The sequence below is a fragment of the Magnetospirillum sp. UT-4 genome, from assembly GCF_902729435.1.
In the GTDB taxonomy this organism is placed as follows: Bacteria; Pseudomonadota; Alphaproteobacteria; order Rhodospirillales; family Magnetospirillaceae; genus Magnetospirillum.
In genome coordinates this window covers 1-115343 of sequence record NZ_CACVCG010000057.1, presented here as the reverse complement: position 1 = coordinate 115343, position 115343 = coordinate 1, and the positions used below count along the sequence as shown (strand labels likewise).

The window sequence follows — 115343 nt, the reverse complement described above, 5'->3', positions numbered from 1 at the left end:
GTCTATTTCGAGGGTAACGACCTGCTGCAGGACATCGGGCGGGAAGCGGCTGCTCCGCTGCTGCTGTCGGCCCTCCAACCGGGCTGGCGGCAGGATGTTGAAGCCGCCCGTCCCGACCTCGATCTTCAGGTCGCGGCGTTCCTGGAGGCTGGCCTCGCCGATGACCCCGCCGCGGTCGAAACCCAGGTCCATGAGACGCCGGCCGAGGCGGGACTGAAATCCGTCCTGCTCCTGCGCCGGCTGCGCGACCGGCTGGGGCTGGTCCCTGGACCCGGTCGCGACTCCGTCGAGCTGTTCGTCGAGGTGATCGATCAGGCGCGCCGCCTGGCCGAGGCCGAGGGTGCGCATTTTCACCTTGTCATGCTGCCGTCGCCGCGGCGCTATGCAGGTCTGGGCGGACGCCTCAGTGCCGAACTGACCGCGCAGCGGCTGAAGCGGGGGCTGTCGCGCCTGGCCGGATTGTCGGTGATCGATCTCGATCCCGCATTTCGCGCCGATGGCAGCCCCGATCGGCTGTTCCAGGGATTTCATTACACCGAGGACGGCAACGCCCTGGTCGCCCGGATCATCGCCCGGCGTCTGGGCGATCCGTGGCGAGCCGAACCGGATCGGTGAACGCCACCGCCATCAACGCCGCCAGCCACACCGCCATCAGCCACCAGCTCTGCCAGGCGCCGAAGGAAACCGTGGACATGGCGAAGCCGGCGGCCAGGGTCGCCACCCGGGGGGCGCGCACCGCTGGCGCCGCCGCATTGGCCAGCCTTAGCAGCGTCAGCAGCACCGCCGCCGCCAGCAGGGCGCCGATCGCCCCCAATTCCACCCAGATCTGGAGCGGTGCGTTATGGGGGTGCAGCGGCATCTGCTGCATCCGCTGGACGATCAAGCCCAAGGGCCGGTTGGGTTGGTCGGCTGGACCGATATAGCCGTGCATGTGGACCAGGGCGTCGTCGTCACCACCCGGCAACGCCCGCGACCCCTCCAGACCCCACCCCAGGAGCGGCCGCTCCGCGATCCGGTCGGCGGCGAACTTCCAGATCATCGTCCGGTGCAGGGTGGAATTGGGCAAATACGGCAGCGACACCGCCAGCTGCTCGGTTGGCGGGAGCTGACGCAGGAGGGGAACGCCGGCAAGCACCGCCACCAGGGCTGCCGCGACCGCCCAGGTTCCAATGCGTGGCACCAGGCAGAGTGCGGCGGCCGCTACGGCGGCGCCAAGGCCGAGCATGGCGGACAGGCTCGAAGAGACCACCGCGAGGGCAATCACGGCAACAAGGGTGACCCCGGCCGCCAGCCGACGTCCCCTGAACGCCAGCCCGGCGACCGTGGGTATGCCCAACAGCACGACCACGGTTGCTCCCGCCTTGAACCGGGTGGCGTTTACGGCGACGCTCACGTCGGGATTGCGCCATTCGTTCATCAGGATGGTCAGCGGCATTCCCATCCAGCCCTCGGCCACGGCCAATGCCACCGCCCCGCCGATGCCCCAGGCGGCGGCCCGCGTGACCCGAACCAGATCGGCGGCGGTCAGCCTAGCGAACCCCGCCAGCAGCAGGCTCCCGCAGGCCATCCATGCTGAAAGCGCCAAGGCCTTCCGCACCGCCAGGCCTTCGGTGTGCTCCCAGGCCGCGCTGGCGAAGCCCCACAGGATAAGGGCGCCGAGCCCTGCCGCCAGGACCGGCGGCAGGGTGCCGTCATGCCAGGGTCGGCGCCGGTCGCGGATGGCGGCGGCGACCACCGCCACGGCCACCAGGACCACCAGCGGCACCAATCCGCGATTGGAGACCAGCGAAAGGACCGGCGCCACGCCGACCACCCATGCCACCGTCATCGGGACGAAGCCGGGCCGGGGCTGCGGGGGGGTGTCCCTGCGTGAGGGCGGAAGAGGGGACGTCATCGGAACGGAGTGTGCTTCAGGCGTGCCAACATGGCAAGCCATGCCGGTCCGTCGATGCCCCGGCGAGGCCGTCCGCGTTTTCTTCCTTCCCATAAGCCTTGCCGTCGGTATAATCCGCCAGCCTTTCCGGTGGGTACGGGCATGCCGGCCGGATGGCGGGAATTGCCGGCGCCCAGTCGCAACAGCTTCGCAGGAACTCCAGTCCAATCATGGTTGCGCGTCAGACCAACCGGGCCTTCGGCCTGACCTTCACCGCGGTTTTCGCGATGATCGCCGCGGTCGGCTTCCTCGCGTTCGATGTGGTGCTGACGTGGGCGATGACGGCGTCGGCGGTGTTTCTGGCCCTGGCCCTGGCGGCACCGGCCGTGCTGTTGCCGCTGAACCGCCTGTGGGGGCGGCTGGTGGCGGGCCTAGGGCACGTCAACAACCGGCTGGTGCTGGGGCTGTTCTTCTATGCCGTGGTCACTCCGGTCGGAGTGCTGATGCGGCTGGCGGGCAACGACCCCATGCATCGCCGCCTCGACCCCGCGGCCAAGAGCTACCTGCAACCGGTCGGCCGCCGCGCCGGTCCAGACACCTATCCCGACCTGTTCTAATCAGAGTGCGAACCGATGCTGAGCGTCCTGGGGCAATTGTTCAAGTTCATGCGGGTGTACCGCAAGTTCTGGCTGGCGCCGATCATCCTCGGCCTGCTGGCGCTGGGCGCCTTGCTGATCGCGGCGCAGAGCACCGCCATCGCGCCCTTCATCTACGCCATCTTCTGACGGCGGCCCCATGATCGTCCTGGGCATTTCGGCGTTCTACCACGACAGCGCGGCCGCCATCGTGCGCGACGGCGAGATCATCGCCGCCGCCCAGGAGGAGCGCTTCACCCGGGTCAAGCACGATGCCGGCTTCCCCGCCCATGCCATCCAGTACTGCCTGGATGCGGCCGGGGTGAGCCTGGAGCAGGTCGATCGCGTCGGCTTCTACGACAAGCCGCTGCTGACCTTCAACCGGCTGCTGGAAACCTACGTCTCCTTCGCGCCCAGGGGCCTGACCTCGTTCGCCAAGGCGATCCCGGTCTGGGTCAAGGAAAAGATCCTGCAGAAGGAGCTGATCCACAAGGGCCTGAACCGTCTGGGGCGCGGCACCATCGCCGCCGAGAAGCTGTATTTCGGCTTCCACCACCACAGCCATGCCGCCTCGGCGTTCTTCCCGTCGCCGTTCGAGAAGGCGGCGATCCTGGTCATGGACGGCGTCGGCGAGTGGGCCACCACCACCATCGGCCGCGGCGACGGCAACCGCATCGAGCTGTTGTCCGAGATCCGCTTCCCCCATTCCCTGGGGCTGCTCTATTCCGCCTTCACCTATTATCTCGGCTTCAAGGTCAACGAGGGCGAATACAAGGTGATGGGCCTCGCCCCCTACGGCGAGCCCAAATACGTCGATCTGATCCGCGACCACCTGATCGACATCAAGGAGGACGGGTCGTTCCGCCTGGACCAGCGCTATTTCGACTATTGCACCGGGCTGACCATGACCAACGCCGCCTTCGCCGAGCTGTTCGGCGGGCCGGCGCGGCGGTCCTCGGAGCCGCTGACGCAGAAACACATGGACCTGGCCCGCTCGCTGCAGGCGGTGACCGAGGAGATCGTGATGCGCCTGGCCGCCACCGCCCGGCGCATCACCGGCGAGGACGACCTGGTGATGGCCGGCGGCGTGGCGCTGAACTGCGTCGCCAACGGCCGCCTGCTGCGCGAGGGGCCGTTCCGCCGCCTGTGGGTGCAGCCCGCCGCCGGCGATGCCGGCGCCGCCCTGGGCGTGGCCCTGTCCATCGCCCACGAGGTCGGCGGCGCGCCGCGCATGGTCCATCCCAACGATGCCCAGCAGGGCTCGCTGCTGGGACCGGATTTCGGGCGTGACCACATCCTCAAGCTGATCGAGACCCGGGGCGCCAAGGCCGAGGAACTGGCCGACGACGCCCTGTTCACCACCGTCGCCGCCGCCCTGGCCGACGAGAAGGTGGTCGGCTGGTTCCAGGGCCGCATGGAATTCGGGCCGCGCGCCCTGGGCAACCGCTCGATCCTGGGCGACGCCCGCTCGCCCCGCATGCAGTCGGTGCTGAACCTCAAGATCAAGTACCGCGAGAGCTTCCGCCCCTTCGCCCCCATCGTGCTGAAGGACGATTCCGCCGAGTATTTCGATCTGGCGGCGGAGTCGCCCTATATGCTGATCGTCGCCCCGGTGGCCGAAAAGCGCCGCCGCGCCATGACCGCCGAGGAAGCAGGGCTGTTCGGCATCGACAAGCTGAAGGTGGCGCGCAGCGACATCCCCGCCATCACCCATGTGGACCATTCCGCCCGCATCCAGACCGTCGATGCCGGGCGCAATCCGCGCCTGCACCGGCTGCTGGACTCCTTCAAGGCGGTGACCGGCTACGGCGTGCTGGTCAACACCAGCTTCAACATCCGCGACGAGCCCATCGTCTGCACCCCGGACGACGCCTGGCGCTGCTTCATGGGAACCGAGATGGACATGCTGGTGCTGGGCAACTTCGTCCTGAGGAAGGAGGCGCAGTGACCACGCTTCCCCTGTTCTCCGACCGCATCCTGCCGCTGCTGAAGGCGCCGGGAAAGGGCGACGACACCACCATCGCGGTGACCGCCGACGGCCTGCGCTGCCCCGAGACCGGCGAGGCCTTCCCGCTGCTGCGCGGCATCCCGTCGCTCTACCACCCCTCGCCCGAGGAAGGCGCGGACGTCACCGCCCGCATCCGCTCGTTCTACGAGGAGACGCCGTTTCCCAGCTACGAAGGGCTCGAGGAATACGGCGAACTGGTCAGCAAGGGCCTGTCCAACCCGTTCTCGCGTCAGCTGCTCGACGCCATCGGCCACAACAAGACGGTGCTGGAATGCGGCTGCGGCACCGGCCAGATGAGCAACTTCCTGCAGCTCAACAACAACCACGTGCTGGGCATCGACCTGTCGCTGGCCTCGCTGGGCCTGGCGGTCGAGCACAAGACCCGCAACCAGCTGACGCGGCCCGGCTTCTGCCAGATGAACATCTTCGAGCTGGCCATCAAGGATTCCTCGTTCGACGTGGTCATCAGCCACGGCGTGCTGCACCACACCTTCGACGCGCGCCGCGCCTTCGCCAGCATCGTGAAGAAGTGCAAGCCGGGCGGCTTCGTCATGGTGGGCCTTTACAACATGCCCTCGCGCTTCCCCACCTGGATGCGCTCGAAGCTGATCCGCCTGCTGGGTCCCAAGATCGACTACGTGGTCCGCAACCGCATCCGCGACGCCCGCAAGGCCGAGGTGTGGATCAAGGACCAATACTTCAATCCGCACGAGACCTGGCATTCCATCGACGAGGTGCTGGGCTGGTTCGACGAGAACGGCATCGAGTACCTCAACTGCTCGCCGGCCATCCTGGACAGCGCCGGCGAGGACGCGCCCGGCCTGTTCGACAAGACCGACCCCGGCACCCGCTGGAGCCGCTTCGTCACCCAGATGTCGTGGCTGGGCACCATCGCCCGCGAGGGCGCGCTGTTCGACGTGATCGGAAGGAAGGCGGCATGAAGCGACGGCGCCGCCACGGCGGCGACAATCCGTCGCTGACCGGGGCGGCATTCGCCCTGATTCTGGGCGTCGCCATCCTGGCCGGCATGGCCGAGGCGGCGTTGCGGGTCCTGATGCCGCGTTGGCAGGAGTTCTATTCCGGGCGGTTCATCGAGCTGGGCCACGTGCCCGGACATGGGCCCTTCGCCATCGGCCGGGCCGGGTTTGACGGCTGGTTCTCGCAGAACAACGGCGACTTCCGGTCCCACATCCGGTTGAATGAATCCGGCCTGCGCAACGATGAGCCGGTCGGCGCGGCCGACGGCCGCATCTGGGTGATCGGCGATTCGATGACCTTCGGCTGGGGTGTCGAACGGGATCAAATGTACAGCTCGGCGCTCGCCGCCGCGGGATATCCCACCTACAACGTGGCGAGCCCGGGTACCGACCTGTGCGGCTATCAGGCCCTTTACGACCGCATGCCGGCCCATGTCCGCCCAGGTGCCGTCGTGCTCGGATTGATCCTCGAGAACGACATGGCCAATTACGATTGCGCCGGCCGCGCCGCCGCCGCCGCGGCTCGCGCGGCACCGGAGCCGGACGAGGCCATGCGGCTGATCGACGTCAAGATGGCTCTGACCCACCACAGCGCGCTGTACAATTTCTTTGCGGTCGCGGTGAAGCGGGTGGATGTGGTGAACCAGGCCCTTCAGGTGGTCGGTCTCGTCAATCCCACCCACGTCGAACACCACCACCGTACCGCCTCCGAGATGGATTCCGTGGTGGGCAAGACTGCCGACGCCGTCCTCGACCTGCAACGCAAGCTGCCGGAGGGAACGCCGTTCGTCGTGCTGGTGGTGCCGACCCGCTTCGAGATTCGCGACCAGGACGCCTCCTCTCGCCAGCTTCGGGAGTCGGTACTGGTCGAGCTGGCGCGGCGAGGCATCGCCACCGTCGATCCGCTGCCGGCCTTCCTGGCGGCCGGATTCGCCCCAACCCACTTCGCCCATGACGGCCACTGGTCGCCGCTGGGGCACAAGCTGGCCGCCGAGGCGCTGACCCAATGGCTCGCCGCGAACGTTCAGGAGACGCCGCAATGAAGATCATCGGCCTCGTCCCCGCCCGCATGGCCGCCAGCCGGTTTCCGGGCAAGCCGCTGTTCCCGCTGCTGGGCCGGCCCATGCTGGAACACTGCGTCCTGCGCGCCGCCAAGTATCCGCGCTGGGACGTGCTGGCGGTCTGCACCTGCGATGCCGAGATCGCCGATTTCGCCGCCGCCAAGGGCTGGCCGGTGATCATGACCAAGGACACCCATACCCGCGCGCTCGACCGGGTGGCCGAGGCCGCGACCAAATGCGGCACGGCGGTGGCCGAGGACGATCTGGTGCTCTGCGTCCAGGGCGACGAGCCCATGCTGACGCCCGAGATGATCGCGGCGGTGGTGCAGCCCTTCCTCGACGATCCGGCGGTGGAGGGAACCATGCTGGGCGTCCACATCACCGACGAGGGGATGTGGCGCAACCCGGATATCGTCAAGATCATCCATGACCTGGCGGGCAACGTGCTCTACACGTCGCGCGCGCCCATTCCCTATGCGAAACAGTTCTCGCCCGAGCTGGGGGCGCGCCGGGTGGGCGGCATCTTCGGCTTCCGCTGGCACGCCCTGAAGCGTTTCACCGAGACCCCGGAATCGCCGCTGGAAAGGAAGGAATCCTGCGATTCCAACCGCATTCCCGACAATGGCTGGTTCCAGCGCGTCGCCCCCTTCCCGGCCACCGCGTATTTCTCGGTGGACAGCCCCGGTGACGCCAAGGTGGTCGAGGACGCGCTGACCGCCGATCCGCTGTGGGGAACCTATTGAGATGCTGACGGGCCTCGACGCCCTCAGGGCCCTCGAGGCCGAGGCGGATGCCGGGGAACGTAGCCAGTCGGCCTATTGGCGCGACGGGGTCAAGGAATTCAGCGTCCAGGCCGACGGCACCGTCACCGGCTCAAGCGTGCTGGGCATGGTGTCGCGCAAGCGCGGCGCCTTCAACCGCTTCGCCCACTGGGTGCTGCAGGCGCCGTTCCGCCGGATGGGCCGCCGTTTCGCGCCGCTGGCGCAGGCGCTGGCCATCGGCCATGTCATCGCCGAGCGCCAGCGGCGCGCCTACACCTACGACCTGCTGCGCCACTCGCTGAGCCTGGCGCTGATCCGCCACCACCTGCCGCTGGATCGCGACGACCGCGTGTCCTGCGTCATCGGCGACGGCTACGGCATGATGGCGTCGCACCTGCTGCTGGACCGGCCCGGGCGCAAGGTGGTGTCGGTCAACCTCACCAAGCCGCTGCTGCTGGACATGGTGTTCATCGCCCAGGCTTTGCCCGGCATCGGCATCGCCCTGGTCCGGAGCGAGGCCGAGATGGAGGCCGCCCTGGCCGATGCGGGGGTGCGGGTGATCGCGGTGCAGGCCGACAATGCCGCCGCCATCGCCGCCGCCCCCGTCGATCTGGCGGTCAACATCGTCTCCATGCAGGAGATGGACCCGCCGGTGGTGGCCGAATATTTCCGCCTGCTGCGGGCGACGCGGTCGGACCGGACCTGCTTCTACTGCTGCAACAAGCTGTGGAAGCGCCTGGTCGACGGCACCGAGGTGAAATTCTCGGACTATCCCTGGCGCCCGGGCGACCGCATCCTGCTGGACGAGGTCTGCACCTGGAGCCAGTGGGTCTATTCCAAGATTCCGCCCTTCTGGCACTACCGCCGCGGCGACTGGCGGGTGATCTGGCACCGGCTGGCGTGGCTGGACAAGGATGGCGGGCGATGAGGCCGGCCGCCATCGTCTTCGATCTCGACGGCACCCTGATCGACAGCGCCCCCGACGTGCGCGCCGCCCTGAACCGGCTGCTGGCCGAGGAAGGGCGGCCGAAGCTGACCCTGGCGGCGGTGCAGGACATGGTGGGAGAGGGCGCCGGGCCGCTGATGGAGCGGGCCTGGGCCGCCACCGGCGCGCCCGCCGACCGGGGCGCCGTTCCCGCCCTGGTGGAGCGCTACCTCGCCCATTACCGCGCCCATCCCGCCGACGAGACGGTGGTGTTCGACGGCGTGCGCACGCTGCTGCCTCGCCTGCGCCAGGCCGGGTGCCGGCTGGGCGTCTGCACCAACAAGCCGCACGCCATGACCCTGGTGGTGCTCGCGGCCCTGGGCCTGGCGGAGCATTTCGACGCCGTCCTGGGCGGCGACTTCCCGCGCCGCAAGCCCGACGGCGAGCATGTGCGCGAGACCCTGCGGCGCATGGGCGCCGACGGGCTGCCCGCCCTCTATGTCGGCGATTCGCGCACCGACGTGCTGGCCGCCCGCGATGCCGGAATGCCGGTGGTGTGCGTCGATTGGGGCTATGCCCGCATGCCGGCGGCCGAGTTGGGCGCCGACCGCCTGCTCGGCCATTTCGACCACCTGCCCGCCCTGATCGAGGAGCTGCTGGCATGAGGATCGCCGTCGCGTCCCGTTCGTTCTCGCGCCATCCCATCCTGCGCGCCGAGCTGCTGGCCCGCCATCCCGACGCCCGGATCACCTTCAACGACGAGGGCCTCAGCCTGAAGGGCGAGGCGCTGGTCGCCTTCCTCGCCGGCCATGACGCCGCCATCACCGCGCTGGAGCGCCTGGACGAGGCGGTCTTCGCCGCCCTGCCTGAGCTTCGGGTGGTCGGCAAGTACGGCGTCGGGCTGGACATGCTGGACCTCAAGGCCATGCGCCGGCGCGGATTGCGGCTGGGCTGGACCGGCGGGGTCAACAAGCGCTCGGTGACCGAGCTGGTGATCAGCTTCGCCATCGCCCTGCTGCGCCACGTGCCGCGCGGCAACGCCGAAGTCCGCGGCGGTGAATGGCGCCAGCTGATGGGCCGGCAATTGTCCGAGCGCACGGTGGGAATCGTCGGCTGCGGGCATATCGGCAAGGACCTCGCCCCGCTGCTCAAGGCCTTCGGCTGCCGCGTGCTGGCCCACGACATCCTGGACTTCCCCGACTTCTACCGCGCCCAGGGCGTCGAGAAGCGCGGCCTCGAGGATCTTCTCGCCGAATCGGACATTGTCACCCTGCACCTGCCCGGTGGAGCGGGAACCCGCAATCTGCTCTCGGCGGACCGGCTGGCCTTGATGCGCCGGGACGCGATCCTGATCAACTGCGCCCGTGGCGGTCTGGTCGACGAGGCGGCGTTGAAGGCGATGCTGATGGATGGGCGGCTGGCGGCCGCCGGCCTCGACGTCCTCAACCGCGAGCCGCCGGACGATCTCGAGCTGCTTCGGCTTCCCAATGTCCTGGTCACCCCGCATATCGGCGGCAGTGCCGAAGAGGCGGTGCTGGCCATGGGTCGCGCCGCCATCGAGGGGCTGTCGCGGAACGCAATTCCCGAGCCGGGCAGCGAAGTCTGGTGCGCCGCCGGCCTGGACTGACGCCGTCTATTCGGCCACGGCGGTGGCGAACTCGCCGTGGCGCACCAGCTGGCGGAAATCCGGGCAGGTTTCCATCAGTTGGCCGTAGGACCCCACCGCCGCGATGCGCCCACGATCCAGGAATACCAGCCGGTCGCAGCAGCGGACGGTGCTCAGGCGATGGGCGACGATGAACAGGGTCTTCTCGCCGGCCAGTTCGTCCAGCGCCTGGGCCACCAGGAACTCCGTCTCGTTGTCCAGCGCCGAGGTCGCCTCGTCCAGCACGATCACGGGCGGTTCCCGGTAGAGCGCCCTGGCGATGCCCAGGCGTTGCCGCTGGCCGCCGGACAGGCGCATGGCGTTCTCGCCCAGGATGGTGTCCAGGCCGTTGGGCAGGGAGCGGGCGACCTCGGCGAGATGCGCCCGCTCCAGCGCCGCCCAGACCCGCTCCTCGCTGATCGCCTCGTCGGCCAGGCCGAAGCCGACGTTGCGCCGAAGGGTGTCGTCCAGCAGGTAGACGTGTTGCGGCACATAGCCGAGGCAGGCCTGCCATGACCGTGTCCGGCCGGCAATATCGACTCCATCCACCAGCATCCGGCCCGACGTGGGGGGCAGCAGGCCGAGAATGATTTCCACCAGCGTCGATTTGCCGGCGCCGGACGCGCCGACGAGGCCCACGGATTCGCCATGCCCGACCTTCAAATTGACGTCGCTGAGGGCCTGGACCTCCGCACCGGGATAGCGGAAGCCCACCCCGTCCAGGTCCAGCCCGGTGCGGAACACCAGCGGTGCGACGTCGCTCCCGTCGTTCTCCTCGGGTTCGCCGGCCAGGGCGGCCAGGTCGCGATCGACCTGGCGCACCGAGCTTTCGCGCTGGCGCAGTTCCCCCAGGTACTGCAGCACCCGGTTGAAGGACGGCAGCAGGCGGATCGAAGCCAGAGCGAACACACCCAGGGTGGGCAGCATGCCCTCCAGCGTGCCGCGGGTCAGCAACAGCGCGATGATGGCGATGACGAAGCCGAGGATCAGCGCCGCCTCGAGCATCAGCCTGGGGATGTGCTGGAAGGTGAAGGAGCGGGCGCGGTACTCGGTATCGGTCTCGGCCGCCGCCCGGAACACCTGCTCGAAATGGCTTTCGCAATGATGCAGCTTGATCGAGCGTGACGAATGGAAGGCCTGGGTGGTGACGCCGATCAGGCGGTGCTCGGAGCGCAGCAATTGGCTGCCGAAGCGCTGGAAGATCGGCCCGACGATGCGGTGGAAGGCGAAGGCCAGGATGCCCACGACCACCGCCCCGCCGGCAACCACCCAGGGCTCCACCAACACCAGGACCAGCCCGGTGGCACCCATCAGCAGCAGCTCGATCAGGATGTTGAGGATGACACGCACCGATTCGAAGGCACGGTAGCTGCTCATCACCGTATTCTGGAGGGTCATGGTGGAGGACGAGGTCAGGCAATGCAGGTACGGGCGCCGCAATTGGTGACGGAACACCCCGCTCTGGAATTCCGCCATCATCACCGCCGACCATCGGTTCGTGGTCCGTATCAGCAGCCAGACCGCCAGGGTCTTGCCCAAGAAGAACACGGCGAAGGCGAGTGCGGCCAGAATCAGCAGGGTGCGCTGTTCCATGCCCGCCAGAAAGGGAAGCCACTGCGCCGCCAGCTCGGGGGCGCTCACCAGCTTCATCAGGACCAGGACCAGGCCGAGATTGGCCATCTCGAACAGGGCGGTGGCGATCATCATGGCCAGCAGCAGGGCGAGCCTGGAGCGGTTGCCGCGATCGACGAACGAGAAGATGGTACGGATCAGCGATATCACCGGTTCGCTCCCCAGCGGTCCGGCAGGCCAAGATCGGCCCGGATGAAATCAAGGAAATGCCGGCCCGACAGATCGACCAGCGAGGCGTGCGCGGCGCGGTCGAACGGCGCGCCGCCGTCCTCGAATCCGCGCAGGCGGGCGACCACCGCCTCGGGAGTAGTCTGGCACAGGCCGGGGAAATCGCGATAGAGGCAAGTGCGATGGTCCGGCGCGACGTCCAACATGACCGCCGGCACGCCGAGATGGATGGACTCGGCGATTACGGTGGACGCATCCGACACCACGTATCGAGCCCGCGCCATCAGCTCGCCGGCATCGCCGGTCTCGACCTCGACGTTGGCAAGGCCCTCGCCCATTTGGGCGCAGAACGGCCCGAAACCAGGGTCTTCCCGGCCCAGCTTCGGCTTCACCACCACCCGGAGTTGGGGAAAGGCGATGGCGATGCCGCGGACCGTGGCGGCGAATTCCGGCTGACGCAGGCAGATATTCCCGAAGATCGCCACCACGTCCGAACCCTGCCGAGCTCCGGCCGCCAGCTGCTCCCGCGTGAACCCGAAACTGCCCACCGGCTGGACCTTCATGTGCGGTGCCCAGGTGGTTCGATAGAGCCGGTCGATGAGGTGCAGGCCGAAGACGTAGAAGACGTCGAAATCGACGTAGCGGCGTCGCGGATTGAGGTCGGCCAGCGCCTGGATGCCGTGCATCAGCCCCAGCGAACGGGCGCCGATGCGGTGAAGCTCCTGGGTGCGCAGGATATGCTCGACATTGTACTCGTCGCGGCACCACATGTGGCGGGGGCGGTGGCGCTGCAGCAGGGCGCGGATGCGGATGCGCTTGTGGGGCAAGGCGGCCAGGGCGAAGAAATGGGCCGGTGCGCTCCAGTACCAGCGGCGCAGAATGGCGAAGGTGTGGACCAGGGCCAGGACCGCCGCCGCCGCCGCCTGGCCGGGGGTGAACAGCCCGTCATCGGCCTCGCAGGCGGGAAGACCGGCACCGCAGGGCACCGCCGCCGGATCCATGGTCGGATTGCGCTTGACCAGCAGCACCGGGCCACCGTCCGCGGCCTCGGCATAGACCCGGCAATCGCGGGCATCCTTCAGATAATCGGCGGCCAGGAACCATTCGCGGGGCTCGACCCGGCGCCGGATGCGCGGCGCGATCCAGGCCCAGCAGGCCAGTACCATGGCAAGCGCCAGCAGACCGTTGAGCGCCACGCCAAGGATGTGTGCCGACCTCGGCCCCGCCGCAGGCCTGCCGGTCCAGGCCGAGTCGAGATCCGCCGCGTCGCGCCAGCGCCCCGCCACGGTGACGGTGCCGCCATCCGCGCGCGCCGCCTTGAGAAACATCAGCTGGGCGTAGCGGTCCTGAAGGTATTTGCAGGTCACCTGCTTGTAGGCCATGCCGTAGGCCGGATCCCTGTCCGCCTCGGCGAAGCGGTAGCGGACGTTCTGCCATGGCTCAAGGTCGGCGAACAGGTCCTCCAGGCTGGACAGGTTGGGATTGCGCACCATGGCATCCATGGCGGGAAACAGGGTGGCGACGGTCTGGGCGCGGCCGGCGGCGGCCAGGACGGAAAGCAAGCGCTCCAGCGGCCGCCGCAGCGGCGGCAGGGCCGGATCGACCGCCAGCACGGCCGGCCGGCGACCGAGAGCCGCCGCGACAAGCAGGCGCGGCAGGGTCAGCTCGGTCAGCACCAGGAAGTCGCGGGCCATGGCTGTCGCCTTACCGCGCCCCGAGGAGACGGGTCAGGTCCGGCACGACCGTGACATCGGCCGGGAACGGCGACGGGGCACCGGACGGCACGCGTCCGATGAAGGCGGCCCCGACCTCCACGGCGGCCCGGTGGTCGTTGGGGCGGTCGCCCACGAACAGGATGTCGGCCGGCGCCACGTTCTCGCGGCGGCAGACGTCGCGCAACAGGTCCGACTTGGCACGCGGCGCACCCATGACGTCTCGGAACATTCCGCTCCATCCCCTTTCGGCAACGATCCCGCGGACTTCGTCCTCGGGCGCCGCTGTCACCACATAAAGGGGCAGGTCGCAGGACTGCGCAAGCGCCATGAAGCCGGGGACCGGCGGGCTGGCCCGCATACCAGCCGCGACCAGGCCGGCATACCGCGCCACCAGCCGGTCCGCCTCAGCGTCTTCGGCCTGCCGTCCGAAGGCCAGCCGATAGAGACGTCGCACCTTTTCCGGTCGGGGGACGCCGGGCGTCGAGCGGTGTTCGACCAAGATCCGGTCGCGCACGTCGTCACCGATGCCTTCGAACAGCCGGCCATAGGCCTGGTCCTTGACATCGACCGATTCGAGGATGACGCCGTCGAAATCGAGGCATAGGACAGAACAGGTCCCGCCCATGGTTCAGGCGAGGTCCGGCACGCCGAGTTGGCGCAGGTCCTCCACCAGACGATCCATCGTCCCCGCGTCGATCGAAGGCCAGGGCGAGCGCGAGGTGCCGAGCGGGTGACCCATGCGGGCCAGCAGGGCGTGGCTGGCCGGCGCCTGTGGACCGAAGGCGCCGAGCAGGCGCCGCGCCGCCATCAACTTGCGCTGAAGGGCGGCGCCCTCGAACACATTGCCCGCCGCCATCGCCGCCCAGGACTGGGCGGCCAGGCGCGGGAAACACACGGCGGCGCCGGCCATGCAGGCCTGCAGGCCGTAGGCGGCGGCATAGGCCATCGCCGAGGTGTTGCCGGGAATGATCTCGGCGCTCAGTCCGCGCTGGGCGAGAAGGTCCTGGGCTTCCAGAATCCAGCCGGGATCCTTGGAACCGTCCTTGACGCCGGCAAGGCCCGCCTCGACCAGCGCCACGAACTCCTTTGGCGTCATCAGCACACCGGTGGTGCGAGCGTTGTTGTACAGGTAGAGCGGTAGCCTGGTCGCCTTCGCCAGGGTCGCGAAATAATTCCGGTAGTCGTCGAACGAGAAGTATTTGGCATTGCTGTAATACAGCGGAACCACGCTGGCCGCCGCGTCGGCGCCCTCGTCCTCGGCTAGCTTTGCCAGGGCGGCGGCATCGGCGGGCGAGAAGGCCGCCACCTGGATCAAGACCTTGACCCCATGGCGGCGCCCGGCCTGGCACCAGCTGCGGGTCAGGCGCCGACGCTCGTCCATGTCCAGAAGGGCGAAACCGCCCCAGGTGCCCAGGCAGAACATGCCAGTCACCCCGGATTCGGCCTGCCACGCGGCGAAGGCGTCGCACCGGCCGTCATCCAGCCGGCCGTCGGCATCGAACGGCGCCATCGGCGTCGATAGCACTCCGGAGAAACGGGTCATGCCTCGGTCCTTTCGTCGTGGGGCGGAAACAGTGCCGCCGCCATGGTCAGCTGTACCGGATAGTCGATCGCCACGCCACGCTCGCGCGGGCACACCAGGGGTACAGGGTCGGGGCCGAACAGGTTCCGCCCCGGTGACGCGAAGCCGGCAACGGTGTCAACCAGGACGATGTCGTTCCAGTGAAAGCTGGCGGCATGGGCCTGCTTGCGGGTGACGGCGGGGCCATCGGTGGGAAACACCGGCACCAGCGTGTCGTCCTGGATGGTCCACGACAGCGCCGGGGGATACATGTTCTCGCTGACCGAAACCACCGTGCGGCGGCGGCCGTGCAGATCGAACAGGCGCAACGCCTCGGTGATGTCGCTGGTCACCCGCAGCGGCGCGGTGACCTGAAGCAGCACCATCACCGTGTCACCCGGCAGATCGCTCGCCGCCGCCACCTGTCCGATCACCTGCAGGACGGTGGCGGTGTCGTTGGCCAAGTCCTCCGGGCGGCGGGCGAGTTCGAACAGTGGGCGATCGGCCACCAGATCGGCCAGGCCGTCGTCGTCGGTGCTGACGAAAACGCGCTGGAAGCACCCGCAGCTCTCGGCCAGGTCCAGTGTCCAGGCGGCCATGGGGCGCCCGTGGAAGGGCTGCATGTTCTTGTTGATCACGCGCTTGGAGCCCTTGCGCGCGGGAATAAGGGCGACGACCGGGGCGGCCATGGCGTTAGCGCCCCTGGCGCAGCGGCAGCATGCCGTCGGGCTCGCCGGGAACCGGGCCCAGGTCCTCGACGATCTTGCGCAACGACTTGTACTCGTACTTGAACACCTTCTTGCGCCATGGGTCGGTGATGCGCTTCCACATCCAATCGACCAGCAGGGAAAAGGCCTTGGCCTTGCCATCGGTGCGGATCGTGCGGGCGAAGGCGATCAGCGTCACGAAGTGGCGCAGCCGGTAGAACAGGGCGGGATAGAAGGTCATGGCCAGACCCGGCTTGTCTGAGCGCAGCAGCCGCGGCAGCACCGCAAGCGGCAGGGGCCGTCCCTGCTTCATGGCTTCGAGATGCGGCCCCAGAATCCGGGATGCGATGGAGGCGGTACCGGAATGGTAGCCGCCGATGTAGCGGATGTCGCGGGCGATGGTGCGGAAATAGTGCTCGGCGCCATACTTGTTATAATAGTTGAAATATACCTCGATGGAGATGAACTGCCGCCAGGCAAGCCAGCGCAGGCGCGGGGTGTCGGTGAAGTTGATCGCCACCTCGGGGTCGCAGGCGTCGCGATTGGACATGGACAGCAGGTACTGCTCCTCGCCGTCCAAGCCCGGCTTGATGTAGCCGTGGTGGCGGGCGTACTCGTAAAGGGGCGTGCCCGGCAGCGCCTGCGCATAGCCGACCGCGAACATGTCGGGATTGAGTTCGGGTGACAGGGTGGTGCCGAACTTGATGTAGTCGATGGTCTCGCGGACCGTTTCCTCGGTCTCGCCGGGCATGCCGAGGACGAACTGCATGCCTGTCGGGAAGCCCGCCTCGATGGCGTTGCGCATGGCTTGGTAGTTCTGTTCGGCGGAGACCTTCTTCTCCATGATGGCGAGCATGCGCTCCGAGCCGGTCTCGTTGCCATAGGACAGGTTGACGCAGCCCGCCTCCTTCATCCGCCTGATCCAGTCGGGGGTCAGCGTGTTCGCCCGCACGCCGCCGGCGCCCCAGATCACGTCGCGCTTGGCGATCTCGTCCAGGAACTCGCCCAGCCAGCGCTTGTCGGCGCCGAAGGTCTCGGCGCCCATGTACAGGAAGCCGACATTGTAGCGCTCCATGATATGGTCCAGACGCTCCATCACCGTTGCCACCGGGAGATGCCGGATCCCCTTTTGGTTGCGATGGCAGAAGGTGCAGCGGGCGACGCAGCCCTTGACGCAATTGAGCACGGCAAGCCGCTTGCCGGCGCGGTGGGGCTGGTAGGTGCGAGGATCGCGCAGATAGGGCCAGCAGGCCTCGCCCTTTTCGTTGAAGACGGGATGAATGTAATGGTCGATCAGGCCGGCCCGCTCGATGTCGGCCCAGTCGTAGTTCCAGGCCTCCTCGGGCGGCAGCTGTTCCTCGTCGCCGGTGTTGACCAGCCGACGCTGGGAGTCGAGCAGAACCATTCCCGGAATGTCGTGGAACTGGCTCAGGTCGCGGGTGCTCCGCAGGCGAAGCAGGATGTTGGTGAATACCTTCTCGCCCTCGCCGGGGACGCAGATGTCGGTGGCGGTACGCTTGAGAAGAAGCTCGGCCGCACTGGCGAGGTTGCCGCCCACCACGATCAACGTGTCCGGCAATGCCGCCCGGACGTCCGCGGTCAGCTCCTTCACGAACTTGTAGGCGGTGGAGACCACTGCGCTGATGCCCAGCACGTCGGGACGGAAATCGACGATGCGTCGGATTGCCTCCTCGCGGCTGGGGCGCAGGGCGTCAATGTTGAAGAAGTCGTACTCGAAGTCCGGGCCGGCGTTCTGGCGGGCGTAATTAATGACGCTCAATGCACCCACCGGCGGGAACGTCGTCGCGTAATCCCGGTTCGGCGTGGTGGCAATCATGACCTTCATGAGGCGTATTCCCGAAATCCGAAAAGGACAACGCCGACAGGCGTCCGGTCGGTCTATAGCCCAAGCGCTCCACCGAATGCAACCATCCGTCCCCTAAGGATTTATCCGTCGCCGACGGCATACACCGACGACTGCGCCACCGGATAGCTGGTCGGGGTCAGCGCCAGCAGCGGCGCCAGGCCGGCCGCCTCGTAGGCGTGCAGCACCTCGGTCATGACGTGCTGGCGCGGATCGCTCGCGGCGAAGCCGTCGAAGCCGGCCAGCAGGATGCGCCTGGCCCCGCCGGCATTGGCCACCGCCAGGGCATAGGCGGCCGGCAGCAGGTGGGGAATCTCGCACTGGGTGGCGCCGGCGGAGAAGCCGCTGCCGATCGCCAGACCGTAATCGTGGGTGGGGATGCCGGCCAGCAAGGCGGCGGTGGCATCGTCCAGCAGCCCCAGCGGGGTGATCAGCGGCCGTCCCATGGCGTGGTAGAGGTCGGATTCGATGGCCAGGCGGCGGGCGTTGCTGGTGACGTAGGCGTCCACCGAAGCCGGTGGCAGCACGCCCTTGGCGTTCAGGCACAGCACCAGCGGCCTCTGCCGCTCCACATAGGCGGCCAGCGCCTCGGCGTGGCGCTCGGCGCCCGGGCCGGGGGCCAGCAGCAGCACGTCGCGGCCCTGGGCGAAACCGGCCGCCGACCAGCTGCCGGTGGTCGCCGCGGCGCCGCTGGCCAGCGCGCTCTTCAGCTTCTCGCCGCTGAAGTGCGACCCCTCGGCCTGACCCAGATGCAGCAGCGCGGCGATGATCTCGTCCGGCCGGTAGCGGTCGTCGGCCAGCATCATCTGCACGTAGGTGGGATGCACGTCGTGGACCGCGGACAGATAGTAGAACAGGCCCGGCCCCCAGTTGTAGCGCCGGTGCAGCTTGGCAAACTGATCCATCACCAGCGGGAACAGCGCCTCGGGCGACAGCCGGGAAAGGCCGCGCCGGGCCAGCTCGATCAGCAGGTATTCCATGCGGGCGTTGCCGGCACCGCGGCCCATGCCCAGCACCGTGCCGTCCAGCCACGTCACCCCTCCGTCCAGGGCCGCCAGGCTGTTGGCCAGGGCGTTGCCCATGTTGTCGTGGGTATGCACGCCCAGCGGGCCGCTCCAGTGGCGGCGCAGGATGGCGACGATCTCGGCGATGTCGGCCGGCGACATGTTGCCCAGGGAATCGGCGAAGTACAGCACCTCGACGGCGCCGAAGCCCGTCACTGCGAAGTTGGCCACCGCGCGGGCCGCCGCCTCCAGCTCGGCGGCGCGGCTCGCCGACGACTGCATCAGGTTGAAGCCGATGCGGTAGCCCAGCGCCGCCAGGCGCGCCACCAGCCGCCCGCATTCCGCCACCTCGGACAGGTGGGCGGCGATGCGCACCATGGCCACCGGCGATTGGGCGCGCGGCGCGAACAGCGTGTCGACGGCCGCCGCCGGATCGCCGCCGGACAGCAGGTCCTTGGCGTTGACCATGACCGCGATTCCCAGGCCCTCGGGCAGCGGCAGGCGGGCCAGGAATTCGTCGGTGGAATAGGCGTAGGGGCCGAGGAAGCGCGCCTGCGGCGGCGAACGGAAGCCGATTTCGACCATGTCGATGCCGGCCAGGCGCAGGGCGCGCAGATAGGCGGCGACCAGATCGCGGTCGTAATCCCAGTCGTTGTAGTAGCCGCCGTCCCGGAGCGTGCAGTCCAGAAGGGTGACCGGCTGAAGCGTCATCGACCTGTTCTCCTCCGGCGCCGGGACCAAGGCCCGCGCCCGGAATGATTAGACGGGTTTGGGGCCCGAAGGCAAGCCATCAGGCCGGCTTGGTGGCGCTGACATACCAGGCGAAGCCCATCAGCTCGCCCAGTTTCAGCTCCATGGGCGACTGGATCGGCCACGGCTCGCCATAGACCAGCACGCCGCCGGGATGGGTGCCGTATTTCTTGATCTGGTACTTGCGGTACAGGCGCCCCAGCTTGGGCACCAGGTACCAGTAGAACTCGCCCTTGCGCATGGCGACGCCCTGGAATCGCCCGAACAAGGCTTCGATGCCGGAGCGGGTGTAGCAGCGGGTGATGGGGTTGGCGACGCTCTGGCGGTTCTTGCCGCCCCATTCGGTGGCCTTGCCCAGCCAGTCGCGGTCGCGGAACAGCTGGCCCTGCAGCAGGCCGACGGGCAGCACCATGTTGATCCAGTAATGCCACGAGCTCTTGCAATAGAGCAGGATCACCGCCTTTCCGCCCGGCTTGAGCACTCGGTACACTTCCGAAATGGCCTTCTCGGTGTCCAGGGTGTGGTGCAGCACGCCGTTGGAATAGACGATATCGAAAGCGCCGTCGGGGAAGGGCAGGGCCTCGGCGTCGCCCTGCAGCGCCTGGCAGCCCTCGGCCAGCGCGCCCAGCAGGCGGAACTTGGCATTGGTGGCGCGGGCCCGCGCCGCCGTCAGGTCGACCGAGGTCATGATGGCGCCGTGGCGCGCGAACAGCGCCGAATGGCCACCGGCGCCGGGGCCGATCTCCAGCACCCGCTTGCCCTTCAGCTCGGCCAGAGGCATCTCCACCACCGCCATGTGGCGGCGCAGGCGGAACATGTCCTCGAGGTCGTCGATGGCCGACAGCAGGGCGTCACGGGTCAGCCCCCGGTCCACGTCCTCGTACAGCGAATCGTAGAGCGCCTTCCAGAAGGCCTGGATGTCGGACTTGGTGGCGGGGCTGGACATGGCTTCCGGGCAGGGTTGCGGCGCGATCCTCTATAGCGTCCCGCGCCCATTCTCGCTACAAGCTTCTCCATGTTCCACGCCGTCGCCCGCAAAGGCCGCCAGCTCGCCGCCGATCCGGTGCTACGCCGGTGGCTGCTGGCGCGGGCATTGGGCCGCACCCCGGCCGAGCCCGGCTTCGTTGCCCACCGCCCCGCCTATCTCGGCCCCGACTGGCCCGGCCTGCCGCTCGAGGCGCCGACCCGTGCGCTGCCGGCATTGGCGGCGGGCGAGCCCGAGGGGCCGCTGGTCCTGCGCCTGCCGGGCATCACGCCGACGGTGCCGCCGGGCGGGGCCGAGGCGGCGGTGGCCGGGACCTTCGCCGATGTCGAGACGCAGCTGGCGCTGCACCGCTTCGCCTGGGTGCCGCTGATGGATTCGGGCGCCGATCCGCGCTGGGTCGGGGCGATGTGGTCGGCCTGGGCGCGCCGCCACCCGGCGCCCGACGGGTCCATGGCCTGGCACCCCTATACGGCGGCCGAGCGGGCGGTCAACCTGCTCACCTTCGCCGCCCGCCACGGACTGCCCGAGGATGCGGCGGCGCCGCTGGCCGCCCACGCGCCGGCCATCGCCGCCGGCCTGGAATGGTTCGGCGACCATCATACCTCGAACCACTGCGCCAATAACGGCCGCGGCCTCTATCTGCTGGGCCTGGCCTTGGGGCTGGAGCGGGCGACCGAGGCCGGGGCGCGCATCCTGCTGGCGGAAGGCGAGCGCATCTTCCGCCCTTCGGGCGTGCTGCGCGAGGGCTCGACCCACTACCATCTGCTGCTGACTCGCCAATGGGCCAGCGTCTGGTTGGCCGCGCGCACCCATTCCCGCCCCGAAACGGATGCCTTCGGCGCCGTCCTGGCCGGCGCCATGGCGGTGCTGCCGCACTTCGACCTGCCCGGCCGCTTCCCGCTGATGGGCGACATCTCGCCCGATTGCCCGCCCGATCACCTGTCCTGCCTGCTGCCGGGGCGGCCCATGGCGGCGGGCTGGACCGGCCTGCTGGCGGTGGCCGACCGCGCCGCCCTGGCGGAACTGCGCGACCGCACGCCGCCGGCCGCTTCGGTCGAGGGCTGGCTGCGCCGCGACATCGCGGGCTGGAGCGGGTTGTGGCACGGCGAGCCCGAGGGCTGGTCCATGATGCCCGGCCACGGCCACCAGGATTGCGGCGCGCCCGAGCTGCATGCGGGCGGCGAGGCCCTGTTCGTCGATGCCGGACGCGGCTCCTATGCCCAGGCCGGCGAGGCCGATCCCTATGTCGGGGCCGGCGTGCATGGCGGCCTCAGCGTGGACGGGGCCGACCCCTATCCGCAGAACCGCCCCTATTACGCCGCCGAGTTCCGCGCCGCCCAGGCCGGGCCGGCGGGTCTGGAGGCCATTCCCGACGGCGTGCGGCTGGTCCATCACGGCTATCGCCGCTTCGGGCTGGGCGCGGTGGAGCGGGTGTGGCGGTTCCGCGAGGGTGCCATGCGCGTCGATGACACGGTCGAGGGACGCGGACGTCACCGTATCACCCGCCGGCTGGTCACCGGTGCCGCCGTGGCGGTGGACGGCGGCGCCGCCATCCTGACCCAGCCCTCGGGGCGGCGCTGGCGGGTGGCGGCCGAGGATGCGCGTCCGGCGCTTTCGCCGCTCACCCTGTGGCATGCCTACGGGGAAGGCAGCCCCGGCACCGTCCTCGCCTTCGAGACCGAGGCCGTGCTGCCCTGGCGCGGCACCTTGACGGTGGAGGCGCTCTGATGTGCGGGCTGGCCGGCCTCTATCTGCCCGACGGCGCCTCGGCCGTTACCGCCGATCTCGGCGCCATGCTGAAGGTGATGCGCCATCGCGGCCCCGACGGCCAGGGCATCCACGTCTCCGAGGACCGCCGCTTCCAGGCCGGCTTCGTGCGCCTGGCCATCATCGACCTGGCCACCGGCGACCAGCCGCTGGTGGAACCGGGCGGCGAGCACGTCTTCCTCGGCAATGGCGAGATCTATAATTACCGCGAAATCCGCGCCGAGCTGGCGGCCCGCGGCCACGTCTTCCGCACCCAGGGCGACATGGAGGCGGGCCTGCGCCTGTTCCTGGAGCGGGGCGAGGGTTTCGTCCATGACCTCAACGGCATGTACGCCCTGGCGCATTATGGCCGCCGCGACCACCGCCTGCTGCTGGTGCGCGACCGTCTCGGCATCAAGCCGCTCTATTGGGCGCGTCTGAACGGCGGCGGCATCTTGTTCGCCTCCGAGGTCAAGGCGCTGTTCGCCTCGGGCCTGCTGGAGCCCGAGGTGGACCCGGCCGCGGTGTCGTCCTATCTCACCCACGGCTACGTGCCGGCCCCGGCGACCTTGTTCCGGGGCGTCAACAAACTCCCGCCGGGCAGCGTCCTGACGGCCGGGCGCGACGGCGCGGTGAATGTGGAGCGCTACTGGCGTCCCAGTGCCGCCCCCGATTTGCCCGCCGACGAGCCTGCCATCCGCCGCCACCTCGCCGATCTGCTGGCCGATTCGGTGCGGCTGCAGCTCAGAAGCGACGTGCCGGTGGGGGCGCTGCTGTCGGGCGGCGTCGATTCCGGGCTGATGGTGGCGCTGGCGGCGCGCCAGCTGGACCGGCCGCTGAAGACCTATACCGTGCGCTTCGCCGGCGCGGCCTATGACGAATCGCCGCTGGCCCGCATGGTGGCCGAGCGCTATGGCACCGACCACACCGAATTCGAGCTGGCCACCGATACAGCCGCTGCGCTGCTGCCGCGTCTGGCCTGGCATTGCGACGAACCTTTGTTCGACGCCGCTTTGCTGCCCAACCATCTGATCTCCGAGGTGCTGGGGCGCGAGACCCGGGTGGTGCTGAACGGCACCGGCGGCGACGAGCTGTTCGCCGGCTACGGCCGCTATTTCCCGCTGCCGGTCGAAGCCCGCTACACCAGCCTGCCGGGCTGGCTGCGCCATGGCCTGGTGGAGCCGGCCATCGCCCTGGTCGCCCCCATGACCGCCTGGCGGCTGGCCCGGGCCGGACGCTTCACCAGCGACGGCGGCGGCTATCTCAACGATCACACCACCCAATTCCCGCCGCCGCTGCGCCGGCTGATCGGCAACATCCAGGCGCGCCCCCAGCCGGCCCAGCGCGCCGCCTACGCCGCCTTCCAGGGACCGGCCCAGAGCGCCGCCTTGGCCGCCGATCTGCAGACCTACCTGCCCGAGGACCTGCTGCTGCTCTTGGACCGCACCACCATGGCGGCCAGCGTCGAGGGTCGGGTGCCCTTCCTCGACCACCGGCTGGTGGAGGCGGCGCTGGCGGTGCCGCCCTCCATCCGCACCCCCGGCGGCCGGCAGAAGGCGCTGGAGCGGGCCATGGCCGCCGAATACCTGCCCGATTCGGTGCTGAATGCGCCCAAGCAGGGCTTCGCCTCGCCGGTGCCGGCCTGGATGGAGGGGACGCTGGGCAAGGCGGCGGCGCGGCTGCTGACCCAGCGCCGCGCCCTGGATCGCGGCTTCTGGACCCTGGCCGGCATCGGCGAGCTGGCCGCCGACCCCCGCCGCCACGCCTTCCGCCTCTACGCCCTGGTCATGCTGGAGCTGACCATCCGCCTGCATGGCGAGCTGCGCCTGGATGCCCCGCCTTCGGCGACGCTGGAGGAGGTCGCCGATGCCGGTTGAGCTGGCAGACGTCACCGTCATCATGCCGGCCTACAACAACGCCGCCACCATCGGCCGCGCCCTGGCCAGCATTCGCGCCCAGACCGTGCCGCCGCGCGAGGTCATCGTGGTCGATGACGGCTCCACCGACGACACCCTGGCGGCGGCCCGCGCCGTGGACCTGGGTCCCACCCGGCTGCGACTGTTCCGTCAGCGCAACAGTGGCGCCGGGGCGGCGCGCAACCGGGCGGTGGCGGAATCCGCCGCCACCTGGCTGGCCTTCCTCGATGCCGACGACGAATGGCTGCCGGCCAAGCTGGAGCGCAGCCTGGCGGTGACCGCGGGTGGGGGGCTGGTGATGTCCTCGCACAATCTGTTCGGCGTCGATGCCGCCGGCGACCACCTCATCGACAGCCGCGCCCGCTATCTCTCCAACCCCGCCGATCCCTACCGCACCCTGTTCCTGCGCGGCTTCATCTCCAGCTCCACCGTGCTGGTGCGCCGCGACGCGGTGGTGGCGGTGGGCGGCTTCGACGATACCCTGCGCTCGGCCCAGGATTACGAGCTGTGGCTGGCGGTGCTGGCCAGGGCCGGCGGCCGCTTCGAGACCTTCGCCGAGCCGCTGCTGCGCTACACCCTGGCCGCCGACGGCATCACCAGCCGCCTCGACCGCAAGGTCGCCTGTTCCCTGGCCATCCTGAAGCGCCACATGGGGGTGCTGAAGCGGCTGCCGGGGCCGGTGCTGGGTCCGGTGCTGCTGCGCACCCTGATCATCCATGTGGAGGCGGTGCGCGGCCATCTCGGGCGCGGCGCCAGACTGGCCGCCCTGCGCCAGGGCGTGCTGTTGCTGCCGCGCCTGGTGTCGGTGCTGGCGGCGCTGCCCTTCGCCAGCGGGGAACGGCCCGATTTCCTGGCCCGGCTGGTGCCGGCCGAGGAGGTGGCGCCGTGATCACCACCGCTCCGCTGCCCGGCTGGGTCGAGCTGCTGGCCTTGCGCTTCCTGACGGCCCCCGACGGCGCCGCGCTGGCCCGGCCCTGGCGGCGCGACGGCGACCTGGGGGCGCTGTGGCTGTCGCGCTCGGCGTGGTCGCTGGCCGCCATCGCCGATGCCTGGGCGGCGGCCAACGGGCGGGCGCCGCTGATGGCCTTGCCCGACTACATCTGCGCCGGCTCGCTGGGACCGCTGCGCCAGGGCCGGGCCGAGTTGGCGTTCTTCCCGGTGGACGGCGCCACCCTGGCCCCGGCCGGGCCGCTGCCCGCCTGCGACATTCTGGTGGCGGTGCATTATTTCGGCCGGCCGGCGGACCTGGCGTCGGCCCGCGCCCATTGCGACGCCACCGGGGCGCTGCTGGTCGAGGATTGCGCCCACGTGCTGCGGCCCCAGGCGGGGATCGGCGAGGCGGGGGACGTGGCGCTCTATAGCCCGCACAAGCTGCTGGCGGTGCCCGACGGGGCGGTGATGGTGGTGCGCCCCGGCGCCGCCCGGCTCGAGGGGCATCTGGGCAAGGCGGTGGCGGCGCTGGGCTGGAGCCATCCGCCCACCGCCGGCTGGCGCCTCAAGCGCCTGATCCAGAAGAGCCCGGCCGGGCCGCTGCTGGCCCGCCTGAAGCCCGGCGGCCAGCCCGATTTCGCCTCGGACCCGGCGCCCGGCGCCCTGGCGGCGACCGCCATGCCGTCGCCGGCCGGGGCGGCGCTGATCGCCCGCGCCGACCTGGACGCGCTGTCCCGCCGCCGCCGCGCCAACGCCGATGCCCTGTCCGTCGCCATCGTTGCGCTGGCGCAATGGGAGCCGCTGTTCCCGCCCGGCGGCTGGACCCCGTATCGTCTGGTGATGCGCTGCGCCTCCCATCGGGTGGCGGCCGGTCTCTACGCCCGTCTGCGGGCCGCCGGCCTGCCGGTGGAGAGCTGGCCCGATCTGCCGCCCGAGGCGGCGCCGGGCTCGAGCGCCCGGGATTTGCGCGCCACATTGCTGCTGCTGCCCTGCCACCAGTCGCTGGACCCGGAGACCCTGGCCGCCGCCTATGCCCGCGCGCTGAAGGGGGCGCCGTGACCGCCACCCTGGACTGGATCGACAACCGCGACGCCTACCAGGCCATGCTGTTCGAGGCCGGGCGCTCGGCGCTGCTGCAGGACTGGGCCTGGGGCGAGGCCAAGGCCGAGTCCGAGGGCTGGCGCCCGCGCCGGGCGGTGATCGCGGTGGGCACCGTGGCGGTGGCGGTGGCCCAGGTGCTGGAAAAGCGCATCGGCCCGGTTTGCATCGCCCGCCTGAATCGTGGCCCGGTGTGGTTCGATGACGATCTTTCGGTCGAGGATCGCATCGCCGCCCTCGCCGCCCTGCGCCGGCCGTGGCGCTGGTTCCGCGCCGGCGCCCTGCTGGCGGCGCCCGAAGTGGCGGCCGGGGACGCGGCGCTGCTGCGGGCCGCCGGCTACCGCCCGCGCCGGGGGCCGGCATGGTCGTCGGCGTGGCTGGACCTCGCCCGCGACGAGGCCGCTTTGCGCAAGGGCCTGGCCGGCAAGTGGCGCAACATGCTGGTCAATGCCGAGAAGGCGGGGCTGGAGGTGGCGGTGACGGAAGGGCCGGCCGGGCTCGACTGGCTGCTGCCCCATTACCGGGAAATGGCCGCCGACAAGGGCTTCGAGGCCCTCCCGCCCGGCCTGCTGGCGGCGCTGGCCCGCCACGGCGATGCCGACCAGCTGCTGACCCTGATCGCCCGCGCAGAAGGCGAGCCGGCCTCGGCGGTGCTGCTGGCCCGCCACGGCGCCGCCGCCACCTATCTGATCGGCTGGAACGGCGACTCGGGGCGGCGGTTGCGCGGCAACCACCTGCTGCTGTGGCGGTCCCTGCTGGAGCTGAAGGAGCGCGGCTGCCGATGGTTCGACCTGGGCGGCATGGATGATCGCCTGACCCCGGGCGTGGCGGCGTTCAAGCGCGGCCTGGGCGGCGACGAGTTCACCCTGGCGGGGGAATGGGTGGCGGTTCTCTAGGGTCCGTACTCAATTAGGGTGTGGCCTGCGTTGGCGTTCCAAGGGCGCAATGGCAGGCGCCGGCGCGACGGCGATGCTGGACGCATCGCCTAGCGGCGGCAACGTACCAGGGCGCCCTTGGAACGCCAACCCTCCGGGCCGGACGAATTTGCCCTCCCGGTGCGTCAGGCCGCTTGCGCGATGGTCCACATCGCGCTGCGCGTCCTTCCTGCCAGGCGGGCAAATTCGTCTCGGCGCAGGCCACACCCTAATTGAGTACGGACCCTAGTTCCTTAAGCAACCATCGCGGTTCACGGCAAAGAGCCTGACATCGACGGTTTGGGCACTGCCGGCGTCGAATGTGCGCGATCCCAGGACCCTGGCCGGCGTGGTGCCGACCAGGGTCAGGCAGTCGGTCTGCGCCAGCCGGGGCATCGGACCCTCGGTTCCCCGGATCAGCACATGGGTTATTCCGGCCGCAACCAGCTGGCGGTAGCTGGCGGCCGGGTCGTCGAAGTCCGGCCGCAGGTCAATCAGCGCCTGCGTATGCGGAGACGCGAACAGGGTCTTGGCATGCACATAATAAAGAAGCTGTCTCTCTGAAATCAGCAATGTGTCGCTGTCAGACACGTTGGAATTCACCAAAGAGACGGCATCGTACATGAGAAGATGTTTTTTCAGGTATTCCTGTCTCGTCTCAGACGTGAACAAATACGATACATATTTGTGTGCGAACAAGCCCGAGACGGCGAACTGGAACGACAGCGACACGATGACCGCCGCCGTCAGATATGGCCTCAGGGCAGCCACCCGATGGATGGCGGCGAAGGTGGCCACGATCAGCAGCGGCACCACCGGCAACAGGAAGCGGAGGCGTTGCGGTGTTCCGGTCAAGAACCACAGGACGTAGAAGCCCGCGCAGGTAAGGATGAAGGACAGCATCGGTCCGCGGCGGATCGACCGCCGCAAGAGCCAGGCGGCACTCAATGCGACCGGCAGCACCAGAAGGCCGAACGGGCCGAAACCGACTTGCCTCGCCTCGGTCACCGCCGGCGGTGCGACGGAGGCGAGCACGGGGAAGAAGAAAAGGTTGAACAGGGAGCGCCGCAGCGGCCTTTCGCTTTCCAGGTAGACGCTCTTGAAGTAGGCGTCCTGCTCCCCGTTCCACAGGCCCAGATCGGGTTTGCCAAGGTACTGGAAGAACATGGGGAAAGCCGGATCGCCGGTATGGATGGCGTTCCAGACATACCACTGCCCGCCCGCCAACAGACCGGCCCCGGCGCAGACCAGGGCCGTGCGGATGGGCCGACGCCCCGTCAGCAGGACGATACCGATCATCGCCGCGAACAGCAGCCCGAGATACTTCGACCCGACGAAGAACCCGGTGGTCAGGCCGGCCAGGGCGGCGAATCCCATCCCGCCACTCGCCGCCGCGCGGCCGGCCGCCAGGGCCGCCACGCCCGCGAACAATGCCATGCGGACCTCGACCTGCCCTGTCCCGGCGGCGTACACGGTCGCCGGCAGGGTGGCGAACAGCAGGGCGGCGGCCAGCGACCAGTTCAGCGACAGGTAGGGCCGCGCCAGCCGGAAGGTCATGGCCACGGCCATCCATCCGGTGACCATGACCCAAAAGGTCATGGCCCGCTCGCCGCCGAGGGCGAGGGCCGGAATGTAGGTCATCTGGACCAGATGGGGAATGGCGCCGTCGAGCGGCCGCAGGATGAACTCGATGCGCCCGGCCTCGACGAAACGCCGGGGGGTGGCGAAGTGATAAGCGAGGGAATCGGCGTCGGTGGGCGGCGCCAGTGCCTCGGCAACGTCCATCGACGCGACCGCGACCAACAGCATCGCCAGGGTCCAACCGATGGAATCCAGTCGAGGCGGCGTGATCCCCCGCAAGGCCGGCCGCAGCAGGGGCGTCGCGGCGATGCCGGCGACCAGCAGCAGGGTGAGCCAGACCGGCGTCAGCAGCCCGGGAACGCCAAGAAGGAAGACCAGCCAGCCCAGCCCGCCGAATCCGAGAATGAAGGCGAAGACCGACCCGTCGGGTCCGGCCAGCACCTTGCCCAGGCCGAGCAGGCGCAGCAGCAGCGCACCGAGCCCGAGGCTCGCGGCGAACTCGGCCAGCAACACGAGGGCCGCCGTCATCGCAGCCCCAGGATCGCGAGGACCGACGGCAGCATGTCCCGGTACTGGGCGAAATAGACCAGGCATGCCGCGGCCAGCCAGGACCAGCCCAGGATCGCGAAGAGGCGGTGTGCCGATTTCACCGCATCACCGTCGCGGGCATCCCGTTCACAGCGGCACGGGCGCCGGTTCAGGCCGCCCCTTCTCGCGAAATTTGCGGTACAGCACCGGTCGCTCGATCGCCAGGTACGAGATGGCGCTGAACAGCAGGATGGCGGGAACGAACACGAACGGCAGCAGCAGCGGGTCCATTCGCGTGTGCGGCGCGGTGTAGGCGATGGATCCGCTGCCGTTGAACACCGTCGGGAAAATCCAGCAGATGACGAAGGGATGCCAGAGGAAGACACTGTAGGAGATGGTTCCCAGCACCCGCATGGGCCTGGTCGAGAACGCCCAGGCCGCCGGTCTCCAGGCCACGATGCCGACCAACAGAAGCCCTGTCCCCAGGGCCATGATCGCCTGGCGGTGCAGGTCATGCTTGTGATAGCTGGCGGCCACCAGGACCAGTCCGAGGGCGAACACGGCGAACGCCTTGCGCCCGTTCCATGTCGGCACCAGGCGGTCGATCGCCTCGGATACCAGGATTCCCACCGCGAAGAACTTCCAGAGATCGACCTCGCGGGTGCCGCTGGAGGCCAGGGCGAACAGCACCGCCGCCGTCACCGTCAACGGCACCAGCTTGCCGCGCGCCGCCCAGACCCACACCGGCAGCACCACGTAGAACAGCACCTCGACATACAGGCTCCAGGCCACCGGATTGAGAAAAACGCCGTAGCCGAGCGAGCGGGCCATGGAGAATTCGGCGATCACCCGGCTGAACGAAAGGCCGGCGGGCGGAAATACCAAAAGCGCCACGACGGTGGTCACGAAATACAGCGGGTAGATGCGCAGGAAGCGGCGCTTAAGATAGGTCGGAAGATCCTCGGGACCGGCCAGGTTCTTCACCGAACGGTAGATCAGGAAGCCCGACAGGGCTGCGAAGACCGACACCGCGTTGGCACCGTCGCGGATAGGCGGAAACCATGGCACCAGTTCCTCGAAGATGCCGCGGTGCCATTGCCAGAAATGAAAGGTCATCACCCAGATGGCGCAGAACCCGCGTACGCCATCCAGCGCGGCCAGGTGCGGCTGGTTGTGCGGCATCGGCATGGTGAACAGCCGATCCAGCCGGCGCCTGGCCTGCGGTACCAGCACCCAGACGGCGACCAGCGCATAGAACAGCGCGGCGGCGGCGGCGATGACAGGTATGTCGGACAGGCTGAGGGGCATGGGGTCAGTTTCGGTCCGGACCCGGGATCGAGGGCGGGCGAAGGGGCACGTGGATACCGGACGTTGCTGCGGTTATGCCTGGACGGCAAGGCATTCTAACCTTGCGGGCGCGGCGAAAGGAAGCGGAATGGCCGCGGCTTCCGCGGGGATGGGGGTTGCGGCCGTCGGCGCCCGGCTATAACGTACCGCCCATGCCCAAGAAGATCCTGGTTACCGGCGCCGACGGCTTCATCGGATCGCACCTGACCGAGGCGCTGGTGCGCGCCGGCCACGACGTGCGCGCCTTCGTCCTCTACAATTCCTTCAATTCGTGGGGATGGCTGGACGACTCGCCCGCCGACATCCGCGCGAACCTGGACGTCTTCGCCGGCGACATCCGCGATCCGCACGGGGTGCGCGCCGCCATGGCCGGCTGCGACACCGTGCTGCACCTGGCGGCGCTGATCGCCATCCCCTATTCCTACCATTCCCCCGACGCCTATGTTCAGACCAACGTCACCGGCACCCTGAACGTGCTGCAGGCGGCCCGCGACCTGGGTGTGTCGCGCATCGTCCACACCTCGACCAGCGAGGTCTACGGCACCGCCCGCTTCGTCCCCATCACCGAGGACCACCCGCTGGTCGGCCAGTCGCCCTATTCGGCGACCAAGATCGCCGCCGACCAGATGGCCATCGCCTTCCATCGCTCGTTCGCCACCCCGGTGACCATCCTGCGCCCGTTCAACACCTTCGGCCCCCGGCAGTCGGCCCGCGCGGTGATCCCCACCATCATCACCCAGCTGCTGGCGGGCCAGCGGCGCATCCGCCTGGGGGCGGTGCATCCCACCCGCGACTTCAACTTCGTCAGGGACACGGCGGGCGCCTTCATGGCCGCCATGACGGCCCCCGGCATCGAGGGCGAGGTCATCAACGCCGCCTCCAACTACGAGATCTCGGTGGGCGACACCGCCCGCCTGATCGCCGAGGTGATCGGCTGCGACCTGGAGATCGAGACCGACGAAATCCGCCTGCGCCCCGAGAAGAGCGAGGTCGAGCGGCTGTGGGGCGACAACGCGCTGGCCGCCCGCCTGCTCGGCTGGCGGCCGGAATGGGGCGGACGCGACGGCTTCGCCCGCGCCCTGGCCGAGACCGTCGCCTGGTTCGCCGATCCCGCCCATCTCGGCCGCTACAAGGCCGATCGCTACAATATCTGAGATGCTGGACGCCACCCGCCGGCTGGAAGGGTTCTGCCGCGCCACCCTGGGGCTGGACGGGCCGGTGCCGCTGCACGCGCCCCGGTTCGCGGGGCGGGAGTGGGACTACGTCAAGGACTGCCTGGACACCGGCTGGGTGTCGTCGGTGGGCGCCTATGTCGATCGCTTCGAGGCGATGGTGGCCGAGGCCGCCGGCACCCGCTTCGCCGTCGCCACCGTCAACGGCACCGCCGCCCTGCACGCCGCCCTGCACGCCTTGGGGGTGGGGCCGGGCGACGCGGTGGTCTGCCCGACGCTGACCTTCGTCGCCACCTGCAACGCCGTCGCCTATACCGGGGCGACGCCGCTGCTGGTGGACATCGACCCCGCCACCCTGGCCATCGACCCCGCCCGCCTGCGCGCGCTGCTGGCCGGTTGGAGCGGTGCGCCGGTGAAGGCCGTCGTTCCCGTCCACATCTTCGGCCATCCCGCCGACATGGACGCGCTGAACGCCGTGGCGGCCGAGTTCGGCATTCCGGTGATCGAGGATTCCACCGAGGCGCTGGGCAGCCGCTATCGGGGCCGTCGCTGCGGCTCGCTGGGGCTGATGGGCACCTTCAGCTTCAACGGCAACAAGATCCTGACCGCCGGCGGCGGCGGCATGGTCACCACCGACGACGAGTCCCTGGCCAGGCGGCTGAAGCACCTGACCACCACGGCGCGAGCGCCCCATGCCTGGGCCTTCGACCACGACGAGGTCGGCTTCAACTACCGCCTGCCCAACCTCAACGCCGCCCTGGGCTGCGCCCAGATGGAGCGGCTGGGCGAGTTCGCCGCCGCCAAGCGCCGCCTCGCCGCCCTGTACGCCGACCTGTTCGCCGACTGCCCCGGCTGCCGTCTGTTCCGCCCGCCCGCCTTCGCCGACGGCATCCACTGGCTGAACGCGGTGCTGTTCGACGATCCCGCCGACCGCGACCGCTTCCTGGCCGAGACCAACGCCGCCGGGCTGCAGACGCGGCCGTGCTGGACCCTGATGCACCTGACCGGCGCCCATGGCGCCGCGCCGCGCATGGCCGGTCTGTCGGCGGCCGAGGCCGTCGCCGCCCGCCTGGTCAACATCCCGTCGAGCCCGTGGATGGTCCCGGAATGAGCGGCGTGTTCGTCATCGCCGAGGCCGGCGTCAACCACAACGGCGATCTGGACCGCGCCCTGGCCCTGGTGGACGCCGCCGCCGCCGCCGGGGCCGACGCGGTCAAGTTCCAGACCTTCGTGCCGGAAGAGGTGATCTCGCGCTTCGCGCCCAAGGCGGAATACCAGAAACGCACCACCGGCGGCGACGACAGCCAGCTCGACATGGTGCGCGCCCTCAGGCTGTCCGAGGACGATCACCGCGCCCTGGTCCGCCGCTGCGGCGAGAAAGGCATCGCCTTCCTGTCCACCCCCTTCGACCTGCCCAGCCTGGACTTCCTGACCGGGGGGCTGGGACTGGACCTGCTGAAGCTGCCCTCGGGCGAGATCACCAACTGGCCGCTGCTGCTGGCGGCGGCGCGGAGCGGACGGCGGATCATCCTGTCCACCGGCATGTCCACCCTGGACGAGGTCGAAGCGGCCCTCGGGGTGCTCGCCTTCGGCTATGCCGCGTCCGCCGCCCCCGGCGCCGAAGCCTTCCGCGCCGCCTATGCGTCGGCGGCGGGCCGCGCCGCGCTGGCCGCCAGGGTCAGCCTGCTCCACTGCACCACCGAATACCCGACCCCGTTCGCGGACGTGAACCTGCGGGCCATGGACACCCTGGCGCGGGCCTTCGGGCTGCCGGTCGGCCTGTCCGACCATACCGTCGGCTTTGCCGCGGCGGTGGCCGCGGTCGCCCGCGGCGCCACCATCATCGAGAAGCACTTCACCCTGGACCGCGCCCTGCCCGGCCCCGACCACGCCGCCTCGCTGGAGCCGAACGAACTGGCCGCCATGGTGGCGATGGTGCGCCAGGTGGAGCTGGCGCTGGGCAGCGCCGACAAGGTGCCCGCGCCCTCGGAGGTGAAGAACATCGCCATCGCCCGCAAGAGCCTGGTGGCGCGGCGCCCCATCGGCGCCGGCGAGACATTCACCGAAGCCAACCTGACCGCCAAGCGCCCCGGCGGCGGGGTTTCGCCGACCCGCACCTGGGAGGTGCTGGGCACGCCGGCCGGGCGCGACTACGCCGAGGACGAACCCATCGACGGGTGACGGTCAGTTATGGAACGCGTCGGTGCGGGCGCCGGTGGCGGGGTCGAAGGTGGTGACGCTGGTGCGGCCGTTGCCGGTGTTGGTGGCCAGGCCGATGCGGGCCACCGCCTCCAGCGGGATGGATTCCTCGTCGAATTCGTAGAACCACCGCCGGGGCTCCAGGCCGAAGCCCAGATTGTCGTGGAACACCCGGCCCTCGCGGCTGAGATAGCAGAACCACGGCTGCGGCCCGAACGGGTCGCGGTCGAGGCGCACGTCCAGGCGATGGCCGCCATTGCCGGTGGCGGTCACCTCGACCGCGAAGCGCGCGTGCGGCGCCTCGCCCTGGCCCAGGGCGCCGCGCATGGCGGTGGCGGAATCGGCGTAGACCCATTCGACCCCGGGGTGGCGGGCCGAGATCTCCCTCAGCCAGTCCTGCATCTCGGCGATGCCCGGTTCCAGGCTGCGGAAGTCGTGGTTGGTGAAGGCCATCACCACCGGGCGGTCCGCCGCCGCCCGGAACGCCGCCTCGACCTCGGCCGGGGTGATGGCGTTGTAGCGGGCCTGCAGGTTGAGGCAGCGGGCGATGGCGCGGCGGCACTGGCCGGGGCGCTGATAGTCGTCGTGGTGGGGGTGGTAGACCACCCAGTCCAGGGGCGCCCGGCGCCAGTCGCCCCAGCGGCCGTGGTCGAGGTCGGGCTGGTCGTGGTCGTGGTCGGCATGGTTGTTGCCCATGTCGTAGGGCAGCCACTGTTCCAGGAACCAGTGGGAATCGGGGCGCTCGACGTTGAGGCCGGGGCGGTTGGCGCACGGAAACCAGTGCCGCTCCAGCACCCGGCGCGACACGATCTCGAAGATGGACGGGTCGTTGAGGTAATGGGTGGCGCAGTGGTTGGCCTGGCCGCTGAACGGGATCGGGTGGAAGTGCCAGTGCAGGCGGTCGCGCGCGCCGTCGAAGCCGTAGCGGGCGGCATAGCGGTCGAAGACGTTGTGCACCCCGAGATCGCGCCGGCGCGGATTGCGGGCGGGGTTGAAGCCGAAATGGGCCAGGCAGTGCCAGCTGACGGTCCAGGCGCCGCCCCGGCTGTCGGGGACGCGCAGGCGCACCGCGTCGGCATCGACGGCGTCCAGCATCGCCTCGATCCTGGTCCAGTCGTCGAGATAGGCCAGCTGGTCCGGGGCCAGGGTGCGCGCCACCTTGCGCGCCAGATCGGGGTCGCCCAGATCGTAGGTCCCCGCCTGCAACTGCTTCAAGACCCGGTGGTCGGGCGCCAGGTCGAGGCCGAAGATGGATTTCAGGCGCTGGAAGGTGGCCTCGACCGGCTCGTACAGCGGGCCTTCGGCATCGACGCAGTGGACCACGTACAGCATCGGCTTCGCCTCGCTCATGCCGCGTCCGCCGGGATGGGGTCGTCGGTGCCGTCCACGTACCAGGTGCACATGAAGCCGTCGTTGTCGATCACCAGGCTTTCCGGAACCTGCCACGACGGGTTCCACGCCCGCCGCTCCTTGAGCCGGAAGCCCGAGCGCAGCAGCAGGCAATTGTCCTCCTCGCGGTGGTCCCTGATGACGCCGTCATAGATGACGATCTTGCCGATGTCCGACAGCACCGCGTAATGGGGCTTGGCGCGGCCCGAGAACACGCCGCCGGCGGTCAGGCGGCGCACCAGCTCGAGGCCGCGGCGCAGCGAGGTGCGGTGGTGCGCCATGCCGCGCATGGGGATGGCGTGGAACAGGTAATGCGCCTCGATGCCGTGCCAGCGCAGCAGCTCGTAGAGCTCGGTCAGTGTCTCGGTGTCGTCGTTGACGCCCTTCAGCAGCGGATGCTGGTTGTAGATGCGGAAGCCGATGTCCTGCAGCCGCTTCAGCGAGTCGATGCTTTCCGGCCAGAATTCCAGCGGATGGTTGACGTTGCAGCCCAGTTCGAAGCGGAAGTCGGGATAGCGCCCGAACATCTCGAGCATGGCGTCGTTGATGCGGGCCGGGTCCTGGAACGGCACCCGGCTGCCGATGCGGACGATGCGCACGTTGGGGGCGTTGCGCGCCAGCTCGCCCAGGGTGAGGCCCAGCAGCGGCAGGCTCATCAGCGGATCGCCGCCGGTGATCAGCACCTCGTTGACGTCGTCGCGCAATTCGGCCGACCCGATGTAGCGGGTGGCGTGGGTGATGTCGTCTTCCTTCATGGTGCGGATCGGGTACTGGCCGCGCAGGCACCAGCGGCAATGGGCGGCGCAGACGGTGGTGGGCTCGATCAGCATGGTGCGGCGGTACAGGCGCTCGACCCCCACCACCGGCCGCCCGTCGAACAGGATCGAGACCTCGGATTCGTAGTGGCGCCGCCGGGCGTTGTCCTGCACCACCGTCTCCAGCGGGCTGGTCACGTATTGCCGGGTCAGCGCCAGCACCTGGCGGCTGTCGGGGCCGTAGGCCTCCTCCAGTTCGGCGATCTTCGCCTGCAGGAAGGGCGAGATCAGCTGGCGGAACTCACCGGTGCGCGTGCCTGCCACGTCGGTCTCCTCTCAGATCTCGTCCGCCGAGCGGACGAGGTAGCGCGCCTTGTTGGCTTCGCGCGGAATGCGCCCCATGGGCAGCCAGTGCACCTCGATGCGCACCTGGAAGGTGGCGGCGACCTTGGCGGCGATGGACGCGGCCAGATGGTCGCGTTCCGCTCCGTCGGGCAGGTCGGTCTCGAACAGCACCTCCAGCGCCCCGCAATCGCCGTCCTTCGGCCGCACCACCCGGTAGAAGCGGCTGAGCGCCGGCTCGAAGGCGGGAATGACCGATTGCAGCGCCTGCGGAAAGAAATTGACCCCGCGCAGCACCAGCATCTCGTCGGAACGGCCGATGATACGGTAGCGCATGCGCAGCAGGCCGTCATCGGCGGTCTCGGCCCACAGGATCTCGGCCAGATCGTTGGTGCGGTAGCGGAACAGCGGCTGGCCCTCGCGCCGCAGGCTGGAGAACACCAGCTCGCCGGTGGCGCCGGCCTCGATGGGCAGCGGGCGGCCCGACGGATCGACCAGTTCGGCGTAGACGATGCCCCAGGCGTGGTAGACCAGGCCGTCGCGCGCCGCGTCCTCGCCGGCGATGATGGACAGCACCTCGGACATGCCGTAATTGGCGTCGATGGCGACCAGGCCGAAATCGCGCTCGATCCCGGCCCGCACGCCGGGCACCTGCAGCAGCCCCTCGCCGCCGAAATAGCCCCGCTTCAGCCCCAGTTCGGCCGGATCGAGGCCCAGTTCGGCGCGGCAGCGGTCGCGCAGGGTGTACATGTAGGACGGCGTCGACGAGATGGCGTTCACCCCCAGCGAGCGAATGGTTTCCAGCAGCAGCGAGGTGTTGCCGACCCCGAACGGAATGCCGGTCGCTCCCACCGCCTCGATGGGCAAATAGTCGGACACCCCGCCCGACCACATGTTGAAGTTGAGGCAGTGCGCCACGCGGTCGCCCGGCCCCATGCCGGCGGCCTTGAACGCCCGCGTCGCCGAGACGTAGGTGTCCGCGATGTCGCGCTGGGTCAGGGCGATGAACAGCGGCCGGGCCGAGGTGCCCGAGGTCTTGTGGATGCGCCGGATCTCCTCGGGCGGGACCGCCAGCAGGCGGCCCAGCGGCCCGTGCTCGGCCTGGTCGGCCAGCAGCTCGGACTTGGACAGCAGCGGCAGCTGCTCGAACGGGAAGCCCGGCACGAAATCGCCCGGCCGCAGCCCCAGCGCGGCGAAGCGGTCCCGCCAGAACGGGCTTTTCGCCTGGGCGCGGGTCAGCGCGGCCAGAAGCTCGGATTCCTCCTCGGGCTTGGTCAGGCGCACGGTCCGGGTTCCTTCGTCATTGTCACGGACGCCTGGTCAGCCGCGGCGCCGAGGCCGGGTCGCGCAGGACGTCCTGGTTGGAATCGCCCTTGCCGGCCCGGAAATCGGCGGGATCGGCACGGTTTTCGCCGGCGCGGCCGCCGATGGCGAAGACCATGTTGGGGGCGTTGGCACGGGCGAACTCCAGGGGTTGGAACATATAGGGTAGCCGAGGGTTGGCCGGCAAGTCCACATCCAGAGCCCGCGCCGAATCGGCCAGCAGCGCCGCCTCGGCCCGGCCGGTGGTGAAGACGTCCAGCAGCGGCGCCCCGGCATCCCGCGCCGCCGCCAGCGCCGCCGCCAGCAGCTCCGCCTCGCCGCCGGGCAGGGGGAAGAACTCCAGCAGCCGGGCCACCCGCGCCGCCGTGCCGACCACCGCCTCCAGGCGCAGCACCGCGCCGCCGCCGGCCGCGCCGATGGCCAGGTAGGGGATGAAGGGATGGCGGTCGTAGCGCCACTCCAGCCAGTCGCGGTCGCGCCCGACCCCGAACGGCGTGCGCTCGCCATAGGCCTCCAGCGCGGCGCCGGGGATGGCCCGCGCCCCGTCCAGCACCGCCGGGCGGACCGCCAGCGGCGGCACCCCGGCCGGCAGCGGCCCGGCCTCGCCCAGTTTGCCTTCCCGGTCGAGCAGGGCGCGGAAGGCGTCCGCGTCGGTCAGCGCCACCAGCCGGTGGATCTCGGGCCGCACCGTCATGCCCAGGCGCTCGAACGCCGCCGCCGACAAATCGTTGCAGCCGAAACCGCCATAGACGTCGACCGCCGCCAGCAGATGGGTGGCCAGCGCCCTTCCGCCGCCGCGCACGCCCGAGCCGTTGATCCATTCCACGTCCCAGACGCCGGTGCCGCCGCCCCACGGCGTGCGGGCGTCGAACGGCAGATAGGCGTGGATGGCGGCCAGATCGCCCGCTTGGTCCAGGATGGCGTTGACCGGCATGCGGCCGGCGCGGCGCTCGCCTTCGTACCAGCGGCAGGGCGAGCGCAGGTAGAGCCAGTCGAAATAGCGCGCCTCGGCGCCGTAATGCCCGTCGCCGTAGGTGCCCTGGAGGAAGCGGCGGACGTCGGCGGCACGGTCGGCCGCCAGGGCGGCGATCGGGATGTCGGTCACGGATCCGCTCCGGCGAACCGCTTGACGATCAGGCGGCGGTCGAGAGGAACCGTCGCCAGCACCGCCAGCACCTTTTCGACCGAGCGGCCGTCGCCGTAGGGATTGACCAGCCCGGCCAGGCCGGCGCGGAAGCCGGGGTCGAGGGCGCGGCGCCAGGCGGCGGCGATGGCGTCGGCATCGTCGGCGCAGGTGATGACGTTGGCGGGGGCGAGGCGGCCGCGCTGGCGTTCGCCGATGTTCACCACCGGCAGGCGGAACGACGCCGCCTCGATCAGGCCCGACGAGGAATTGCCGACCATGGCGTCGGCGTGGTTCAGCATCTCCAGGTACAGGGTGCGGCCCAGCGACTGGCGGTAGACGCAGCCGGGCCGGCCGGCGGCGAAGGCCTCGATGGCGGCGCGGATGGGCGCGTTGCCGGGGTCGGCGTTGGGCGCGGTGAACACCATCTGGCTGTCCATGCCGGCCGCCGCCCGCAGCAGCGCCGCCACCGCATCGGCCCCATCGCCGGGCGCCAGGGTCTCGGGGTGATAGGTCAGCACTGTCACCGGCCGTGCCGGGTCGAGCCCCAGCCCGCCCAGCACCTCGGGCCGCGGCCGCGGCCGGAAGGCCACCACCTCGTCGAGGCCGGGCTGGCCGACCACGGTGATCCGCCATGCCTCCTCGCCCATCCGGCGCAGGCGTTCGGCATGGCTTTCGAGCTGGGGAAAATGCAGGTGCGACAGCTTGGAAAGCGCGTGGCGGATGGAATCGTCCATCGCCCCCTCGGTGACGTCGCCGCCGCACAGATGCGCCACCGGCAGGGTGAAGGGCAACGCCGCCAGCGCCGCCGGCAGGGCGTCGAAACGGTCGCCCAAGACCACCAGCAGGTCGGGGCGGCGCGCCGCGAAGGCGGCCGAGAAGCCGCACACCGCCCGCCCGATGGCGTCGCCCACCGCCGCCGCGCCGTCATCGGCGGGCAACGCCGCCACCTCGACCAGGACCGGACCGAAACCGGCCGCCAGCACCTCGTCGATGGTGTGGCCGTGGGCGGGCGACTGGTGCATGCCGGTGGCGTAGACCAGCAGATCGAGGCCGGCGGCGCCCCGCACCGCCGCCATCAGCCCGCGCAGCAGGCCGAAATCGGCCCGCGCCGAGGTGACGATGCCGATGGTCCGGCTCATGGCCGCACCCGGGCGGGCACGCCCATGACGCGGGCATGGTCGGGAACGTCATCGATCACCACCGCGCCGGCCGCGACCATGGCGCCGGTGCCGATGCGGCGGCCTTCCAGGATCACCGCGCCCGGGCCGACATGGGCGAACGCACCCACCGACACCTCGCCCGACAGCGTCGCCCCCGGCGCCACATGGGCATAAAGGCCGATAGTGCAGTCGTGGTCGATGCCGGCGCGGGTATTGATGATCGCCCCGGCGCCGACGATGACGCCCGGCTGGATCACCGCGCCGGCCATCACCTGGACGCCGTCGCCGAAATCGCAATCGTCGGCCACCACCGCGTTCGGATCGATCACCGAGGCGAAGGTCCACCCCGCGCCGGCCAGCTGGCCGATCACGTCGGGGCGGCGGGAACCCGGCCCGAGCGAGCCGAAGGCGGCGATTAGATGCACGTCAGCCGGCGAAAAGCGGCCCAGCGCGCCGTCGTCGCCCAGCACCGGCACGCCGGGACCGGTCTCGCGCCCGGGATCGGCGACGACGCAGCCCAGCACCGGGACGCCCAGGCGGCGCAGCGATTGCAGCAGCACGCGGGCATGGCCGCCGCCGCCGACGAGGATGACCGGCTTGTTCGGTACGAAGCGCATGGTGGGCCGATGGTTAGCATTGTTGCCGGAAGCGCGGAAGCGGGAAATGGCCCGGCGATTTAACCGTGGCGCGCCGGCCCGGGCTTTGGCTAAGGTGGCCGCGGCCAATTTCCGGGAACCCGCTCTCCATGACCGCCGCCTTCGCCCACGGCATGATGTTCCATCACTTCCACGGCGGGGTCCATGTCCCCAGCCAGGGCTCGCTGTCGGCCGCCGGCTTCCGCGCCATGATCGAATGGCTGGGCCGTGACCGCTTCCTGCCCGCCCGCGAGTGGGTGGACCGCGCCGTCGCCGGCACCCTGCCCGCCGGGTCCCTGTGCCTGACGTTCGACGACAACCTGCGCTGCCAGTACGACGTCGCCTGGCCGGTGATGCGCGAGATGGGACTGACCGGCCTGTTCTTCGCCATGACCAACGTGGTCGAGGGCGAGGTCAACCGCCTCGAGATCTACCGCCACTTCCGCCACGCCGGCTTCGACTCCGTCGATGCCTTCTACGGCGCCTTCCACAAGGCCGTCGCCGCCTCGCCCTTCGGGCCCGAGGTGGCGGCGCGCCTGCCCGCCCTCGACGCCGAGAACGCCTGGCCGGAATTCCCGGTCTACACCCCCGCCGACCGGGTGTTCCGGGTGGTGCGCGACGTGGTGCTCGGACAGGAGCGCTACGAGCAGGTGATGGACCTCATGCTGGCCGATGCCGGGGTCGATTTCACCGGTCTGGCGCCGCTGCTGTGGATGGACCGCGCCATGCTGCGCGACCTGCACGATGCCGGCAACCTGATCGGGCTGCATTCCCATACCCATCCCATGCGCCTCGGCCTGCTGGCGCCGGAGCGTCAGGCCGAGGAATACGGCCGCAACGCCGAGATCATCGCCGCCATCACCGGCGAACGGCCGACCACCATGTCCCATCCCGCCAACGATTACGACGACAACACCCTGGTGGTGCTGCGCCGCCTGGGCGTGGTCCACGGCATGCGCGCCAACATGGCCCTGCATCCGTACTCGGAGCTGGAATGGCCGCGCGAGGACCACGGCAAGATCGCCGCCGACATGCGCGCCGCCGGGATTGCCCTGCCCGCCTGAAAACGACCCGCGCCAGACTCGGCGCACCCCGACGGCCGCAAGCGCGGCCGCGCGCCTTATGGCGCGGAAGCCAAGGGGCGCGGCAGCGCCCCGCCCGGCGCCTGAGGGCTATCCCAGGTGCCGCACCCAGTCGGCGATGCCGTCGGCGAAGGGGACGTAGCGCATGTCCGGCAGCAGCGCGTTCAGCTTGCCCATGTCGTAGCAGCGATGGCCGCCGACATAGTGGTTGACGTCGGGCGCGGTGCCGCCCTCGGGCCAGTAGGCGGTGACCGACAGCTCCACCCCCAGGCAGGCGGCGATGGTCTTGTAGTAGTCCAGCTGGGTCATCAGCTGAGGCCCGGAGCAGTTGTAGTCCTCGCCCACCGATCCGGGCTGGTCCAGCATGGCCACCACGATGCGGGCGAAATCGGCGACATGAATGGGCTGGATCAGCCCCAGCCCGCCCTGCAGCAGGTGCAGGGTGCGCCCGGCCCGCATGTCGGCCAGCAGGGTCGGCGACCGGCCGTGCTTCGGGATGGTGCCGGGATTGCTGCCGGGGCCGTAGATATGGGGCGGGCGCAGGATGGTGGCCTTGACCCGGCCCTCGCCATGGGCGGCGCGGATCACCGCCTCGGCGCGGGCCTTGTGGCCGCCGATGTCGTCGCGGTCCGAGAACACCGCCTCGGATTCCTTCAGGAACAGCTTCCGGTGGGCCGGGTCATAGGCGTATTCGGTGCTGATCATGATCAGCCGCTTGCCGCCCTCGGCCAGCGCCACCGCCTGGGCGGCATCGTGGGCGTTCATGCAGATGCAGTCGATCACCGCATCGAACGGCGCCGCGTCGATCAGCGCCGCCGGGTCCTGGGTGTCGCGGTCGCAGCGCACGTGCCCGGCCGCCAGCCCGGGCGGCAGCGGCGTGACGCCGCGGGTGACCACCGTCACCGCATGGCCCCGCGCCGCCGCCTCGCGCAGCACCGCGCCCGAGACGAAACCGGTGCCGCCGATCAGCAGGATGTTCACAGGCACCCCCCTAAATTCCAACCTTGAAGCGTTCGTCGCGCTCGCGCGACTTGGCCTCCAGCAGGACCTCCTGCTTCTGGTCGTTGATGAAGACGCAATTGCGGCACAGGTCGAACCGGCCGAGATCGCCGGCCTCGTTGGCCTCGACATAGGCGGCGAACGCCTTGCCGGCGAACACCTCCTCCACGGTCTGGTGGTTGAGGTTGCCGTAGACGTTCTGGTGGTTGATGTCCATGGTGCACGAGGTGACGTCGCCATCGACGCACACCAGGAGGTCGAACGCGGCGATCTTCGAGCAGCGCATGCGCCCCGCGGTCAGGGTCCGCAGTTCAGGAAACAGGTTGGCCCAGCTGTGCGGCCGCCACACCTCGAACAGATCGACCTGGTCCCAGTAACGGGCCTTGATGCCCTCGACGTCGCCCTCGTCCTCGGGCACCAGCAGGGTGTAGATCTCGGTGGTGACCGGATTGCCCGCCGCCCGGTTGCGCTCGAGGAAATAGTCGATGGCCTCGCAGGCCTTCCTGACCTGGTCGGCGCGCTTGTACATGCGCAGGCTGCCCGCGTCGGTATAGGCCAGCAGCGAGAAGCGCATCTTGTCCATCAGCCGCTCGCCGACCACCGCGTCGGTCCAGTCCCGCTTCCACAGCGCCATGTTGGAGGAGGCGTCGATCTGATACTCGGGCATGTTGCGGCGCACGAAGCGCAGGCGCTCCAGCAGGTGCTTGTCGCAGCCGGCATCGCCCATGCCGCCGCCGAATCCCACCGGCCCCATCAGCCGGTGATTGCGGTAGACGTCCCACATCACCTTCTCGAACAGGTCGGTGGTCATGTGGGTGAGCGGACGCTCCAGCAAGGTGTCGTGGGGGCAGACCACGCACTTGCTGTTGCACACCGTGGTGGTTTCCAGCGCCAGCGACCGCAACTCGAACATCACATCCTCTCCACGTCAGGCCAGGTCCCGCACCGCATGGGTGTAGTCCTGGCGCGGGCATTCCATGACCCCGCCGGCGCCGTCCATCAGGTTGCGGAAGCCGACACGGACGCCCAGGCCCGACAGGAACGCCATGGCATCGGCATCGTAGCAGTTGCAGGGATAGGCGATGCAATCGGGCCGGCTTCCGGTGGCGGCCTCGACCGCCGCCAGATTGGCGCGCCAGTCGGCCTCGCGCCCGGCCGGCGACAGGGCGGCGGCGCGGACGGGGTGCTGGTGGGCGTGCATGCCGATCACGTGGCCCTCGGCCGCCAGGCCGCCCAGCTGGCCGGCGGTGATCCACAGCCGGTGCTTCAGGCTCTCCGGCGTCATGCCCTCGGCCGCCATCAGCGTCGCCATCACCTCGAAATAGGCGGCCTCGCCCAGGATCTCGTCGCGGACGTAGCGGAACTTGCGGTCGGCGGCGGAATAGAACGAATACTGGGCGAGATAGGTATCGGGATCGAAGCCGGCCAGCCCCCGCTCCACCGCCCCGGCGTGGGAGGATGCCGCGCACGCCCGGTCGAAGGCGTCGTAGAAGCGGTCCAGCTCGGGAAAGCGCAGGGCGCGGAAATAGCGGAACGCCTCGTTGAGATCGACCGCTCCGGTCAGCGGCAGGGTATAGGGGAACCACAGCGCGGTCAGGCCGAAATCCCGCAGCACCGGCAGCGCCACATCCATCTGGCAGGCCAGCCCGTCGTCGAAGGACAGGCACACGTCGTCGTCGCCCAGGGCGCCGGCACGGGCGCGGGCCAGCCACTCGGCGGCGGGCAGAATGCGGCGCGGGCCGAAGCGGGCGAGAAAGCCGGCCAGGCCCTCGGCGGTCAGCGAGCCGGGACAGGCCGGATGGCCGCCGCCTTCGAAATAATGGAAGATCAGGGCGCGGGCGGGCACGGTCACGCCGCCGTCGGCAGCGCGGGACGGACCGAGCGCAGCAGGGCCTTGTTGGAATATTGCAGCACCAGCTGCACCGCCAGCGCCACCGAGTTGCTGGCGCCGAACTGCTCCAGGTTCTTGCGGAACAGCTCGATGTTGTGGTCGTCCACCGACAGCTCGACCTCCGCCGCGGCATCGCCGCCGCCGTCGATGTAGCGCCCAAGCTCGGCCCGCGCCGCCGCCGACAGCCGCATGCGCCGGGACTCGCCGGTGAAGGGATACAGCATCACCCGCTCGGCGCTGAAGGCGGCGACCTCGTCGATCAGCGCCGGTTCGAGGGCGGGCAGCTCGCGCTTGACGATGGCCGACATCCAGCCGAACAGGTCGGCCTTCAACTCGGCGTCGATGGCGAGCCGCGAGGCATAGTCGTAATTCAGCTTGGGAAAGCCGTCGCGCATCAGGCCGGCGAAGCGGGTCTCGTCGAAATAATGGGCGTTGGCGCCGTCCTCGTCGTCGAACCATTCGCTGCGGGCCTGGTCGATGAAGCCGCGGAAATAGGCGGCCAGGCGCGGAAAGCGATCGGCATCGGGGGACCGCGACACCTTTTCCAGCAGGTCGATGGCGTGCAGGCCGTGGCGGGTCGAGAAATCCAGGAGCGGGCGGCCGATCTCGAGGTTCAGGCAGACGAACATGTGGGCGTGGAACAGGCGCAGTTCGAGGAAATCCTCCTCGGACATGTCCGCCGTCTCGCGGATGCAGTGCTCGTAGTCGATGGCCTTCGCGCCGCCGTAGACGCCGAAGGCGTTGGGAATGATGCGCACCTTGGACTTCAGGCCGTAGCGTTCGCGCTGGTAGTCCTCCTCCATCTCGGTGCCCTTGAGCAGGCGGATGTCCGAGATCTGCAGCTTGTCGAAGCCGCAATCGAAGGCGACCTTGATGCTGTCGACGTGGCGCCGGCGGCTTTCGGTGGGCAATCCCACCAGCAGGTCGGTGCTGATGCGCTCGCCGTCGCCATGCACCGTCGCCACCAGATCCCGCACCGTCTCCAGGCTGACGTTGCGCCGGCCGATGTGCTCCGAGACGTCGATGTTGAAGGTCTGCTGGGCGAAGGTGGGAATGCAGAGATCGCCGAGGATGCGGTAGATCTCGATGTTGCGCTTGACCATGTTCTTGGACGAATCGAGGCCGACGCCGACCACGTTGCGGTAGGTGTCGGCCAGCCGGCGCACCTCGGCCACGATCTCCAGGTCGCGTTCCAGGATGCCGATATTGGCGTCGCCGAGGAACAGGTAGAAGGGGTTCTTCGACCGGCTGAAGATGTAGTCCAGCTCGGCGAACACGGTCTCCAGCGGGTACTGGCGGATGGACTTGGTGCCGGTGGCGGCGGTGCCCCAGGCGGTGCAGTAGGTGCACTTGTAGGGGCAGCCCCGGGTGGTCTCGACGATGGGCGAGAGCGGGAACGAGGTGACGTCCATGAACCCGTCCATCCAGCCGGTCAGCCACGGCGACGGATGGGTGATGGGGTTCGCCGACGCCGACGGGCAATGGCCGCCGGTGACGAAGGCCCCGTCGGCGTCGAGGAAGCCGACCTGGGGCAGGCTCACCCGCTCGCCGATCAGGGTGCGGCGCAGGCTGCCGGGATGGGACAAAAGGTGCAGGACGATGTTGGTGAAGGCTTCCTCGCCCTCGTTCATCACATAGGCGTCGATGTCGCGGCGGGTGCGCAGGAACTCGGCGCAGCCGGCCTCGCCGCGGCGGACGTTGGGACCGCCCATCACCACGAACACGTCGGGATTGAGCGCCCGCGCCTTGGCGATCACCACCCGGTTCAGGTTGATGTTCCAGTCGTAGTTGGACAGCGCCAGGATGTCCGGCTTCTCCTCCAGCGCCTCGAGCAGGAGATCGGGGAACTTGAAGACCCGGATGTCGGCCTCGGTGCCGACGACGCTGGCCACCTTGGCGGCGACGCAGCCGACATTGAGCGGGACGCAGTAATTGTAGATGCGCTGGTTATGGATCAGGTCCGCCAGGAATACTTTGGGCTTCATTTTCGACCCTAACCAGTGAACGTCGCCGGACTCGGCGATCCTATCGGAAACCGGAGGCGCGTTGCCAGCGTTGCAGCGGGACACTTATGGAGCGGCCCCCGGGAAGTCAAGAACCGGCGTCCGCGCGGCCCAGCCCCACCTCGTCCAGCACGATCTCCCACAGCGGGGCGTCACGACTGTCCCCGGTCTTCAGGTAGTTCTCGCGATAGCGGCCATAGGCCTCGGGATCGACTTCGAGGGCGCGGGCGAGATCCACCGCCGCCGGATCGTCCACCAGCTCGACCGCCTTGCCGATGCTGCCGGCCAGCCCGAAGGTCATGTTGCGGATCTGCGGATGGAAGGCCAGCAGCGGGCTGAAGACGCAGAACAGCAGCGGCACCCCGGCCAGCACGGCGAAGCTGGCGGCGGTGCTCCAGTGCCCGATGACCAGCCGGCTGGCCGCCACCAGGCCCGGGGTGTCGCCCACCACCATGCGGCGTCGGCCGAAGGGCTGGCTGTCGCCGTATTCGGCGCGGGGATGGGCGGCGATCACCACCTCCAGCCCCAGCTCCGCCTCGATGCGGTCGAACAGGCCGCGCATGGCCGCGTGGTAGGCCCCGGCCAGGGCGACGCAGTCGCCGGTGTCCTTCATGTCGCGGTGGTAGGGGATGTTCTGGTCCAGGAAGACGGCGATGTCGCTCCGGTCCGGCCGTCCCTGGGCGATGCGGCGGCGCCAGGTTTCCACGTCGTAGCTGTGGGCGAGGATGCGGCGGGTGCGGGGTCCGACCAGCGGATTGGGGCGGATGCTGCAGCGCCCGTCATAGACCACGAAATCGGCCGGCCGGATGCCGAGCAGACCGAGCGGAAGGCGCCGGATCAGGCTTTCCAGCGGACGCATGTGGAACGGATGGGTGAGCCGCGCCTTCCACCGCTCGGCCGCCGTGGGGGCCATGGACAGCATGGGAACGATGTTGCCCTGCATGATGAGGAACGGCGCCTTGGCCCGCGACACCGCGCGCAGCGCCGGCAGGTTGGCGCTCCAGGCGCCGAAGGACTGGGCGAGAAAGACGATCAGCGCCGCCTCGTCGAGGCGCGCGGCCAGGGCTCGGACCTCCTGCCAGCGCCGCGGCACGACGATGGCGAGATCGGTCCAGTCCCGGTAATGGTCGCGTTCGAACGGGATGTGGGGAAACATCAGCTGGCCGCAATCGATCACGTCGATGGCAAAGCCGGCCGCCAGGAATCCGTCGATATGGAAACGGTCGCGGTCGCGTCCGGTGAGCGGGCTCTGCACCACGTAGACGATCCGCCGAACCTTCATCTTCCCAGCTTCGGTTTCCATTGCCAGCGGCGGCGGATGCTAGTGCATCGCCGCCGCCGAAGCCAGCGCGAACGGCCATTTGCTCTGGACGCCCCCCCGGGCGAGGCGCTAACGTCCGGCCATGACCCATTGGCAGAGCACCCTTCTTTCGTCGTCGGCGCCCATCGCCGAGGCCATTCGCATCATCGACGAATCGTCGAAGCAGATCTGTCTGGTGGTGGACGACCAGGGCCGCCTGCAGGGAACCGTCACCGACGGCGACATCCGCCGCGCCATCCTGCGCTCCCATCCCCTCGATCTGCCGGTCGAGCGGATCATGAACCGCACCCCCATCACCGCCCGCCCCGACGAGGACCGCGCCGCCCTGCTGGCCCGCATGAAGGCCCGCCGGGTGCATCAGCTGCCCATCGTCGCCGCCGACGGGCGCGTCGTCGGCCTGGCCGTGGTCGATGAGATGATGCAGGTGGACCAACGCGGACTCGACAACTGGGTGGTGCTGATGGCCGGCGGGCTGGGCATGCGCCTGCGCCCGCTGACCGAGGACACCCCCAAGCCGCTGTTGAAGGTCGGCAACCGGCCGCTGCTGGAGATCGCGCTGGAGGAGCTGGTGCGCCAGGGCTTCCGCCGCTTCTACGTCTCGGTCAACTATCTGGGCGAAAAGATCAAGGAGGCGCTGGGCGACGGCGCCCGCTGGGACGCCGACATCCGCTACCTGGACGAGACCAAGCGCATGGGCACCGCCGGCGCGTTGTCGCTGATCCCCGAGCCGCCCGAGGCGCCGGTGATGGTGATGAACGCCGACCTGCTGACCAAGCTCAACCTGAAAAGCCTGCTCGACTACCACCACGACCACCGGGCGGCGGCGACCATCGCGGTCAGGGATTACGAGTTCCAGGTCCCCTACGGCGTGGTGCGGGTCGACAACCAGCGCATCGTCGGCATCGACGAGAAGCCGCGCCAGCACTTCTTCGTCAATGCCGGCATCTACGTGCTGAACCCCGAGGTCATCGCCCGCATCCCCAGGGACAGCTTCGTCGATATGCCCGACGTGTTCGATGGCCTGATCCGGGACGGGCTGCCCACCGCCGCCTTCCCGCTGCGGGAATACTGGCTGGACATCGGCCGCATGAACGATTTCGACCAGGCCAACCGCGACGTCGAGCTGGAGTTCCCGGACCGATGAGGCGGCTTGCCACGGTGTGCGCCCGCGCCGGTTCGAAGGGGGCGCCCGACAAGAACATCCGCGTGGTGGGCGGCAAGCCGCTTCTGGCCCACGCGGTCGGCTGCGCGCTGGCCTCGGGGCTGTTCGACGCGGTGGCGGTCTCCAGCGATTCCGAGGCCTATCTGGAGATCGGCCGCCAGGCCGGCGCCGGCCACCTGATCCGGCGCCCGGCCGAGTTCGCCACCGACACCGCCGGAAAGATCCCGGCGATCCGCCATTGCATGCTGGAGGTGGAGGCCGCCACCGGCGGGCCCTTCGACATCGTGGTCGATCTGGACGTCACCACGCCCCTGCGCGCGCCGGACGACATCGCCGGCGCCGTGGCGCTGCTGGAGCGCGAACGGCCGCTGACCGTGCTGTCGGCCAACGAGGCGCGCAAGTCGCCCTATTTCAACCTGGTCGAGGTGGACGGGCGGGGCCGGGCGGCCCTGTCGAAGCCCACCGGGACGGCCATCAAGGCCCGCCAGGCCGCGCCCCGGGTGTGGGAGCTGAACGGCGCCGTCTATGTCTGGTGGCGTCACGCTTTGATGGATCACGAGATGGGCCTGACCCCCGACACCCTGATCCACGAGATGCCGGCCGAGCGCGGCTGGGACATCGACAGCGAACTGGACTTCGCCTTCGTCGAATTCCTGTTCCAGCGGCGGCGATGATGACCCGGGCGGCGGCGCTTTCGCGGCGCGAGATCGTCGTCGTCGCCGCGCTCTGTCTGTGGTCCGCCGCCTTCTTCCTCATCCTGGGCGAAAGCTCGTTCGTGCTCAGCCGCAACGAGGCGGCCGGCGCGGTGGCGCAGTTGCTGGCCCACCGCTGGGAGGCCAACGCCACCAGCTTCTGGGCCTCCTACGCCTCGGCCGGCAACGACGTGCTGGCCATGGGCAAGGCGCCCTGGCTGGCCCGCCTGCTGTTCGCCCACGTGCCGGGCTGGGTCGCCTATGTGGCGCTGCACCTGCTGCAGAACGCCGCCGCGGTGGCCGGCACCTACCTGCTGGCCCGTCATCCGCTGGGCCTGGGCCGCACCGGCGCCACCTTCGCGGCGGTGTCGGTGGGTGCCGCCGTCAGCCTGGCCGGGCTTTACCTGGGCGCCGTCCACCTGATCCCCCTGCTGATCGTGGCGATGCGGATGCCGGTCGAGCGGCCGCGCAGCCCCCTGGCCTGGGCGGTGGCCATGGTCGTCACGGGGCTGTACGCCCATCTGTGCGTGGTCAACTACCTGTTCGTGTTTCCCGCCGCCTTCGCCGTGCTGTGGTTCGCCGTGGCCGAGCGGCTCGCCGACTGGCGGCGGTGGATCCCCGTCCTCGTCCTGTGTCTGCTGATGCACCTGCTGCGCTGGCAGGACGTGCTGGCCCTGGCCTACACCGTCCCGCTGTCGGACCGGGTCGATAAGCCGATGTTCGACACGACGTTGTGGCAGGCGCTGGTCGAGGGGGTGCAGTTCACCATCGCCGCCTGCCTGCACCCCGGCAACGCGGTGGTGGTGCTGCCTTACCCCTACATCACGGTCCACAAGATCCTGGTGGTGATGATTGCCGTCCTGGTGTGGTTCGCCCCGCGTACCGGCGCGCTGCGGCGCTCGCTGGCCCTGGGCGCCGCGGTGCTGGCGGTGCAGGCGGTGCTGCCCTTCGCGGCCAAGGCGGCGGGAACGGTGGTGGCGGCGGCCAATACCTTCAGCGCCAACAAGCTGGTCGAGTTCTTCCTGTTCCCGGCGGCGCTGGCGGCGGGAGCCATCGTCGATGGGATGGCGGGCCGGTGGGGCCGGGTGGCGCGCTGGGCGCCGGCGGCCCTGCTGGCGGCAACCACCCTGGGCAACGGCGCCTATGCCACTCACCAGTGGCTGACCCAGGGCAGCTGGCGCCACATCTTCGGCAGCCCGGTGATCGCGGCCCTGGCCGAGCGGGTCCATGCTTCCGGCGAGCCGGCGCGGGTGGCCTCGTTCCGCATGTACGACGACTACGTCCAGGCCTATGGGCTGGATTCGGTGGGCGGCTACCATGTCATGGTGCCCAACCGCTTCTTCAAGTTCTGGCTGTCCATGTCGGCCGCCGAGATGGAGGCCGACCCCTCGCTGCGGACCATGCACAGCGACGGAGCCACCTTCTATTTCGGCGTGGTCGGGGCGCAGCGCGACGATCAGGCCGAGCGCCGCTTCGGCGAGCGCTACAACCTCGCCATGCTGTCGCTGATGAACATGCGCTACGTGCTGTCGCGCGACCGCCTGACCGACCCGGAGTTCCGTCAGCTGGAGCTGTCGGACCCGAAGCGGCCATGGAGCGACCTGTCGGCGCGCGAGAAGCTGGCGATCAACGCCCGGGCCAATCTCAGCGGGCGCACCCACCTTTACGTCTACGAGAACACCCGGGCGCTGCCGCGGTTCTTCCTCGCCCAGGCGCTGGTGCCGGTCGCTTCCGCCGACGAGATCAATGCGCGGCTGTCGACCGAGCCGCTGGAGACGCTGAGCCGGCAGATCTACGTGGCGCGCGGCGACCTGCCGCCGGGAGCCGGGATGCGCCAATTCACCGGCACCGGAACCGTGACCCCGGTGGCGGTCGGCGGCGACCGGGTCGAGTTGGACGTCGCCCTGGACGGCCCGGCCCTGCTGTTCGCCTCCAACGCCCATTCGCCGTTCTGGCGCTGCGCCGCCGACGGGGCGGAGATACCCGTCCTGCCCGGCCACGGCGCCTTCTGGGCGATGGAGCTGCCGGCCTCGGCCGGGCGGGTCAGCTGCGCCTACCGCCCCCCCTACCGGCCGGGCTGAGGCAGGTCGAGAGCGCCATAGATCTCCTCGGCGATGCGGCGGTTGAAGGCCGAGGAATAGTGGACCGTATCGACGTACATGGGCGCGTCGATGGCCAGATCGGCCAGCCACAGCACATCGGCCAGGCCACCCGCCGCGCGGGTGGCGGCCAGGCGCTGGTAGGCCTGCCCGGAGCGGGTATGCTTGCCGATGCCGGCCTTGAAGAAGTCCAGCGGCACCGTGCCTCGGGCCGGGTCGTAGCGGTAGGTCGGAACCGGCTGCTGCACGAACAGCATGCGGATCCCGAATTCGCGCCCGACCGCCGCCAGCATGCGCCGGTTGTTGCTCAGCCGGGTGATGGCGGGTCCGACCTCGTCCACCTCGACCGGCGCGACCGTCGCCGATGCGGGTGCCGGCGAGGCCGGCAGGAAGCGGCGCGCCAGCTGGCCCAGCAGATCGATGGTATAGGAGTATTTGGCGGCGGCGCGCACGATCTCGCGGGCGTGGTCGGCGGCGGTGGGGTTGAAATTGTGCTCGATCTGGTCGGAGGCGCCCGACCGGTCCGGCACCTCGGCATAGTGGAAGTCGTTGAGGCCGTCGATGAACACCGCCACGCCGGGGATGTGGCCGGCGTTGAGCATCTGCAGGAAGCGCACCCGCTCGGGCGTCGAATAGTACGAGGCGGCGCCGAAATTGTGCACCCGCCAGCCGGCGTGGCCGTTCTCGCGCAGGACCTGCTCCAGGTGGGCGGGGATGGTCTCGTGGTTGAGGACGCCGTAGCCGAACGTGGTCGAGCCGCCGAACACGTAGATGCTGGACGGGCCAGCGGTCAGCGCCTCCTCGGCAGCGGTATTGGACCGGCGTCCGTCGGCATTGACCACCAGGTGCCGGCCGCGCACCGGGCGCTCCATGTATTCGGCGAACGGCAGGTAGGCCACCGGCCGGCCCTCCTCGAGCAGCGCGGTCTTCAAGTCCGGCCAGCGGTCGCCATAGACCTGTTGCAGGAAGGCGTCGGTGAAGCGATGCGAGGCCCGCTTCTCCAGCAGATACCACGACACCGCCTCCGACAGCCCCCATAGCAGGGTCAGCACCGCCACATTGACGAGGATGATCTTCTTCATGGTCCGCCCCGACCGGAGCGTTGGCGTTGCCCCGGAGAAAGCCGGACAATGCCACTTCCCGGGATTCTCGACAAGCCGAACACGGTTGCGTTAATGTGCATTGCAACGAGTAGATGCCCAGAGCAAGACATGCGCATTCTTATCATCAATCCCCCTGCCGAAAATACGGTTATTGAAAATCCCGACGAGCAGGGTGAGGAGTTCCTTGAAGCGGACTCCTTCGGAGCGTTCCCGCCACTTGGCGCGCTCTACGTTCTGACCTATCTGGAACAGAACACCCAGGGCCATCAATTCTATTTCAAGGACTGCGTCGCCGAACGCACACGCTATCCGGAACTTCGCCGTTACATCGAGGAGGTGCGCCCCGATGTGGTCGGCATCACCTCCTTCACCATCGGCCTGGTCGATGTGATGAAGGTCGCCGGGATGTGCCGCGAGGTGAACCCGGCCGTTCACCTGTGCCTGGGCGGCCACCATCCCATCGCCTACCCCAAGGAGGCGTCCGAGCTTCCCCTGTTCGACAGCATCGTCGTCGGCGAGGGCGAGATCGTGTTCACCGAACTGGTGAAGTGCCTGGAGAAGGGCGCGGATTTCACCCATATCCGCGGTGTCTACACCCGCGACTCCATCAAGCCGTTCCTGGCCAATCCGACCACCGACAAGCGGTTCCTGGCCCGCGTCTCGGTGCCCGCCGCCTATGTGGACGACATCGACGCGCTGCCGGTGGTGGACCGCAAGTACATCCGCCAGAACAAATATTACAACATCATCGGCTCCAGCGACGACCTCGCCACCATCATCTCGTCGCGCGGCTGCCCGTACCGCTGCACCTTCTGCGACGTGCCGATCAAGAGCTACCGCGAGCGCAGCCCGGCCGCCGTCTGCGACGAGATCGAGCAGTGCCTGGCCATGGGCTACAAGGAATTCCGCTTCTACGACGACCTGTTCAACATCAACGACAAGAAGGTCATCGCCTTCTGCGACGAGTTGGACCGCCGGGGCCTGAGGATCACCTGGGATTTCCGCGGCCGCGTCAACATGGTCACCCGCGAATCGCTGCGGCGCGCCAAGGCCAGCGGCCTGCGCATGATCTCGTTCGGCGTCGAGACCGGCTCGGACGAGGGCCTCAAGCACCTGCGCAAGGGCACCAACACCCAGAAGGTGAGGGACGCCTTCAAGTGGTGCCGCGAGTTCGGCATCCTCACCGTGGCCGATTACATCATCGGCCTGCCGTTCGAGAAGACGGTGGCCGACGTCAAGCGCAACATCGACTTCCTTGTCGGGCTCGACCCCGACTACGCCCAGGTCTCGATCCTCAAGCTCTATCCCAATACCGAGATCTACGACCAGGCGGTCGCCGCCGGGGTGGTGGCCGAGGGGCGCTGGCAGGAATTCGCCCGCAACCCGACCAAGGGCTTCGTGGTCGATCACTGGCACCAGCACCTGGATCACCAGGCCCTGGCGAAGCTGCAGAAATGGGCCTATCGGCGCTTCTACTTCCGGCCGCGCTACATCGCCCGCAGCGTCTTCCAGACCCGCTCGCGCCACCAGTTCCTGTCCAAGGCGAAGGGCGCGCTGAAGCTGATCCAGACCAACATCCGGACGGCGGGATAATGGCTTTTGCCATCACCGGAACCGGGTGCTAAACCTACCGCGCCGAACGAAAAGCGCGCCGGCCATCGGCGCCGGCGTGTGAAAGTCCAAGCATGGCCGCCCAGAAAACGCTGATCTTCACCGCCACCTACAACGAGCGCACCAACATCGATCTGCTGCTGGGACGCATCTTCGCCCTCGATCCCGAGTTCGAAGTGCTGGTGGTCGATGACAATTCGCCCGACGGCACCGGTCGGCATCTCGACGAGATGGCCGCCGCCAATCCGCGCCTGCACGTGGTCCACCGCCCCGGCAAGCTGGGCCTGGGCACCGCCCACCAGCTGGCCATGGTCCATGCCGTCCAGCACGATTACGACCGCCTGGTCACCATGGATGCCGACCTGTCGCACGATCCGGCCGAAATCCCGGCCCTGCTGGCGGCGCTGGAGGACTCGGATTTCGTCATCGGCTCGCGCTACGCGGCCGGCGGCTCCAGCGATTACGAGGGCTACCGCAAGTTCCTCAGCGTCTGCGCCAACACGCTGGCCTACACCCTGCTGCGGGTGCCGGTGCACGAGTTCACCACCTCGTTCCGGGCCTTCCGCGTCGCCATGCTGCGCTCGCGCCGCTGCGCCAAGCTGAAGGCCCAGGGCTATTCCTATTTCATGGAGACGGTGTTCCGGCTGCACCGCGCCGGCTTCCGCATGCGGGAGGTGCCGATCCAGTTCCGCGACCGCCATTCCGGGGTGTCCAAGATCCCGAAATGGGAAATCATCAACGGTGTCGCCAAGCTGCTGCGGCTGACCGCCTCGTCCTGGTTCGGCAGCAAGGAATTCGTGGCGGCGCCCGAGGTCGAGGGCCGCTGCTACGCCTGCGGCTCGACCTACCTGAACCAGGTGCATGCCCCCAGCGAGTCCCGCGCCTCGACCGAGGCCGACACCTTCCGCTGCTCCAGCATGGGCCATTCCAGCACCCCGCGCGTGGTCCTGTGCCTGCAATGCGGGCTGATGCAGGTGCCGGCGGCGGACCAGCCGCCGCAGCTGGCGGATTTGTACGCCGATGTCGAGGACCCGCTGTACCTGGCCAACCGGGCCGCCCGCGAGGTCAACTTCGCCTTCACCTTCGACCGCATCGCGCCGCACCTGCCCAAATCCGGCGCGCTGCTGGACGTCGGCGCCTATTGCGGCCTGTTCGTCGCCGAGGCGAAACGGCGCGGCTGGGACGCCGAAGGGGTCGATCCGTCGCGCTGGGCGTCGCGCATGGCCGCCGAGCAGGTGGGCGTCACCGTCCACCAGGGCACCCTGGACAGCGCCGCCACCGCGCTGAAGCCGCCCTACGACGTGGTCACCACCTGGGACGTGCTGGAACATGTCGCCGACCCCCTGGGGTATCTCGCCCAGATCAACCGCCTGCTGAAGGACGGCGGCGTGGTGGCGCTGTCCACCCTGGACGCCGGCTCGGATTTCGCCCGCCTGCTGGGGCGACGCTGGCCGTGGCTGATGGACATGCACATCTTCTACTTCACCCGCCCGCTGCTGCGCCGCTGGCTCGAGCAATCGGGCTTCGAGGTGCTGATGCTCGAGGATTACCGCCATTACGCCACCGTCCCCTATCTGTGGGAGAAGGCGGCGGCGCTGCTGCCCGGGGTCCTGGGCCGGGCCGCCGCCGGATTCGGCCGCCTGTTCCCCAAGAGCTGGGTGATCCCGGTGAGCTTCGGCGACGTGGTCCTGGTGGTGGCGCGCAAGCGGGTGGCCGGCCTCAGTTGACATTTGCGGCGCGCTCCCATAACCCTTCGCGACACTGTTGTCACAAGGCGCATTGCGGATGTCCCAGAGAGTTGCCCTGATCACCGGCATCACCGGTCAGGACGGTGCCCACCTCGCCGAACTGCTGCTCGAGAAGGGCTATGTGGTGCACGGTCTGCGCCGACGGTCGTCGTCGTTCAACACCGGCCGGGTCGATCACCTCTACCACGACCCGCACGAATCGGGGCGGCCGCTGACCCTGCATTACGGTGATCTCACCGACGCCACCAACCTGGTGCGGGTGATCCAGGAGACCCAGCCGGACGAGATCTACAACCTGGCCGCCCAGAGCCACGTGCAGGTCAGCTTCGAGACCCCGGAATACACTGCCAACGCCGACGCCATCGGCACCCTGCGCCTGCTGGAGGCGATCCGCATCCTCGGCATGGGCGACAGGGTGCGGTTCTACCAGGCCTCCACCTCCGAGCTGTTCGGCAAGGTCCAGGAGACGCCCCAGCGCGAGACCACCCCGTTCTATCCGCGCAGCCCCTATGCGGCGGCCAAGCTGTATGCCTACTGGATCACCGTGAACTACCGCGAGGCCTATGGTTTCCACGCCTCCAACGGCATCCTGTTCAACCACGAGGGGCCGATCCGCGGCGAGACCTTCGTCACCCGCAAGATCACCCGCGCCGTCGCCGCCATCATCGGCGGCCGCCAGCAGAAGCTGTTCCTCGGCAACATCGACGCCAAGCGCGACTGGGGCCACGCCCGCGACTATGTCCGCGGCATGTGGATGATGATGCAGCAGGACAAGCCCGATGACTTCGTGCTGGCCACCGGCGAGGCCCACAGCGTGCGCGAATTCGTCGAGTTGGCCTTCCGCCATGTGGGTATCGACCTGGAATGGCGGGGCTCGGGAGTCGAGGAGCAGGGCGTCGATGCCAAGACCGGCCGCGTGCTGGTGGAGATCGACCCCAAGTACTTCCGCCCCACCGAAGTCGACCTGCTGCTGGGCGATCCGGCCAAGGCCCGCTCGGTGCTGGGCTGGAGCCACACCATCAGCTTCCAGGAGCTGGTGGCCGAGATGATGGAAGCCGACCTCAAGGCCGCCGGCCGCCGGCAGTGATCAGAACAGATTGCCCGTCGCCTCGTGTTCGATCAGGCGGCGGACGATTCCGGGCATGGCGGTCTCGGCCCGCCAGTCCAGCACCTCGGTTGTGCGCCGCACGTCGGCCATGCTGCAGGTGACGTCGGTCGGCCGCACCAGCCCGGCCGAGGCATCCACATGGTCGCGCCAGTCGAGGCCGAAGGACGAGAACGCCTCGTCCAGATAGGCGCGCAGGGTGGCGGTGTGGCCGGTGGCGATGACCAGGTCCTCGGGCCGCTCCATCCCCAGCATCCGCTGCATCCCCACCACGATTTCCGGTGCCCAGCCCCAGTCGCGGGCGACGTCCAGGTTGCCCAGAGACAGACGCTCGCCCGAGCCGCCGGCGATGCGGGCGGCGGTGATGACGATCTTGCGGCTGACGTAACGCGGCGCATGCAGCGGCGATTCGTGGTTGAACAGGATGCCGGTCACCGCGAACAGCCCATAGGCCTGGCGGTAATTGGTCACCGTCCAAGTGGCGGCGGCCTTGGCCACCGCATAGGGGCTGGGCGGAAAGAACGGCGAGTTCGGGCCGCACGGCGCATCGACGGTGCCGAAGCATTCGGACGATCCCGCATGGAACAGGCGGGCGGCGGGCAGGTCGGTGCGCATGGCCTCCAGCACCGCCACCGTCGGGGCGACGATGCTGGCGATGGTTTCGGCCGGACGCTCGAACGACACCGAGACCGAGCTTTGCGCCGACAGCAGATAGATCTGGTCGGGGCGCAGATCGGCAAGCAGTGCCCGCACCGCCGCGGGATCGGCGGGGTCCAGCCGGACCAGCTCGGGCGCCACCCCCAGCCGGTCGAGGCTGTCGCGCGCCTCGGCCGCCGGCCGCCGCGAGGTGCCCCAGACACCCATCCCCAACCCCGCCAGATGGCGGGCGAGATAGGCGCCGTCCTGACCGGAAACGCCGATGATCAGGGCCTTCATGCCGTCACCGTCCGTATTCGTCCTCGATGCGGACGATGTCGTCCTCGCCCACATACTCGCCCGACTGCACCTCGATCATCCTGAGCATCACCCGGCCCGGATTCTCCAGGCGATGCACGGTCCCGGCCGGGATGAAGGTGGATTCGTTCTCGCGCAGGATGAAGGTCTCGGTGCCGCAGGTGACCTGGGCGGTGCCGGTGACCACCACCCAATGCTCCGAGCGGTGCCAGTGCTTCTGCAGGGAGAGCTTGGCCCCCGGATTGACGCCGATGTGCTTGACCCGGTAGCGGTAGCCGTCGTCGATGGTCTGGAACCAGCCCCAGGGCCGCCAGGTCCGGGTGCCGGCCTGGGCCTCGGCCCGGCCCCTGGCCTTCAGGGTCTCGACGATCTTCTTGACGTCCTGGTCATGGGCCTTGTCGGCCACCAGCACGGCGTCGTCGGTGGCCACCACCACCAGGTCGCGCACCCCCAGGGTCGCCACCAGGTGATGGTCGCTGCGGACATAGGACCCGGCGGTGTCGATGGCCAGCACGTCGCCCACCAGCACGTTGCCCTCGGCATCGGGGCCGGTCTGCTGCCACAGGGCGGTCCACGAGCCGATGTCCGACCACCCCATGTCCACCGGCATGACGGCGGCGCGGTCGGTGTGCTCCATCACCGCGTAGTCGATGCTTTGGCCGCGGATGGCGGCGAAGGGCGCCTCGGCCAGGCGGAAGAAGAACAGATCGCCCGATCCCTCGGCCAGGGCGGCGCGGGACCGCTCCACCATCTCCGGTTCGCGCCGGCCCAGCTCGTCCAGATACAGCCGGGCGGGAAACAGGAAGATGCCGCTGTTCCAGTAGTGATCGCCCCCGGCCACATAACCTTCGGCGGTGGCGCGGTCGGGCTTCTCGACGAAGCGCTCCACCGCGAAACCGTCGCCGAGGCCGGGGCCGCGCTTGATGTAGCCGTAGCCGGTATGGGGCTCGGTGGGCTGGATGCCGAAGGTCACCAGGCGGCCGTCGCGGGCCAGCGGTACCGCCGCCGCCACGGCGCGGCGGAAGGCATCGAGATCGCGGATCTGGTGGTCGGACGGCATCACCAGCAGCAACGCGTCGGGCTCGGCCTCGGCCAGGATGGCGGCCACCGCCGCCGCCGGCGCGGTGTTGCGCCCGACCGGCTCGATGACGATGCCCCGGGGCTCGCGTCCCATCTCGCGCAGCTGCTCGGCGACAATGAAGCGGTGCTCCTGGTTGCACACCACCACCGGGCGGCCGGGCACCCGCTCGACGGTCTGCTGAAGCAGGGTCTGTTCGCCGGCCAGGGGCAGCAGCTGCTTGGGGCGCAGTTCCCGCGACAGCGGCCACAGACGGGTGCCGGCGCCGCCGGACAGGATGACGGGGATGACGCTGTCGGGAATGGTGGTCATGACCTCTCTCGGAACACGGCGGTCATGCGGGCGAGGCCCGCGGCAAGGGAAAGCGGCGGCTGCCAGCCTAAGGCCCGCAGGGGGGCATCGTCCACTGTCAACGACCCCAGCAGGCGCGCCACCGCCGCGCCGCGGCCGAGACCGGCGCCGCCCAGCCGCAGCAGGGCCGGCGGAACCGGCAGCAGGCGCGGCCGCACGCCCAGGCCGGCGGCCAGCAGACGCATCAGTTGCGATGTCGAAACATCCTCGCCGTCGCGCACCAGGACCGGGCCGGTGGCGTCGGAGTCCAGCAGGAAGCCGGCGGCATCGGCCAGATTGTCGAGGCCGACCAGCGAGCGGCGATTGTCGACGGCCCCCAGCGGCAGCGGCCAGCCGCGGGCCAGCACCCGCATCAGCGCCGCCAGATTACCCTTGGCGCCGGGGCCGTGGACCAGCGGCGGACGCAGGATCACCACCGCCATGGACCCGCCCAGGGCCGCCAGCCCGGCCTCGGCCTCGGCCTTGGCGATGCCGTAGGGATCGACGGGGGCCGGCGGATCGTCGGCGCGGAAGGGGCGGCCAGGGGCGGTGGCCTCGCCGTTGACCTTGATGGAGCTCATGAACAGGAAGCGCCGCACCCCGGCCGCCTCGGCCTGCTCGGCCAGACGCAGGGTGCCGTCGCAATTGATCCGGCGGAACACCGCCAAGGGGTCGGCTTCGCTCTCGTCCATGACATGGGCGCGGGCGGCCAGGTGGACCACCGCCTCGCACCCCTCCAGCGCCGCGCTCCACTGTGTATCGGGGCCGAGATCGCCCACCAGCCGGGTCTCCAGGTCCGGGACCGGCCGCCGTGCCGCCGCCACCACCTGATGCCCCCGCGCCGCCAAGGCGCGGCAGATGGCGGGGCCGACGAAGCCGGTGGCACCGGTGACCAGAACCCTCATGCCGGCCTCCGGCGCGACCAAACCTGCATCACCGCCAGCATGGCGGCGGTGACCAGCAGGGCTCCGGCGACGCCCTCCCACGTCCGCCCCGACGACGCCAGCAGCGCGCAGGCGATCAGCAGGGCATTGCCGCTGGCCACCAGCCCGGCCACCTGGTCGTGGCGTTTGCCGCCCTGCACGGCGCGCTGGTAGAAATGCTTCCTGTGGGCCTGCCACACCTTTTCGCCGGCCAGGGCGCGGCGGCTGATGGTGATGGTGGCATCGGCGACGTAATAGGCGGGCAGGATCAAGGCGGCGGCCAGATGGCCGGACAAGGCCAGCTGCAGCAGCAGCCCGCCCAGCACGTAGCCGAACGGTACGCTGCCGGAATCACCCAGGAACAGTTTGGCCGGATGCCAGTTGAAAAGCAGGAAGGCGCCGCCCACCGCCGCCACCACCAGGGAAGGCGGCGCCAGCGGCGATCCCGCGACCAGGGCGATGCCGAGCCCCAGCGACACGGTCTCCACGCCGGTGATGCCGTCGATGCCGTCCATGAAATTGTAGAGGTTGACGAACCACAGCCACGCCAGCCCGGCCAGCAGCCGGTCGGCCCAGACCGGCACCGCCCCGCCCAGCACCAACGCGTCGCCCGGCAGCAGGGCCAGCCCGACCGCCACGGCGACGGCGTGGGACAGCAGGCGCGGCAGCGGCGCCAGCCCAACGCGGTCGTCCCACCAGGAAATGCCCAGCAGGGCCAGCGCGCCCAGGCCCAGCACCATCAGCGGCGTGCCCCAGCCGGCGGCCAGCACCAGCGCCGCCATCACCGGCGTGGTCGCCAGCCCACCGCCGCGCGGGGTGGGAAGGGCGTGGCTGGAGCGTTCGTTGGGATGGTCGAGGATCTGGCGGGCGTGCAGCCAGGCCAGCACGCGGCGGGTGGCCAGCACCGTCAGGGCGCCGGCGGCCACCGCCAGCGGCAGGCCATGGGCGACGGCGCCGTCGATCACGGTCAGCCGTCCAGGCTGACGCGGCGGCCGTCGCGCAAGGAGTCGAGCACGGCGATGGTGGCCAGGCTGGTTTCCACCAGCTCCGCCTCGTCGGCCGGAAGCGGCCCGCCCTTGACGGCGGCGACGAAGGCCTCCAGCTCGGCGCGGTGGCCCTTGTCCTGGCCCAGCGCCTTCTCGACCTTGGACTTTCCGCCCTGGGCCACCGTCAGGGTCAGGAAATTGTCGATGGTGATGACCGTTCCGCCGGCGAAACACTCGAAGCGTTCCTTGGAGTACGAGGTATCGCCCAGCGCCGTGTAGACGATGGTGGCGAGGCTGCCATCGGTGAAGGACAGCGTCACGGTGAGATCATCGCAGCCGCCATGGCTGACCGCCGCGGCGTCGGCCTGGACGGAGGCGATGGGACCGCCGACAAGCATGCGGGCGAGATCGACGAAGTGGCAGACCTCGCCCAGGATGCGCCCGCCCCCTTCCTCGGCGGCATTGACCCAGCTTTCGGGGGGCAGCGCCCCGGCATTGACCCGCAGCACCAGCATCTTCGGCCCCGCATGGCGGGCGAGGTGGTCGCGGGCCTTGAGGCTCATGGGGGCGAAGCGGCGGTTGAAGCCGATGGTGAAGAACCCGGCCGAGCCCTCGCGCGCCCGGATCACCCGGTTGAGCTGGTCGCGGTCCAGGGCCAGCGGTTTTTCCACGATCACCGCCTTGCCGGCTTCGAGGCAGCGGGCGGTCAGCTCGGCGTGGTTGGAATGGCGAGTGGCCACCAGCACCGCGTTGACCGAGGGATCGGCCAGCAGCTCGTCGACGCTGGTGGTGGCCCGGGCGAAGGCGAAGGCCCCTTGCGCGTGCTCGGCGGTCTGGCCACGGGTGGTGCAGATGGCGCGGAACTCGACGCCCGGGACCCGCTTCAGTTCCGGCAGCAGAACGGTGCGGGCGAAATTGCCGGCGCCGATGACCCCCAGGCCGCAGGTCCCGGGCGCCACCTTGGGCGCGGCGAAGACCGGGCGGGGCGGGGCCGGCGCGAATTCGGCATAGGTCAGCACCACCCCCAGCGACGGCTCATGGCCCTCGGTGACCAGGGTATAGGCGGTCTCGGCGGCGTCGAAGGCGAAGCGGTGGGTGATCAGGGCGCCCACATCCAGCCGATGGGCCAGGGACGGGCTCATCAGCCGCACGCATTCGCGCAGGTTCTCGGTCTCGGTCCAGCGCACCCAGCCGGCCGGGTATTTCAGGCCGCGGCCCTCGAAATCCTCGTCATAGCGGCCCGGGCCGTAGGAGCGCGACACCACCAGCTCCAGTTCCTTCTTCATGAAGGCGGCGTAGGAGAACTCGGTGCCGGTCTTGCCCACCAGCACGATACGGGCGCGGTCGCGCGCCAAAGCGGCGGCGGTCTCCAGCGGCTCCGAGGACTCGGTGGCGGCGGCCACCAGCACCGAATCGGCGCCCAGGCCGCCGGACAGGGCGAACACCGCTTCCGCCAGGCCGGCTTCGCCCAGGCGCCAGGTCAGCTCGGCGCCGGATCGGGCGGCCAGGGCCAGTCGTTCCGGGTTGACATCGACGGCGACGACGCGGGCACCGGCGACGCTCAGCAGCTGCACCGCCATCTGCCCGACCAGACCGACACCGAGGACCACCACCACGTCGCCCAGCTGGACGCGGGTGTTGCGGACCCCGGCCAGGGCGATGGCGCCCAAGGTGCCGAAGCAGGCCTGGTCATAGGGGACGTCGTCGGGGATGGCGGCGACCAGATTGCGCGGCACCACGTTGAGTTCGGCGTGGTTGGCCAGCCCGGCCCCGGCCATGGCGACGCGCTGGCCGACCTGGAACAGGCCCTCGATTCCGGCGCCCACCGCCACCACCTCGCCGGCGGCGGAATAGCCCAGCGGCAGCGGCTCGTCCAGGCGCGCCATCACCGCCTTGAAGGTGGAGAGCACCCCGTCGCGCTTGGCCTTGTCCAGCACCTTGCGCACCAGGTCGGGGCGTTCCTTGGCCTTGCCGGCCAGGCTTTTCTTGGCGAAATCGATGACCATCCGCTCGGTGCCGGCGGAAATCAGCGAGGCGCGGGTGCGCACCAGGACGCAGCCGGACTTCACGCGCGGCTCGGGCACCTCTTTCAACGCGAGCTTGCCGGTGCGGGCGCTCTGGATGACCTGTTTCATTGGAATTTGCCCCTCGGCACGACCACGGGCTATATACGGTCATCTACCGCCAACGGGAAAGCCCAATCATGTGCGGCCTTGCCGCCGTTCTCGCCCGCCCCATGGCCCCGCCGGTGGACGCCGCCGCCCTGACCCGCAGCCGCGACGCCATGGTCGCGCGCGGACCCGACGGCGCCGGGCTGTGGCTGGCGCCGGAGGGCCGGGTCGGGCTGGCCCATCGCCGCCTCGCCATCATCGAGCTGTCGGAGTCCGGCGCCCAGCCCATGGCATCGTCCTGCGGCCGCCTGCGCATCGTGTTCAACGGCGAGATCTACAATTACCGCGCCCTGCGCGCCGGGCTGGAAGCCGAGGGCGTGGCCTTCCGCTCGGGCAGCGACACCGAGGTGATCCTGGCCCTCTATCGCCGCCACGGGCGCGACATGCTGCCCCTGTTGCGCGGCATGTTCGCCTTCGCCCTGTGGGACGAGGACCGCCAGGGGATGCTGCTGGCCCGCGACCAGCTGGGGATCAAGCCGCTCTACGTCGCCGATGACGGCAAGACCCTGCGCGCCGCCAGCCAGGTCAAGGCGCTGCTGGCCGGCGGCGGCATCGACAGCGAACCCGACCCGGCCGGCCATGCCGGCTTCTTCCTGTGGGGCCACGTGCCCGAGCCGCACACCCTGTATCGCCATATCCGCGCCCTGCCGGCCGGGTCCTGGCTGTGGGCGGGGGCCGGCGGCGATGTGGCCGAAGGCCGCTTCTTCGACCTCGGGGCCGAGTTGGCCAACCCGCGCGGCGGCCCGGCGCCCGGCTTGCGCGCGGTGCTGCTGGACAGCATGAACCACCACCTGGAGGCCGACGTGCCGGTGGGGGTGTTCCTGTCGGCCGGGCTGGATTCCACCACCCTGGCCGCCCTGGCCAGCGAATGCGCCGGCGGCCGGGTGCGCACCCTGACCCTGGGCTTCGACGAATTCGCCGGCACGGCCAAGGACGAGGTGCCGCTGGCCGAGGCGGTGGCGCGGCACTATGACACCGATCACACCACCGCCCGCGTCACCGCCGCCGATTTCGCCGCCTGCCGGGATCGCATCCTGGCCGACATGGACCAGCCCTCGGTGGACGGGGTCAACACCTGGTTCGTCGCCCGCGCCACCCGCGCCGCCGGGCTGAAGGTGGCGCTCTCCGGCCTGGGCGGCGACGAGCTGTTCGCCGGCTACAATTCATTCCAGGACATCCCGCGCATGGTGTCGGCGCTGGCGCCGCTGCGCCTGCTGCCCGGGCTGGGGAAGCTGGCCCGCGTCGTTTCGGCGCCGTGGATCGCCCGGTTCGCGCCCCCCAAGGCGGCAAGCATCCTGGAATTGGGCACCCGCTACGGCGACGCCTATCTGCTGCGGCGCGGTCTGTTCATGCCATGGGAGCTGCCGCAGGTGATGGACCCCGACATGGCCCGCGCCGGCTGGCGGGCGCTGGCGCCGCGTCTGGCCCTGAACGGCGCGGTGGCGGGCATCGCCGCGCCGCGGCTGAAGGTCTCGGCCCTGGAAATGTCGTTCTACATGCGTAACCAGTTGCTGCGCGATTCCGACTGGGCCGGCATGGCCCATTCCCTGGAGATCCGGGTGCCGCTGGTGGACGTCGAGGTGCTGCGGGCCGTGCTGGCCATGACCCCCCTGCCGGGCAAGCGGGACATGGCCGCCTCGGCCCGCCCGGCCCTGCCGGCGGCGGTGCTGGGGCGCGCCAAGACGGGGTTCTTCGTCCCCGTCGCCCAATGGCTGGGCGAGTCGTCCTTGCGCGGCTGGGCGTGCCGGGTTTACGGTAGCCCGCCGTCGCCACCCGCACCGTGATATGATCAAAGCCGACGCTCGAACCCAATCCACCGCGGCGGTGCGGTTCGCACTCGTTGCCGGTATCGCCGCGTCGGTGGCGTGCGTGGTGCTGATGGCGGCCCGCGCCTGGTTCGTCTTCGCCACCCCAGAGCCGCCCCAGGCGCTGACCAGTGGCGCCGAATTCGAATCGCTGTTCGCCGTCTGGAAGGCGGTGCACGGGCGACCGGTCTACATCGACCAGACCCGCATCCCGTTCGCGGGAAGCTATTACAACTGGATCTACTATACCCTTTACGGCGGTTTCGCGCGGACGGTGCTGGGCCTGCTGGGACTGGGCGACGCCTGGATTCCGGCGGTGTGCAAGCTGTTCACCCTGGCCGGGGCGCTGGGCGGGCTGGGGCTGTCGTGGGCGCTGGCCAGTCGCGTCGCACCGCACTCGCGGCCGGCCACGGCGGCACTTGGCGCCGCCGGCTTCGTCCTGGTCTTTCTGGGACCATTGATGGGGTTCTGGGCGATCGCCACCGCGCCCGACATTTGGGCGTTGACCTTCGACGCCGCCTCGGTGCTGGTGTTCCTGCACCTGTACGGCAGGATGCCCCGCCGCGCGGTGCTGGCCTTCGCGGTGCTTGCCTATTGCGCCTGGGGCATGAAGCAGGTCTTCGTCTATTCAACCGGGGCCGTAGGGCTGTTCCTGCTGTCGCGCCGCGATTGGACCGGGGTGTTCCTGCTCACCGCCGCCATGGTGTCGGCGTGGGGCGCCACCATCGCCGTGGGGCCGCCCGACTATGTCCGCATGGTCTTCTTTGGCGGCAGCCAGGTGATCCTGGATCCGGCCACGGCGGTGCGCAACATGGCCAATTTCGCGGTGAAATGTCTGCCGCTCCTGGCCGGGGCCGCGGCGGCGGCGGCAATCCTCGGGCGCCGGATCGGGCGCCATCCGGAGTTGCTGCTTCCGGCGCTGGGGATCGGCGTGTCGGCGGTCATGGCGGGCGTCGCCAGCGCCAAGCTGGGAGCGGCGGAGAACTATTTCTTCACCACCTCGTTCCATCTCGCTTTGTTCGTCTGGGCGGCGCTGGCCCATGTCAGGGATCTTCCGCCGCAGGTGGCCTGGACGGTCGGTCTCGGCTGGCTGGGGACCGGTGCGGCGGTCACGGCGGTCCTGGCCGGCCTTGCCGGCAACGTCTCGATGCGGTCGTTCCACGACAACGCCGTCGCCGCCGCCAGGTGCATCGGCACCCGTCCGGGGCCGGTCTACGTCACCAGCCCGGCCCTGGCGCTGCCCTGGCTCGTCCCGTCCGAGCCGGCTTTCGTGCTGCACTGGAATTATCCTCTCGACCGAGCCGCGGGGGTGGCGATGGAGGGCGGCGGCGTCGGCGGGCTGATCGGGTCGGGATATTTCGCCACACTGATCGCCGATCCCGCCACTATCCGCATCGACGGTGCGGAAATTCTTGAACATTACCGGCAGACTGCCGAGTGTGGGCCGTTGGCCGTTTTCTCGCGCCGCCAGGAAGGATGATGACCGCACTTCCCACCGTGACCGTTCTTACCGCATCGTACAACGACTGGCCGTCGCTGCGGGCGCTGCTGCCGCTGCTGGATTCGGCGCTGGCCGACCGCGCCGCCGCGGTGCGGGTGGTGGTGGTGGACGATGGCTCGTCCGAGCCACCGCCCGACGACTTGATGGTCGGGCTGGACTTGCGGGTCATCCGCTCGTTGGAGGTGCTCACCCTGGTACGCAATCTCGGCAACCAGCGGGCGCTGTCGGTGGCGGTCGGCTGGGTTGCCGTCCATTGCGGCGACGACTGGGTGGTCGTGATGGACTGTGACCACGAGGACCGGCCCGAGGTCATTCCCGACCTTCTGGACGCCGCCCGCGAGGCCGGCGGGCGCAAGATCGCCTTCGCGGCGCGGACCCAGCGCCACGACGGCTTGATGTTCAAGTTTCTCTACGGCGCCTACAAGCGGCTGTATAAGCTGCTCACTGGCATGCCCATCGCCATCGGCAACTTTTCGGTGGTGCCCGGCGCCCTGATGCCGCGCCTGGCCGGGGTTTGGGAGATCGGTCTGCACTTCCCGGCCGGAGTGATGAAGGCGCGCCTGCCCTATACCAGCATCGGCGCCGCCCGCGGTAAGCGGGTTCTCGGCCGCAGCAGCATGAACATCGTCAATCTGGTGGTCCACGGATTGTCCGGGCTGGCGGTCCACGCCGAGACCGTGGCGGTGCGGGTGGTGTTGGCGACCCTGTCGCTGGGTGCCTTCGCCACCCTGTACCTGGGTCAGGTGCTGTTCGAGAAGCTGTTCACCGACATCCCGCTGCTCGGCTGGACGTCGCAGATCGCCGCGCTGGTGGCCGGGTTCCTGGTGCAGGCCCTGCTGTCGGGGCTGCTGCTGCTGTTCCTGGTCCTCAACGCCCGGACCCAGCGCCCGTTCATTCCCTTGCGCGACCACGAGGCCTTCATTCTGGCGGTGAAGCGCCATTCGGCCGGCGACGCAAGGCACTTGCCGCCACCCGAGGGGCAGGATAAAAGAACGCCACACGCGGCCTTTCCAACGACATCGAGACACGAGTGATGAAGATACGACCCGTAACGGCGGAAGAGAGGGCCGAATGGCCAAAGACTGTCGTCGTGCCGCTGGAAAAGCCCTTCGTCGATGAGCGCGGATCGATCCAGCCACTGGTCGATGTCCCCATGGAGTCCTGTGTCCTGATCAGTTCGAAGAAGGGCACCGTGCGGGCCAACCATTATCACCAGACCGACTGGCACTACTGCTATGTTCTGGACGGTGAGATCGAGTACTGGGAACGCCCGACCGGCAGCGATCAGGCGCCGGTCAAGACGGTGATCGGTCCCGGGACGATGTTCTTCACCGGTCCCATGGTGGATCATTCGATGGTGTTCACCAAGGACACCACCTTCTTGACTTTCGGCCGCAACAGCCGCTCGCAGGAGGTCTACGAGGCCGACGTGGTGCGTATTCCGCACCTTCCCCCGGTCGGCTGAGCCGGTGGTGTCCGGCAACGCCGCCTGTCGTCGTCGCACGGATTGCCGCCTGTGCGGCTCCGAGGCGTTGTCGATGGTGTTCGCTCTCGAACCGACGCCGCCCGCCAACGCCTTCGTTACCGAAGCCATGAAGGGTCGGCCGCAGCAAAGTTTTCCTCTCGACGTCTTCTACTGCGAGTGCTGCGGACACCTGCAGCTCCTCGACGTGGTCGATCCCCGCGAGCTGTTCGAGGACTATGTCTATGTCTCTGGGACCTCGCCGGTTTTCGTCAAGCACTTCGAAGATTACGCAGCCGAGGTGATCGACCGCTTCCGACCCGAGCCCGGCGGCCTGGTGGTGGACATCGGATCCAATGACGGCACATTGCTGTCGTTCTTCCGGCGGGCGGGATTCCGGGTCCTGGGCATCGACCCGGCGCGCGAGATCGCCGCCCGCGCCACCGAAGCCGGGATCGAGACCCGCTGCGGCTTCTTCACCGCCGGCGTGGCGAGCACCATCCGCGCCGAGCGCGGACCGGCGGCGGTGGTCACCGCCAACAACGTCTTCGCCCATATCGACGATCTCGGCGGGGTCGCCGACGGGGTGCGCGACCTGCTCGCGCCCGCCGGCGTGTTCGTGTTCGAGGTGTCCTACCTGGCCGACGTGATCGAAAAGACACTGTTCGACACCATCTACCACGAACATCTGGACTATCATGCCGTGCGCCCCCTCGTCGGGTTCCTGGAACGGCACGGGCTGGAGCTGATCGAGGCAATGCGGGTGCCCTCGCACGGGGGGTCGCTGCGCGCGGTGGCCCAGCTCAAGGGCGGCGACCGGCCGGTCGGGGCCTCGGTGGCCGAGGCACTGGCGGTCGAGGTGGCCATGGGCCTGGAGAGGGCCGACACCTACCGCGCCTTTGCCGGGCACATCAACGACCTGAAGAACGAACTGGCTGGACTGCTGCTGGCCTTGAAGGCCGAGGGCAAGCGGATCGCGGGATTCGGCGCGCCGGCCAAGGCAACCACGTTGATGCATCATTTCGGCCTGGGGGCCGACTTCATCGACTTCATCATCGACGATAGCCCGCTCAAGCAGGGGCTCTACACGCCCGGCCTGCACATCCCGGTGCTGTCCTCGGCCGCCATAGCCGAACACCGCCCCGACTACCTGTTGGTCCTGGCGTGGAACTTCGCGCCCTCCATCATCGCCAAGAACTCGGCCTTCCGCGACGTCGGTGGCCGGTTCATCGTTCCCTTGCCCAAACTCGAGGTGGTCTAATCATGGCCGAATTCCTGCTCAAGTCCGACATCGCCGAGATCGCCCAGAGGCTGGGCGAGGCCTCGCGCGATTTCTCGGGCAAGACGGTGCTGCTGACCGGCGGTCGCGGTTTTCTCGGCCGCTACTTCATGGACGTCTTCGCCTATCTCAACGAGCACGTGCTGGAGCAGCCCTGCCGCCTGGTCGCGCTGGACAACCTGATCACCGCCGGCAAGGAGGGGGCCGAGGTTCCCGACCTGCCCAACGTCACCTTCGTCAATCACGACGTGATCGAGCCCTTCCAGTGGGAAGGGCCGCTGCACTACGTCATTCATGCCGCCGGCATCGCCAGCCCGTTCTATTATCGCGCCTATCCGCTGGAAACACTGGAGGTGGCGGTCCGCGGCACCCGCAACATGCTGGAGCTGGCCCAGTGCCACCAGGCCCGCTTCACCTTCTTCTCGTCCTCCGAAATCTACGGCGATCCCGATCCGAAGCACGTGCCGACCCAGGAGAGCTACCGCGGCAACGTGTCGGCCCAGGGACCGCGCGCGTGCTATGACGAAAGCAAGCGGGTCGGTGAAACGCTGTGCTACATCTTCCACGAGAAGCACGGCACCGCCACCAATACCATCCGCCCGTTCAACGTCTTCGGCCCCGGCATGCAGGAGACCGACTACCGGGTGCTGCCCAATTTCGCCAACCGCATCAAGGCCAGCCAGCCGCTGAACATCTACGGCTCGGGCAATCAAACCCGGACCTTCTGCTACATCACCGATGCGATGGTCGGCTTCCTGCTGGTGATACTGCGGGGCGTCCCCGGCGAGCCCTACAACATCGGTAATCCCAAGCCCGAGATTTCGATGCTGGAGTTGGTCAAGCGCATCGAGTCCGTGCTGGGACGCAAGGTCGCGCACAACATCATCGAATACCCCGATTCCTACCCCGCCGACGAGCCCAACCGGCGCTGCCCGGACATCCGCAAGGCCCGGCTGCAGCTGAAATTCGAACCCAGTGTCGATCTCAACGAGGGCCTGCGGCGGTTCCTGACCTGGGCGGACAAGGTCTATACCGGCGAGGCGTGACGTGGAGTCCGGCGGCAAGGTGCGCCTGGGTCTGGTGGGCGCCGGCCGGTGGGGGCGCATCTACATCCGCGCCCTGTCCGGCTTGCCCGGCCTGACGCTGGCGGCGGTGGCCAGTTCCAATCCCGCTACCGTGACCTTGCTGAATCCTGACACTCGGCTGCACCCCGATGCCAGCGACATGATCAAGTCGGGCGGGCTCGACGGCGTGATCGTCGCCACCCCGCCCGATTCCCACGTCGCCATCGCCCGCATGGCGGTCTTGGCGGGGCTGCCGGTCCTGGTGGAAAAGCCGCTGGCCTACGACGCAGCCGAGGCCGCGGGACTGGCCGCCCTCGCCGCCCAACGGCGGGTGACGGTGTGGGTCGATCATATCCATCTGTTTTCACCGGCGTTTCGTCGCCTGAAGCGGATCGTCGCCGACCTGGGGCCGGTCCGTGCCATTCGTGGCTGCGCCGGAAGCCATGGCCCTTATCGGCGCGACACCTCGGTCTTGTGGGATTGGGGCGCACACGACGTCGCCATGTGCCTGGACCTTCTGGGTACCATGCCCGACCGGATGGAGGCGCGGGTGGTCGAGCGGCGTTCACTTGGCAACGGCGATACCGGCGAGACGGTGCGGCTCTGCCTGGGGTTCGGGCCGACGAGCGCCGATATCACGGTGGGGACGTTGATGGACAAGACCCGCCTGTTCGAGGTGGAATGCGCCGGCGGCACCGTGGTGTACGATGACGTGGGTCCGGTACGCCTGACCCGTGACGGCGACGAGGAACCGGTGGAGGCCGACCGGCCCTTGGATGTGGTATTGAGCGAATTCGGCGCTGCCGTCTCGGGGCATTCGGCCGATCTGTCTTCGCTCGCTCTGGGCATACGTGTTATCCAAGTCCTGGAACGCTGCCAGGCTGTGCTCGGCTAGGAACATCAGGAACGCCCCATGGACTTCAAGACCCTCTCCGTCGTCATCCCCTGCTATAACGAGGAACGCACGTTGGCCTCCATCGTCGATCGGGTGCTGGCCGCCGATCGGATGGGTCTGGGGATCGAGATCGTCATCGTCGATGACGGTTCGCGCGACAGGTCGGTGGAGGTGATGAAGACCCTGGCGGCGGAACACCCCGGGATCTCCTGCCATTACCACGGGGTCAACCAGGGCAAGGGCGCGGCGCTCAGGACCGGGTTCGAGAAGGCCACCGGCGACATCGTGGTGGTCCAGGACGCCGACCTGGAATACAGCCCGTCGGATTACCCGAAATTGCTGAAGCCCTTGCTGGACGGCCGCGCCGACGTGGTGTTCGGCTCGCGCTTCAAGGGCGGCGATGAGACCCGCGTGCTGTATTTCTGGCACTCCATCGGCAACAGGGTTCTGACGTTGGCGTCCAACATGTTCACCGATCTCAACCTCACCGACATGGAAACCTGCTACAAGGTGTTCCGGCGCGAGATCATCCAGGGCATCGCCATCGTCGAGAACCGCTTCGGCTTCGAGCCCGAGATCACCGCCAAGATCGCCCGCCTGAAGCCCAGGCCGCGCATCTACGAGGTCGGCATCTCCTATTCCGGCCGCACCTACGAGGAAGGCAAGAAGATCGGCTGGCGCGACGGCGTGCGCGCCCTCTACTGCATCGTCCGCTACAACCTGTTCGACTGATCCCATGTGCGGCATCGCCGGCAGCACCCGGGCGGATGCGGCGATCGTGGCGGCCATGGTGGCGCGGCTGGCCCATCGCGGCCCCGATGCCAGCGATGTCTGGACCGGCGAGGGGGTGGCGCTGGGGCACGCCCGCCTCGCCATCATCGACCTCTCGCCCGGCGGCGCCCAGCCCATGCGCTCCCCCTGCGGGCGCTGGGCCATCGCCTTCAACGGCGAGATCTACAATTACCGTGAGCTGAAGGCGGAGCTTGAAGCCAAGGGCGAATCCTTCGCCTCGACCAGCGATACCGAGGTGCTGCTGCGCCTGCTGATGCGCGAGGGGCTGGCGGCGCTGGACCGGCTGATCGGCATGTTCGCGCTTGCCCTGTGGGACGCGGAAAAGCGCGAGCTGCTGCTGGTGCGCGACCGCCTGGGGGTCAAGCCGCTGGTTTACGGATTGCTGCCCGGCGGCGGCATCGCCTTCGCCTCGGAGATCGAGGCGCTGCGCGCCCATCCCGGGCTGGACCTGTCCCTGGATCGCGAGGCGCTGTCGGGGTATCTCGCCTGCCTCTACGTGCCCGCCCCGCGCACCATCCATGCCGGCATTTCCAAGCTGCCGCCCGGGTCCTGGCTGACATGGCGCGACGGCGCGGTGGAGACCGGGCGCTGGTGGGCGCCGGCCTATACCGGCGAGCGCACCATCAGCATCGACGAGGCCGCCGAGGAGGTGCTGCCGCTGCTGGATTCGGCGGTGCGGCTGCGCCTGGTCGCCGATGTCGAGGTCGGCTGCTTCCTGTCGGGCGGCATCGATTCCTCGGTCATCGCCGCCCTGATGGCCAAGGCGGCGCGGGAGGCCGGGGCGCCGCCGCCGCGCACCTTCACCATGACCTTCGCCGAGAAGGCCTATGACGAGCGCGAGGCGGCCCGCGCGGTGGCCGACCACATCGGCTCGCGCCATGCCGAGCTGCCGGCGCGGCCGGAGGTGGCGGGGTTCCTCGACCACATGGTGCGGCTGTTCGGCGAGCCGTTCGGCAATCCCACCGCGCTGCTGATCCACGATCTGTCGAAGAAGGCCCGCGAGCACCTCAAGGTGGCGCTGGTGGGCGATGGCGGCGACGAGGTGTTCGCCGGCTATCCCCGCCACCAGGGCGGCCTGCTCGCCGCCCGCTACCGCGCCGTGGTGCCCGGACCGTTGCGCGGTCTGGCAGCGGCGGCGGCCGGGTTGATTCCGGAAAGCAGCTCGGGGCGCCACGCCTGGCGCCGTGCCCGCGAATTCCTGGCGGCCGGCGGGCTGCCCGCCGACCAGGCCTATGCCGCGTGGGTGGAATATTTCGATCCGGCCGAGCGTCGCGCTTTGCTGGGCGGCGCTTTGCCCGGCCGACCCGTCGCCGAGCTGTACCGCACCGCGCCCGGCGCCACGCCGCTGGATGCCATGCAGCAGACCGATTTGGTGTCGTTCCTGCCCGGCAATCTGCTGGCCTATGGCGATGCCATGAGCATGGCGGTGGCGCTGGAATTGCGGCTGCCCTTCCTCGACCACCGGCTGGTCGAGGCGGTGGGGCGCATCTCCGCCGCCACCCGCTTCGCCGCCGGCAAGAAGACCATCCTGAAGGCGGTGGCGCGCCGGTTGCTGCCGCCCGAGATCGTCGATCGGCCCAAGCTGGGCTTCAATCCGCCCATGGGCCTGTGGCTGAAAAACGAGCTGAAGCCGCTGGTGGCCGAGCGCCTGACCCCGGCCCGCATGGCGGCGCTGGGGCTGGAATCGGCGCCGGTGGCGGCGCTGCTGGCCGAGCACGCCGGCGGCCGGCGCGACCATTCCCTCAAGGTGTGGGCGTTGCTGGTCCTCGAGGCCTGGGCGCGGGGGCAGGGGATCTAGCGTCGGTGTGGCATGCCCACACGTCGAAGATCCTGTATTCGGCGACCCGGTCGTGGTGGGCGCGGAAGGTGGTTTGGAAGCGCTTGTTGAAGGCCGGCTCGTAGTAATAGCCGTTGAGGGTGAAGGGCGGCTCGCCGTGGGGCAGCAGCCACAGGTCGGTATGGCAGGTCTCCAGCCGGCGGTAGGTCTCCTCGGGCATGGGGATGCGCAGCCAGCCCAGTTCCATCACCGTGTTGAGGTCCAGCGTGTAGGGATGCCCCGCCGCCGCCAGCAGCGAGCGGTAGGCATACAGGCGCACGTTCAGCGGATCGCCGACGGTGACCCCGCCCAGGCCCATCTGGATGCGCTTGCCCGGGAAGTCGGCCATGATCTGGCGGATGTCGGCGGTGGCGGCCCGCGCCTCGTCCCAGTCCAGCGCCTTGAAGAAGCGGCGCTCCTGCTGCCAGGCCAGGCCCAGGCACAGGGCGGCGGCGGCGGCCAGGGCGGCGGCGGTGCGCCGCCGTGCCGCCCCGGCCGCCGCCAGGGCGCGCAAGCTCAGATCCACCATCGGCGCCACGAAGGGCAGGTAATAGTAATGCCCGGCGCCGGGCTTGGTGGCCGGTGCCAGCATCAGCACCACCATGGCCGAATAGGTGCCGAGATACAGCCACAGCCGCCAGCCGGCGGTGCGCCACGCCTGGCGCCCGGCCAGCAGCCAGGCGGCCAGCGGAATGGCGAGGTAGAAGCCGAACTTCAGGGCCAGCTTGGAGAAGGCGAACCAGGTGTTCTCCTTGCCCGCCATGGGCGCCATCATCGCCAGGTACTCCTGGAACGGCACCGAGGGATGGGCGAAGGGCAGCGCCGCCACCAGCAGCGCCGCCGCGCCCGAGACCAGAATGCGCCGCACCGGGTCGCCGGCCAGGTGGAACAGGGCGACCGGCAGGATGAAGACCGGCGCGGTCACCTTGAAGCCGATGGCGGCGCCGGCGCACAGGCCCAGCAGCGCGCTGGCCTTCCAGCCGCCGCCGCGCTCGCCCCAGGCCACGGCGGCCACCGCCAGCGCGGTCAGCACCGCCACCGGCATGTCGGGGCGGGGCACCACCGTCATGTTGAGGTGGGTGAGGAAGGCCCAGGCGGCGAAGGCGGCGGCGAGGGCCATGGCCACGACGCCCTGGCGGCGGTGGCGCAGCGCCACGACGACGGGCAGCAGCACCGCCGCCAGCGACGCCGCCATCCGCCCGCTCGCCACCGAATCGCCGAACAGCCATTGCGGCAGGGCGGTGAGGAAGAAGATCAGCGGCCCGTGGACATGGGTGACGCGGTCGGGCGAATCGAGGCCGCGATAGACCGGCAGGCCCTCGATCAGGAACCGGGCCATGATTGTCAGGCTGGATTCGTTGAGTTCGACGTAGCCGGGATAGAGCTGGTAGGTGATCACCACCGCCAGCAGGTTGCCGACGCCCCACAAGGCGATCACCGCCGCCGCCCAGACCAGCCAGCGCGGCAGGGCCGCGCCGCGTCCGATGCCATCCGTCGAAATGCTCATGCCCGGTTCCTAGAACATTCGGCGGGCCGGCGCAATTGTGATACATCAGGGGCCGGTGAACATCCGCGGCGGGACAAGCATGAAACTGGTCATTCTTGCCGGCGGCCTGGGCACGCGCATCAGCGAGGAAACCGTGGTGCGGCCCAAGCCCATGGTGGAGATCGGCGGCAAGCCGATCCTCTGGCACATCATGAAGGGCTATTCCGCCCACGGCATCAACGAATTCGTCGTCTGCCTGGGCTACAAGGGCTACATGATCAAGGAGTATTTCGCCAACTACTTCCTGCACATGGCCGACGTCACCATCGACCTGGCCGGCAACAGCCTGGAGGTCCACCAGACCGCCGCCGAGCCGTGGAAGGTGACCCTGGTCGAGACCGGCGAATCCACCATGACCGGCGGTCGCCTGCGCCGCGTGCGGGACTATCTCAACGGCGAGGATTTCTGCTTCACCTACGGTGACGGCGTGGCGGACGTGAACATCACCGAGCTGCTCGCCTTTCACCGCGCCCACGGGGCTAAGGCGACGGTGACGGCGGTGCAGCCGGCCGGCCGCTTCGGGGTGCTCGAGATGGAGGACGACGTGGTGCGCGCCTTCGACGAGAAGCCCCACGGCGACGGCAACTGGATCAACGGCGGCTTCTTCGTGCTGAAGCCCGACGTCTTCGACCTGCTGGAGAACGATTCCACGGTGTGGGAGAAGAAGCCGCTGGAAACCCTGGCCGCCGCCGGCGAGCTTCGGGCCTACCGTCACCGCGGCTTCTGGTACGCCATGGACACGGTGCGCGACAAGCAGCACCTGGAATCCCTGTGGGCGGCGGGCAAGGCCCCCTGGCGGACATGGTAGGGGCGGACGTGATGAGCGCGGTCGATCCCGGCTTCTGGCGCGGCAAGTCGGTCTTCCTGACCGGCCATACCGGCTTCAAGGGGGCGTGGCTGTCGCTGTGGCTGGCCCGCCTGGGCGCTTCCGTGCATGGTTACGCCCTGGAGCCGCCCAGCACGCCCAACCTGTTCGACCTCGCCCGAATCGGCCAGGCGGTCACCGACACCCGCGCCGATCTGCGCGACCTCGACGCGCTGCTGCGGGCCATGGACGACGCCCGCCCCGACGTGGTCATCCACATGGCGGCGCAATCGCTGGTGCGACCCGGCTACGAGGACCCCGCCGGCACCTTCGCCACCAACCTGATGGGCACCGTGCATGTGCTGGAGGCGGCGCGGCGGCAGCCGAACCTGGGCGTCGCCCTGATGATCACCACCGACAAGTGCTACGAGAACCGCGAGTGGGTGTGGGCCTACCGCGAGGACGAGCCCATGGGCGGCTTCGACCCCTACTCCGCCTCGAAGGGCTGCGCCGAGCTGGCCATCTCCGCCTATCGCCGCTCGTTCTTCGCCGCCGGCGGGGCGCGCATCGCCTCGGCACGGGCGGGAAACGTGATCGGTGGCGGCGACTGGGCCCGCGACCGCCTGGTGCCCGACATCATGGTGGCGCTGGCCGAGGGGCGGCGCCCGTTCATCCGCAATCCCGAGGCGGTGCGCCCATGGCAGCACGTGCTGGAGCCGCTGTCGGGCTATCTGGTGCTGTGCCAGAAATTGTGGCGCGACCCGTCCCTGGCCGAGGGTTGGAATTTCGGCCCCGCCGACGAGGATGCCCGCCCGGTCCGCTGGATCGCCGACCGCCTGTGCGCCCTGTGGGGCGAGGGCGCCGGCTGGGACACCCAGCCCACCCGGCAGCCCCACGAGGCCCATCACCTCAGGCTGGACTGCTCGAAGGCCCGGGCGCGCCTGGGCTGGCGGCCGCGCTGGGATTTGGGAGCGGCGCTGGAGCGGATCGTGGCGTGGTACGGGTCGCAGGCCGGCGGCGCCGATGCGCGGGCGCTGACCGAAACCCAGATCGCCGCCTACGACTCAGCCCAGGGCGGCGCAGATGGAATCGGGCGACAGGCCGTGGGCGGCCAGCAGCTGGTCGGGTGAGCCGTAATCGTGGATGAATTGGTCCTTCAGGCAGAAGGCCTGGAGGCGGCAGCGCGCCTGGCTGTCCCAGGCGATCTCCTTGACCTGGGCGGCCAGGCCGCCATGGGCCACGTGCTCCTCGATCACCGCCACGCTTGCGAAGGCGCCCAGGACGTCGGCGATGCCGGCCCGATCCAGCGGCTTCAGGGTGTGGACCGAGGCCACCGACACCTTGCGCCCCAGGGCGCGCATCCGCTCCGCCACCTGGAACGCCATCGCCATGATCGGCCCATGGGCCAGCAGGCACAGATCGGTCCCGTCGCGGACCAGCCAGCGCAGCCGGCCGAACACGAACGGCTCGGCCCCCCTGGTGAGGTCGGGCTCGCCGGCCTTGCCGAGGCGGAGATAGATCGGCCCGCCGTCGTTGGCGGCACAGAAGCGGGTGGCCTGGGCGGTCTCGGCCGGGTCGCAGGGGCTCAGCACCCGCATGTTGGCCAGCGAGCAGGCCAGGGCCAGATCCTCCTGCGCCTGATGGGTGGTGCCCAGGGTGGAATAGGCCAGACCCGCCCCCATGCCGACCACCGTCACCGGCAGGTTCTGGTAGCACAGATCGTCGCGCACGAACTCGAACGGCCGGTACAGGCTGAAGGTCGCCATGGTGTAGACGAAGGGCCGCAAGCCCTTCAGCGCCATGCCGGCGGCGATGCCGATCATCGCCTGCTCGGCGATGCCGACATTGAGGAAGCGGCCGGGCGCCACCTGCTTCAGCTGCGGCAGCTTGCCGCCGGGCAGCACGTCGGCGCCGATGGAGACGATGCGCGGATCGGCCAGGGCGATCTCGTACAGGGTGTCGGCGAAGGCGTTGCGCATCAGGCCAGCTCCGCCATGGCGGCGGCGAATTCGTCGGGCTTCGGGCGCTTGTAGTGCCAGGCCACCGAATCGGCCATGAAGCTCACCCCCTTGCCCTTGACCGTATCGCACACCAGCATCATCGGCCGGGTGCCGTCGCGGCCGCGCACCGCCTGGACCATGGCGGCGCCGTCATGGCCGTCCACTTGCGCCACCTGCCAGCCGAAGCCGGCGAATTTGGGCGCCAGCGGATAAAGGGCGGGATGGGTGTCGCGGGTGCGGTCGGAACAGCTCTGCCAGCCGTTGGCATCCACATAGGCCACCAGGTTGGACGCCCCCAGCGAGGCGGCCAGCAGCACCGCCTCCCAGGTCGAGCCCTCGTGCAGCTCGCCGTCGCCCAGCAGGCAGTGGACCAGCCCGCCGCCGCCCTTCACCGATTCCGCCAGCGCCATGCCCACGGCCATGGCGAGGCCGTGCCCGAGCGAGCCGGTCGAGGCGGCGATGCCGGGATTGCCGCAATCGGGATGGGCCCCCAGCATGCCGCCCGAGGTGCAATAATTGTCCAGCGCATGCTTCGGCAGCACGCCCAGATCCTCCAGCACCACGTATTGCATGATGGCGCCGTGGCCCTTGGACATCAGGAAGGTGTCGGTGTCCGTTTTCAGGCCGTTATAGACGGCATCGACGATCTCGGTGCAGGAGAACGCGGTGGCGATGTGCAGCGCCTGCACCCGCTGCGACACCTCCAGCACCCGGCGGCGGTAGCGCCGGCAGCGTTCGGCGGAACGGGCCGGATCGAAGCTGTTGCTGATCACCGCACGAACGCCTTGATGGTGTCGATGACATGGGCGAGGCCGGGCTCGCCGATGCCGGGGAACACCCCCAGCCAGAAGGCGTCGCGCATCACCTTGTCGGAGCGGGACAGCTCGCCCACGCCGCGCCAGGTGCGCCCCTGCATGAAGGGCTGGCGGATCAAATTGCCGGCGAACACCAGACGGGTGCCGATGCCGTGGCCGTTGAGGTGGATCAGCAGGTCCTCGCGGCTGAACTTGACGCCGTCCTGCAGCGCCAGGGGGAAGCCGAACCACGACGGCTCCGACCCGGGCGTCGCCTCGGGCAGGATGAAGACGTCCCGCAGATCCGAAAGCCCGTCCCTCAGCGCCGCGAAATTGGCCCGCCGCGCCGCGATGAAGCCCTCCAGCCGGTCGAGCTGGGCGAGGCCGACGGCGGCCTGCATGTCGGTGATCTTGAGGTTATAGCCGGCATGGGAATAGACGTATTTGTGGTCGTAGCCGGCGGGCAGCTCGCCCAGCTGCCACTCGTAGCGGCGCTTGCAGGTGTTGTCCCTGCCCGGCGGGCAATAGCAGTCGCGGCCCCAGTCGCGCATGCTCTCCATGGCGCGGCGGATCAGCGGCCGGTCGGTGAACACCGCGCCGCCCTCGCCCATGGTGATGTGGTGGGCGGGATAGAAGGACAGCGTGCCGATGTCGCCGAAGCCGCCCACCGGCTTGCCCCTCCAGGTGGCGCCCAGGGCATCGCAGCAATCCTCGATCACCCACAGGTCGTGTTTCTTCGCCACCGCCATGACGGCGTCGAGGTCGAACGGATTGCCCAGGGTATGGGCCAGCATGATGGCGCGGGTCCTCGGCCCGACGGCCTCCTCCAGCCGGCTCATGTCCATGTTGAAGGTGGGCAGGTGGACGTCCAGGAACACCGGCACCAGCCCGTATTGCAGCGCCGGGGCCAGGGTGGTGGGAAAGCCGGTGGCGCAGGTGATGATCTCGTCGCCGGGCTTCAGGGCCTTGTCCTTGAACAAGGGCGAGGTCAGGGCCGCCAGCGCCACCAGGTTGGCGCTTGAGCCGGAATTGACGGTGAGCACGTGCTTGGTGCCAAGGATGGCCGCCAGCCGTTTCTCGAAGGACTCGTTGAAGCGCCCGGTGGTGAGCCAGAACTCCAGCGCGGATTCGGTCAGCGCCTGCATCTCCTCGGGTCCGAAGACGCGGCCCGAGACCGGGACGGATGGCTTGGCGGGGTCGAAGCGGGAGCGGTCGGCGTGGACCACGCTCCAGTATTCACCGACGAGGTCGAGGATCTGGCGGCGCAGGGATTCGGCGTCGGACATCGTGGGATATTTGCTCTTCACTTTTGCCGGGGCGGCGGCCAGGATGCCGCGAGCGCGAAGTTTGGCACCCGCCCCCACCCCGCGCAATATGATTCGGCCCAGCTTCGAGCCCGCTCCGCCATGTCCTCCAGTCCTTCCATTTCCCAGCGCGCGGTGGTGACCGGGGCCTCCGGCTTCATCGGTTCCGCGGTGGTGCGCGCCCTCCTGGCGCAAGGCTGGGCGGTGGCGGCGCTGGCGCGGCCCGACTCCCATCTGGCGCGGCTGGGCGGGGATGTGGATCGGGTGACGGTGATCCGCGGCCGGCTGGCCGAGCCCGAATCCTACCGGGCGGCGCTGGCCGACTTCGCCCCGGCGGTGGCCATCCACTGCGCCTGGGACGGCATCTCGGGGGCCACCCGCGATTCCATCGCCCAGGCCACCAATTACGTCGATTCCCTGGCCTTTCTCGATGCCTGCCGTCAGGCCGGGGCCGGGTCGTGGATCGGGCTGGGCTCGCAGGCCGAATACGGCGTGCCCGACCGCCGCCTGGACGAGGCCCAGCCCTGCGCGCCCACCACCCTCTACGGCGCGGTCAAGCTCGCCACCGGCCAGACCGCCGGGCTGGCGGCGGCCAAGGCGGGAATGCGTTTCGCCTGGGTCCGGGTGTTCCACGTCTATGGACCCGGCGATTCCCCCACCTTCATGGTGCCGGCGCTGATCGAGAAGCTGCTGGCCGGCGAGCGTCCGGCGCTGACCGCCGGCACCCAGATCTGGGATCTGCTGCATGTGGACGACGCCGCCGCCGCCATCGTCCACATCGCCGCCCACCCCGATCTCGAAGGCGTGTTCAACCTGGGTTCGGGCGATCCCCGCACCATCCGCGCCATCGCCGAGGATGTGCGCGACGCCGTGGACCCGGCATTGCCGCTGGGCTTCGGCGAGGTCGCCATGGCCCCCAACGGCCCCACCCACCTGGAGGCCGACATCGGGCGGCTGCGGGCCTCGGGCTGGAGTCCGGCCATCCCCTGGACGGACGGCGTGGCGGCGACGGTCGCCTGGCACCGCGCTCGCAAGGAGCAGTCATGACGCGCAAGATCATCAGCATCGTCACGGCGGTCTTCAACGAAGAGGACAACGTCGAGGAATGCCACAAGGCGGTCCGGGCCCTGTTCGACGGGCCGCTGGCGGATTACGACTTCGAGCACATCTTCGCCGACAATTGCTCCACCGACCGCACCGTCGAAATTCTCAGGCGCATGGCCGAGGCCGAGCCGCGCATCAAGGTGATCCTCAACGCCCGCAATTTCGGACCCATGCGCTCGTCGTTCAATGCCCTGATGGCGACCTCGGGCGATGCCGCCGTGCCGCTGCTGGCCGCCGACCTGCAGGACCCGCCCGAGCTGATCGTGGAGTTCGTGAAGAGGTGGGAGGAGGGCTTCGAGGTGGTCCACGGCGTGCGCGAGGCGCGTGACGAGGGCCGGGTGCTGTCGGCGGTGAAGGCGGTCTATTACCGCACCGTGTCGCAGCTCTCGTCGGTGCAGGTGCCGCCCAATGTGGGCGAGTTCCAGCTCATCGACCGCAAGGTGGTCGAGGCGTTGCGGAGCTTCGACGACCACTATCCCTATCCGCGCGGCATGATCGCCCGCTGCGGCTTCAGGACCACCGGCATTCCCTACCGGGTCAAGGCCCGCGCCCGCGGGATGTCGAAGAACCGGGTATGGAACCTGATCGACCAGGGCATGAACGGTCTGGTTTCCACCTCCAACGTGCCCTTGCGCGTCTCGATGATCGCCGGCCTGGTGATCTCGGTGCTGGCGATTTCCTTCGCCATCCTGGAACTCTTCATCAACCTGCTCTTCTTCCGCGAGTTCCAGGCTCCCGGCATCGGCCTGCTGATCACCGCCCTGTTCTTCTTCTCGGGCGTCCAGCTGTTCTTCATCGGCGTGCTGGGGGAATACATCGGCTCCATCCATGCCCAGGTGCGCGGCGGCCCCTTGGTGGTCGAACGCGGCCGGATCAATTTCTGACATGGCGGGGGCGCTGGCCGGCAAACGGGTCCTCGTCACCGGCGCCGCCGGCATGCTGGGCCGTGCCTTCGCCGAGAGTCTCGCGGCCTATCCCTGCACCGTGATCGCCCGATCGCATGCCGCGCTGGACGTCACCGACCGCGCGGCGGTGCTGGCGGAAACGGCGGACATCGCCGTCCACTGCGCCGCCGACGTGAACGCCGAGCGCTGCGAGACCCAACCCGAGGAAACCCGCCGCATCCAGGTGGAGGGGACGCGCAACGTCGCCGCCCTGGGCGCCCGGGTGCTCTATCCGCAATCCTTCCTGATCTTCGACGGCTCTCATCTGCCCATCGACGAGGCGACGCCGCCCAACCCGCTGTCGGTCTACGGCCGCGCCAAGCTCGAGGCCGAGCGGCTGCTGCCGCCGGAATCCCTGGTGGTGCGCATGGCCGGGTTCTTCGGCGGCGAGGAGGCGGACAAGAACTTCGTCGGCCTGTTCACCCGCAAGCTGGCCCAGCTGCTGGCCGAGGGCGCGGAGTCCTATGGGGTCGGCGACCGGGTGTGGCAGCCGACCTGGACCGTGGACCTGGCCCGCAACTGCGCCCTGCTGCTGGACGAGGGCCGCCAGGGCGTCTACACCATGTCCTGCCACGGCGAGGCGTCGTTCTGGGAGCTGGCGACCGCCTGCGTCGAGGAGCTGGGCGTCGGTCACCGGATCCGCATCGACAAGGTGCCGGCGTCCCAGGTCGCCGGCGGCGAAAGGGCGAAGCGCCCCGCCCGCGCGGTGATGGACAACGCCCGCCTGCGCGCCGAAGGCCTTGACCGCATGCGCCCGTGGCGCGAGGCCCTGGCCGAATACCTGGCCCGTCCCTATTTCCAGGCGCTGTTCGCGCCCTACCGCTAAGGAATCGCCATGAAGCTGGTCACCCCCGCCGACGTCCCCGTCCTCGGTCCCGTTCAAAGCCGGGTGGCCATGGCCGCCATGACCCGCTCGTTCGCCGCCGATCACCTGGCCACCCAGGCGATGCTGGACTATTACCGCCGCCGCGCCGCCGACGGAGTCGGGCTGATCCTCACCGAGGGGGTGATCATCCATCGTTCCGGCGACGGCTACAACAACACCCCCCACATCGAAACCGACGCCCAGGCGGAAAGCTGGCGGCCGGTGGTCGCGGCGGTGCAGGCGGCCGGCGCCCGCATCGCCTGCCAGCTCTGGCATTGCGGCCGCATCTCGCACTCCGACTACACCGGCGCCGCGCCGGTCAGCTCCACCAGCCGCGCCGCCGAAGGCATCAACCGCCAGAACGACAAGCCCTTCGGCACCCCGCGGGCGCTGGAGGCCGGCGAGATGGCGACCGTCTACGGTTATTACACGGACGCGGCCAAGCGCGCCTTGGCGGTGGGCTTCGACGCGGTGCAGCTGCATTTCGGCCACGGCTACCTGGCCGACCAGTTCCTCGACGCCCGCGTCAACGACCGCACCGATTCCTATGGCGGCTCGGTGGAGAACCGCTGCCGCTTCGTGCTGGAATGCCTGGAGGCGGTGATGGCGGCGGTGCCGGCCGGCCGGGTGATGGTGCGCATCAGCCCGTCGCGCGAGATGAACGGCCCCTACGACTGGCCCGACATGGAGGCGATGCTGGACCACCTGCTGCCCGCCTTCGCCGCGAGGGGGTTGCGGATGCTCGACATCTCCTGCGCCGCCGCCGATTACCACAAGACCTCGGGGCGGGTGATCCGCATGGTGCGGCCGAAATGGCAGGGCCTGCTGATCGGCGGCGCCTCGCTGACGCCGGAGCAGGGCGAGGCCGAACTGCGGGACGGTCTGGTGGACATGGTGACCTGGGGCCGCGCCCTGATCGCCAATCCCGATTTCGTCTCCCGGGTCAGGTCCGGGCGCGGGCTGGAGGCGTTCGACCGCGCCATGCTGGGCGAGTTGAGGTGAGCATGGATACCCTGTCCCGCCTTGCCGCCGCCGGCATCGTCAGCCCCCGCGATCCGGCCGCCGCCGCCGGCTCGCCGCCCGATTCCGACCAATTCGCGGCGCATCTGGTGTGGTGCGGCCCGGCCCCGCTGATGCCGGGCCGGCCCTACGTCTTCCGCCTGGGCGGCCTGTCCACCGGGGTGCAGGTCACCCACATCAAGTACCGCATCGGCCCCGGCGGCGGCGAGCACCTGGCCGCCACCCGCCTGTCGGCCGGCGAGGCGGCGGTGGTGAACATCGCGCTCGATCGCCCGCTGCCCTTCGTCCCCTTCGCCGCCGATCCCGAACGCGGTGCCTTCACGATGGTGGAGGGCGGCAAGGACATCGCGGTGGGCGCCATCGACTTCGCGCTCCGGCGCGCCGACAACGTGCACTGGCAGGCTTTGGCAGTGGACAAGCGCTCGCGCGCCGCCCTCAAGGGGCAACGGGGCTGCGTCGTCTGGCTGACCGGGCTGTCCGGCTCGGGCAAGTCGACCCTGGCCAACCACGTCGAGCGGCGCCTGCTGGCCGAGGGGCGCCACACCTATCTGCTGGACGGCGACAACGTCCGCCACGGCCTCAACAAGGATCTGGGCTTCACCGACGAGGCCCGGGTCGAGAACATCCGCCGCATCGCCGAGGTGGCCAAGCTGTTCGTCGATGCCGGCCTGATCGTGCTGACCGCCTTCATCTCGCCGTTCCGGGCCGAGCGGCGCCTGGCCCGCGACCTGGTCGAGGACGGCGAGTTCGTCGAGATCTTCGTCCACGCCCCCATCGAGGAATGCGAGCGCCGCGACCCCAAGGGCCTCTACAAGAAGGCGCGCGAGGGCAAGATCAAGAACTTCACCGGCTTCGATTCCCCCTACGAGGTGCCGGAAAGCCCCGAGCTGGTGCTCGATACCGCCGCCGAGAGCCCGGAGGTCCTGGCCGAACGCATCGTCGAGGAATTGCGCCGGCGCCGGGTGGTCTGACCGTGCCGCTGTTGCTAATGCGCCGGTCGGTCGCGAACGGTATATATGCGAAGCGGCCCGTTGTGCAGCCTACACACCTTGAAGAGTGCCGATGTGATCCGCCTCCTGGAGGCCGATGGCTGGACCCTGGACAGGTCTCGCGGTTCGCTCGGCCCGTCAAACGGCCCGCATTTTCTCGATCCGTCCCTCGCCGCTGACGAGGGGGTTGCAGCGCTCTCCCAGCGGTTCCTTTTTCGCCTGTCGGCACGGAAATTCATAAGACAAGCATTTTCCCGTCAGTCGCGGTCATAACCGGCAGCGGCAAAGTAGTTCAGGCATTCGGCTTGGGTGAAGGTATCGATGCCCCGGCCGATGGCTGCCCAGAGGTCATCCTTGGTTCGGGCCGCGGTCTTCTTGAGGAAGCTCTTGAGCTTCGAGACGGCCATCTGAAGTCGGGGCTGTAGGGCGGCAGGAAATGCAACTCCGCCCCCGTCGCCTCGATGGCGGTCCGCACGGCGGCGAGCTTATGGGCGGGCAGATTGTCCATGATCACGACATCACCGGGACCATGGGCGCCGTCATGCCGCCCAGCCTGAGGGCACCGACGAAGGTGGTGGTCTTCCCGTGTCCGTGTGGCACCGGCGCCCGGCATCGCTCACCACGGGGTGCCCGGCCGCTGCTGCTCGGCGGCGTGTGCTGTTCTTTTTGAAGGCCATGCCGTGGCGGTCCAACAGGCGCCATACGGTGCTGTGGGCGACCCGCAGCCTGTGCGTCGCCTCCAGATGGTCCACGATCTCCATCAAGGTGATGTCCGGCGTCTTGTCGATCAGGCCCAGGATTTTCGCAGCATGGGCCTCCATCCGGTGCGAGTGGCGATCGCCGCCGAGAGGTTTGGGATCGGCAAGTCCGTCCCGGCGCCAGCGGCTCACCCATTTGATCGCCGTCGAGGCGGCCACCCCGAAACGCTTCGCTGCCGAGCGGCAGGATTGCCCATCCTCCACGGCGGCAATCAGGCGCTGGCGCAGCTTTTTGGAAAGCGGTGCGGTCATGCGGGCTGGCCTCCCTCACCGGCCCATATCCCGAATCAGATTTTAGCCCCTTTGGCAATCCCCCGCGATTCCGTCAAAGCGGTCAATGCTCTATCCAGGGGGACCGAATGGGCATCCACAAGAATGCCCGCCAGACACCGGCGGGTCGAGAGGTTCTGGTACGGCGGGTCCTGGACGAGGGGCAGACCCCCATGGCGGTGGCCACCGCCATGGGGGTCTGCGTCAGGACTGTCCGCAAATGGGTCCGGCGCTTCTCCGCCGAAGGCGTCGCGGGCTTGCAGGACCGCTCATCGCGTCCACATCGAACACCCAGGCAGACGCCCGCCCACATCGCCGAGCAGATTGCGACGCTACGCCGCCAGCGCCGGACGGGCGGCGAGATCGCCACCGCCCTGGGCCTGTCGCGGGCGACCGTGTTCCGCACCCTGGCGCGCCTGGGCATGAACCGCCTGAAGTCGCTGGAACCGGCCGAGCCGGTGCGCCGCTATGAGCGTGACGCGCCCGGCGAAATGATCCACATCGACATCAAGAAGCTGGGGCGTTTCGCCAAGACCGGCCACCGCATCACCGGGCAGCATGCAGGCCACGATCGTAGCCGTGGCGCGGGCTGGGAGTTCGTCCATGTCTGCATTGACGACGCCTCCCGCATCGCCTTCACCAAGATCATGGCCGACGAGAAGAAGGAAAGCGCGGTCGCCTTCCCGGAGGCGGCGCTCGCCTACGACGCCAGCCTCGGGATGACCGGTGACAACGTCATGCGACTCCACAGCTAGCCATCTTCGAGGTGGAACAGGCCCGCCAGGCCGACCAATAGGGCAACCATGGCCGGGCTCCAGGCCGCCAGCGCTTGCGGCAGCGTCGAGGACAGGCCGAAGGCGTAGACCACGCGGGTGAACAGGTAGATGCCGAAGCCGGCGCCGACGCCGCCGGCGATGCGGCCCAGCAGGCCGCCGGCGCGCAGGTTGGGCCTGAGCGAGAAGATGGCGGCCATCAGCACCATGGCGCAATAGAGCAGCGGCGAGGCCAGCAGCGACTGGAAGTACATGCGGTGCTTGGTGGCGGCGAAGCCGGCCTTCTCGAAGAAGGCGATGAAGGCGGGCAGCTGCCAGAAGCTCATGGTCTCGGGCGCGGCGAAATTGTCGTGCACCCGCTCCAGGGTGAGCTGGGTCGGCAGGGTCAGCGTTTCGTGGTGGAGCGAGGGCTTGCCGCCCTCCATCACCCACACGTCGGCCAGCTCGAAGGCGCCCGGCACCAGCCGCCCGGTGGTCGCCGCGATGCGCTGGGAGAAACGCTCGCCGCCCTCGAACAGGAAGATGTGGACCTGCCGGAGTTCCAGCTCGAGCCCGACCTGGCGCACCTCGTCGGCATGCACCACCGCCTGCTGGCGCTCGTCGCCCTCGCGCAGCCACAGCCCCATCTCGGAGACGTCGAGGGCGCTGCCGCGGCCCAGCAGCACTTCGTCCTGCAGCCGTTCGAACCGGCCGTACATGGCCGCCGCCATGGGGTTGAAGGCGGTCATCTCGAAGATCCCGAGCGCCGCCACCACCGCCAGCACGGGGGTCAGGAACTGCCACACCGAGACGCCGGTCGAGCGCGCCACCACCAGCTCGTGGGTGCGGGTCAGCCGCCAGAAGGTCAGCATGGCGCCGATCATCACCGCGAAGGGCAGCACCGTGTGGACCATCTGCGGCAGCTTCAGGATGGCCATGCCGACCAGGGTGACGATGCCCAGCTGGGCCTGCCCGGCGGCGCGGCGGATCAGTTCGATGATGTCGAACAGCAGCACAACGCCCATGATGGCCGCCAGAACGGTGCCGAACGCCACCAGGAACTGGCGGCCGATATAGGTGCTGAGGATGGGCGAATAGCGCATGGGCCGCATTATAATGGGAAGCGGGTCCGGCGGAAGCATCTTGCGCCGGGGCGCCCCAATGGGCAAAACGGCGACGGCAAGGAGAGGCGGAATGGTCACACTCACGCGCATCTACACCAGGGGCGGCGACAAGGGCCAGACCTCGCTGGGCGACGGCACCCGGGTCGGCAAGCACGCGCTGCGGGTCGAGGCCTACGGCACGGTGGACGAGGCCAATGCGGTGATCGGCCTCGCCCGGCTGGATACCGCGGCCGAACCGCAGGCCGACGCCATGCTGGCGCGCATCCAGAACGACCTGTTCGACCTGGGCGCCGATCTGTGCAATCCGGCCGCCGAGGGCGAGGCGCCGGGCCAGGCGCTGCGCATGGTCCAGCCCCAGGTGGACCGCCTCGAGGCCGAGATCGACGCCATGAACCAGAGCCTGGCGCCGCTCACCTCGTTCATCCTGCCGGGCGGATCGCCGGCCTCGGCCCGCCTGCATCTGGCGCGCACCGTGGTGCGCCGGGCCGAGCGCCTGATGGTCGCCCTGGCCGAAGCCGAGCCGGTCGGTCCCGCCGCCATCGCCTACGTCAACCGGCTGTCCGATCACCTGTTCGTCCTGGCCCGGCGGATGAACGGCAACGGCGCCGCCGACGTGCTGTGGACTCCCGGCGCCAACCGCGGGTGAGCCCCGCCGGGGCGTGTCGTTGACATCGACCCGGGGGCATCCTATTGTGCAATGCAATACCCAGTTACGCCGGGCGATGCATCGCCGTTGCCCCGGGCGCCGAGTGAGGGATCGCGAGGACCATGAAGGTACTGGTCGCCGTCAAGCGCGTCATCGACTACAACGTCAAGATCAGGGTCAAGTCGGACAATTCGGGGGTGGAGACGGCGAACGTCAAGTTCTCCATGAACCCGTTCGACGAGATCGCGGTGGAAGAGGCGGTGCGCCTCAAGGAAGCCGGCAAGGTCGCCGAGATCGTGGTGGTTTCCATGGGTCCGGCGGCGGCGCAGGAGACCATCCGCACCGCCCTGGCCATGGGCGCCGACCGCGGCATCCTGGTGCAAAGCGACGATGAGCTGCAGCCGCTGGCGGTGGCCAAGCTGCTGAAGGCGGTGGCGGACAAGGAGCAGCCGGCGCTGGTCATCCTCGGCAAGCAGGCCATCGACGACGATTCCAACCAGACCGGCCAGATGCTGGCGGCGCTGCTGGGCTGGTCCCAGGGCACCTTCGCCTCGAAGGTCGAACTGGGCGACGCGGCGGTGGTCACCCGCGAGGTGGACGGCGGTCTCGAAACCCTGTCGCTCAAGCTGCCGGCGGTGATCACCACCGATCTGCGCCTCAACGAGCCGCGCTACGCCTCGCTGCCCAACATCATGAAGGCGAAGAAGAAGCCCATCGAGACCCTGGCCCCGGCCGATCTGGGGGTGGACACCGCGCCGCGCCTGGTCACCCTGAAGGTCGAGGAGCCGGCCAAGCGCCAGGCCGGCATCAAGGTGCCCGACGTCGCCGCCCTGGTGGACAAGCTGAAGAACGAAGCGAAGGTGATCTGAGATGGCCGTCCTCGTCATCGCCGAGCATGAGGCCGGCACGCTGAAAGCCGCCACCCTCAACACCGTCACCGCCGCCGCCCGCATCGGCGGCGACATCCACCTGCTGGTCGCCGCCGCCCCCGGTTCGGCCGCGTTGGCCCAGGCCGGCGCCGCCATCGCCGGCATCGCCAAGGTCATCGTCGCCGAGAATTCCGCCTACGAACACCACCTGGCCGAGCCGCTGGGCGCGCTGGTGGTCTCGCTGGCCAAGGGCTATTCCCACATCCTGTTCCCCGCCACCACCACCGGCAAGAACGTCGCCCCGCGGGTCGCCGCCTTGCTGGACGTGGCGCAGCTGTCCGACATCGTCGCCGTGGTTTCGCCCGACACCTTCGTCCGCCCCATCTATGCCGGCAACGCCCTGGCCACGGTGCAGAGCAAGGACGCGGTCAAGGTCATCACCGTGCGCGGCACCGCCTTCGAGCCGGCCGCCGCGTCCGGTGGCTCTGCCGTAATCGAGACCGCGCCGGCCGCCGCCGATCCCGGCCTGTCGGCCTTCGTCAGCCAGGCCCTGTCCAAGTCCGAGCGGCCCGAGCTGACCAGTGCCCGGATCGTCGTCTCGGGTGGCCGCGGCATGCAGTCGGGCGACAACTTCCACCTGCTGGAGGCCATCGCCGACAAGCTGGGCGCCGCCGTCGGCGCCTCCCGCGCCGCCGTCGATGCCGGCTTCGTCCCCAACGACTTCCAGGTCGGCCAGACCGGCAAGATCGTCGCCCCCGACCTCTACATCGCGGTGGGCATCTCGGGGGCCATCCAGCACTTAGCGGGTATGAAAGATTCGAAGGTTATCGTCGCCATCAACAAGGACGAGGAAGCGCCGATCTTCCAGGTCGCCGATTACGGCCTGGTGGCGGACCTGTTCAAGGCCCTGCCGGACCTTGCGGCCGAACTCGACAAGTGACCTCGGAACGTCCGAGCCAACGCCCATACACGGGAGCATGACATGACCATCCAGAAAATCGGCGTCATTGGCGCAGGCCAGATGGGCAACGGCATCGCGCATGTCAGCGCGCTGTCCGGCTTCGACGTCGTTCTTCTCGACGTCTCGGAGGAGGCGCTGAAGAAGGCTCTGGCGACCATCGAGAAGAACATGGCCCGCCAGGTCCAGAAGGGCAAGATCAGCGAGGCCGACAAGGCCGGCGCCGAGGCCCGGATGAAGCCGACCACCCAATATGCCGATTTCGGCGATTGCGACCTGGTGATCGAGGCCGCCACCGAGAACGAGCAGGTCAAGCGCAAGATCTTCGACCAGCTGTGCCCGGTGCTGAAGCCCGAGGCGTTCATCGCTTCCAACACCTCGTCCATCTCCATCACCCGCCTGGGCGCCGCCACCGACCGCCCCGGCCGGTTCATGGGCATGCACTTCATGAACCCGGTGCCGCTGATGAGCCTGGTCGAGCTGATCCGCGGCATCGCCACCGCCGAGGACACCTTCGCCCAGGTCCGCGAGATGGTGCTGAAGATGGGCAAGCGCCCGGTCTCGGCCGAGGACTTCCCCGCCTTCATCGTCAACCGCATCCTGCTGCCGATGATCAACGAGGCGGTCTACACCCTGTACGAGGGCGTCGGCTCGGTGGATTCCATCGACACCGCCCTGAAGCTGGGCGCCAACCACCCCATGGGCCCGCTGGAGCTGGCCGACTTCATCGGCCTCGACACCTGCCTGGCGATCATGCAGGTGCTGTACGAAGGCCTGGCCGATTCCAAGTACCGCCCCTGCCCGCTGCTGGTGAAGTACGTCGAGGCCGGCTGGCTGGGACGCAAGACCGGCCGCGGCTTCTACGACTATTCCGGCGAGAAGCCGGTGCCGACCCGCTGATTCCGGAATTGTTCCCTCCCGTCCTTGACGGGAGAGAAGCTTTCGGGCATCATCGCCTGTAAGTGGATCGGAGTACTTCGATCGGCGGAAAGGCCATTCCCTCGGGAATGGCCTTTCAGCTTTGCGGAAATATCTTCAGGCCCCACCGGTCCAACTCGCCTGTTGGCGCCCGCCGGATTCGGGTCGAGACCGCCAGCCAATCCAGCCGTTCCCCATTGCCGGTTTCCACGTATTTGGCGATGGGATAGGCGGCAAGATCGGCAACCTGCAACCCGGCGAGGTTCGCTTCTTTCGGTGCGAATTCGATGGAGAAGGGAAACGGACGTTTCATCATGTTGTTTCCCCCGCAGACGGCAGTGAACCATTTGCGGATGTCGTCGTCTTCCCGCCTTCCCCGCGATTCAAAGACGAACACGGTCTCGCGATCGCGCCCGCCGCGGTCGTATACCGCTCCCCAAACCCTTTCGGCGATGAATTGCACCGCCAGCAGGTATGGATCGACGGGGCGGGCATAGGCCTGGCGCAGGCGCTCCTTGTGAATGGCGGCGGCAATCAGTGTGCACTCGGATCGACGAAAGAACGTGCCGACCTCCTGGGCGAACAATCGCGCCACATCCGGATCGGAAAACGCCGAAAAGGGTCCGATCTTCCTCCGGATCCTGTAGGAATGAAGTATGACGTTGTCGTGCTTCCAGAATGCGAACTTGAGCCTGCCAAGCGATGGCATTTCGCGGGTCAGGTAGCCTTCCCGCTCATAAAGGGCGGCGCACAGAAGGAACACCGGCGCAGCCGGATTGATGTTTCCCAAGCCGCGATCACCGGATTCATCGACGTACACAATGTATGGGCTCATTTCCATCGGCACACTCTATTACAGGGTGCCGGCCGGCGCAATCGCCTGGCAGCCGCAACAGCGACGCTCGGCGTTTGATGACAGGGTCCCGGGCCTGAGTTAGAACAGGCAAACCGTTCCCTGACCGGACCCACTGCCTTGCACCGACTGACCGGCGGTTTCCGCCCCTATCTCCTGCTCTCGCTGCTGTGCCTGGTGCTGTATGTGCCCGGGCTGGCCTCGCTGCCGCCGCTGGACCGCGACGAATCGCGCTTCATGCAGGCGACCCGGCAGATGCTGGAGACCGGCGACTTCATCCGCATCCAGTTCCAGGACGAGATGCGGGCGAAGAAGCCGGCCGGCGCCTACTGGCTGCAGGCGCTGAGCGTCGACCTGCTGTCCCACCCCGCCTCGACCCAGGCCTGGCCGTACCGCCTGCCGTCGCTGCTGGCGGCGTGGGCGGCGGTGCTGATGACCTTCGCCTTCGGCCGCTCGCTGCTGGGCGAGCGCCCGGCGCTGGTGGGGGCGGTGGTGCTGGCCTCGACCCTGATGCTGACGCTGGAGGCGCACCAGGCCAAATCCGACGCCATCCTGCTGGCCTGCGCGGTGGCGGCCCAGGGCATCCTGGTGCGCATCTACGTCGCCGCCCGCGCCCGCGACATGGCCGGCGGCGGCGGCGGCGGCGGCGGCGGGGCTTCGCCGGTGGCGATGCCGGGCACCATGGAAAAGCTGGCCTTCTGGCTGGTCCAGGGCATCGCCATCCTGGTCAAGGGACCGGTGGTGCCGGTGATCTCGCTGCTCACCATCGCCGCTTTGTCCATCGCCGACCGCAACGTCCGCTGGATCAACGCGCTGAAGCCGATCCTCGGCAGCGCGGTGGCGGCGGCGGTGGCGGTGCCGTGGTTCGCCGCCGTCAGCCAGGCCACCGGCGGCGCCTTCGTCGGCGAGGCGGTGCAGGGCGACCTGCTGCCCAAGCTGCTGGGCGCCCATGAAAGCCATGGCGGCTTCCCCGGCCTCTATCTGGTCCTGGCGACGCTGACCTTCTGGCCCGGCTCGCTGCTGCTGTGGCCGGCCCTGGCCGGGGCCTGGGGCCAGCGCCGGCGGCTGGCCTTCCGCGCCCTGCTGGCCTGGGCGGTGCCGGCATGGCTGATGTTCGAGCTGATTCCGACCAAGCTGCCCCATTATGTGCTGCCCGCCTTCCCGGCCCTGGCGCTGATGGTCGGCGCCCTGGCCACCGAGGGCCTCGAGGCCTTCCACCGCCGCGCCGCCCGGGTCTGGTACGGGACGTGGTGCGCGGTCGGGCTGGCCCTGGCGGCGGCGGCGGTATTGCTGCCCATCCGCTTCGGGTCCGGCTTCGATGCGGGCACCCTGGCCGCCGCCGCCGGCATCGTGCTGGCCACCCTGCTGCCGGCGGTGCTGGCCTGGACGGGGCGGCCGGCGCTGGCGGCGCTGGCGCTGGCGCTGCCGGCCGCCGCCGCCTATCCGGCGCTGCTGGCCGGGGTGGCGCCCGGGCTGGACCGGCTGGCGCTGTCGCGCGAGGCCGCCGCCATGGTACGGATTGTCGGCTCGGACGGGCCGGTGGCGGCGGCCGGCTATTCCGAGCCCAGCCTGGTGTTCCTGCTCGGCACCGACACCCGCATCACCGGCGGATCGGGGGCGGCCGGCCATCTGGCCGCCCATCCCAAGGCGCTGGCGGTGGTGGCGGCGACCGAGGACGCCGCCTTCCGCGCCGCCATGGCCGCCGCCGGCCTGGAGCCCGAGGCGTTCGGCAGCGTCGATGGTCTCAACTATTCGCGCGGCAAGCCGACCACCCTCACCGTCTACGGGCGAAAGCTGCCATGAGGCGGCGGCTGGAGCGCGGCTGGCTGTCGCTGGTCGAGCGGGCCGGGCTGGCGTGGGAGGGCCTGACCCTGGCCGCCACCACCGGCTGGCGCCAGCTGCAGCCGCTGCGTGACGCCCTGTCCCGCCAGGGGGATCGCACCCGCGCCCGCCCGCTGACCTGGGGCACCGTCTACGTGGTCGCCTTCTGCGTGCTGGCCATGGTGGCCATCGACCGGCCGCTGGCGACCTTCCTCAAGGCCCGGGTGCTGGGCGATGCCGAGGGCTTCTTCCGGGTCGTCACCGATCTCGGCCTGGCCGAGCTGTACCTGGTGCCGGCCGGCCTGCTGTGGCTGGGCATGGCGGTGGCGGCCTGGCGCGCCGCCGGGGCCGAGGCCCGCGCCCGCTGGCGGCGGATGGCGGTGGCGCCGGCCTTCCTGTTCCTGTCCATCGCGGTATCGGGGATCATCAGCAACATCATCAAGGTCAGCCTGGGCCGCTACAGGCCGCGCTATTACCTGGACCAGGGGCTCTACGGCTTCGAGCCGTTCAACCGCGACTGGGGGATGAACTCGTTCCCGTCGGGCCACAGCCAGGCCGCCTTCGCCGCCATGACCGCGCTGATCGTCATCTTCCCGCGCCACGCCGCGCTGTTCCTGACCGTCGCCGTGCTGGTGGCGGCCAGCCGGGTGATGATCACCGTGCATTACCTGTCGGACGCGGTGGCGGGATCGTGGCTGGCGGTGGCGATCGCGGTGCTGATCGCGCGGGCCTTCCGCGCCCGCGGACTGGAGCCGCGGGTGGGGCGGGAATAGGGACGCTGGCGTCGTCCCCGCGCAGGCGGGGACCCAGGGGTGCACCGACAGCGGATCCGCGACTCCTGGATCCCCGCCTTCGCGGGGATGACGGGAGGGGGGAAGCCTATTCCAGCCACTCGCCCTTGTAGACGCCCCACACCTCGTCGCGGCGCAGCCAGCCCTGCAGCTGCTCCACCTCGACGCGGCAGAAGTCGCGGTTGCGCGGGCATTGCACCAGGCGGCCGAGGACGCCGGCCTCCAGCACCGCCACCGGCTCGGCGGAATCGGCGTCGGACGAGCGCAGCGAACGCGATGCCCCCATCACCACCATCATCCGCCGCCCCGACAGCATGGATTGGTGGACCCATCCCTCCGTTCCCTGCCAATCGCGTATCTTGCGCCAGGCCTCGAATTCGGCGATGACTTCGACCGGCAGCTCCTTGCGGGCGTAGATCCAGTCGATGGGATAGCGGATGCCGGGGCCGGTGCGCAGGTTGACCTCGTCCGACCGCAACGAGACGAAGCGCGGCAGCGGCAGCCCGCTGGTCTCGCCCGCCGTCGCCCCCCATGCCACGGCCAGCGCCGCCACCCCGAACACAGCCGCAACCCTCAAGCGCATACGCGATCCCAAAATGGCCTTCGCCGCAAAGCCCGCAGCGCGCATTATAGGGGGCGGATGGTCCGCCGGGTCAAGGCGGGCCGCAGACCTAAACCTTTTCTGGACAAGCCAACGCCGTCTTGCTAGGTCGTGAAGTCCATCGGGGTCCCGAGAGGAGAAAAGCAATGGCCCATAAGAAGCCCGTCATCGTCGTCACCAGGAAGCTGCCGGATGTCATCGAGACCCGGATGATGGAGCTGTTCGATACCCGGCTGAACCTCGACGATCATCCCATGAGCAAGGCCGAGCTGATCGAGGCGGTGAAGGTCGCCGACGTGCTGGTCCCCACCATCACCGACCGCATCGACGCGGCGGTGCTGTCGCAGGCGGGGCCGAACCTCAAGCTGATCGCCAATTTCGGCACCGGCGTCGATCACATCGACCTGGCCAGCGCCCGCCAGCGCGGCATCACCGTCACCAACACCCCCGGCGTGCTGACCGAGGACACCGCCGACATGACCATGGCGCTGATCCTGGCGGTGCCGCGCCGGCTGGCCGAGGGCGAGCGGCTGATGCGCTCGGGCGAGTGGAAGGGCTGGAGCCCGACCTTCATGATGGGGCACCGCATCTGGGGCAAGCGCCTGGGCATCATCGGCATGGGCCGCATCGGCCAGGCGGTGGCGCGCCGCGCCAAGGCCTTCGGCATGTCCATCCACTACCACAACCGCAAGCGCGTCCATCCCGACATCGAGGCCGAGCTGGAGGCCACCTTCTGGGAAAGCCTGGACCAGATGCTGGCGCGCATGGACGTGGTCACCATCCACTCCCCGCACACCCCGGCCACCTTCCACCTGCTGTCGGCGCGCCGGCTGCAGATGCTGCAGCCCCATGCCTATGTCATCAACACCTCGCGCGGCGAGATCGTCGATGAGAACGCGCTGACCCGCATGCTCAGCCGCGGCGAGCTGGCCGGGGCCGGCCTCGACGTGTTCGAGCACGAGCCGGCGGTCAACCCCAAGCTGCTGGGCCTGGACAACGTGGTGCTGCTGCCCCATCTGGGCTCGGCCACCCTCGAGGGCCGCGTCGATATGGGCGAGAAGGTCATCATCAACATCAAGACCTTCACCGACGGCCACAACCCGCCGGACCGCGTCCTCGCCAGCATGCTGTAGAGAAATTGTGGTTCATCACCACAAAGACACAAAGTTCACAAAGATTGGTTTCTTCGTGTTCTTTGTGCCTTTGTGGTGAATTTTTTTCAGGCAGTGCATGAGCAAGGCGTTCACCAAGGAGTCGGACGGTGACGACGACCTGCCCGAGGGCGTGTCGGCGATCCCCAAGGGCTCGCCCAACTACGTCACCCCGGCCGGTTTCCGGCGCCTGCAGGACGAGCTGCGGCAGCTGACCCGGGTCGAACGGCCCAAGGTGGTCGAGGTGGTGTCATGGGCGGCCGGCAACGGCGACCGCTCCGAGAACGGCGACTACATCTACGGCAAGAAACGCCTGCGCGAGATCGACCGCCGCATCCGCTTCCTGACCAAGCGGCTGGAGGCCGCCCGGGTGGTCGATCCGGCCGCCCAGAGCAACACCGACCAGGTGTTCTTCGGCGCCACCGTGACCTATGCCAACGGCCGCGGCGAGGAAAAGACCATCACCATCGTCGGCATCGACGATTCCGATCTGGCCCACGACAAGGTCAGCTGGATCGCGCCCGTCGCCCGTGCCCTGATGAAGGCCTACGAGGGCGATACCGTCCAGTTCCGCGCCCCCGGCGGTGTCGAGACGCTGGAAGTGCTGGAGATCCGCTACCTGGCGGCGGAATAAAGGTTAGTCCCCGCAATACCCCGCCACATCGTCCAGCAACTTGCGGATGGAGATCGGCTTGGTGATGACCTGGTCGAAGCCTTCCTTGAGGAAGCCGGCCACCGAATCGGGATCGGCGAAGGCGGTCACCGCCAGCACCGGCATGGCGGCGGTGCGCCCGTCGGCCTTGATCTGGCGCAGCAGGTCGATGCCCGACTGCTTGGGCAGCTGGATGTCCATCAGGATCAGCCTGGCGTCGCAGCCGGCCGCCAGGTCCACCAGCCCGTCACCGTCCGAGGACTTCTCGACCCGGTAGCCGGCGATGGTCAGCGCCTGCTCCAGCAGCTTCATGTTCATGGGGTTGTCTTCGCCGATCACGACGGTGCCGGCCATCAACCCACACTCCCTTTTTTCGCGTCATTGGGGCGGCCATTGGAGTCGAGCAGCGATGCCCGACCGCATCCGGCGGCGAAAGCCTCGAATTCGGCCGCCGGCAGCGGTCGCCCGATCAGGTAGCCCTGGATCTCGTCGCATCCGTGCCGGGCCAGCAGGCTGGCCTGGGAATCGGTCTCGACGCCCTCGGCAATGGTCTTCATGGACAGCGAGTGGGCCAGGGAGATGATGGCATTGGCGATGGTGCGCCCGTCCTCGTCATGGTCGAGGTCGCGCACGAAGGCGCGGTCGATCTTCACCGTGTTGACCGGGAAGCGCTTGAGGTAGGCCAGCGACGAATAGCCGGTGCCGAAATCGTCGATGGACAGCGACACCCCGAGACCGGCCAGCTGGCGCAGCAGCCGCAGGGTGCCTTCGCCGTCGATCATCAGCATGCTTTCGGTCAGTTCCAGGTCGAGGCGGCGGGCGTCGATGCGGCTGTCGGCGATCACCCCGGCGACGGTGTCGGCGAGGTCGGCCTCGCGGAACTGGCGGCCCGAGATGTTGACCCCCAGGCGGACGTGGGACAGGCCCATATCCTCCCACACCTTCAGCTTGCGGCAGGATTCCTCGAGCACCCAGCGGCCCATGCCGACGATCAGGCCGGTCTCCTCGGCGACCGGGATGAACTTGTCGGGCGCGATGATGCCCAGCTCGGGATGGCGCCAGCGGATCAGCGCCTCGGCGCCCACCAGCTGGAAGTCGGCCAGGCGCACCTGTGGCTGGTAGAACAGCTCGAAATGCCCGGCCTTCAGCGCGTCCTTCAACGACCGCTCCAGGGTCAGGCGCTCGGACACCGCGAAGGACATGGCGGCGTCGAAGAAGCCCAGCCGCTCGTCGGGGCGCTTCTTGACCTGGTGCAGCGCCATCTCGGCGTTCCTCAGGAGGTCCAGCGCATCCTCGCCGTCGCGCGGGAACACCGAGATGCCGATGTCCACCGGCAGGTTGACCTCGTTGCCCAGGATGGCGGCGGGCTTCAGCAGGCTGTCGTGAACCTGTTCGACCACCTGGGTCACCGTCGCCAGATCGGGCAGGCGGGGGACCAGCACCGCGAACTCGTCGCCGGCCAGGCGGGCGGCGGTGCCGCTCTGCGCCGCGGCACATTGGGCCAGGCGGCGCGCCGTCTCGCGCAGCAGCGCGTTGCCGACGTCGTGGCCCAGCGAATCGTTGATGGTGGTGAACCCGTCCAGATCGACGATCATCACCGCCACGTGCTGGCCGGTGCCGCGCGCCGCCGCCAGCGCTTCGCCGATGCGGTCGATCAGCAGCGAGCGGTTGGGCAGGTCGGTCAGCGAATCGTGGTTGGCGAGGTAGGCGACGCGCTGCGCCAGCTGCTTGTTCTCGGTGAGGTCGCGGATGGTGCCGGTGAACAGGCGGCGCTTGTCGATGCGCAGTTCCGAGACCGACAGGTGGACCGGGAACAGGCTGCCGTCCTTGCGCTTGGCCATGACCTCGCGCCCCGCCCCGATCAGGTTGCCGCCGCCGCCCTCGATATAGCGGGCGAGGTAGCCGTCATGGCTGCCGGCATCCGGGTCGGGCATCAGGATCGAGACGTTGGCGCCGACCAGCTCGGCCAGGGAATAGCCGAAGATACGTTCCACCGACAGGTTGGCCGAGACGATGATGCCCTGCTCGTCGATGGTGACGATGCCGTCCAGCACGGTGTCCATGATGGCGCGGATGCGATGCTCGCGCGCCGCCACCGCGCGCATGGCGGCGGTGACCTCGGTGGTGTCGCGGCCGACCAGCAGGGTGGCGCTGCGCCCGCCCTCGCGCCGCAGCAGCACCGCGTTCAGCTCGATGTCGCGGATGCGGCCGGCGAAGGTGACCACCTTCACCGGCACCGGATGCTCCTCCTCGTACAGCGCTTCCAGGCCGGCCTCGAAGATGGCGCGGTATTCGGGCTCGACGAAATCGGTGAACATCCGCCCTTCGCAGGCGCTGGGCGAGGGGGCGCGCAGCATGCCCAAGCCGGCGGCGTTGATGCGTTCGATCACCCCGTCGACGCAGACGCAGATGAGATCGGGCGACAGCTCGACCAGGTCGCGATACGAGGCCTGGTCCTTCAGCAGCGCCGATTCCAGCATCGAGACGTCGGTGATGCGGTCGATCAGCTTGAGAATCTGGCTGCCCGATCCCAGGATCGAGTTGGCGTATTCCAGGTAGCCCGGCGGGGCGATGGGCCCCAGCATCTCCGAGGCGATCATCTCGGCGAAGCCGACCACGTCGTTCAGGGGCGTGCGGATGTCGCGGCTCATGCGGGCCATGAACTCGGTCTTCGACCGGTTGGCCAGCTCGGCCTCCTCCTTGGCCTCGGCCAGGCCTTCGGCGGCCGCCCGCTCGGCGGTGATGTCGCGTGAGAACAGGGCGCAGCGGCGCTCGGCCGCCGGGCCGCCGGCCACCGCCAGGATGCGGTTGGCGAACCAGCGCACGCCGTCGCTGTCCTCGAATTCCACCGCCCGCCCGCCGGCCATGGCCTTGGCGAAGAACCGGCGGCGCTCGGTCGCCACCGAATCCGGCATCAGCGCGAAGGCATCGACGCCCGCCACCTCGTCGTCGCGCTTGCCGAACAGCTCCAGCGCCTGGGCATTGGCGGTGACGATGCGGCCCTCGGCATCCAGCAGCAAGGCGAGGTCATGGCTGGCATCCAGCAGCGCCTCGTTGGTGCGGTTGGACAGTTCCAGTGCCGCCTGCGCCTGCTGGCGGTCGATGGCGTGGCGGATGACGCGGGGCAGCAGCTCGAGCCCCGCCAGCGACTTGACCACGTAATCCTGGGCGCCGGCGCGGATGGCGTCCTGGGCGACCCGCTCGTCGTCCAGGCTGGTCAGCACCACCAGCGCGGTGCCGGGTGCCACCGCCTTGGCCTTGACCACCGATTCGATGCCGGACGCGTCGGGCAGGCCGAGATCGACCAGGATGCACTCGTAATCCGGTGATTTGGCCAGCGCCAGGCCTTCCGCCAAGGTTGGCCGGCAATCGGCCTTCCAGGGCAGCATGGCCTCGCCAAGCTTGATCTCGATCAGCCGCTGGTCGCCGGGATTGTCCTCGATCACCAACAGCCGTTTGGGCGCTGCGCCAATCATGATGGAAGAAAGATGCAGCATCGCCGCGCCGTTGTAAACGGATGGTCAACGGGCTGGGTGGCCGAAATATTCGTTTGACACCAGGGGTGCCAAAGGGGCGAGTGCCTTGTCGGCATTTCTACAGCAGCAGTCCGACCACTGCCGCGGTCATCGAGGTCGCCAGCGTTCCCGAGACCAGGGCCTTGCCGCCCAGGGCGACGATCTCGCCGCGGCGTTCGGGCGCCATGGCGGCCAGGCCGGCGATCATGATCCCCAGCGAGCCCAGATTGGCGAAGCCGCACAGCCCGTAGGTCATGACGATGCGCGAGCGCTCGGACAGCGCCTCGGCCGGCAGGCGGGCCAGCTCGAGATAGGCCAGCAGCTCGTTCAGCACCAGCTTGGTGCCCATCAGCGCCCCGGCCGTCATCATCTCGCCGGCGGGAATACCCATCAGCCAGGCCAGCGGCGCCAGCGCCACCCCCATGGCCCGCTGCAGCGACAGCGGCGCCCCGGCCATGTCGGGCAGCAAGGCGAGGCCGCTGTTGGCCAGGCTGACCAGCGCCACCAGCACCACCAGCATGGCGACGATGGCGGCCAGCAGCTGCAGCCCGTCCAGGGTGCCGCGCACCACCGCGTCCATGGCCCCGCCATAGGCGGCGTGTATGGGCTTGCCGCCGCCGGTGCGGCACTCGTCGGGGATCATCACCCGGGCCAGCATCACCGCCGCCGGCACGCTGACCAGGGTGGCGGTGAGCAGGTGGCCGACGGCGTCGGGCACCACCCCGGCCAGGAAGGTGGCGTACAGCACCAGCACGGTGCCGGCGATGGTGGCCATGCCGCCGGTCATCACCACGAACAGCTCGCCCCGCGACAGCTGGCCCATATAGGGCCGAATCAGCAGCGGCGATTCGATCATGCCCAGGAACGGCATGGCCGCCGCGCTCATGCCCACCGCGCCGCCCAGGCCGAAGGCGCGTTCCAGCACCCGCGCCACCGCCCGCACCAGCAGCGGCAGGATGCGCCAGTGATAGAGCAGCGCCGACAGCGCGCTCATGATCAGCACCAGCGGCAGCGCCTCGAAGGCCAGCACGAACGAGGCGGCGGGATTGCTGACGGCGAAGGGCGGCGCGCCGCCGCCGACATAGCCGAAGACGAACGAGGTGCCGGCCCGGGTCGCCGCCTGCAGCGCCTCGACCAGGTGGTTGAGGCCCATGAACACCGCCTTCGCCGCCGGCACCTTCAGCAGCAGCGCGGCGACCAGAACCTGACCGCCGAGTCCGGCGGCCAGCAGGCGCCACGACACCCGGCGACGGTCTTCGGAGAGCAGCACCGCGATGGCGACCAGGCCGGCCAGCCCGACCAGGCTGTGGACCAGGCCGGGCATCTATTTCGGCTGCTTGGACAGCCAGTCCAGGACGTTGGGGACCATGGCCTTGCAGGTCAGGGCGAAGGACACCATCAGCTTGTCCTTCTCCTGGCTCATGTGCAGCAGGTTATCGACCACCTGGCGCAGGATCGCCTTGGCCAGGCCGGGATGGCCCAGCACTGCCGGCGCCTTGGCGCCGAACGCCGATTTCATCGAGGTCACCAGCACCTCGGCCTTGTCGATGTTGAGGCGCTGGACCTCTTCCAGGTTCTCGGCGGCGATGTAGCACAGCACGTCGCCGTAGACCTTGGCGTTGGCCTTGTCGAGGGCGGCGACGACGTTGAAGAATTCCTTCTCGCGGGCGAAGAAGTCCCAGGCCTTCTCGCCCAGGGTCTTGCGGTAGAACTCGTACATGTCGCGGTTCCACACCGCCACGCCGGCGATGGCCTGGGGCCGGTGCACCAGGATGTCTGCGAAGTCGGGGCCGGCGGCGGCCTTGACCTTTTTCAGGATATCGGGGGGGAACTGGCCGACGGTGGCGACCGCTTCGGCACTATGCAGTGCCACGATGTCCTCGCCGATCTCGATGATCTGCGGATAGGAAAGGTGCTCGCGGTAGGCCGGCAGCAGCGCCAGCTGCCAGCCGAAGGCGATATAGCGCGACAGCTCGCGCACCTTGCGCTCCTCGACCGGGTCGTTGCCCATCTTCTGGACCTCGACCTGCTCGGTCTTCTTGATCAGGCCGAACAGGGCGGTCTTGGTCTTGGTCTCGGTGACGGTCTGCAGGGTCTTTTCCGACTCGAAGACCTTCTTGGCGCAGGTGCGGACCAGCAACTGCTGGATCTGGTTCAGCGACACCCCGCAGACCAGGGCCGCGTCGTCGTCGCGCACCGGGTCGCTGCCGTCCCTGGGCTTGACGATGTCGTCGCAGGTGGCGCGGTGGGTGGCGAAGGCAGTGACGAAGCCGGCCAGGGCATCGGGGTGGGAAATCAGGTCCTGGTAGGACAGCGCCTGATCCACCAATCCGCCTTCCTGCAGGCGGGCCAACACCTTCTTCAGGCCGTCGATGATGGCCTTCTTGGTGTCGGAATCGATATCGACCGGCGGCGGCAGGGTGGGAGTGGTCATCGCGAAACCATTCTGTCAACCGAAGTGTAGGTTTACCGCGTCGCCCCCGGCAAGGCAACCGCGCCGCGCTGGTTCCCGCCACTCAATCGTTGGCGGTCATGTCCTTGCGGCGGAACTGGGTGAGGCCGACCTCGTCGAGGAAGATCTGGTCCTTGCGGTCCGCCTCCTCGCGTTCGCGCTTCTCGCGATTGGCCTGGGTGATTTCGTAGGTCTTGAGTTCGCGGTAGGCGCCGGCCAGTTCGTCGCGGGCCGCCTCGATCTGGCCCCGCACCAGGGCCAGCGAGCGTTCGCAATCGTCGCGGTGGTTCATCCAGGCGCGCTGGTAGGCGCCGTAGATGAAGCCGACGCCGGTGGAATCGGCGCCGGCGATGCGCTGTTCCTCGACCAGCTGGTCCTGCTGGTGGGCGATCTCGCCCAGGATCTCGTCCTCGCGCGCCTGCAGCGCGGTGAGTGCCCGGCGCTTCTCGTCGACGGCGAACTTGGACAGCCGGATCAGCGTCTTGATGCCCTTCGAACCGGCCATCGCCTAGCGCCCCCCCATGCCGTCGCCCTCGAACGGCATGGCCAGGATCTGGGCCAGGGCGGCGTAGCAGTCGCGTAACGACGTGGCGTCGGTCTTGGATTGGCCGAGGAAGGCCTCGATCAGGGGATAATAGTGCATGGCCTCGTCCACCGCCGGATCGGTGCCGCGGCGATAGGCGCCCAGGCGGATCAGCTCGGCCATGTCCTCGTAGGTGGCGAGCAGGCGCCGGGCCCGGCTGATCAGGGCGTTCTCCTCGGCATTGTTGCAGCCGGGCATGGTGCGCGACACCGAGCGCAGGATGTTGACCGCCGGATAGCGGCCCCGGTCGGCAATGGCGCGATCGAGCACCAGATGGCCGTCGAGGATGCCGCGCACCGCGTCGGCGATGGGCTCGTTGTGGTCGTCGCCGTCCACCAGCACGGTGAACAGGCCGGTGATGGAGCCCTTGGCGGTGCCCGGCCCGGCCCGCTCCAGCAGGCGCGGCAGCTCGGCGAAGACGGTGGGGGTGTAGCCCTTCGAGGCCGGCGGCTCGCCCGCCGACAGGCTGATCTCGCGCTGGGCCATGGCGAAGCGGGTGACCGAATCCATCATGCACAGCACGTCCAGACCCTGGTCGCGGAAGAATTCCGCCACCGACAGGGTGAGATAGGCGGCCTGGCGGCGCATCAGCGGGCTTTCGTCCGAGGTCGAGACCACCACCACCGAGCGCTTCATGCCCTCGGGCCCGAGATCGTCCTCGATGAACTCGCGCGCCTCGCGGCCGCGTTCGCCGATCAGCCCGATCACCGAGACGTCGCAGCTGGTGTTGCGCGCCATCATCGACAGGATCGACGACTTGCCGACGCCCGAGCCGGCGAAGATGCCCATGCGCTGGCCGCGGCACATGGTGAGGAAGGCGTTGACCGAGCGCACCCCCAGATCGACCTTGCCGGCCACCCGCTGGCGGGCGTGGGCCGAGGGCGGCCGCGCCCGGATGGGATAGGCGAGATCGCCCATGGGCAGCCCGCCCAATCCGTCCACCGGCTGGCCGAAGGCGTTGACCACCCGGCCCAGCCAATGGCGGTCGGGATAGATCACCGGCTCCGAATCCTGGACCTCGGTGCGGCAGCCCAGGCCGATTCCGTCGATGGCGACGAACGGCATCAGGAGGGCGCGGCCCTGGCGGAAGCCCACCACCTCGCACGGCACCGGCCGGCCGTCGCGGGCGATGACGTTGCAGCGGTCGCCCACCGACAGCTGGCGCTGCACGCCGCCGGCCTCGATCAGCATGCCCTGGACCCCGGCCACCCGGCCGTAGACCTGGATGCCGTTCAGCCGGTCGAGGTCGCCGACCAGATTACGCACGAGGAACTTCAACCCGCACTCTCCAAGTCATGACCGAAAGGACGGGGCGCCGCATCCTTGGGATGAGAGACCATCCCTAATCGTGACCCTCGGGATTGCCGGGCGCCTTGAAGTCGCCACGATACCCCCTTATGGTTACCACATCCTCAATACGCGGGCTGAAACGGGATACCCACGATGCGAGTGCTGGTAGTCGAGGACGACCGGACGATGGCCCAAGTCATCGAGACCATGCTGAAGGCCGAGGGAATGGTGGTCGATGCCACCGCGCTCGGCGAGGACGGTCTCGAGATCGGCAAGCTGTACGACTACGACATCATCCTGCTCGACCTGATGCTGCCCGACATGGACGGCTACGAGGTGCTGCGCCGGCTGCGCGCCGCCCGGGTCGAGACGCCGGTGCTCATCCTGTCGGGCCTGACCGAGCCGGACAAGAAGATCAAGGGCCTGGGCTTCGGCGCCGACGACTACCTGACCAAGCCCTTCGACCGCGGCGAGCTGGTGGCCCGCATCCAGGCCATCGTGCGCCGCTCGAAGGGTCATGCGCAATCCATCATCAAGACCGGCAAGCTGGCGGTGAACCTGGACCAGCGCACCGTCGAGGTCGAGGCCGAGCCGCTGCACCTGACCGCCAAGGAATACGGCATCCTGGAACTGCTGTCCCTGCGCAAGGGCCAGACCCTGACCAAGGAGCAGTTCCTCAACCATCTTTACGGCGGCATCGACGAGCCGGAGCTGAAGATCATCGACGTCTTCATCTGCAAGCTCCGGAAGAAGCTGGCGGCGGCCACCGGCGGCGACAGCTACATCGAGACGGTGTGGGGCCGCGGCTACGTGCTGCGCGACCCCGAGGGCGCCCCCGCCCGCGGCGGCGCCGGCGGCGAAAACCACCTCGCCGCCCACTGAGCCGGGCTGCCACCAAAGGGTGCGGCCACGAAATCGAGACCACGAAATCGAGGCTTGACGCTGCTTGCCTGACGGCGTTTGCTACCGGGGCTTCCGTCCCAGGCTGAACCCGTTGCGAGGCCAGGCCCCATGTCCGCACCCGCCAAGCCGAGCAGCGAGCCGATCACCTCGAAGCGGCAGCTCGTCGAACACCTCGAATCCGGCTGCAAGCCGGATTCCGCCTGGCGCATCGGCACCGAGCACGAGAAGTTCGTCTACGCCCTGGACGACCTGCGCCCGCCGCCCTACGAGGGTGAGCGCGGCATCGGCGCGCTGCTGGACGGGCTCACCCGCTTCGGCTGGCAGCCGGTGGCCGAGGGCGGCCACGTCATCGCCCTGACCGATGCCACCGGCGCCTCGGTGACGCTGGAGCCGGGCGGGCAGCTGGAACTGTCCGGCGCGCCGCTGGAGACCATCCATCAGGTCTGCCAGGAAACCTACACCCACCTGAAGCAGGTCAAGCAGGTGGCGGCGCGGCTGAAGGTCGGCATCCTGGGCGTGGGCTTCCAGCCCAAATGGCGGCGCGAGGACATCCCGTGGATGCCCAAGGGGCGCTACGCCATCATGCGCGACTACATGCCCAAGCGCGGCACCAAGGGCCTGGACATGATGCTGCGCACCTGCACCGTGCAGGTCAACCTGGACCATTCGTCCGAAGCCGACATGGTGAAGAAGTTCCGCGTGTCGCTGGCGCTGCAGCCGCTGGCCACGGCCCTGTTCGCCAGTTCGCCCTTCGTCGAGGGCAAGCCCTCGGGGCTGCTGTCGGGCCGCTCGGACGTGTGGACCGACACCGATCCCGACCGCTGCGGCATGCTGCCCTTCGTGTTCGAGGACGGCTTCGGCTTCGAGCGCTACGTCGACTGGATGCTCGACGTGCCCATGTACTTCGTCTACCGGGATGGCCGCTACATCGACGCCTCGGGCCAGTCGTTCCGCGACTTCATGGCCGGGCGGCTGCCGGCGCTGCCGGGCGAGCTGCCGACCATCGGCGACTGGAACGACCACCTGACCACCGCCTTCCCCGAGGTGCGCCTGAAGAAGTACCTGGAGATGCGCGGTGCCGATGGCGGGCCGTGGCGGCGCATCTGCGCCCTGCCGGCCTTCTGGGTCGGGCTGCTCTACGACCAGGGCGCGCTGGACGCCGCCTGGGACCTGGTCAAGGACTGGACGCTGCCGGAACGCGAGGCGCTGCGCGCCGACGTCCCCCGCCTGGGGCTTAAGGCCAGCGTGCGCGGGCGCAGCCTGCAGGATATCGGCATCGAGGTGCTGGCCCTGTCGGCCGAGGGATTGCGCCGCCGCCACCGGCTCAACGATTCCGGCCGCGACGAATCCATCTTCCTGGAAACCCTGATGGCCATCGCCCAGTCGGGCCGCACCGCCGCCGAGGAGATGCTGGAATCCTATCACGGCCGCTGGCAGGGCAGCGTCGACCCGCTGTTCGCCGAATACGCGTATTGATGACGGAGCATCCCATGACCCAATGCAGCAGCCTGGCCGAGGTGCGCGAGCATATCGACCGCCTGGACCGCCGCATCGTCCCCCTGCTCGCCGAGCGCGCCGGCTATGTCGCCCAGGCCGCCGGCTTCAAGCCGGACAAGGCGGCGGTGGTGGACACCGACCGCATCGAACAGATCGTCCTGAAGGTCCGCCACCTGGCCAACGAGGAAGGCATGGACCCCGATCTGATCGAACACATCTACCGCGCCATGATCGAGGCCTACATCGTGTTCGAGGCCAAGGAATACACCAGGCTGCACGCCGAGGGGTGACGCTTTCCGCACCCCCTCCCCCCTTGTGGGGGAGGGCCGGGGTGGGGGGTGAACCGCGTCGGCGGTCAAGGGTGTCCCATCCCCCGCCCTTGCATCCCGGACCGCTTGCTGAGACCATTGCTACGTCCGAGCAAGAGGATTGTCGTGACCTGGTTGCGCCCCGCCGTACTGCTGTGCCTTGTTGCCCTGGCCCCCATGGCCTGGGCCGCCGAGCCTGGCACCCCGCCCCCCAATGGTGACTTGAAGAGCCTGCCGTTGCCGGAATGGCAGAGCGGCTGGTTCGAGGCCCTGCATTCGGGGAACTGCCCCGAGGCCGAGCGGCTTCTGGCCGATGGCCGCCAGGGGAACGCCGCCGCCGCGGATACCATGGAGGCCGTCATGACCCGCGACGGGCTGTGCCGGCCCGCCGATCCCGACCGGGCCGAGGCGCTGTTCCAGCGCGCCATCCGGCAGCGCTACATTCCGGCCATGTGGGGACTGGCGTGGGGCTATCTCGGCCACGGCCTGCCGGCCGACGAGACCAAGGCGCGCTGGTGGTACCAGGCGGCCATCCTGCGTTGGTTCACCGATCCGAAAGTGGGCCATGCCGACAAAGAACTCGTGGAGACCCTTTTCTACTTCTCGCTGGACACAGCCCCTCCGGACTGGTGGAACGGGGAGGAGTTCCTGCGCTTCATGGAGATGTCCATCCGGAGTGAGGCCATGGCGGACTATGCCGACCGCATCGAGGCCGGCAACGGCTTCCTGCCCGACCCGCAGGCGGCCTGCCTGTGGCGGATCGAAGCGGTCGAATTCGGCTCGTCCGAGGCGGCGGTGGCGCTGGGGGATCAATTGCTGCAGGGACGCGGCGTCCCCGCCCGGCCCGACCGCGCCGCTTATTGGTGGAACCGGCGTGCACACCCGCCCGCCATGGCGCGGCTGGGGGCGCTGTTGATCGACGGGGCGGAGGGCGTTCCCGCCGACCCGCGCGCCGCCCTTATTTTGTTGGCGCACGCCAAACGTCGTGGAGAGGCGGTGGATGATCAGCTGCGTCAGGCGGCGACCAGCGCCGGTCGCCAGCCCGTAATCACCTCCGCCCTCCTGAAGGAAAAGGAATTCCTTACCGATCCGCCATGGAACCGTCCCGACGAGATGGATTGCTGGGAATAGCGTCTGCCTATTCTTTCGGTGAAGGCTTCTTGCCGTTACCATTTTGGCATTCTTCGTAGGCTTGAGCCACTTCGTCCATGCCGGACTGGGCGTCTTCAAGGACTAAATCCGCTTCTGCTTTAGTTTTAATTAGGGCATCCCGCTGTTTTTCAAGCTCATCGAGCTTGGGTTTGAGTTCGGAACGCAAATACTCCCTGGCCGTTGCAGAGCCTTTTGCAGCACCAATGCCTTGACTAATGAGGTTTCCCGCGCTAATAATTCTTCCTAGCGGCCCAAGAATTGGGAACGGTACTATTTTTCCCTCTGCCCATCCCTTGGCCCCGCCTTCAAAGGCCAAGCGTTTCGCATCATCGATCTGCTGGCGAACCTCCGCGATTTCGGCTTCGACCTGGTCCAGTTCATCCTGAATGCGCTGAACTTCTTCCTGGGCGGCATCCCGTTCGGCCTGGGCCGCCATGAATGCGTCGAACAGGTCCTGGCAGTCGGGCTCGTCAGGATCCTCCGGTTGCTTCGGGCCGGAGGGCGGCTGCTCCGGCGGGGGATTGGACGGCTGATCGGGGCCCGGTTCCGGTGCCGGCTCCGGTGCGGGCTCCGGCGCCGGTTCATCGGCGAGCATGCGGAAGAGCGGCGCTCCGCTATCGTCGGCCAAATCGGAATTCCTCACCCCGACCGGGCGGGTGTTGGGCATTGCCCCGAACAACTCGGCGTTCTGCTCCGGCGTCAGGCCCTTGGCGATACCGTGCAGGATCTGGTCGGCGCGGTCGCGACCAGACGCGTGGTTCACCTTTTCTGCCAGGTCCCAGATGGTGGGCTTGGCCGCGCTTCCCGCCTGCCGGTAGAAGCTGGAATAGATGTCCGGCACCGAGCCGTTGACGGAACTCCTGGTCAGTGCGCCTGCGCTGTCGTCGTTGAAGGCGAGGGTGGTCTCATCCAGGTCCGCCGGTTGCCGCGGGCCGAAAAAGGATAGGCGCGCCGGCCGCAGATTCAGGATGCCGGGCTCGCCCTGGGCGATCCTGGACTGGTGATCCTCGACCTCCGCCGGCGTGGGCGGGGTGTAGTCGGAGAGAAGGCCGCCGACACTCTGCCTCAGGCTGGAGATGGTCGGCCCTCCGGGATTCAGGATGCCGTCCTGCTTGAGTTTGTTGGCAGCCTGGTAGCTCTTGACCCCGTTCTCCAACCCCAGCCCGAAATACCCGGTGGGGCCGCCCATCTTGGCCAAATCGAAGTGATCGGTGTTGCCCAGCGCGGCCTCGACCTTGATGACGTCCTGGGGACGATTGGCTTGGCCGGGACCAACCGAGCCATAGAGATCGAAGAACCCACCTCCCGCCCGGTCACCGGTCCATTGCGTCTGAAGTTGCGACAGGAGCGAAGAACGCGAGGAGCTCGCGAATGGCTGCTTGTACATGGTATGTTCCTTCCTGCGTCCAAAAAATGGCCGCTCCGCGAGCTGCCGCCGGGGTCGGAATTTAGCCGAGCGCCCCGTGAATGTCAAGGTTATTTACCTAGACAAGGATCTTTTACCTATTTCAGGGCGGTGACACCTTCCTTGCGATGGTCTCGATGACGGGTGGCATGACCCGCCCCGCACATCCTCACACCCCCACCGGCAGCCTGATGGTCACCGTGGTGCCCTGGCCGGCGAGGCTTTTCAGCTCGACTCGGCCGCCGTGCAGTTCGACGAAGCGGCGCACCAGCGCCAGGCCCAGGCCGGCGCCGCCCTGGCCGGTGTCGGGGGCGGTGCGGACGAAGCTGTCGAACACCCGGGCCTGGTCTTCGGGCGAGATGCCGGGGCCGGAATCGGTGACGGTCAGGATCACCTCGGCGCCGTCGCGCGCCGCTCCCACGGTGATGGCGCCGCCATTGGGGGTGAACTTCACCGCGTTGCCGACCAGGTTGAACATCACCTGCTTGAGGCGGCGCTGATCGGCGACGATCCAGCCGATGTCCAGCGGGCAGGCGAAGTCCAGGGTCAGCTTCTTCTCGCGCACCCGCTCGCGCACCAGCCCCAGCACCGACGACAGCAGCGGGTGCAGGTCGACCGAATCCAGCTCCAGGGTCATCTGCCCGGCCTCGATGGCGGCCAGGTCGAGGATGTCCGAGACCAGCGCCTTCAGCGCCTGGCCGGCATCGCCGATGCCCTTGACGTAATCGTGCTGGCGCTTCGACAGCTTGCCGAAATACTCCGCCGACAGCATCTCGGCGAAGCCGATGACGGTGGTCAGCGGCTTGGCCACCTCGGCCGAGACGTTGGCGATGAATTCGCTCTTCAGGGTGTCGGCGGCGGCCAGCGCCTCGTTGCGCTCGATCAGGGCGCGTTCGACCCGGGCGGTATCGGTGACGTCGAGGAAGGTGAGCAGGATGGCGCCGTCGGGCAGCGGCACCGAGGTGCAGGCCAGGATGGCGCCGTCCTGGCGGTCGAGGCGGCCGTCGGTGGAGGCGCGGTCGCCGACCAGCCGCACCAGCCGCTCGCGCGCCGCCGGCCAGGTCGAGGCGCGGTCGGGCCGGCCTTCGAAGAACGGCTTCAGGCGCTCGACGATCTCCGAGGCATGGGGCTCGCCGGCCAGGTCCTCCGGCGTCAGGTCCCAGATCCGCCCGAAGGCCGGGTTGGACAGCTTCAGCCGGCCGTCGCCGCCGAACACCGCGATGCCTTCGTGCAGGTGGTCCAGGGTCTCGCGCTGCACCGCCATGGCGGTGTTGAACGAGCGTTCCAGCGCCAGGGTGTCGGTGACGTCCTCGTAGGTGAAGATCAGCCCGCCATAGGGGTGCGGCGACACCAGCCGGCGCAGGGTGCGGCCGTCGGGCAGGTGCATCAGCGTCTCGATGGGGTCGATCAGCGAGATGAAGCGCTTCAGCTCCTCTTCCTTGTAGGCGCGGTAATCGGCGGCCTCGGGCAGCAGGCGGCGCTCGCGCAGGGCGTCCATCACCGCCCCGTAGGTGGGCTGCGAGCCAAGCCATTCGCGGTCCAGGCGCCACAGCCGGGCGAAGGCGGTGTTGAAGAAGGCCAGCCTGGTGTCGGTGGTGAAGATGGCGATGGCGGTGGCCAGGCGCTCCAGCACCTCGGCCTGGGCGCTGACGTGGTGGTCCAGCTCGGCGCGCAGCTCCTCGACCCGGGTCTGGTCGTGGATCAGGCCGGCGGTGAGCAGGGTGTCGCCGACCGAGACCGGCACCTCGGTCACCTGCACCAGCCGGCGCTCGCCGCCCAGCACCAGGTGGAAGCTTTCCGAGCGGGGTTCCCCGGCGGCGCGGGCGCGGGCGGCCAGGGCGCGGGCCTCGCGCACCAGGGCGTCGGGGGCCAGCTCGACCTGGGCGTGCACCACCGCCTCGGGTCCGGCGGCATCGACGGCGGCGGCGTAGGCGCGGTTGACCGCCAGCAGCGACAAATCCTCGTCGCGCAGCCACACCGGCATGGGCAGGGCGTCGATCAGCGCCTTGAGATAGGCGGTGTCCGCAGCCAGAGCCTGCAGCGAGCGGGCGAGGTCATCGACCACCGAGGCGCCCTCGCTGACGTCGCGCATCCACACCAGGTCGGCGAGGACCTCGCCATCGGGGCCGACGGCGCGGACGCCGAGGACGCGGACCTTGCGCTCGCCGGCGGCCAGGGCGTACTCGCCCTCGAAGCCGTCGCCCTCGCTGCGCAGGCGCTCCACCGCGTTCTCCAGGGCCAGCCCGTCCTCGGGCGCGAAGGCGGCGATCACCTCGGCGAAGTCCGAATCCAGCCCGCGCGGCAGGCCGAGCAGCACCGCCAGCCGGCGCGAGCAGCTTTCCGGCCCGGCCGCCGACCAGCAATAGAAGCCGTCGGGGCTGGTGGCCAGGCATTCCAGCAGGCCCCGGGCCTCGGCCCGCGACGCGGCGGCGCGCGACGCCAGCTTGCCCAGCCGCCAGCGCTGCCACGCCACCACCGGCAGCAAGGCCGCCAGCGCCAGCGCCGCGCCGATGCCCAGCGCGACGGCATCGAACCAGGGCAGACCGTCCCCCATTCCACCTCCCTTCCGCGTCCGGGGAGAGTGCAGCCAGGGCGGCCAAAAGACAAGGCGTCAGCAACACCCATTCGGGTTGCCGGGACCGCGGACGGCTGCTACACCTCGCCCGGACCTCGGGTGGAGCGGAACGGATGCTGCAGAAGAGCTACGACTGGGTGATGGACAAGGCCGGGCATCGCCACGCCATCTGGTGGCTGGCGGCGATCTCGTTCATGGAAAGCTCGTTCTTTCCCATCCCGCCCGACGTCATGCTGATCCCGCTGATCCTGGCCGCCCCGACCCGCTGGTTCCGCATCGCCCTGGTCTGCACCCTGTCCTCGGTGGTGGGCGGCTATTTCGGCTACGCCATCGGCTATTTCTTCATGGATACCGTGGGCATGGCCATCCTGGCCGCCTTCCACCTGACCGAGAAGTTCGCCGCCTTCAAGCCGCTGGTCGACGAATACGGCGCCTGGGTGATCATCGTCAAAGGCGCCACCCCCATCCCCTACAAACTGATCACCATCGCCGCCGGCGCCTTCCACTTCGACCTGGCGGAATTCACCTTCGCCAGCTTCATCGCCCGGGCCATGCGCTTCTTCCTGGTCGCCGCCCTGCTGTGGAAATTCGGCCCCCCCATCCGCGACTTCGTGGAAAAGCGCCTTAAGCTGGTGATGACCGCCATGGTGCTGCTGATCGTGGCGGGATTCGCGGTGGTGAAGCTGCTTTAGTGTATACAATTAAAACGTTATGACTCCTGCGTGACTCTATGAGCATTTGCGTATTATCGTATCGACGCGCTCCACCAATGGGCTATGTCGATGGATGTATCAATCGCAAATGAGACGCTCACTGAGTACATTCAGTTCTCGGAGCGCGACACTCTCGCCGATGTGCAACGCGGTGAGGAGGATGGCCGCCGGGAATTCCCCCCGTCGCACCAGACCGGCTTCTCCCCGCATGAACTGGGTCGTATCAACGAGGCTCGCGCCGCGCTGAACCGATACACGTTGCGCCTGCGGGAGGCCTTCGATCACATCGATGAGGAGATGACCTCCCTCACGGTCGAACGCGAGACGGAATACGTCAGCCGCAAGGATGCGCTCGTCGATCAGAAGAACTCGGCCCTGGTGCATCTCAAGCAGACCCGGGGGCCGACCTCGGTCCAGTGGCGCTCGGTGGCGAGCAAGGTCGCCGAGGCCGTCCGCGGTTACCAGGAGCAGGAATTCCGGACGGGCCGCCCGCCCAGGGTGGCCTTTGCCAATCCGCTGTTCGGCCATCGGCTGCCATGGCTGACAGTGTACACCGCCATTCTCAGCGGCCTGGCAATCCTGGAAATGCCCATCAACCAGGTCGCCGTCAGGATGGTCCTGGAATTCTCGGAATTGGTGTCCTACGTGGTGGCGCTGTTCATCGGCGTCACCTTCGTGATGTTCGCCCACTTCCTCGGAATTCAGATCAATCGGGCATCGTACCGCCACTCGCAACGGCGGGCGATGAACGTGGTCGCGTCGGTGATCATCCTTCTGCTCGCCATGATCCTGATCTTCGTGCTCTACAAGATGCGCGGTCAGGTGGTCGAACTGAACGCCACCGGATTGTCGGCCAATGCATTCCGCACCCAGGCGGCAGCGCCACAATCGGTCAATTGGCTGTCCGGCCTGTGGCAGTCCCTGCTCGACATTTTGCCCTGGGCCGGCCCTGCCCAGCTCGGCACCGCCAAATACGCCCAATTCGGCTTGCTGCTTCTGAACGTCATGGTGTTCGGCACCGGGACCCTGTTTTCGATCGGGCGCCATGACCCGGACCAGGATCTGGAGCGCGGCTGGGAAGGGCGTCAGGCGGCGGAACGCGAGCGCAACG

98 protein-coding genes and 2 pseudogenes (1 of these 100 running past the window's edge) are annotated in these 115343 nt (G+C 69.0%); 56 read left to right on the top strand and 44 right to left on the bottom strand.

Annotation, left to right across the window (positions count from 1 at the left end; translation table 11 throughout):
• Positions 1-615: the end of a hypothetical protein gene (locus MTBUT4_RS09600; protein WP_173979467.1), read on the top strand. 741 nt of this gene lie to the left of the window's left edge; 615 of the gene's 1356 nt are visible here — the last part of the coding sequence; its start codon lies off the left edge, out of view; its stop codon occupies positions 613-615.
• Here the strand turns inward: MTBUT4_RS09600 and MTBUT4_RS09595 are convergent.
• Entirely contained in the window at positions 566-1828 is a 1263-nt protein-coding gene (locus MTBUT4_RS09595) for an O-antigen ligase family protein (RefSeq protein WP_173979466.1), read from the bottom strand. The genes MTBUT4_RS09600 and MTBUT4_RS09595 overlap by 50 nt on opposite strands.
• A 275-nt stretch (positions 1829-2103) precedes the next feature.
• Between MTBUT4_RS09595 and MTBUT4_RS09590 the strand changes: the two genes are divergently transcribed.
• Genes MTBUT4_RS09590 through MTBUT4_RS09550 form a run of 9 tightly spaced genes read left to right on the top strand, consistent with a single transcriptional unit; the run spans position 2104 to position 9867 of the window.
• On the top strand, positions 2104-2490 hold the full coding sequence (locus MTBUT4_RS09590) for an SxtJ family membrane protein (protein WP_173979465.1): 387 nt from the start codon (positions 2104-2106) through the stop codon (positions 2488-2490).
• Between the two features lie 15 nt (positions 2491-2505).
• The gene (locus MTBUT4_RS09585; protein WP_173979464.1) at positions 2506-2658 is read left to right on the top strand and encodes a DUF5989 family protein; all 153 of its coding nucleotides are present in this window, start codon (positions 2506-2508) and stop codon (positions 2656-2658) included.
• 10 nt (positions 2659-2668) lie between these two features.
• Positions 2669-4456 carry a carbamoyltransferase gene (locus tag MTBUT4_RS09580; RefSeq protein WP_173979463.1) on the top strand — a complete coding sequence of 596 codons (1788 nt, stop codon included), beginning with the start codon at positions 2669-2671 and terminating at the stop codon, positions 4454-4456.
• Positions 4453-5457, top strand: coding sequence for a bifunctional 2-polyprenyl-6-hydroxyphenol methylase/3-demethylubiquinol 3-O-methyltransferase UbiG (locus MTBUT4_RS09575; RefSeq protein ID WP_173979462.1), 1005 nt, complete (start codon positions 4453-4455; stop codon positions 5455-5457). Before MTBUT4_RS09580 ends, MTBUT4_RS09575 begins: the two co-directional genes overlap by 4 nt.
• The gene (locus MTBUT4_RS09570) at positions 5454-6536 is read left to right on the top strand and encodes a hypothetical protein (RefSeq protein WP_173979461.1); all 1083 of its coding nucleotides are present in this window, start codon (positions 5454-5456) and stop codon (positions 6534-6536) included. The genes MTBUT4_RS09575 and MTBUT4_RS09570 overlap by 4 nt, the downstream gene beginning before the upstream one ends.
• Complete coding sequence (locus MTBUT4_RS09565; protein WP_173979460.1) at positions 6533-7297, top strand: 3-deoxy-manno-octulosonate cytidylyltransferase; 765 nt, start codon at positions 6533-6535, stop codon at positions 7295-7297. Before MTBUT4_RS09570 ends, MTBUT4_RS09565 begins: the two co-directional genes overlap by 4 nt.
• A gap of 1 nt (position 7298) precedes the next feature.
• Positions 7299-8243, top strand: coding sequence for a putative sugar O-methyltransferase (locus tag MTBUT4_RS09560; protein WP_173979459.1), 945 nt, complete (start codon positions 7299-7301; stop codon positions 8241-8243).
• Positions 8240-8905 carry a phosphoglycolate phosphatase gene (gene gph / locus MTBUT4_RS09555; protein WP_173979458.1) on the top strand — a complete coding sequence of 222 codons (666 nt, stop codon included), beginning with the start codon at positions 8240-8242 and terminating at the stop codon, positions 8903-8905. The genes MTBUT4_RS09560 and gph overlap by 4 nt, the downstream gene beginning before the upstream one ends.
• Positions 8902-9867 (top strand): phosphoglycerate dehydrogenase, encoded by a 966-nt coding sequence (locus MTBUT4_RS09550; RefSeq protein WP_173979457.1) that lies wholly within the window; start codon positions 8902-8904, stop codon positions 9865-9867. The genes gph and MTBUT4_RS09550 overlap by 4 nt, the downstream gene beginning before the upstream one ends.
• A 6-nt stretch (positions 9868-9873) precedes the next feature.
• On the opposite strand, the gene MTBUT4_RS09545 is transcribed toward MTBUT4_RS09550, so the two are convergent.
• The 8 genes from MTBUT4_RS09545 to MTBUT4_RS09510 form a co-directional block, all read right to left on the bottom strand.
• On the bottom strand, positions 9874-11667 hold the full coding sequence (locus MTBUT4_RS09545; RefSeq protein WP_173979456.1) for an ABC transporter ATP-binding protein: 1794 nt from the start codon (positions 11665-11667) through the stop codon (positions 9874-9876).
• Positions 11664-13379, bottom strand: coding sequence for a hypothetical protein (locus tag MTBUT4_RS09540; RefSeq protein WP_173979455.1), 1716 nt, complete (start codon positions 13377-13379; stop codon positions 11664-11666). Before MTBUT4_RS09540 ends, MTBUT4_RS09545 begins: the two co-directional genes overlap by 4 nt.
• 10 nt (positions 13380-13389) lie before the next feature.
• Positions 13390-14025, bottom strand: a complete 636-nt coding sequence (locus MTBUT4_RS09535; RefSeq protein ID WP_173979454.1) for an HAD family hydrolase — start codon at positions 14023-14025, stop codon at positions 13390-13392.
• A 3-nt stretch (positions 14026-14028) separates the two neighbouring features.
• Entirely contained in the window at positions 14029-14943 is a 915-nt protein-coding gene (locus MTBUT4_RS09530) for a dihydrodipicolinate synthase family protein (RefSeq protein ID WP_173979453.1), read from the bottom strand.
• Positions 14940-15650, bottom strand: a complete 711-nt coding sequence (locus tag MTBUT4_RS09525) for a cytidylyltransferase domain-containing protein (RefSeq protein WP_173979452.1) — start codon at positions 15648-15650, stop codon at positions 14940-14942. The genes MTBUT4_RS09530 and MTBUT4_RS09525 overlap by 4 nt, the downstream gene beginning before the upstream one ends.
• A 4-nt stretch (positions 15651-15654) precedes the next feature.
• Complete coding sequence (locus MTBUT4_RS09520; protein WP_173979451.1) at positions 15655-17514, bottom strand: B12-binding domain-containing radical SAM protein; 1860 nt, start codon at positions 17512-17514, stop codon at positions 15655-15657.
• 101 nt (positions 17515-17615) lie between these two features.
• On the bottom strand, positions 17616-19247 hold the full coding sequence (locus tag MTBUT4_RS09515; RefSeq protein ID WP_173979450.1) for an aldolase catalytic domain-containing protein: 1632 nt from the start codon (positions 19245-19247) through the stop codon (positions 17616-17618).
• Between the two features lie 79 nt (positions 19248-19326).
• Entirely contained in the window at positions 19327-20232 is a 906-nt protein-coding gene (locus MTBUT4_RS09510) for a class I SAM-dependent methyltransferase (protein WP_173979449.1), read from the bottom strand.
• A 69-nt stretch (positions 20233-20301) separates the two neighbouring features.
• Here MTBUT4_RS09510 and MTBUT4_RS09505 point away from each other — a divergent pair, with 69 nt between their 5' ends.
• Genes MTBUT4_RS09505 through MTBUT4_RS09485 form a run of 5 tightly spaced genes read left to right on the top strand, consistent with a single transcriptional unit; the run spans position 20302 to position 26857 of the window.
• Positions 20302-21999: a heparinase II/III family protein gene (locus tag MTBUT4_RS09505; RefSeq protein WP_173979448.1), complete on the top strand. Its 1698-nt coding sequence runs from the start codon at positions 20302-20304 to the stop codon at positions 21997-21999.
• Positions 21999-23894: an asparagine synthase (glutamine-hydrolyzing) gene (gene asnB / locus MTBUT4_RS09500; RefSeq protein WP_173979447.1), complete on the top strand. Its 1896-nt coding sequence runs from the start codon at positions 21999-22001 to the stop codon at positions 23892-23894. Before MTBUT4_RS09505 ends, asnB (MTBUT4_RS09500) begins: the two co-directional genes overlap by 1 nt.
• Positions 23884-24822 carry a glycosyltransferase family A protein gene (locus tag MTBUT4_RS09495; RefSeq protein WP_173979446.1) on the top strand — a complete coding sequence of 313 codons (939 nt, stop codon included), beginning with the start codon at positions 23884-23886 and terminating at the stop codon, positions 24820-24822. The genes asnB (MTBUT4_RS09500) and MTBUT4_RS09495 overlap by 11 nt, the downstream gene beginning before the upstream one ends.
• On the top strand, positions 24819-25922 hold the full coding sequence (locus MTBUT4_RS09490; protein ID WP_173979445.1) for a DegT/DnrJ/EryC1/StrS family aminotransferase: 1104 nt from the start codon (positions 24819-24821) through the stop codon (positions 25920-25922). The genes MTBUT4_RS09495 and MTBUT4_RS09490 overlap by 4 nt, the downstream gene beginning before the upstream one ends.
• Positions 25919-26857: a GNAT family N-acetyltransferase gene (locus MTBUT4_RS09485; protein WP_173979444.1), complete on the top strand. Its 939-nt coding sequence runs from the start codon at positions 25919-25921 to the stop codon at positions 26855-26857. Before MTBUT4_RS09490 ends, MTBUT4_RS09485 begins: the two co-directional genes overlap by 4 nt.
• A 264-nt stretch (positions 26858-27121) precedes the next feature.
• Here the strand turns inward: MTBUT4_RS09485 and MTBUT4_RS09480 are convergent, their stop codons facing one another.
• Complete coding sequence (locus MTBUT4_RS09480; RefSeq protein WP_173979443.1) at positions 27122-28984, bottom strand: hypothetical protein; 1863 nt, start codon at positions 28982-28984, stop codon at positions 27122-27124.
• 147 nt (positions 28985-29131) lie between these two features.
• Entirely contained in the window at positions 29132-30292 is a 1161-nt protein-coding gene (locus MTBUT4_RS09475) for an acyltransferase (protein ID WP_173979442.1), read from the bottom strand.
• 191 nt (positions 30293-30483) lie between these two features.
• On the opposite strand from MTBUT4_RS09475, the gene MTBUT4_RS09470 reads away from it, so the two are divergent.
• The 3 genes from MTBUT4_RS09470 to neuB are packed head-to-tail and all read left to right on the top strand — an operon-like array spanning position 30484 to position 33684.
• Positions 30484-31485, top strand: a complete 1002-nt coding sequence (locus tag MTBUT4_RS09470; protein ID WP_173979441.1) for an NAD-dependent 4,6-dehydratase LegB — start codon at positions 30484-30486, stop codon at positions 31483-31485.
• 1 nt (position 31486) lies between these two features.
• Entirely contained in the window at positions 31487-32614 is a 1128-nt protein-coding gene (locus MTBUT4_RS09465; protein WP_173979440.1) for a LegC family aminotransferase, read from the top strand.
• Positions 32611-33684: an N-acetylneuraminate synthase gene (gene neuB / locus MTBUT4_RS09460; protein ID WP_173979439.1), complete on the top strand. Its 1074-nt coding sequence runs from the start codon at positions 32611-32613 to the stop codon at positions 33682-33684. The genes MTBUT4_RS09465 and neuB overlap by 4 nt, the downstream gene beginning before the upstream one ends.
• A 3-nt stretch (positions 33685-33687) precedes the next feature.
• Here neuB and MTBUT4_RS09455 read toward each other — a convergent pair whose 3' ends face one another.
• The 6 genes from MTBUT4_RS09455 to MTBUT4_RS09430 are packed head-to-tail and all read right to left on the bottom strand — an operon-like array spanning position 33688 to position 40414.
• Positions 33688-35052: a hypothetical protein gene (locus MTBUT4_RS09455; RefSeq protein ID WP_173979438.1), complete on the bottom strand. Its 1365-nt coding sequence runs from the start codon at positions 35050-35052 to the stop codon at positions 33688-33690.
• Complete coding sequence (locus MTBUT4_RS09450; RefSeq protein ID WP_173979437.1) at positions 35049-36170, bottom strand: radical SAM protein; 1122 nt, start codon at positions 36168-36170, stop codon at positions 35049-35051. The genes MTBUT4_RS09455 and MTBUT4_RS09450 overlap by 4 nt, the downstream gene beginning before the upstream one ends.
• 12 nt (positions 36171-36182) lie before the next feature.
• On the bottom strand, positions 36183-37472 hold the full coding sequence (locus MTBUT4_RS09445) for a phenylacetate--CoA ligase family protein (RefSeq protein WP_173979436.1): 1290 nt from the start codon (positions 37470-37472) through the stop codon (positions 36183-36185).
• A 22-nt stretch (positions 37473-37494) separates the two neighbouring features.
• Positions 37495-38616, bottom strand: a complete 1122-nt coding sequence (locus MTBUT4_RS09440) for a hypothetical protein (protein WP_173979435.1) — start codon at positions 38614-38616, stop codon at positions 37495-37497.
• Positions 38613-39776, bottom strand: a complete 1164-nt coding sequence (gene neuC, locus MTBUT4_RS09435) for a UDP-N-acetylglucosamine 2-epimerase (RefSeq protein ID WP_173979434.1) — start codon at positions 39774-39776, stop codon at positions 38613-38615. Before neuC ends, MTBUT4_RS09440 begins: the two co-directional genes overlap by 4 nt.
• On the bottom strand, positions 39773-40414 hold the full coding sequence (locus MTBUT4_RS09430) for an acetyltransferase (RefSeq protein ID WP_173979433.1): 642 nt from the start codon (positions 40412-40414) through the stop codon (positions 39773-39775). The genes neuC and MTBUT4_RS09430 overlap by 4 nt, the downstream gene beginning before the upstream one ends.
• 128 nt (positions 40415-40542) lie before the next feature.
• Here MTBUT4_RS09430 and MTBUT4_RS09425 point away from each other — a divergent pair, with 128 nt between their 5' ends.
• On the top strand, positions 40543-41496 hold the full coding sequence (locus MTBUT4_RS09425) for a polysaccharide deacetylase family protein (RefSeq protein ID WP_173979432.1): 954 nt from the start codon (positions 40543-40545) through the stop codon (positions 41494-41496).
• Positions 41497-41604: 108 nt separating this feature from the next.
• On the opposite strand, the gene MTBUT4_RS09420 is transcribed toward MTBUT4_RS09425, so the two are convergent.
• From MTBUT4_RS09420 to MTBUT4_RS09400, 5 genes are all read right to left on the bottom strand, one after another.
• On the bottom strand, positions 41605-42501 hold the full coding sequence (locus tag MTBUT4_RS09420; RefSeq protein WP_173979431.1) for an NAD-dependent epimerase/dehydratase family protein: 897 nt from the start codon (positions 42499-42501) through the stop codon (positions 41605-41607).
• Positions 42502-42505: 4 nt separating this feature from the next.
• Positions 42506-43426, bottom strand: coding sequence for an SPASM domain-containing protein (locus tag MTBUT4_RS09415; protein ID WP_173979430.1), 921 nt, complete (start codon positions 43424-43426; stop codon positions 42506-42508).
• A gap of 15 nt (positions 43427-43441) precedes the next feature.
• Complete coding sequence (locus MTBUT4_RS09410) at positions 43442-44365, bottom strand: polysaccharide deacetylase family protein (RefSeq protein WP_173979429.1); 924 nt, start codon at positions 44363-44365, stop codon at positions 43442-43444.
• On the bottom strand, positions 44362-46389 hold the full coding sequence (locus tag MTBUT4_RS09405; RefSeq protein WP_173979428.1) for a B12-binding domain-containing radical SAM protein: 2028 nt from the start codon (positions 46387-46389) through the stop codon (positions 44362-44364). The genes MTBUT4_RS09410 and MTBUT4_RS09405 overlap by 4 nt, the downstream gene beginning before the upstream one ends.
• A 106-nt stretch (positions 46390-46495) precedes the next feature.
• Positions 46496-47689, bottom strand: a complete 1194-nt coding sequence (locus tag MTBUT4_RS09400; RefSeq protein WP_173979427.1) for a hypothetical protein — start codon at positions 47687-47689, stop codon at positions 46496-46498.
• A gap of 121 nt (positions 47690-47810) precedes the next feature.
• Between MTBUT4_RS09400 and MTBUT4_RS09395 the strand changes: the two genes are divergently transcribed.
• The 3 genes from MTBUT4_RS09395 to MTBUT4_RS09385 are packed head-to-tail and all read left to right on the top strand — an operon-like array spanning position 47811 to position 51663.
• On the top strand, positions 47811-48872 hold the full coding sequence (locus MTBUT4_RS09395; protein WP_173979426.1) for a nucleotidyltransferase family protein: 1062 nt from the start codon (positions 47811-47813) through the stop codon (positions 48870-48872).
• Positions 48869-49564 (top strand): cytidylyltransferase domain-containing protein, encoded by a 696-nt coding sequence (locus tag MTBUT4_RS09390; protein ID WP_173979425.1) that lies wholly within the window; start codon positions 48869-48871, stop codon positions 49562-49564. Before MTBUT4_RS09395 ends, MTBUT4_RS09390 begins: the two co-directional genes overlap by 4 nt.
• Entirely contained in the window at positions 49564-51663 is a 2100-nt protein-coding gene (locus MTBUT4_RS09385; protein WP_173979424.1) for a DUF6044 family protein, read from the top strand. The genes MTBUT4_RS09390 and MTBUT4_RS09385 overlap by 1 nt, the downstream gene beginning before the upstream one ends.
• Here MTBUT4_RS09385 and MTBUT4_RS09380 read toward each other — a convergent pair.
• Complete coding sequence (locus tag MTBUT4_RS09380) at positions 51648-52763, bottom strand: SGNH/GDSL hydrolase family protein (RefSeq protein WP_173979423.1); 1116 nt, start codon at positions 52761-52763, stop codon at positions 51648-51650. The two genes, MTBUT4_RS09385 and MTBUT4_RS09380, sit on opposite strands and share 16 nt — an antisense overlap.
• 129 nt (positions 52764-52892) lie before the next feature.
• On the opposite strand from MTBUT4_RS09380, the gene MTBUT4_RS09375 reads away from it, so the two are divergent.
• The 3 genes from MTBUT4_RS09375 to gmd all read left to right on the top strand — a co-directional run bounded on the left by MTBUT4_RS09375 (position 52893) and on the right by gmd (position 57230).
• A complete protein-coding gene (locus MTBUT4_RS09375; RefSeq protein WP_173979422.1) occupies positions 52893-54377 on the top strand; it encodes a B12-binding domain-containing radical SAM protein in 1485 nt (494 codons plus the stop codon).
• A 92-nt stretch (positions 54378-54469) separates the two neighbouring features.
• Complete coding sequence (locus tag MTBUT4_RS09370) at positions 54470-56122, top strand: methyltransferase domain-containing protein (protein ID WP_173979421.1); 1653 nt, start codon at positions 54470-54472, stop codon at positions 56120-56122.
• A gap of 58 nt (positions 56123-56180) precedes the next feature.
• Entirely contained in the window at positions 56181-57230 is a 1050-nt protein-coding gene (gene gmd, locus MTBUT4_RS09365; protein WP_173979420.1) for a GDP-mannose 4,6-dehydratase, read from the top strand.
• On the opposite strand, the gene MTBUT4_RS09360 is transcribed toward gmd, so the two are convergent.
• From MTBUT4_RS09360 to MTBUT4_RS09340, 5 genes are read right to left on the bottom strand one after another with little or no spacing between them, the layout of a single operon-like run.
• Positions 57231-58184, bottom strand: a complete 954-nt coding sequence (locus MTBUT4_RS09360; protein WP_173979419.1) for a GDP-mannose 4,6-dehydratase — start codon at positions 58182-58184, stop codon at positions 57231-57233.
• Positions 58185-58188: 4 nt separating this feature from the next.
• The gene (locus MTBUT4_RS09355; RefSeq protein WP_173979418.1) at positions 58189-59592 is read right to left on the bottom strand and encodes a mannose-1-phosphate guanylyltransferase/mannose-6-phosphate isomerase; all 1404 of its coding nucleotides are present in this window, start codon (positions 59590-59592) and stop codon (positions 58189-58191) included.
• Positions 59589-60515 carry an NAD-dependent epimerase/dehydratase family protein gene (locus MTBUT4_RS09350; protein ID WP_173979417.1) on the bottom strand — a complete coding sequence of 309 codons (927 nt, stop codon included), beginning with the start codon at positions 60513-60515 and terminating at the stop codon, positions 59589-59591. Before MTBUT4_RS09350 ends, MTBUT4_RS09355 begins: the two co-directional genes overlap by 4 nt.
• A complete protein-coding gene (locus tag MTBUT4_RS09345; RefSeq protein WP_254434800.1) occupies positions 60512-61498 on the bottom strand; it encodes a glycosyltransferase family 4 protein in 987 nt (328 codons plus the stop codon). The genes MTBUT4_RS09350 and MTBUT4_RS09345 overlap by 4 nt, the downstream gene beginning before the upstream one ends.
• A gap of 2 nt (positions 61499-61500) precedes the next feature.
• Positions 61501-63654 carry a bi-domain-containing oxidoreductase gene (locus tag MTBUT4_RS09340; RefSeq protein WP_173979416.1) on the bottom strand — a complete coding sequence of 718 codons (2154 nt, stop codon included), beginning with the start codon at positions 63652-63654 and terminating at the stop codon, positions 61501-61503.
• 68 nt (positions 63655-63722) lie between these two features.
• Between MTBUT4_RS09340 and asnB (MTBUT4_RS09335) the strand changes: the two genes are divergently transcribed.
• The 9 genes from asnB (MTBUT4_RS09335) to asnB (MTBUT4_RS09295) are packed head-to-tail and all read left to right on the top strand — an operon-like array spanning position 63723 to position 74286.
• Positions 63723-65474, top strand: coding sequence for an asparagine synthase (glutamine-hydrolyzing) (gene asnB / locus MTBUT4_RS09335; RefSeq protein ID WP_173979415.1), 1752 nt, complete (start codon positions 63723-63725; stop codon positions 65472-65474).
• Between the two features lies 1 nt (position 65475).
• Positions 65476-66975 (top strand): hypothetical protein, encoded by a 1500-nt coding sequence (locus tag MTBUT4_RS09330; protein WP_173979414.1) that lies wholly within the window; start codon positions 65476-65478, stop codon positions 66973-66975.
• Positions 66975-68030, top strand: a complete 1056-nt coding sequence (locus tag MTBUT4_RS09325; protein ID WP_173979413.1) for a glycosyltransferase — start codon at positions 66975-66977, stop codon at positions 68028-68030. The genes MTBUT4_RS09330 and MTBUT4_RS09325 overlap by 1 nt, the downstream gene beginning before the upstream one ends.
• Complete coding sequence (locus MTBUT4_RS09320) at positions 68030-68461, top strand: cupin domain-containing protein (RefSeq protein WP_173979412.1); 432 nt, start codon at positions 68030-68032, stop codon at positions 68459-68461. The genes MTBUT4_RS09325 and MTBUT4_RS09320 overlap by 1 nt, the downstream gene beginning before the upstream one ends.
• A 4-nt stretch (positions 68462-68465) precedes the next feature.
• Complete coding sequence (locus MTBUT4_RS09315; RefSeq protein WP_371737739.1) at positions 68466-69719, top strand: methyltransferase domain-containing protein; 1254 nt, start codon at positions 68466-68468, stop codon at positions 69717-69719.
• A 2-nt stretch (positions 69720-69721) separates the two neighbouring features.
• Positions 69722-70783, top strand: coding sequence for an NAD-dependent epimerase/dehydratase family protein (locus MTBUT4_RS09310; protein ID WP_173979410.1), 1062 nt, complete (start codon positions 69722-69724; stop codon positions 70781-70783).
• A 1-nt stretch (position 70784) separates the two neighbouring features.
• Complete coding sequence (locus tag MTBUT4_RS09305) at positions 70785-71696, top strand: Gfo/Idh/MocA family protein (protein WP_173979409.1); 912 nt, start codon at positions 70785-70787, stop codon at positions 71694-71696.
• An 18-nt stretch (positions 71697-71714) separates the two neighbouring features.
• Entirely contained in the window at positions 71715-72428 is a 714-nt protein-coding gene (locus tag MTBUT4_RS09300) for a glycosyltransferase family 2 protein (RefSeq protein WP_173979408.1), read from the top strand.
• A 4-nt stretch (positions 72429-72432) separates the two neighbouring features.
• The gene (gene asnB, locus MTBUT4_RS09295; RefSeq protein ID WP_173979407.1) at positions 72433-74286 is read left to right on the top strand and encodes an asparagine synthase (glutamine-hydrolyzing); all 1854 of its coding nucleotides are present in this window, start codon (positions 72433-72435) and stop codon (positions 74284-74286) included.
• Here the strand turns inward: asnB (MTBUT4_RS09295) and MTBUT4_RS09290 are convergent.
• Positions 74231-75811, bottom strand: coding sequence for a glycosyltransferase family 39 protein (locus MTBUT4_RS09290; RefSeq protein WP_173979406.1), 1581 nt, complete (start codon positions 75809-75811; stop codon positions 74231-74233). The genes asnB (MTBUT4_RS09295) and MTBUT4_RS09290 overlap by 56 nt on opposite strands.
• Positions 75812-75890: 79 nt before the next feature.
• Here MTBUT4_RS09290 and rfbF point away from each other — a divergent pair, with 79 nt between their 5' ends.
• Positions 75891-76658 (top strand): glucose-1-phosphate cytidylyltransferase, encoded by a 768-nt coding sequence (rfbF, locus tag MTBUT4_RS09285; protein ID WP_173979405.1) that lies wholly within the window; start codon positions 75891-75893, stop codon positions 76656-76658.
• Positions 76659-76669: 11 nt separating this feature from the next.
• Positions 76670-77785, top strand: a complete 1116-nt coding sequence (gene rfbG, locus MTBUT4_RS09280; protein ID WP_217424143.1) for a CDP-glucose 4,6-dehydratase — start codon at positions 76670-76672, stop codon at positions 77783-77785.
• Here rfbG and MTBUT4_RS09275 read toward each other — a convergent pair.
• Genes MTBUT4_RS09275 through rfbH form a run of 3 tightly spaced genes read right to left on the bottom strand, consistent with a single transcriptional unit; the run spans position 77720 to position 80735 of the window.
• Positions 77720-78634: a transketolase family protein gene (locus tag MTBUT4_RS09275; RefSeq protein ID WP_173979403.1), complete on the bottom strand. Its 915-nt coding sequence runs from the start codon at positions 78632-78634 to the stop codon at positions 77720-77722. The two genes, rfbG and MTBUT4_RS09275, sit on opposite strands and share 66 nt — an antisense overlap.
• Positions 78634-79428 (bottom strand): thiamine pyrophosphate-dependent enzyme, encoded by a 795-nt coding sequence (locus MTBUT4_RS09270; RefSeq protein ID WP_173979402.1) that lies wholly within the window; start codon positions 79426-79428, stop codon positions 78634-78636. The genes MTBUT4_RS09275 and MTBUT4_RS09270 overlap by 1 nt, the downstream gene beginning before the upstream one ends.
• The gene (rfbH, locus tag MTBUT4_RS09265) at positions 79425-80735 is read right to left on the bottom strand and encodes a lipopolysaccharide biosynthesis protein RfbH (protein ID WP_173979401.1); all 1311 of its coding nucleotides are present in this window, start codon (positions 80733-80735) and stop codon (positions 79425-79427) included. Before rfbH ends, MTBUT4_RS09270 begins: the two co-directional genes overlap by 4 nt.
• A gap of 120 nt (positions 80736-80855) precedes the next feature.
• On the opposite strand from rfbH, the gene MTBUT4_RS09260 reads away from it, so the two are divergent.
• Genes MTBUT4_RS09260 through cysC form a run of 5 tightly spaced genes read left to right on the top strand, consistent with a single transcriptional unit; the run spans position 80856 to position 85657 of the window.
• A complete protein-coding gene (locus MTBUT4_RS09260; RefSeq protein WP_173979400.1) occupies positions 80856-81800 on the top strand; it encodes an NAD(P)-dependent oxidoreductase in 945 nt (314 codons plus the stop codon).
• Entirely contained in the window at positions 81797-82741 is a 945-nt protein-coding gene (locus MTBUT4_RS09255) for a glycosyltransferase family 2 protein (RefSeq protein ID WP_173979399.1), read from the top strand. The genes MTBUT4_RS09260 and MTBUT4_RS09255 overlap by 4 nt, the downstream gene beginning before the upstream one ends.
• Position 82742: 1 nt before the next feature.
• Positions 82743-83627: an NAD(P)-dependent oxidoreductase gene (locus MTBUT4_RS09250; protein ID WP_173979398.1), complete on the top strand. Its 885-nt coding sequence runs from the start codon at positions 82743-82745 to the stop codon at positions 83625-83627.
• A 9-nt stretch (positions 83628-83636) separates the two neighbouring features.
• Complete coding sequence (locus MTBUT4_RS09245) at positions 83637-84668, top strand: alkene reductase (protein ID WP_173979397.1); 1032 nt, start codon at positions 83637-83639, stop codon at positions 84666-84668.
• Between the two features lie 2 nt (positions 84669-84670).
• Complete coding sequence (gene cysC, locus MTBUT4_RS09240) at positions 84671-85657, top strand: adenylyl-sulfate kinase (protein ID WP_173979396.1); 987 nt, start codon at positions 84671-84673, stop codon at positions 85655-85657.
• A 275-nt stretch (positions 85658-85932) separates the two neighbouring features.
• Here the strand turns inward: cysC and MTBUT4_RS09235 are convergent.
• Positions 85933-86685: pseudogene (locus MTBUT4_RS09235) on the bottom strand (transposase).
• Between the two features lie 107 nt (positions 86686-86792).
• Between MTBUT4_RS09235 and MTBUT4_RS09230 the strand changes: the two are divergent.
• Positions 86793-87443: pseudogene (locus MTBUT4_RS09230) on the top strand (leucine zipper domain-containing protein); the annotation flags it as partial.
• Between the two features lie 11 nt (positions 87444-87454).
• On the opposite strand, the gene lptG reads toward MTBUT4_RS09230, so the two are convergent.
• Positions 87455-88558 carry an LPS export ABC transporter permease LptG gene (gene lptG / locus MTBUT4_RS09225; protein WP_173979394.1) on the bottom strand — a complete coding sequence of 368 codons (1104 nt, stop codon included), beginning with the start codon at positions 88556-88558 and terminating at the stop codon, positions 87455-87457.
• Between the two features lie 91 nt (positions 88559-88649).
• On the opposite strand from lptG, the gene MTBUT4_RS09220 reads away from it, so the two are divergent.
• The 4 genes from MTBUT4_RS09220 (at position 88650) to MTBUT4_RS09205 (ending at position 91952) form a co-directional block, all read left to right on the top strand.
• Complete coding sequence (locus tag MTBUT4_RS09220) at positions 88650-89225, top strand: cob(I)yrinic acid a,c-diamide adenosyltransferase (RefSeq protein WP_173979393.1); 576 nt, start codon at positions 88650-88652, stop codon at positions 89223-89225.
• Positions 89226-89347: 122 nt separating this feature from the next.
• Entirely contained in the window at positions 89348-90094 is a 747-nt protein-coding gene (locus tag MTBUT4_RS09215) for an electron transfer flavoprotein subunit beta/FixA family protein (protein ID WP_173979392.1), read from the top strand.
• Between the two features lies 1 nt (position 90095).
• Entirely contained in the window at positions 90096-91034 is a 939-nt protein-coding gene (locus MTBUT4_RS09210; RefSeq protein ID WP_173979391.1) for an electron transfer flavoprotein subunit alpha/FixB family protein, read from the top strand.
• Positions 91035-91076: 42 nt separating this feature from the next.
• The gene (locus MTBUT4_RS09205) at positions 91077-91952 is read left to right on the top strand and encodes a 3-hydroxybutyryl-CoA dehydrogenase (protein WP_173979390.1); all 876 of its coding nucleotides are present in this window, start codon (positions 91077-91079) and stop codon (positions 91950-91952) included.
• Positions 91953-92067: 115 nt separating this feature from the next.
• Here the strand turns inward: MTBUT4_RS09205 and MTBUT4_RS09200 are convergent, their stop codons facing one another.
• Entirely contained in the window at positions 92068-92811 is a 744-nt protein-coding gene (locus MTBUT4_RS09200) for a DUF3800 domain-containing protein (RefSeq protein ID WP_173979389.1), read from the bottom strand.
• Between the two features lie 132 nt (positions 92812-92943).
• On the opposite strand from MTBUT4_RS09200, the gene MTBUT4_RS09195 reads away from it, so the two are divergent.
• Positions 92944-94626 (top strand): glycosyltransferase family 39 protein, encoded by a 1683-nt coding sequence (locus tag MTBUT4_RS09195; protein WP_173979388.1) that lies wholly within the window; start codon positions 92944-92946, stop codon positions 94624-94626.
• Positions 94623-95417, top strand: coding sequence for a phosphatase PAP2 family protein (locus MTBUT4_RS09190; RefSeq protein WP_173979387.1), 795 nt, complete (start codon positions 94623-94625; stop codon positions 95415-95417). The genes MTBUT4_RS09195 and MTBUT4_RS09190 overlap by 4 nt, the downstream gene beginning before the upstream one ends.
• 106 nt (positions 95418-95523) lie before the next feature.
• Here the strand turns inward: MTBUT4_RS09190 and MTBUT4_RS09185 are convergent, their stop codons facing one another.
• Entirely contained in the window at positions 95524-96018 is a 495-nt protein-coding gene (locus MTBUT4_RS09185) for an SH3 domain-containing protein (protein ID WP_173979386.1), read from the bottom strand.
• Between the two features lie 164 nt (positions 96019-96182).
• Here MTBUT4_RS09185 and MTBUT4_RS09180 point away from each other — a divergent pair, with 164 nt between their 5' ends.
• Positions 96183-97169 (top strand): D-glycerate dehydrogenase, encoded by a 987-nt coding sequence (locus MTBUT4_RS09180; RefSeq protein WP_173979385.1) that lies wholly within the window; start codon positions 96183-96185, stop codon positions 97167-97169.
• 97 nt (positions 97170-97266) lie between these two features.
• On the top strand, positions 97267-97821 hold the full coding sequence (greB, locus tag MTBUT4_RS09175) for a transcription elongation factor GreB (RefSeq protein WP_173979384.1): 555 nt from the start codon (positions 97267-97269) through the stop codon (positions 97819-97821).
• Positions 97822-97824: 3 nt separating this feature from the next.
• Here the strand turns inward: greB and MTBUT4_RS09170 are convergent, their stop codons facing one another.
• The 6 genes from MTBUT4_RS09170 to fliI all read right to left on the bottom strand — a co-directional run bounded on the left by MTBUT4_RS09170 (position 97825) and on the right by fliI (position 105667).
• Positions 97825-98193: a response regulator gene (locus tag MTBUT4_RS09170; protein ID WP_173979383.1), complete on the bottom strand. Its 369-nt coding sequence runs from the start codon at positions 98191-98193 to the stop codon at positions 97825-97827.
• The gene (locus tag MTBUT4_RS09165; RefSeq protein ID WP_173979382.1) at positions 98193-101336 is read right to left on the bottom strand and encodes an EAL domain-containing protein; all 3144 of its coding nucleotides are present in this window, start codon (positions 101334-101336) and stop codon (positions 98193-98195) included. The genes MTBUT4_RS09170 and MTBUT4_RS09165 overlap by 1 nt, the downstream gene beginning before the upstream one ends.
• A gap of 97 nt (positions 101337-101433) precedes the next feature.
• A complete protein-coding gene (locus MTBUT4_RS09160; RefSeq protein WP_173979381.1) occupies positions 101434-102678 on the bottom strand; it encodes a NupC/NupG family nucleoside CNT transporter in 1245 nt (414 codons plus the stop codon).
• Positions 102679-103788: a hypothetical protein gene (locus tag MTBUT4_RS09155; protein WP_173979380.1), complete on the bottom strand. Its 1110-nt coding sequence runs from the start codon at positions 103786-103788 to the stop codon at positions 102679-102681.
• 82 nt (positions 103789-103870) lie between these two features.
• Complete coding sequence (locus tag MTBUT4_RS09150) at positions 103871-104311, bottom strand: flagellar export protein FliJ (protein WP_173979379.1); 441 nt, start codon at positions 104309-104311, stop codon at positions 103871-103873.
• A gap of 3 nt (positions 104312-104314) precedes the next feature.
• Positions 104315-105667 (bottom strand): flagellar protein export ATPase FliI, encoded by a 1353-nt coding sequence (fliI, locus tag MTBUT4_RS09145; protein WP_173979378.1) that lies wholly within the window; start codon positions 105665-105667, stop codon positions 104315-104317.
• A 165-nt stretch (positions 105668-105832) separates the two neighbouring features.
• Here fliI and ctrA point away from each other — a divergent pair, with 165 nt between their 5' ends.
• The 4 genes from ctrA to MTBUT4_RS09125 all read left to right on the top strand — a co-directional run bounded on the left by ctrA (position 105833) and on the right by MTBUT4_RS09125 (position 109518).
• The gene (gene ctrA / locus MTBUT4_RS09140; protein WP_173979377.1) at positions 105833-106561 is read left to right on the top strand and encodes a response regulator transcription factor CtrA; all 729 of its coding nucleotides are present in this window, start codon (positions 105833-105835) and stop codon (positions 106559-106561) included.
• 129 nt (positions 106562-106690) lie between these two features.
• A complete protein-coding gene (locus tag MTBUT4_RS09135; RefSeq protein ID WP_173979376.1) occupies positions 106691-108058 on the top strand; it encodes a glutamate--cysteine ligase in 1368 nt (455 codons plus the stop codon).
• Positions 108059-108072: 14 nt separating this feature from the next.
• Positions 108073-108369 carry a chorismate mutase gene (locus MTBUT4_RS09130; RefSeq protein WP_173979375.1) on the top strand — a complete coding sequence of 99 codons (297 nt, stop codon included), beginning with the start codon at positions 108073-108075 and terminating at the stop codon, positions 108367-108369.
• A gap of 144 nt (positions 108370-108513) precedes the next feature.
• Positions 108514-109518 (top strand): tetratricopeptide repeat protein, encoded by a 1005-nt coding sequence (locus tag MTBUT4_RS09125; RefSeq protein WP_173979374.1) that lies wholly within the window; start codon positions 108514-108516, stop codon positions 109516-109518.
• 7 nt (positions 109519-109525) lie between these two features.
• On the opposite strand, the gene MTBUT4_RS09120 is transcribed toward MTBUT4_RS09125, so the two are convergent.
• Entirely contained in the window at positions 109526-110926 is a 1401-nt protein-coding gene (locus MTBUT4_RS09120) for a peptidoglycan-binding protein (RefSeq protein ID WP_173979373.1), read from the bottom strand.
• Between the two features lie 187 nt (positions 110927-111113).
• On the bottom strand, positions 111114-113498 hold the full coding sequence (locus MTBUT4_RS09115) for a PAS domain-containing sensor histidine kinase (protein ID WP_173979372.1): 2385 nt from the start codon (positions 113496-113498) through the stop codon (positions 111114-111116).
• A gap of 134 nt (positions 113499-113632) precedes the next feature.
• On the opposite strand from MTBUT4_RS09115, the gene MTBUT4_RS09110 reads away from it, so the two are divergent.
• Both MTBUT4_RS09110 and MTBUT4_RS09105 read left to right on the top strand, forming a co-directional pair.
• A complete protein-coding gene (locus tag MTBUT4_RS09110) occupies positions 113633-114211 on the top strand; it encodes a YqaA family protein (RefSeq protein ID WP_173979371.1) in 579 nt (192 codons plus the stop codon).
• 90 nt (positions 114212-114301) lie between these two features.
• The coding region (locus MTBUT4_RS09105) for a hypothetical protein (RefSeq protein WP_173979370.1) at positions 114302-115343 on the top strand (1042 nt) is incomplete at its 3' end.

Bases quoted from the DNA above. Each gene is read 5' to 3' on its own strand.
- asnB (WP_173979407.1), top strand. From the start codon at position 72,433: ATGTGCGGCATCGCCGGCAGCACCCGGGCGGATGCGGCGATCGTGGCG.
- cysC (WP_173979396.1), top strand. From the start codon at position 84,671: ATGGATACCCTGTCCCGCCTTGCCGCCGCCGGCATCGTCAGCCCCCGC.
- MTBUT4_RS09290 (WP_173979406.1), bottom strand. From the start codon at position 75,811: ATGAGCATTTCGACGGATGGCATCGGACGCGGCGCGGCCCTGCCGCGC.
- MTBUT4_RS09115 (WP_173979372.1), bottom strand. From the start codon at position 113,498: ATGGGGGACGGTCTGCCCTGGTTCGATGCCGTCGCGCTGGGCATCGGC.
- MTBUT4_RS09200 (WP_173979389.1), bottom strand. From the start codon at position 92,811: ATGGAAATGAGCCCATACATTGTGTACGTCGATGAATCCGGTGATCGC.
- MTBUT4_RS09160 (WP_173979381.1), bottom strand. From the start codon at position 102,678: ATGCCCGGCCTGGTCCACAGCCTGGTCGGGCTGGCCGGCCTGGTCGCC.
- MTBUT4_RS09320 (WP_173979412.1), top strand. From the start codon at position 68,030: ATGAAGATACGACCCGTAACGGCGGAAGAGAGGGCCGAATGGCCAAAG.
- MTBUT4_RS09540 (WP_173979455.1), bottom strand. From the start codon at position 13,379: ATGGCCCGCGACTTCCTGGTGCTGACCGAGCTGACCCTGCCGCGCCTG.
- MTBUT4_RS09385 (WP_173979424.1), top strand. From the start codon at position 49,564: ATGACCCGGGCGGCGGCGCTTTCGCGGCGCGAGATCGTCGTCGTCGCC.
- rfbH (WP_173979401.1), bottom strand. From the start codon at position 80,735: ATGTCCGACGCCGAATCCCTGCGCCGCCAGATCCTCGACCTCGTCGGT.
- MTBUT4_RS09355 (WP_173979418.1), bottom strand. From the start codon at position 59,592: ATGACCACCATTCCCGACAGCGTCATCCCCGTCATCCTGTCCGGCGGC.
- MTBUT4_RS09535 (WP_173979454.1), bottom strand. From the start codon at position 14,025: ATGGGCGGGACCTGTTCTGTCCTATGCCTCGATTTCGACGGCGTCATC.
- asnB (WP_173979415.1), top strand. From the start codon at position 63,723: ATGTGCGGCCTTGCCGCCGTTCTCGCCCGCCCCATGGCCCCGCCGGTG.
- MTBUT4_RS09120 (WP_173979373.1), bottom strand. From the start codon at position 110,926: ATGTACAAGCAGCCATTCGCGAGCTCCTCGCGTTCTTCGCTCCTGTCG.
- MTBUT4_RS09110 (WP_173979371.1), top strand. From the start codon at position 113,633: ATGCTGCAGAAGAGCTACGACTGGGTGATGGACAAGGCCGGGCATCGC.
- MTBUT4_RS09260 (WP_173979400.1), top strand. From the start codon at position 80,856: ATGTCCTCCAGTCCTTCCATTTCCCAGCGCGCGGTGGTGACCGGGGCC.
- MTBUT4_RS09370 (WP_173979421.1), top strand. From the start codon at position 54,470: ATGGCCGCCCAGAAAACGCTGATCTTCACCGCCACCTACAACGAGCGC.
- MTBUT4_RS09275 (WP_173979403.1), bottom strand. From the start codon at position 78,634: ATGCGCAACGCCTTCGCCGACACCCTGTACGAGATCGCCCTGGCCGAT.
- rfbF (WP_173979405.1), top strand. From the start codon at position 75,891: ATGAAACTGGTCATTCTTGCCGGCGGCCTGGGCACGCGCATCAGCGAG.
- MTBUT4_RS09585 (WP_173979464.1), top strand. From the start codon at position 2,506: ATGCTGAGCGTCCTGGGGCAATTGTTCAAGTTCATGCGGGTGTACCGC.
- MTBUT4_RS09470 (WP_173979441.1), top strand. From the start codon at position 30,484: ATGCCCAAGAAGATCCTGGTTACCGGCGCCGACGGCTTCATCGGATCG.
- MTBUT4_RS09430 (WP_173979433.1), bottom strand. From the start codon at position 40,414: ATGCGCTTCGTACCGAACAAGCCGGTCATCCTCGTCGGCGGCGGCGGC.
- MTBUT4_RS09405 (WP_173979428.1), bottom strand. From the start codon at position 46,389: ATGAAGCCCAAAGTATTCCTGGCGGACCTGATCCATAACCAGCGCATC.
- rfbG (WP_217424143.1), top strand. From the start codon at position 76,670: ATGAGCGCGGTCGATCCCGGCTTCTGGCGCGGCAAGTCGGTCTTCCTG.
- gph (WP_173979458.1), top strand. From the start codon at position 8,240: ATGAGGCCGGCCGCCATCGTCTTCGATCTCGACGGCACCCTGATCGAC.
- MTBUT4_RS09595 (WP_173979466.1), bottom strand. From the start codon at position 1,828: ATGACGGTGGCATGGGTGGTCGGCGTGGCGCCGGTCCTTTCGCTGGTC.
- MTBUT4_RS09395 (WP_173979426.1), top strand. From the start codon at position 47,811: ATGACCCATTGGCAGAGCACCCTTCTTTCGTCGTCGGCGCCCATCGCC.
- MTBUT4_RS09300 (WP_173979408.1), top strand. From the start codon at position 71,715: ATGGACTTCAAGACCCTCTCCGTCGTCATCCCCTGCTATAACGAGGAA.
- MTBUT4_RS09155 (WP_173979380.1), bottom strand. From the start codon at position 103,788: ATGACCACTCCCACCCTGCCGCCGCCGGTCGATATCGATTCCGACACC.
- MTBUT4_RS09475 (WP_173979442.1), bottom strand. From the start codon at position 30,292: ATGCCCCTCAGCCTGTCCGACATACCTGTCATCGCCGCCGCCGCCGCG.
- MTBUT4_RS09580 (WP_173979463.1), top strand. From the start codon at position 2,669: ATGATCGTCCTGGGCATTTCGGCGTTCTACCACGACAGCGCGGCCGCC.
- MTBUT4_RS09495 (WP_173979446.1), top strand. From the start codon at position 23,884: ATGCCGGTTGAGCTGGCAGACGTCACCGTCATCATGCCGGCCTACAAC.
- MTBUT4_RS09400 (WP_173979427.1), bottom strand. From the start codon at position 47,689: ATGAAGGTTCGGCGGATCGTCTACGTGGTGCAGAGCCCGCTCACCGGA.
- MTBUT4_RS09185 (WP_173979386.1), bottom strand. From the start codon at position 96,018: ATGCGCTTGAGGGTTGCGGCTGTGTTCGGGGTGGCGGCGCTGGCCGTG.
- MTBUT4_RS09255 (WP_173979399.1), top strand. From the start codon at position 81,797: ATGACGCGCAAGATCATCAGCATCGTCACGGCGGTCTTCAACGAAGAG.
- MTBUT4_RS09390 (WP_173979425.1), top strand. From the start codon at position 48,869: ATGAGGCGGCTTGCCACGGTGTGCGCCCGCGCCGGTTCGAAGGGGGCG.
- MTBUT4_RS09210 (WP_173979391.1), top strand. From the start codon at position 90,096: ATGGCCGTCCTCGTCATCGCCGAGCATGAGGCCGGCACGCTGAAAGCC.
- MTBUT4_RS09505 (WP_173979448.1), top strand. From the start codon at position 20,302: ATGTTCCACGCCGTCGCCCGCAAAGGCCGCCAGCTCGCCGCCGATCCG.
- asnB (WP_173979447.1), top strand. From the start codon at position 21,999: ATGTGCGGGCTGGCCGGCCTCTATCTGCCCGACGGCGCCTCGGCCGTT.
- MTBUT4_RS09415 (WP_173979430.1), bottom strand. From the start codon at position 43,426: ATGTTCGAGTTGCGGTCGCTGGCGCTGGAAACCACCACGGTGTGCAAC.
- MTBUT4_RS09455 (WP_173979438.1), bottom strand. From the start codon at position 35,052: ATGAGCGAGGCGAAGCCGATGCTGTACGTGGTCCACTGCGTCGATGCC.
- MTBUT4_RS09380 (WP_173979423.1), bottom strand. From the start codon at position 52,763: ATGAAGAAGATCATCCTCGTCAATGTGGCGGTGCTGACCCTGCTATGG.
- MTBUT4_RS09150 (WP_173979379.1), bottom strand. From the start codon at position 104,311: ATGGCCGGTTCGAAGGGCATCAAGACGCTGATCCGGCTGTCCAAGTTC.
- MTBUT4_RS09550 (WP_173979457.1), top strand. From the start codon at position 8,902: ATGAGGATCGCCGTCGCGTCCCGTTCGTTCTCGCGCCATCCCATCCTG.
- MTBUT4_RS09165 (WP_173979382.1), bottom strand. From the start codon at position 101,336: ATGCTGCATCTTTCTTCCATCATGATTGGCGCAGCGCCCAAACGGCTG.
- lptG (WP_173979394.1), bottom strand. From the start codon at position 88,558: ATGCGCTATTCGCCCATCCTCAGCACCTATATCGGCCGCCAGTTCCTG.
- MTBUT4_RS09340 (WP_173979416.1), bottom strand. From the start codon at position 63,654: ATGAAACAGGTCATCCAGAGCGCCCGCACCGGCAAGCTCGCGTTGAAA.
- MTBUT4_RS09375 (WP_173979422.1), top strand. From the start codon at position 52,893: ATGCGCATTCTTATCATCAATCCCCCTGCCGAAAATACGGTTATTGAA.
- MTBUT4_RS09525 (WP_173979452.1), bottom strand. From the start codon at position 15,650: ATGGCCGCCCCGGTCGTCGCCCTTATTCCCGCGCGCAAGGGCTCCAAG.
- MTBUT4_RS09190 (WP_173979387.1), top strand. From the start codon at position 94,623: ATGAGGCGGCGGCTGGAGCGCGGCTGGCTGTCGCTGGTCGAGCGGGCC.
- MTBUT4_RS09360 (WP_173979419.1), bottom strand. From the start codon at position 58,184: ATGAAGGCCCTGATCATCGGCGTTTCCGGTCAGGACGGCGCCTATCTC.
- MTBUT4_RS09510 (WP_173979449.1), bottom strand. From the start codon at position 20,232: ATGTCCAGCCCCGCCACCAAGTCCGACATCCAGGCCTTCTGGAAGGCG.
- ctrA (WP_173979377.1), top strand. From the start codon at position 105,833: ATGCGAGTGCTGGTAGTCGAGGACGACCGGACGATGGCCCAAGTCATC.
- MTBUT4_RS09330 (WP_173979414.1), top strand. From the start codon at position 65,476: ATGATCAAAGCCGACGCTCGAACCCAATCCACCGCGGCGGTGCGGTTC.
- MTBUT4_RS09570 (WP_173979461.1), top strand. From the start codon at position 5,454: ATGAAGCGACGGCGCCGCCACGGCGGCGACAATCCGTCGCTGACCGGG.
- MTBUT4_RS09465 (WP_173979440.1), top strand. From the start codon at position 31,487: ATGCTGGACGCCACCCGCCGGCTGGAAGGGTTCTGCCGCGCCACCCTG.
- gmd (WP_173979420.1), top strand. From the start codon at position 56,181: ATGTCCCAGAGAGTTGCCCTGATCACCGGCATCACCGGTCAGGACGGT.
- neuB (WP_173979439.1), top strand. From the start codon at position 32,611: ATGAGCGGCGTGTTCGTCATCGCCGAGGCCGGCGTCAACCACAACGGC.
- MTBUT4_RS09590 (WP_173979465.1), top strand. From the start codon at position 2,104: ATGGTTGCGCGTCAGACCAACCGGGCCTTCGGCCTGACCTTCACCGCG.
- MTBUT4_RS09350 (WP_173979417.1), bottom strand. From the start codon at position 60,515: ATGAGGGTTCTGGTCACCGGTGCCACCGGCTTCGTCGGCCCCGCCATC.
- MTBUT4_RS09310 (WP_173979410.1), top strand. From the start codon at position 69,722: ATGGCCGAATTCCTGCTCAAGTCCGACATCGCCGAGATCGCCCAGAGG.
- MTBUT4_RS09480 (WP_173979443.1), bottom strand. From the start codon at position 28,984: ATGACGGCGGCCCTCGTGTTGCTGGCCGAGTTCGCCGCGAGCCTCGGG.
- MTBUT4_RS09220 (WP_173979393.1), top strand. From the start codon at position 88,650: ATGGTCACACTCACGCGCATCTACACCAGGGGCGGCGACAAGGGCCAG.
- MTBUT4_RS09425 (WP_173979432.1), top strand. From the start codon at position 40,543: ATGACCGCCGCCTTCGCCCACGGCATGATGTTCCATCACTTCCACGGC.
- MTBUT4_RS09170 (WP_173979383.1), bottom strand. From the start codon at position 98,193: ATGGCCGGCACCGTCGTGATCGGCGAAGACAACCCCATGAACATGAAG.
- greB (WP_173979384.1), top strand. From the start codon at position 97,267: ATGAGCAAGGCGTTCACCAAGGAGTCGGACGGTGACGACGACCTGCCC.
- MTBUT4_RS09560 (WP_173979459.1), top strand. From the start codon at position 7,299: ATGCTGACGGGCCTCGACGCCCTCAGGGCCCTCGAGGCCGAGGCGGAT.
- MTBUT4_RS09245 (WP_173979397.1), top strand. From the start codon at position 83,637: ATGAAGCTGGTCACCCCCGCCGACGTCCCCGTCCTCGGTCCCGTTCAA.
- MTBUT4_RS09565 (WP_173979460.1), top strand. From the start codon at position 6,533: ATGAAGATCATCGGCCTCGTCCCCGCCCGCATGGCCGCCAGCCGGTTT.
- MTBUT4_RS09180 (WP_173979385.1), top strand. From the start codon at position 96,183: ATGGCCCATAAGAAGCCCGTCATCGTCGTCACCAGGAAGCTGCCGGAT.
- MTBUT4_RS09515 (WP_173979450.1), bottom strand. From the start codon at position 19,247: ATGACGCTTCAGCCGGTCACCCTTCTGGACTGCACGCTCCGGGACGGC.
- MTBUT4_RS09530 (WP_173979453.1), bottom strand. From the start codon at position 14,943: ATGACCCGTTTCTCCGGAGTGCTATCGACGCCGATGGCGCCGTTCGAT.
- MTBUT4_RS09325 (WP_173979413.1), top strand. From the start codon at position 66,975: ATGACCGCACTTCCCACCGTGACCGTTCTTACCGCATCGTACAACGAC.
- MTBUT4_RS09215 (WP_173979392.1), top strand. From the start codon at position 89,348: ATGAAGGTACTGGTCGCCGTCAAGCGCGTCATCGACTACAACGTCAAG.
- MTBUT4_RS09130 (WP_173979375.1), top strand. From the start codon at position 108,073: ATGACCCAATGCAGCAGCCTGGCCGAGGTGCGCGAGCATATCGACCGC.
- MTBUT4_RS09250 (WP_173979398.1), top strand. From the start codon at position 82,743: ATGGCGGGGGCGCTGGCCGGCAAACGGGTCCTCGTCACCGGCGCCGCC.
- MTBUT4_RS09135 (WP_173979376.1), top strand. From the start codon at position 106,691: ATGTCCGCACCCGCCAAGCCGAGCAGCGAGCCGATCACCTCGAAGCGG.
- MTBUT4_RS09205 (WP_173979390.1), top strand. From the start codon at position 91,077: ATGACCATCCAGAAAATCGGCGTCATTGGCGCAGGCCAGATGGGCAAC.
- neuC (WP_173979434.1), bottom strand. From the start codon at position 39,776: ATGAGCCGGACCATCGGCATCGTCACCTCGGCGCGGGCCGATTTCGGC.
- MTBUT4_RS09520 (WP_173979451.1), bottom strand. From the start codon at position 17,514: ATGAAGGTCATGATTGCCACCACGCCGAACCGGGATTACGCGACGACG.